Raw genomic sequence first — 109,894 nt, 5'->3', positions numbered from 1 at the left:
AATTGTCCTCAGTGGACATCCGCGGCGCGGCGAAGGACGACCGCACGGTGTTCTACACCTCGCTCTACCACGCCCTGCTGCAACCGTTGACCGGCAACGACGCCGACGGCCGCTACCGCGGGTTCGACGACAAGATCCATCGCGCGCTGGGCTGGACGTACTACGAGTTCTTCTCGTTGTGGGACACCTATCGCACCCAGAACCAATTGCTCGCCTTGCTGCGGCCGTCACGGGCGAAGGACGTCGCGAAGTCCGTACTCGCGATCCACGACCAGGGCGGCTGGCTGCCGCGCTGGGCGTACGCGAACCAGGAGACGAACACGATGACCGGCGATCCGGTCACGCCGTTCCTGGTCGATCTGTGGCGGTTCGGTGCGCTGTCCGGACAGGAACTTAAGGCGTACCAGACACTTCTGCAGAACTCGCGGGAGATCCCGCCCGCGTCGTCACCCTTCCAGGGGCGGTCGGGCAACGCGAGCTATCAGAAGGACGGGTTCGTCCAGTACGACAAGGACTTCCCGAAGAAGGGTCAGGACACCGACCCGAACCACGGCGCTTCGGCCACTTTGGAATACGCGCTCGCGGACTGCTCGCTGTCCATCATGGCCGCCGGGCTCGGCAAGAAGGACGACGCGAAGGCCTTGGCGGATAAGGGGCGAAGCTATCGCACGCTGTGGGATCCGTCGGTGACCGACCGCGGCTTCGCGGGGTTCTACCGGCCCAAACTCGAAGGTGGCGCATGGTTCAGCCCGGCGGGTAAGCCCTTCAACCCGCAGAGCCAGGACGGGTTTCACGAAGGCACGTCGTGGCAGTACCAGTGGCTGACCCAGCAGGACGTCCCCGGTCTGGTCGACCGCATGGGCGGCAAGGAGAACGTCGGCAAACGGCTCGACGACTTCTTCGCCTACAGGGATCTGATCAAGGATCCGGCGAAGACCGTGCGCGAGGAATGGGTCGTCGGCCCGTACAACTACTACAACCAGTTCCGCTACAACCCGAACAACGAGCCGGATCTGCACTCGCCCTGGATGTACACGCTGACCGGGCAGCCGTGGAAGACCTCGGCCGTGGTGCGTGCCGCGCACACGCTGTTCACCAACGCGCCGAACGGCGTCACCGGGAACGACGACCTCGGGACCATGTCCGCGTGGTACGTCTTCAGCGCGCTGGGGTTGTATCCGGCGGTGCCGGGCACCGGGCAGTTCGTGCTCAACGCGCCGCGGTTCGAGAAGTCCGTGCTGCATCTGCAGAACGGTCGCGACGTCACGATCAAGGCCGACGGCGCCGACGCGTCGAAGCTCCAGTACGTCCGAGGACTGGGATCGGGGTCACAGCGGGCGTATGTCGGGTTGGAACAGTTGACACGGGGGACCACATTGGACTTCCGCCTCACGGACGACCCGGCGAAGACCACCTGGGCGACCGGGCCCGAAGGGGCGCCGAAGTCGCCGTGCGCAAGGTGATCCGACTGGTTTAGACCGGTTCGTACCGGGGGTCGTGAGGAGCATCACGGCCCCCGGTGTTCCGGTGAGGGCCGTCACGCCTCACACTGGTATCACCACGTCCGACAGCGCTGTTGACGTTCTTGGCGAGTCCGCCTTGGACAGTGCTAGTCGGACGTAGTCATGTGCACACACATAGTGGTGAGACCCCACAGGAGGAGAAAGTGTCCAGCAAGGCCGCTCTAGTATTCCGCGTGGCGGCGGTAGCCGAAGCCCTCTCGTGGGCCGGGCTGCTGGTCGGGATGTTCCTCAAGTACGCCGTCAAGCTCGGCGAGGGCGGCGTTCCCGTCCTCGGCATGGTGCACGGCGTCGTGTTTGTCCTCTACGTGCTGGTCTCCCTGTCCGTGGCGAAGCCGCTCGGCTGGCGCCCGAAGACCCTGATCCTGGCGCTGCTCTCCAGCATCCCGCCGCTGTTCACCTGGCTGTTCGAATCCTGGGCGCTGCGCAACGGCAAGCTCGACGGCCCGCAGCGGCTGTCGCACGGCGGTGTCGGCCTGTTCGCCAAGGCCGCGAAGTCTTCGGAACCCGTCGCCGCCTGATCTTCGGTCCCCAAGTACGTGAAGGCCCCCTTCATTGCGTCTAGCGCAATGAAGGGGGCCTTCACGTACTTGGGGGGTTATTCGGTGAAGTCGCCGGTGGCCTTGCGGACCTTGGTGAGCAGGTCGGTTAGCTGCTCGGTCTGCTTGCCGGTGAGGCCGGTCAGCCCGAAGTCGATTTCGGTGACCGCCTTGGTGGCCTCTTCGCGGCGTACGCGGCCTTCTTCGGTGATCTCGACCAAGGTGGTGCGGCGATCGGTCGGATGCGGGACACGCTTGACCAGACCGTCTTTTTCGAGCCGGTCGACGATGTTGGTGACACTCGTCGGGTGCAGTTGCAGCCGCTCGCCCATCACACGCATCGGCAGGCTGGACGCGCGGGCGAAGGTCAGCAGGACCAAGGCCTCGTACCGGGCGAACGTCAGCCCGTGCGGTTTGAGCGCACCGTCCACGGCGGACTGGATGATCTGTTGCACGCGCATGATCCCGGTCACCGCGGCCATGGTGGAGGACGGCCCGATACGGGCCTCCCACAGCTGCGCCGCGCGGGCGATCGGGTCGAACGGCAACGGACGGCTCATGGCGTTCGAAGTTACCAGCGGGTACCCGTGCCACGCCGCACGACCGGGTGTTATGCGTGGGAAAAGTGTCTGAACGAGGAGCAGAACATGATCGTGGCCTTCAGTGTCAGCCCGTCCGCGGCCGAGGAAGACGGCGGAGTCAGCGAAGCGGTCGCCCGCGCGGTCAAGGTGGTGCGCGAGTCCGGCCTGCCGAATTCGACCAACGCCATGTTCACCAACATCGAGGGTTCCTGGGACGAGGTCATGGACGTCGTCAAACGGGCCGTCGAGGCCGCGGGCGAGGGTTCGTCGAGGGTCGGGCTGGTGCTCAAGGCCGACATCCGGCCGGGTTACGAAGGCCAGCTGACCGCGAAGGTGGAGCGCGTCGAGAAGCACCTGAGCGAGTAGGTCAGGCGCTTTCGTCAGGGCAGCGGCGGAGTGAAGGAGACCATCCACAGTTCGTCCTTGACCGCGACCGCCACCGGATAGCCGAACGTCCTGCCGTCGGCCAGTTTCCCGCTGACGGTCGCCGAGGTCGGCGAGACGTCGTCCGGCGCGAACGTCACCGTGACGTCGTGGGCACCGCGGCCAGCCAACGCGTCGATGTAGGACTTCGCGAAGTCGTCCGCCGACGCGGGCGGGTAGTCGATGAGCTCGGAGAGGGCTTCGACGTCGTGCTGGTTGAGCGCGGTGGCGAGGTCCTCCCGGAGCTGCCCGGGACTGCCGACCCCGGGGTCGGGCTGATGGGCGATCAGCACCGTGATGACGCTCACCCAGACGATGGCGACGGCGATCGCGGCGGCCACCGTGGCCGTCCTGCGTGTCGGAATGTCGATCACCCCCTCGTGGGCGAGCCTGCCGGAACGGACCCGTCCTGCCAAGCGGGCAGCCGGGGGCATGCGGTGAAACACTCGGGGATGCGTGCCAGGATGGAACCGTGACACACCCACGCGGATCAGCATCGAAGACGGCGGCCCTTTCCGCCGCGCTTTCCGGCGCGGTCGACCTTTCCGCGCTCAAGGCGCGTGCCGAGGCGCCCCAGAAACAGCCTCCTGCCCCTCCGCGGCCCGCCGACGGTGCCGCGCCAGGCGGCCCCGCCACGGCGGGTGCCGTGATCGAAGTCACCGAAGCGACCTTCCAGGCCGAGGTCGTCGAGCGATCCCTGCAGCAGCTGGTGGTCGTCGACCTGTGGGCCGAATGGTGCGGCCCGTGCAAGCAGCTCAGCCCGGTGCTGGAGCGCCTCGCCGCCGAGTCCGGCGGTGCCTGGGTGCTCGCGAAGGTGGACGTCGACGCGAACCCGCGCATCGCGCAGCTTTTCGGCGCGCAGTCGATCCCGACGGTCATCGCCATCGGCGGCGGCCAGCCGGTCGACGCGTTTTCGGGCGCGCTGCCCGAACCCGAGATCCGCAAGTGGCTCGGCTCGCTGCTCGACGCGCTGCGCGACCGGCTGCCCGGCATCAAGGCGGCCGAGGAGAACGGCGGCGGCGTCGAACAGCCGGAGGACCCGCGGTTCACCGAGGCCGAGGAGGCCTTCGAACGCGGTGACTTCGCCGCGGCGCAGGCGGCCTACGAGCGCATCCTCGACGTCGAGCCGGCGAACGAGGAGGCGAAGACCGCGCTCGCGCAGGTCAAGTTCACCGCGCGCGCCGAGGCCGCCGGCCCGGACGCGATCGCGAAGGCGGACGCGGACCCGGCCGACCTCGACGCCCAGCTCGCCGCGGCCGACCTCGAGGTCGCCGGGCAGCAGCCCGAGGCGGGTTTCGCGCGGCTTGTCGCGGCTGTGCGGCGTACCGCGGGCGACGACCGCAACAAGGTGCGGGAGCACCTGGTGGCGCTGTTCGACCTGTTTGACCCGACCGACGAGCGTGTCATGAAGGCACGTCGGGATCTGGCGAGCGCGCTGTACTGAGGTTTCGCAACCCCCGGACGCTATGAAAGGCCCCTTCATTGCGAATTTCGCAATGAAGGGGCCTTTCATGTCACTTCAGGGACCCGTGACCGGACCGATCACCCTCAGCCGTACTGGGTCGAGCACACCGACGAGCTCTCCAGGTAGCCCTTCCGCAGCGCCTCGATCCGCTCGAAACCGTTGTCCACGCGTTTGCCGTTGACGTCGGCCGAGACGAGGCTCTCCGGGCTCAGCAGGTCCGAAATGGCCTCGTCGAGGTCACCGGCCGAGAGCCGCAGGGTCGCGCCGGGCACCGTGCTGGCCTTCGCCCACGCGCCGACCAGGCAGGCGGTGCGCAGTCCGGCGTTCGCGTTGTCGATCGACGCGCCGACACCCTTCTGGATGCCCATCGCGTAGCGGGACGCGATTTCCGAGAACGCGGCGAAGTCGCCCTTGCCCTCGCTGTGCCCGCTCTTCCACTCGGCTTCCTGGTCGACCGGCTGGGCGAGTTCGCGCAGCTTGGCCATGTCGATGCTGACGGTGTTGTTCGACGCGCAGTACGACGCGGGCGGGGTGCTGGGGCCGCCGGGGCAGCTGCCGTTGCCGTCCTCGGTGATCTCCGGGCCCGGGACACCGGCGCCCTTGAAGGCCTCGTCGAGGCTCTTCTTCAGGATCCCGACGATCTCTGCGTCGATCTTCTCGTCGCCCTTGCCCTTGTCACCCTTGTCGAAGGGGCGTTCGGTGATCCGCGCCTTGATGTTCTCCTCGTTCATCGCGGCGCATTCCTTCGGGCCCTTCTCGAACCCGACCTGGAACGCGTACGTGCGGTCGAACGCGGTGCCGTGCGCGCCCTGCTTCGTCGCGCTGGTGCCCGCCTGGTCGCGGATCAGGAACAGCGACGCCATGACCTGGTTGAGGCCTTCGGAGGTGGAGACACGGTAGAACTTGCTCTTGTCCTCGGCGACCCAGCGGAAGTAGCCGCCGGCGAAGCAGTCGGCCTGCTGTTCCTTCACGATCGACGGGGTGTTCTTCTTGATGCTGGCCTTCTCGCCGAGCCGGTACTGGACGGCGTGCCCGAGTTCGTGCGCGAGCACGACGGCGCTCGCCATCTTCCCGAACCGTTCGCGCAGCATCGGCAGCAGCACGCCGCGGTCCCACGCCACCGAATCGTCGGGCGGGCAGTAGAAGGCGTTGACCAAGCCCTTGACGCTGCCGCATTCGGTGTCTTCGTCGTCGGTCCGCGCGCTGTAGGACAGCAGCGACTTCAGCGGCTCGTACTGCTGACCGAAGTCACGCGGCATGACCTCGGTCCAGTAGGTCTGCGCGTCGGCGATCGCGGCGATGGCGAGCCGGTCGTCTTCGGAGCCGTCCTCGTTGCGGACCTGCAGATCCGGCTTCGGCGCGTCCGGCTTCAGGCCGCTTTCGAAATGCGTGACCGGCAGTCCGGCGATGTCACCGGCTCCCGGCTGACCGCCTTGCTGACCGGTCGGGCTTCCCTTGTCGCCGCAGGCACTCAGCCCGAGGGCCAGCACCGTCACGACCGCGATCAGAGCGGGGCGGCGACCAGAGCCCCGCGCTCCCCCTTGGATCATGTTCACTCGCTTATCATCAAGGCCCCGACCGGGCCGCGTACTCCGGCAAGCAGGGACCATACCCAGGGCTTATGGCCCGCGTGCAGGTAATCCCCGAAGTGGGTCTTGAACGGGGCGGGGACCGTGGCGATATGGTCGCTCCTCATGAGAGCAGTCCGCCGGTTCACCGTCCGCGCGAGCCTGCCGGAGTCGCTCTCCGGCCTCGGTGACCTCGCCACGAATCTGCGCTGGACCTGGCATCCGCCGACCCGCGACCTGTTCGCGTCGATGGACGCCGAGCTGTTCAACCGCGTCCGTGACCCGCTGCGGATGCTCACCGCCCTGCCACCGGCCCGGCTCGACGAACTGGCCGTCGACGACGCCTTCCTCGCCCACGCGCGCGAGGCGGTCGCCGATCTGGACCGCTATCTCGCCGAGCCGCGCTGGTACCAGAAGCAGGACGACGCCGAGCTTCCGTCGGCCGTCGCGTACTTCTCGATGGAGTTCGGCGTCACCGAGGCGCTCCCGAACTACTCCGGCGGTCTCGGTGTGCTCGCCGGAGACCATCTCAAGGCGGCGTCCGATCTCGGCGTGCCGATGATCGGGGTCGGGCTGCTCTACCGCGCCGGGTACTTCCGGCAGGCGCTCTCGCTCGACGGCTGGCAGGTCGAGCACTACCCGGTGATCGACCCCAACGCCTTCCCACTGGAGCTGCTGACCGACGGGGGCAAGCCGGTGCTCGTCGACGTCGCGATGCCCGCCGGGCGCACCCTGCACGCGCAGATCTGGAAGGCCCGCGTCGGCCGGATCCCGTTGCTGCTGCTGGACACCGACACCGACACCAACGACGAGGACCTGCGCGCGGTCACCGACCGGCTCTACGGCGGCGACGCCGACCACCGCATCCGCCAGGAGATCCTTGCCGGGATCGGCGGCTTCCGCGCGGTGCGGCGTTACTGCGAGCTGACCGGGCATCCGCAACCGAAAGTGTTCCACACCAACGAAGGCCACGCCGGGTTCCTCGGCCTCGAACGTGCCCGCGAGATCATCCAGGCCGACGGGCTGGCGTTCGACGAGGCGCTGCCCGCCGTCCGCGCGGGCACCGTGTTCACCACGCACACCCCGGTCAGCGCCGGTATCGACCGGTTCCCCGTCGACCTCGTCCAGCGGTACTTCACCGACGGCAGGCTCGTCCCGGATGTCGATCCGCGCCGCGTGCTGGCGCTCGGCGCGGAGGACAACCCCGGCCTGTTCAACATGGCGCATATGGGATTGCGGCTCGCGCAGCGCGCGAACGGCGTCTCGGCACTGCACGGCCGGGTGTCCCGGCGGATGTTCTCCCGGCTGTGGCCCGGATTCGACTTCGACGAGGTGCCCGTTTCCTCGGTCACCAACGGCGTGCACGGACCCACCTGGGTGGCCCGCGAGCTGAGCGCGCTGCTCGGGCGCAACCACGAGGAGTGGGGCCTCGACGGCACCCAGGGCAAGCCGCTGCGCGACGGCGTCAGCGACGAGCAGCTGTGGGCACTGCGGCGTGAACTGCGCGAGAAGCTGGTCGCCGAGGTCCGGCGCCGGGTGCGGGCCGCGTGGATGCAACGCGGCGCGTCCGCGCTCGAACTCGGCTGGACCGACACGGTCTTCGACCCGGACGTGCTGACCGTCGGCTTCGCGCGCCGCGTACCGACGTACAAACGGCTGACACTCATGCTGCGCGACCCGGAGCGGCTGCGCGCGCTGCTGCTGGACGAGAAGCGCCCGATCCAGCTCGTCGTCGCGGGCAAGTCGCATCCGGCCGACGAGGGCGGAAAGCAGCTGATCCAGCAGATCGTCCGGTTCGTCGACGATCCCGAGGTGCGGCGCCGGATCGTCTTCCTGCCCGACTACGACATGTCCATGGCGCGCTACCTCTACCGCGGGTGCGATGTCTGGCTGAACACGCCGGTGCGCCCGCTGGAGGCGTGCGGGACCTCGGGGATGAAGTCCGCGCTCAACGGCGGTCTCAACCTGTCCATCCGGGACGGCTGGTGGGACGAGTGCTACGACGGCAGCAACGGCTGGGCGATCCCGACCGCGGACGGCGTCACCGATCCGTTGCGCCGTGACGAACTGGAGGCCGCGGCGCTGTACGACCTGCTGGGCCACCAGATCGCGCCGCTGTTCTACGACCGAGACGCCGACGGTGTGCCCGGCGGCTGGCTGTCGATGGTGTGGCACACGCTGGAGACCCTCGGGCCGCGCGTGCAGGCGTCGCGCATGGTGCGGGAGTACGTCGAATCTGGCTATCTGCCCGCGTCGCGGATGGTCGCCGAGGCGACGGGCGACGGGTACCGCGGCGCGCTGTCGCTGGCCGACTACCGGACCAAGCTCGACGTCTCCTGGCCGCGCGTGCGGATCTTCGACACCGAACTGCTCGTCGAAGACGCCGCGCCGATGGTCACCGGGACCGAGGTGATCATCCGGGCGCGGATCGACCTCGCCGGCCTCGAACCGTCCGAAGTGGACGTCCAGGCCGTCGTCGGGAAGGTGGGCGACGGGGACGAACTGAGCGAACCGGTCACCGTCGGCATGTCCGGCGACGGGATCGGCGCGTTCTCCGCGCGGCTGAAGCTGCCGCATCCCGGCTCGATCGGCTATACCGTCCGCGTGCTGCCGAAACACCGCCTGCTGGCCACCCCGGCGGAACTCGCCCGCGTCGTTCTGGCCTGACCGCGCGAGTTGTCAAGCCGGTGCCGAACAAAGTAAAACCCTGATCTTCGATTTCCGCCGAACAATGACAAAAGCCCAGGTGAAATAGACTTTGCCGAGCTTGTCCCGAATATCGGAGGAATGGTGGCTTCGGCGAAGGAAACGAAATTGTCGCGCCGGGCCAAGGACCGGCTGCATCACATCCACGCCCGCGCCGGTATCCGGCAGGAGGGCCTCGGCCGGGCGCTCGGACCCGAACTGCGGGCCATCTGGGGCATCCCCGAGGACGCCGAGCCCGAGCGGGTGCGCGAAATCGTCCTCTTGCGGCTGAATCGCGTCCTCGGCCGGTTCGCCGACCCGCTCATGCCCGAAATCGTCTGGACCGCCTACAACCTCGGCGTCGATCCGGCCGACGGCGAGTCGGGAATGGTCGGCAGGCTCCGAGGCCTGGTCGGCCGCGGCCAGGTCGCCGTGTCCGAACGGACCTGCACCCGGCGGTTCTACGAATTCCTGGCGAGCGTCAAGAACAGTCTGGACGGCTTTCAGGAGGACCTCACCGGAGAAGACTTCAGGCTCGCTTCGCAGTGGCTCACCAGGAACGTCCGGCCCGATCGGGAAGAGCTCGCCAGTCCGAGCGCGCTTCCCGAAGTCCCCCGCGAACCCGTGTCCCCGGTGCTGCGGACGTTCCTCGAACGCACGGTGTGGGGCCCGGCGGATCCGGCCGGCGCGCCGCTCCCGGCCCGGCTCGGTACGCACGGCGACTGGTTCTGCGTCTTCACCGACGAGCGGCTGCTCACCGAGTACCGCGCGGCCACCGGCGCGGGCTGGCCCCGGATCCACCGCCGGACCGGGCGCGAGGTCGTGGCGGCCGCCGCCGGACGGGCCGTGGCGACCGGCGTGCTGGTCAACCCGCGCCCCATCCGGGGTTCGGGCATCGACGCGGCACTGCCGTTGTCGCCGGACTCGGTCGCCCGGCTGACGGTCCGCCGGTAGGGCGTCAGGGGACGGCGGGGGTGCCGCCTTCGCGGATCGGGAGGCCCGCCGAACGCCAGGCGCGGAACCCGCCTTCGAGGTCGGTCGCGCCCGGCAGGCCGAGCCGCCGCAGGTCGGCGGCGGCCAGGCTGGAGGCGTATCCCTCGTTGCACACGACGATCACCGTCGAGCCGGGCTTCACCTCCGGCAGCCGCCATTCGCTGTCCGGCGCGAGCCGCCATTCGAGGTGGATCCGCTCGACGACCACCGAGCCGGGGATCTCCCCCTCTTCGAGCCGGTTGACGTGCGGACGGATGTCCACGATCAAAGCGCCGTCGCGTTGCAGCCGCAGTGCCTGCTCGGGCTCCGCCCGGTCCAGTCCGGACCGGGCGGCCGTCAGCAGGTCGTCGATCGCACTCATGAGCCCAGGATCGGGGCCAGCGAGGGGATCTCGGCGGGAACGTCGGCGAGCGTGCGGTACTCGCGGGTCGCGACCAGCGGCGGCGAGTAGGCGTGGACGCTGGCGGCGGGCTCGGCGCCGATCCCGGTCACCTGGTGCGCGCGGCCCGCGCCGAAGCCGATGCTCTCGCCCACGACGTGCGTGCGGCGCCGGATCGGGCCGCCGGGGTAGCGGTACTCCTCGCCGAGTTCGCCCTGCAGCACGGTGAACGAACCGGACGCGCCGCCGTGGTCGTGCGGTTTGGTCCGCTGGCCGGGCAGCCAGGACAACAGCCACAGCTCGACGCCGTCGGTCAGCGCGAGCCGGGCCCACCAGCGGCGGTCTTCGTCGAAGCGCAGCAGGCCGCGCAGGCCGGTGGTCAGTTCGGTGGCGACGGTGGAGGTCAGCTCGGCCAGTTCCCGCGGGGTCCAGAGCAGGCGCTCGGGGTGCAGCAGCTCCGGGAGCAGCGGGTCGGTCAGCTGTGGGTGGGTCTCGAAGTCCTGGCGGGGCGAAAGTGACGTGGTCAACTCGGGGCTCCTCGTGAAGATTCGCGGGCTGGCGAAAGCAGGGCCGAACGCGGCGCGACACGGGTGCCACGGCACACCGGAGGAGTGCCGTCGAAGAAAGCCGGACTCAGCCGTGTCGCGCGGTGGTACACCCGCACGAGGCGACGAGGAGCAGGTCGATGGTCCGGCGGCGCCAGAAAGAACCCCCGATGACGGGGAAGGCGGCGGACACGGACCTGATCACGCCTCAGATCGTGCCACAGCCACCGCGCCGGGGTCGCCGCGTCCCACTCCCTGGACCAGCCGCTTTCCGCGGACCGGCGGCCCGGTGTTCACGCGCGCGCGTGTGCGGACACAATGGGCGCGTGAGTGAGCCGATCCAGCCCAGCGAACTTGACGACCTCGTGGTGAGGATGACCGGTGTCGGGGTCCGCCGAACAGGCAACGATCTCCTCGCCGACCTCGACTGGACCGTGGAACTGGACGAGCGATGGGTGGTGCTCGGCCCGAACGGCGCGGGCAAGACCACCCTGCTCCGGCTGGCCGCGGCCGAACTCCACCCGACCTCGGGAACGGTCGACCTCCTCGGCGACCGGATCGGCAAGGTCAACATCTTCGACCTGCGCCCGCGGATCGGGTTCACCTCGGCCGCGATCGCCCAGCGGGTGCCCGGCGACGAGCGCGTGGTCGACGTCGTGGTGAGCGCCGGATACGCCGTCGTCGGCCGCTGGCGTGAGGCGTACGACAGCCTCGACACCGACCGTGCCCGTGAACTGCTGGGCGCGCTGGGCATCCCGCATCTGGCCGACCGCACCTTCGGCACGCTGTCGGAGGGCGAGCGCAAGCGGACCCTGATCGCGCGGTCGCTGATGACCGACCCGGAGATGCTGCTGCTCGACGAGCCCGCCGCCGGACTCGACCTCGGCGGCCGCGAAGACCTGGTCGCGCGCCTCTCGGAGCTGGCCCTCGACCCCGACGCCCCGGCCATGGTGCTCGTCACCCACCACGTGGAAGAAATCCCGCCGGGCTTCACCCACGCGCTGCTGCTCCGCGACGGCCGCGCGGTCGCTTCCGGGCTCATGGACGACGTCGTGACCAGCGACAACCTGTCCAAGACGTTCGACCAGGACCTCCTGCTCGAACGGTCCGGTGATCGCTACTTCGCCCGTCGCCGCTGAGTCTGCCGGGGAGCGACCCCCAGGCCCCCGAACAGGTCGTACTGACCGGTAGCCTGCAATCTGTCTTGGACGGTTAAGGAGGACGGCGTGGGAGAGTTCGTAAGCCTGGAGGTCGAAGGCGGGGTCGGCACGATCCGGCTGGACCGCCCGCCGGTCAACGCGCTGAACAACCAGGTGCAGGCCGAGCTCGCGGAAGCGGCTCGTGAGGCCTCCGAGCGCGACGACGTGCGCGCCGTGATCCTCTACGGCGGCGAGAAGACCTTCGCGGGCGGCGCGGACATCAAGGAGATGGCCGAGCGCACGTACCCCGAGATCGCGAAGTTCGGCGCGGCGCTGACCGCGTCGCTGGCCACCATCGCGAACATCCCGAAGCCGGTCGTCGCGGCCATCACCGGCTACGCGCTGGGCGGCGGCCTCGAACTCGCGCTGACCGCGGACCGCCGGATCGCCGGCGACAACGTCAAGGTCGGCCAGCCGGAGATCCAGCTCGGCGTCATCCCCGGCGCCGGTGGCACGCAGCGCCTCGCGCGGCTCATCGGTCCGAGCAAGACCAAGGACCTCGTGTTCACCGGCCGGTTCGTGAAGGCCGAAGAGGCGCTCGCGCTGGGCATCCTCGACGAGGTCGTCGCGCCGGACGACGTCTACGCCGCCGCGCACAAGTGGGCCTCGCAGTTCGCGAACGGCCCGGCCGTGGCGCTGCGCGCCGCGAAGGCCGCGATCGACGGCGGTCTCGACACCGACCTCGCGAGCGGGCTCAAGCTCGAATCGCACCTCTTCGCCGCGCTGTGGGCGACCGAGGACCAGCGCAACGGCATGAAGTCGTTCATCGAAAACGGCCCTGGCAAGGCCACCTTCGAGGGGAAGTAGCGCGATGACCCAGGTGAACGATCCGGCGCCGAATCCGCACGCCACCGCCGAAGAGGTCAAGGCCGCCTTCGCCGACCCCAAGCTCGCCAACGTGCTGTACCACGACTGGGAAGCCGGGACCTACGACGAAAAGTGGTCCATCTCCTACGACGAGCGCTGCATCTCCTACGCGACCGACGTGTTCAACGCGGTCGCCGGCGAAGACGGCCAGCCGTACCCGACCGCGATGGAACTGGGCAGCGGCACCGGTTTCTTCCTGCTTAACCTGATGCAGGGCGGTGTCATCAAGAAGGGGTCGGTCACCGACCTCTCGCCGGGGATGGTCCAGGTCGCGTTGCGCAACGCCGAGAACCTCGGCCTCGACGTCGACGGCCGGGTCGCCGACGCCGAGCGGATCCCCTATGCGGACAACAGCTTCGACCTCGTCGTCGGGCACGCGGTGCTGCACCACATCCCGGACGTCCGCGCGGCGTTCGCCGAGGTGCTGCGGGTGCTGAAGCCGGGCGGCCGGTTCGTGTTCGCGGGTGAGCCGACGAAGGTCGGTGACTTCTACGCGCGCAAGCTCGGTCAGATCACCTGGTACCTCACCACCAACCTGACCAAGCTCCCGGTGCTGAGCGGCTGGCGCCGCCCGCAGGAGGAACTGGACGAGTCCTCGCGTGCGGCCGCGCTGGAGGCCGTGGTCGACATCCACACCTTCGACCCGTCCGAACTGGAGTCGATGGCCCGGGGCGCCGGGGCACAGGACGTCCGCGCGGTCACCGAAGAGTTCGCGGCCGCGCTCGCGGGCTGGCCGATCCGGACCTTCGAAGCCGCCGTGCCGCAGGAGAAACTGACCTTGCGCTGGCGTCTGTTCGCGTACCGGTTGTGGCTGCGGCTGTCCGCGTTGGACAAGAAGCTGCTCGCCAAGGTGCTGCCGCGCGAACTGTTCTACAACGTGATGATCACCGGTACCAAGCGGCCGTAGGTGCCGTATCGGTTCACCCTCGACGACGTCGCCTTCCTGCGCTCCGGCGCCGGAAGCGCGGCGCTCGCCGAATGCTCGTCGCTGCCGCTGACCGACAAGACCCGCATCGCCGACGTCGCCGCCGTGCGCCGGATCGCTCCGGCACACGCGGCCGCGGTGCTGGAAACGGTGGTGCTGCGGCGCAAGTCGTCGGCCAAACTGGACTCCGCGGGCTCGTGGCTGTTCACCGGCGACGCGCTCCAGCAGGCCAGCGCCACCGCGGTCGCCCGGCATCGCGCCACGCGGCTGGCGGGCCGCGACGTCCACGACGTGACCTGTTCCGTCGGCGCGGACCTGATCGAGATCGCGCGCGTCGCCTCGCGGGCCCTGGGCTCGGATCTGGACGAGGTCCGGCTGGCGATGGCGCGGCACAACGCCGTCGAGGCCGCGGTTTCGCCTGTCCTGCTGCGCGCCGACGCGCTTCGGCCGGTCAGCCGTGCCTCGGTGATCGTCGCCGACCCGGCCCGTCGTGACTCGGCCGGGCGGCGGGCGTGGAAACCCGCCGATTTCCTGCCACCGCTGGACGGACTGGTCGAGGCGTACGCCGGTCGCGAACTTTCGGTCAAATGCGCGCCGGGGCTCGATTTCTCCATCGCGCCTTGGGCCGACGAGGTCGAACTGGTCTCTTTGGACGGTCAGGTCCGCGAGGCGTGCCTGTGGCGCGGGGTGGGAGCCACGGTGTCGCGGCGGGCGACGGTGTTGCGTTCGGACGGTACACAGTGGACGGTCACCGACGCCGACCCCGACGAGATCCCCGTGCGCGAGCCGGGCGAATGGATCGTCGATCCCGATGGCGCCGTCGTCCGGGCGGGACTCGTGCGGCATTACGCTGCGCGGCACGGTTTGTGGCAGCTCGACGAACGGATCGCGTACCTCACGGGAGACGTTCCACCGCCGGGAATCCGGGCTTTCCGGGTGTTCGAGTACGGACCGTACAGTGAGAAGAATCTGCGCGTACTGCTGAAAAAACACGATATCGGGCGGCTGGAGATCCTCGTCCGCGGTCTCGACATAGACCCGGATGCGTTGCGGCGCAAGCTGAAACCTCGTGGAAGTGAAGAAGCGACTTTGGTACTGACCAGAATCGGCCGTTCTGGAGTAGCGTTCCTTTGCCGCGCACAGATCACGTGAGGAGCACTTCCATGAGCCGGTTCACCGGTCTGCTGAAACTGGCCGCCGCCGCTGCCGCCGGAGCCGTCCTCGCCGGCGGTGCGACCGCTGTCGCGAACACCGACGACGCCGCCCGGCACCGCGGGCACGAGCCCGCCAACATCGGCCGGGTCAAACTCGACGTCAAGGCCTACTACGGCGACGTCGTCGGCAGCGACGGCAAGCACCGGTACTCCGACGACAGCCGGTTCGTCTCCGACACCGAGCGTCAGGTCGAGGACGCCAAACGGCACCTCACCAGGCGGCTCGACCGAGGCGTCGTGAACCCCGCGATCGTGCTCGACGTCGACGACACCTCCGAGGTCACCTACGGCTGGGAGGCCGACAACGACTTCGGCTTCGACCCGAAGAAGCAGCAGGAAGCGATCGACAAGGGCACGTTCGTCGCGAACAAGCCGGTGCTGGAACTGACGAATTGGGCGGCACAGCGCGGCGTCAAGATCTACTTCCTGACCGGCCGCAACGAGTTCCAGGGCCCCCAGTCGCTCAAGAACCTCGCGAACGAGGGCTTCCCGGCCCCGGCAGGCGCGTTCTTCAAGCCGAAGACCACCGCGCCGGACTACCTGCCGTGCGGGCTCACCTGCACCACCGTGCAGTACAAGGCGGGCACGCGGAAGCACATCGCCTCGACCGGCGCGACCATCGTGCTCAACTTCGGCGACCAGTTCAGCGACCTCGAAGGCGGCTACGCGGAATTCCCGGTGAAGCTGCCGAACCCGATGTACTACCTGCCCTGAGGGAATATCCGCGCGCACGCTGTCGCTGTGCCCGGTATCGGAAATTCCCGAGGGAGCTGATCCATGTCTGACAAGAAGGTGCTGAAGCCCAGCGCGGCCCACCCGATCACGGTGTCGCCGAACAAGGCGCGGGTGGTCGTCACGGTCGGCGGGAAGGTCGTGGCGGACAGCGCGAACGCGCTGACGCTGCAGGAGGCGAACTACCCGCCGGCGCAGTACATCCCGCGTGCCGACGTCGACTTCGCCCTGCTGGAGCGGACGGAACACTCGACGTACTGCCCGTTCAAGGGCGACGCGTCGTACTACAGCGTCCGCACTGGCGACGGCGTCGCCGAGAACGCCGTGTGGACCTACGAAGCGCCGCACGACGCGGTCGCCGAGATCAAGGACCACGTCGCTTTCTACCCGTCGAAGGTCGACGCGATCGAAGAGCGCTGACCCACCTCGGTCGTGCCATGAAAGGTCCTTTCCTGGCAAAATTTGCCAGGAAAGGACCTTTCATGGCGCGTGAGGGTCTTCTGGATCGTGGCGTCTTGAGGGAGTGCGTTGATCAGGACCTGGGTCATTGCGCCTCGAACCAGTTCGGCCGCGGCCGCCAGCCGAGTCGCGTCGCCGCCGTCAGCGTCCCGGTGAACAACAGGTAGTCACGGCCGGGACGACGCAGACGGGAACTTCCCGGTGCTCGCGCGACAGGGTGACCTCGTCGGCCCAGCCATGCGACGGCAGGGCGCGCCGAACGCCCCGCCGAGTCCGAGGCCGCGACACCCGTCGAGGCGTGATCCGTGCTGGAGGCGCGACCGGAAACCCTCGGCCCGGGGGAAAACGTTTGACGGTGGACGACGTCCGGCGGTCAGATGTTTGCCGTGAGTTCTGAGCATCCCGTTGACGAGAATCTCGTACGGAGGTTGATCGCGGCCCAATTCCCCCGTTGGGCGGGGCTGGCGGTGGAACGGTGGCCGTCCGGTGGCACGGTCAACGCCATGTTCCGGCTGGGTGACGACCTCGCCGTGAGGCTGCCGCTCGGGGAGAGCGGCGCCGAGGACGTGCAGCTGGAACAGAAGTGGCTGCCCCGTCTCGCGTCCCGGCTCCCCACACCCATTCCCGAAGTAGTGGGGGTGGGCCAGGCCGCCGAGGGCTATCCATGGCGATGGTCGGTGTATCGCTGGTTGCCGGGGGAGCATCCGCGGGCGGGCGCGCTGCGCCGGCCAGTCCAGCTGGCCGAGGAGCTGGCGGAGTTCGTGACGGCGATGCGCAAGGTCACCCTTCCGAGGGCGCCGGTGGCACACCGCGGCGGACCGCTCGCGACGCTCGACGCGGAGACTCGTGCGGCCGTCGAGCGTTTACGCGCGATTCAAGAGGAGAACGTCGACTGTGACGCCGCCATCGCCGTCTGGGAGAAGGCGTCAGAAACCGCGGACTGGGCCGGGCCACCGGTGTGGCTGCACGCGGATCTGCTGCCGGGCAACCTTTTGCTCGAGGACGACCGGCTTTCCGCGGTGATCGACTTCGGCTGCCTGGGAATGGGCGATCCGGCCTGCGACCTGTTCCCGGCATGGAATCTGCTGCCCGCCGAGGCGAGGGAGGTCTTTCGTACGGCGTTGCGCGTGGACGACGCGACCTGGGCCCGCGGCCGAGGACGGACGCTTTCGCAGGCGCTGATCGCCTTGCCGTACTACCGGAAAACCAACGCCGCGATGGCAGACAACGCGCGGCACGTGATCCGCGCGGTGCTGGAGGAGTGTGGTTATTGAAGGGTGAGCGAAGATGCCGTGGTTCCGCGTTCTTCACCGGCCAAAGCTTCGCCACGACAACGACATGTAGAGAGCGCACCCCAAGCATGCCGAATATCCCCACAGACCCAGGTCTTTCGGCCTATGTCCTGAGGTGCATGGTGTTGCGTCTCGGTTCTCCTGACGGGTCCAGATAGGAGGGTGGAGTGAATTCGGGTAGTCCGTCTTGGGCGATTTGGACTTTCCATTCGCTGTGGTGGATGAGCCGGTGGTGTTTGGTGCACAGGAGCACGAGGTTGTCGATCTTCGTTTCGCCGTGGTGCCGCCAGAAGACGATGTGATGTGCTGTGCAGCGTGGTACGGGCATATCACAACCCGGAAAGGCGCAGCCGCCGTCGCGAATGGTGAGGGCGTATTTCTGGGCCAACGACACGGTCCGTTTGGATCGGCCGATGTCGAGTGGTTCGCCCGCCGTACCGAGAACACCGGGTCGGATCCGGGCGTCGCAGGCGAGGATGCGGGCGTCGGTGGCACTGATCGGCCCGACCAGATCCAGGTGCGCCTCACCGAGATCGTTGATCAGATCCTCGTAGGACATGGTCACGAGGATGTGGGTGGCTTCCCCGGCCTGGCCGGGAAGGTTCCGGCTGGTGGTCTTCAGCCGCACGTAGTCGGTGAAGGCATCCCCATAACGCTCATCTTGCGTGCGGGAGTCCCGGACCCCGTCGATGGCTTTGTGTGGTTTGGCCATCGGGTCGAGGTCGGACTTCAACCGCGCGTAGGTTTCGAGGTCGAGGGTGGCTTTGAGTCCGAGGGTGCCGTCGCGGTGTTTGATGAACCGCAACTCGGGCCGCACGTCTTTGGGGTCCTCGTTGCGGGGTTCTTTCCCGTCGGGATCGAGTTTGTCGAGGAGTCGTCGTCCGGCGCGGGCGATCTGCCGGGGTCCGGCGTGCCGGGCGAGGTCGACGAGGATCTTCTCTCCGCTTCGCATGTCTTCTTCCGGGACGGTGGAGGGGATCCGGGCGAGGGTGCGGATGATCGCGTCGATCTGCCCGCCCCCGATCGCGCCCTCCGCGGCGGCCTCAGCGGTCAAGGGCGCCAGAGGCGGCACGACCTCGCCACCCACCACCACCCCGGGATGCAGCGCCAGCACCCGGTCGGCACGACGACCGGCTTCCNNTTGTTGATTTCCGCGAGGATCGCGTTCTGCTCCGCGTCCAATTGCCGCTTCAAGACTTCGATTTCCTGCTTACGGGCATGCAGCGTCGCGGTATCGGCGCGCCACCACTCGGAGCGCACCGCCTGGGGACTGTTTTCGCTGGCCACGACGTCAAGAATACACGCGCTCGAACACGTGTGCTAGTAATCTTCATGCAGTATTCGGCGGTGGATAGATTCCTTGGGTGCGTTAAAGGACTGCGAAGCGATGTGAAAGCCGCGAAGCGCCACTACGCGGCCAGTGGGGCGGAGGTAGCGGCTACTCGGTCACCAGAATTCGGCACACACCCGCTCTCCACAGCGCGAAGAGCGGTGAGCACCGGACGAATTCGTTGGCTTACCCCGAAGTCGACGGCAGAACCGTCGTCGAGGGGGTACGACCACGGTGAGAGTGACCGGTCCGGCTGCGCGACGACCTCACCGCGGCGGAACGTGACTGACGCCGTCAAACGACCGTTCGAGCGCGGACGCCCTGGGGTTCCGGCCCCGGGACGTGTACTCTGGGAGGTGGCGCCGCTCTTCCAGCGTGACGCCGATCCGGCACGAGACGGGCGGAATTCGCCCCCGGCCTCGCCGAAGACCGCGGATGAGCGGTCCCCATTCGAAAGGTTTCACCGTCAAAACTCACAGCATGGACAGTGCGCTGTTCAGCCACCCGCTCGACACTCAGGTCGAGCGACACGACCACACGGCCCCTCAGGGCGAGCGATACGAGGACCTGTTTCGCGAGCCCTCCTACCCCAACCCGGAACCCTCGGACGACACCGTTCGTTGAACGGGATAGCTCAACGTTTTGGGTGTCGTGTGGTCCAGCACGCTCGCGCAGAATTCGTCGCGGGCGTCGCCCTTGTGCGTCGCGCCGTGACACCGGCTGAGTCAGCCGGTACCAGTCCCGGCCATCGACAAGAGATGACGACATGACCTCAGTTCTCACACCTCCGGACAGCGTGGAGCGGCAAGCGCCGCAACCGCTGTTGTCCGGTGAGCAGTCCCGCACCGAAAACTTTCTCGTCAAGCTGTTCGCGGTGGTGCCGCTGGTGGCACTGGCCGCCTCTGTCCCCTTCGCGTGGGGGTGGGGACTCGGGTGGGTGGATCTCGGCCTCGCCGTCGGGTTCTACTTCCTGACCGGCCTCGGGGTGACCATCGGTTTCCACCGCTACTTCACTCACGGCGCCTTCAAGGCCAACCGCGGCCTGCGGATCGCGCTCGCGGTCACCGGCAGCATGGCCATGCAGGGCCCGGTCGTCGGCTGGGTGGCCGACCACCGGCGCCATCACGCCTTCGCCGACCGCGAGGGCGACCCGCACTCCCCGTGGCGGTTCGGTACCACCCCGGCCGCGCTGGCCCGCGGTTTCTGGCACGCCCACATGGGCTGGCTGTTCGACCGCGAGAAGACCAACGTGCAACGGTTCGCGCCCGATCTGCAGGCCGATCGTGACATCGCCCGGATCGATCGCCTGTTCCCGGTGCTCACCCTGGTGACGTTGCTGGCCCCGGCCGTGCTCGGCGGGCTGATCACGATGTCGTGGTGGGGGGCGCTGACGGCGTTCTTCTGGGCGAGCCTGGTCCGTGTCGCGCTGCTGCACCACGTGACGTGGTCGGTGAACTCGCTGTGTCACCTGATCGGTGACCGCCCGTTCGCCGCCCGCGACAAGTCCGCGAACTTCTGGCCGCTCGCCATCGCTTCGATGGGCGAGTCCTGGCACAACTCCCACCACGCCGACCCGACCGGCGCCCGGCATGGTGTCCGACGCGGCCAGCTCGACATGTCCGCGCGGTTGATCTGGCTGTTCGAGAAGGCAGGCTGGGCGACCGACGTCCGGTGGCCGAAGGCCGATCGTCTCGGCCGCAAGCTCAATCCCGGCCATTCCTTGTCGCTGCGCGGGAGTGCGCGGCGAGGCTGAGCCTCAGGCCGAACCTCGTGAACCGCTCCAGTTCCCGCCGGGAATTTCTTCGCTCACGCGGTGCGAAGTGCCGTGACGGCCGTGGTGAACATCGTGGTTTTGATCGCGGAAATGGTGCCGCGATCCTTTCCGGCGAGCGGGCGGACGACGTCGGCGGCGTACTCGAGCAATGCCGGCTCCTCGGCGACGGCGTCCACTAGCCCGAGGTCTCGCGCGTCCGTGCCGCCGAAGCGGCGTCCCGTGGTCATCGAGGCGATCGCGGCCGCGGGGGTGAGCTTGCCCTGGATCAGCGCGGCCATCCCCGGGGTGAACGGGATGTCGATGTCGGCTTCGGGGAAGCAGAAGTACCCGCGGTCGGCGCGCATCACCCGGAAGTCGTGCGCCATCGCCAGCATCGCGCCGGCGCCGAACGCGTGCCCGTTGATCGCGGCGACCGTGTGCACGCCGAGGGTGAGCACACGGGCGAACAGTTCGTGGACCTCGGCGACGTATTTCCCGGCCTGGTCACTGTTGGCGGTGAGCCATTCGAGGTCGAGGCCGTTCGAGTAGAACTTCCCGGAGCCGGTGGTGACCAGCACCGCCGGATCAGGATGCGCGACGACGGTGTCCAGCAGGGAATGCACGGTCTCCAGCCACGACGGCGAAAATCGGTTCTCGTCGTCGCCGAGGTCGAGCACGAACACCGGGGTTTCATCGCGGAGGGTGGGCATTTCGGTCCTTTCGGGGTGGGAGCAGGAGTACGGCGCGGACCGCGGCGGTGAGCCGGGCGCGCGAGTCTTCGGAGATGGGCTCGCCCGCGGTGAACGCGCGGCGGAACAGGGCCGTCGGCAGATCGACCACACAGGTCGTGAGCACCTCGACGGCTTGGGCGTCCCGCCGGTCCCAGAGCCTTTCGGCGAGCCTGATCAGGAGTGCGACGAGGCGTTTGTCCAGCGCCAGGAGGTCGACGGCGAGATCCTCCGGGACCTGCGGGCCGAGCAGGTGCTCCTTCTTGACGGTCAGGAGCATCCTGGCCGCTTCGGGCCTACGGTCGGCGAACGCGGCCGGTGCGCCCGCCGCGGCCACGACCGCCGCGACCGGATCTTCCGCCTGGTCGACCAGTTCGGTCTGGAGGTCGAGGAAGTCGCCGGCCGCACGCGACCAGACATGGGCCAGCAGCGCGCCGAGTGAGCCGAAGGCGTGGTAGATCGTGCCGTTGGGGACTCCCGCCGCGGTCGCGAGGGACCGGACGGTGACTCCGCGGGCGCCGACCTCGACGACGAGGCGCTCGGCGGTGTCGAGCAACCGGTCCAGATCGTGCACGCGGGGGCGGGCCATGGGGCGAGAGTAACAGAGCGCTTGCTCTAGAACCTGCTGTCGCGGGTGGTGACGTGGTTCACGTGCCGTGCTGTCACATCGGACCGGCGGCCGGGGTCAACCCGGCGAATCACCGAGAACCAAGGGAGACAGCGAAATGTCCACCGCTTACGTCATCGTCACCATCGTCGGCGCGTTCATGGCCGCCTTCTCGGCCGCCTCGATCTTCTTCCGCGCCAAGTGGGTCGTGCGGCCGCTGGCCGACTACGGCGTGCCGCACGGCTGGTGGAACCGCCTCGGTGCCGCGAAGGTCGCGGGCGCGTTCGGCCTGATCGCGGGCCTGTGGGTACCCGCGATCGGGGTCGCGGCGGGGATCGGCCTGGTGCTCTACTTCACCGGCGCCGTGCTCACCGTGCTCCGCGCGCACTGGCCTTCGCATGTCGTGTTCCCGCTGATGTACCTGGCGCCGGTGACCGCGTCCCTGGTGCTCGGGTTCGCCGCTTGACCTCAGGCGTCCGGGGACCACACCGCCAGTTCGGCGCCGCCGGGCTCGCGGAAGTGGAACCGGCGCCCACCGGGGAAGGCGAACGGCTCGACCGTGACGACTCCGCCCGCCGCCTCGACGGATTCCCTCGCCCGGTCGAGGTCGTCGGTGCGGATCGTCACGAGCGGCGCCGCGGTCTGCTGTGCGGCGTCCTGCTGGAAACCGAGCGAAACCACGCCGCCGCTCTGGACGTCGCTGTATGCCGGACCGTACGGCGTCGCCGTCCAGCCGAAGGCCTTCTCGAAGAACCGGCTCGAGTCGCCTGCCGAGCTCGACGGGAACTCGACGAAGTCGATTTCGTACCTGGGCCGGAAGCTACTCCGGCCCACCGACAGAAACTCAGACGCTGCGCAGCACTGAGACCACGACGCCGAGCACGGCCGCGCGATCCCCGTCGATGACGTCGTAGGCGGGGTTGCGCGGTTCGAGGTACACGTGGCCGTCGCGACGGCGGTACACCTTGACCGTGGCCTCTTCGTCGATCATCGCGGCGACGATCTGGCCGGAATGCGCCTCCTGCTGCTGCTTCACCACGACGATGTCACCGTCGCAGATCGCCGCGTCGATCATCGAATCACCGCGCACCCGCAGCCCGAAGACGTTCCCGCGACCGGTGAGTTCACGCGGAAGGGTCATCACGTCGTCGACGTGCTCGACGGCCGAGATGGGCGTTCCCGCGGCGATGTCACCGACGACGGGAACCGGCACGGAGTCCTCTGTGGATTGTCGCGGCTGGGTGCCGTGCAGGAACGCGCGCACGTCGATGGGCCGGGAAATCGAGCTGCTGCGGCGGAGAAAACCCTTCTCCTCCAAAGCCGCCAGATGCTTCGACACCGAGGACGCCGACCGCAGGCCGACCGCTTCGCCGATCTCCCGCGTGCTCGGCGAGTATCCGTGCTCGACCACCCATTCGCGGATGGTCAGCAGGATCTTCTGCTGGCGCTCCGGCAGGGAAGCGGCTTCCTCGAACACGTCAAGATCGTGGTAGGCGGTCATCCGCGGAATGGTAGTTCGTGCAGGCCGCCGCGATCGCCGCGGTGTCCCAATAGAACGGCCACACCTCGGTGATGCGCCCGTCCTCGACGGTGATCGTCTGCAGGATCGGGAAGTCCAGTTCACGGCCGGTGGCCCTGGCCCGGACGTGCACCCGGGTCGACACGACCAGCGGGCTCTTCTCGCTCAAGAAGCTCTGCTCCACCAGGTCGAAGACCTCCCAGGTCTCGCCCATGGCGAGAAAGAACCGTTCCATGCCTTCGTGGCCGCGCCAGATTCCGCCGTACGGCAGGCCATCCGCCTGATGCAGTACCACATCGGGGGAGAAGAACGGGGCGAGCGGCGCGAAAGACGCCTTGCCGGGACCGCCCGCGGTGAAGTAGTCGGCTTCCGCCGCGTACATGCCTTCGAGGACGGACAGCGCATCGTTAGTTCGGGTCACGGTCACCACCGTGGCCCACGGCGCGCCCGGGCGCTGGCGGTTATCCGCCGTGAAGATCGGCCGGATGGCCGCGCGGCGGGGCCGAAAGACCGAGCACGCCGCCACTTCCGCTTGCTTGACTCGATCGTATGAACACGAAGATCACGGCGGTGGTGCTCGTCACCGCGACCGCGACGGTCACCTTGGCCGGATGCGGTCTCAAAGAAAGCCTGACCGAAAAGGCGAACGGTCATGTGAAGGCGGTCGGCTACCCGACCGGTGCGGAAGGCAAGCGGGACAAGGACGCCCGGCTCCCGGAGTGGGTGCCGGACAAGGCCGCGTCGGTCACCGAGGTCATCCGGACCACCGGTTCGGAGCGGCTCCTGCGGTTCACCGGCGGGGAACTGCCCGATCTCTGCGTGCCGGGCCCCGCCGCGCCTCGGACGGCCACGCTGATCGCCCCTTGGTGGCCGCAGGGCCAGGAAAGCCGGACCGACAAGGTCTGCGGTGAATGGCATGTGCTCGTCCAGGACGGCGCCGTCTACGCGTTCAAACCGGAAACGTTGGTGAGTCCCAGGTCCTGAGCCGCGACAGCCGGGTTCTCCGGCTGGCAGGGCTTGCCAGGTCCGTGCCAGCGCGGTGTGCGTCACCTGCCAGGGAACCGCGACAGCATCCGGAATGTCATTCCAGTCGCGATTCACGAGGGGTAACCATGCACACTCCGGTCACGATCATCGGTGCCGGACTCGGGGGCCTCACCCTCGCCAGGGTGCTGCACGTACACGGGATCCCGGCCGTCGTCCACGAGGGGGAACCCTCGCCGATGGCCCGGTCGCAGGGCGGGATGCTCGACATCCACGACTACAACGGCCAGCTCGCCGTCGAAGCGGCAGGTCTGATGGACGAGTTCCGCGGGCTGATCCTGGAAGGCCGCCAGGCGCTGCGCGTCCTCGATTCGGACGGGACCGTCCTGTTCGAGAAGGGCGACGACGGTACGGGTGGCCGTCCCGAGGTCTACCGCGGCGAACTGCGGCAGATGCTGCTCGACTCGCTTCCGGACGGCACCGTCCGGTGGGCGAGCAAAGCCGTCGGGACGCGGGCACTGGGCGACGGCCGCCACGAAGTGACCTTCGCCGACGGCAGCACCACCGTCACCGGTCTGCTGGTCGGCGCCGACGGCGCGTGGTCACGGGTGCGGCCGCTGCTCACGGACGCCATACCCGAGTACACCGGCGCGTCCGTCGTCGAGACCTATCTGTTCGACGCCGACACCCGGCATGTCGCCGCGGCCGAGGCGGTCGGCGGCGGGGCGATGTTCGGGAACGGGGCCACGCCGGGCAAGAGCATCAACGCGCACCACGAGCGGGGTGACACCTTGCACGGCTACGTGGAGATCACCGAACCGCTGGACTGGTTCGAGACCATCGACTTCACCGACACGGCCGCGGCCACCGCGCGGATCGCGCGCGAGTTCGACGGCTGGGCACCGGAACTCCTCGCGCTGATCACCGAAAGCGACATCGCGCCGATCCATCGTCCGCTCTTCGCCCTGCCGGCCGGGCGTCGGTGGGACAGGGTGCCGGGGGCGACCCTCGTCGGCGACGCCGCGCACCTCGCGGCACCGAACGGCGAAGGCGCCAACCTGGCGATGCTCGACGGCGCCGAACTCGGTAAGGCCCTCGCCGCCCGCCCCGGCGACGTCGAAGCCGCGATCGCCGAATACGAACAGGCCATGTTCACGCGCTGGGAAACCCCTCTCGACGAGGACTTCCTGCTCGAAAGCCTCTTCGGCGACGAGGTCCCCGAGCGGCTGCTCAACCTGTTCGGGGGCGAGGAGCGCGCGTCCTGAGGTCGACGGCTAGAGCTCGAGCATCGCGGTGGCGATCTCGCCGGCGGCCGCGGCGGGGATCGCCGTCGCGGCCTGTTCGAGTACCAGCAGCCGCGCGCCGGGGATCTCGCGCGCGAGTGCTTCGCCGTTGCCGACCGGGAAGAACCGGTTGTGCCTGCCGTGCACCACGAGCGCCGGTATCGCGAGCTCCGGAAGGCGTTCGCGCCACCGCGGCGCGCAGTCGAGCTTGGAGAACACCAAACCAACCTGGTTGGCCAGCTGGACGGCGGGCTCCGTGCTCGGCGCGCGGTCGAAGACGCGTTCGGCGGTCGCGCGGGCCGCGGCGGGGTCGTCGCCGAGGATCTCCGCTCCGGCGGCGGCGAACTCCGCCACGGCGGCGCGATCGGACCAGTCGGGCATCGGGAGCGCGAACCGTCGCTTCAGCACCGCCATGTCGTGGTCGGGCAGGTCGTCGTCGACCGGGCCCGGCGCGACGGGCCGGGTTCCGGCGAGGGTCAGCGCGGAGAACGCGTCCGGGTGGTCGAGCACGGCGACCTGGGCGACCATCCCGCCGACACCGACGCCCGCCAGATGCGCGGGCCGGTCGTCGAGCCCGCGGGCGAGCGCGGCCGCGTCGGCGGCGAGATCCCGCAGCGTGTACGCGGGCGCTTCGGGGTCGACGGTGGTCGACGTGCCGGAGTCGCGCAGGTCGTAGCGCACGACGTGGCGGCCGCCGCGCGCGAGGGACGCGCAGAGCTCGTCGGGCCAGGAAAGCATGGTCGTACCGCCCACCAGCAGCACGAGGGGCGCTTTCGGGTCACCGAAATGCTCGACCCCGAGCGTGACGCCTTCGGGTGTGCGGAACGAGTGCATCGTCAACCTCCAGGACGGCCGCGTGATCGTGGCCACGTTAGCCAAGTGGCGGAGTGACGGTACGGGTAACTGGTTAACTGGAAGCCATGCTGGTGGGAGCGCACGAGGTCGAGGCCTTCGAGGCGGCGAGGGCGCGGCTGGAGGCGATCGCGTACCGCCTGCTGGGATCCGCGAGCGACGCCGAGGACGCGGTGCAGGACACGTACCTGCGCTGGCAGTCCGCCGACCGGGAGCTGATCGAGACGCCCGAGGCGTGGCTGACGAAGGTGCTCACCAACCTCTGTCTCAACCGGCTCACCTCGGCGCGGGCCAGGCGGGAAACCTATGTGGGCCAGTGGCTTCCCGAGCCGGTCTTCGCCGGGGACCGGATGCTCGGCCCGTCCGAGACCGTCGAGCAGCGTGAGTCGGTCTCGATCGCGATGCTCACCCTGATGGAACGGCTGTCGGCCAAGGAACGCGTCGTCTACGTGCTGCGCGAAGCGTTCGGTTACTCGCACGGGGAGATCGCCGAGGTCCTCGACCTCACCGAGTCGAACTGCCAGCAGATCTACCGCCGTGCCAAGCAGCACCTGGCCGCCGACCGGCGCCGGGTCGAGGTCGACGCGGACGCGGCCCGGAAGATCGTCGAGGAGTTCCTCGCCGCGGCGCTCAGCGGCAGGACCGACTCACTGGTGCGGATGCTGACCGACGACGCGATCCACGCGGGCGACGGCGGCGGCGTGTTCTTCTCGCTGCCGCGGCCGATCACCGGTGCGCTGCGGGTGGCGAGGTTCCTGCGCGGGCTGTTCCAGCCCAGCGAGGCCAAGTGGGAGCTGATCGGCGGCAGGCCCGTCCTGTTCGCCGCGGTCGCCAACGGTATGCCCGCGCTGGTGCTTTTGGTCGGAGACCAGGTCGTCATCGTCCTCACCCTGGACGTGACCACCGACGGCATCGCGGCCGTCCACACCCAGGCGAACCCCGCCAAACTCGACCGCGCGGCGCGCCAATGGGCCGCCTCGGACCACGGGGAAGCACTCGCCGACAACTGGTGACCTGGATCACAACTCACTCCTGTCAGGTTTCGTGCCGCTGTCCGGTTCAGGAAGCGAACACCGACCGGACAGGAGTGAGATCATGAAGCACCGCATCGTCGTCCTCGGGGCCGGATACGCCGGAGCCAACGCCGCCGGGCGCCTGGCCAAGCGACTGCACCCCGCCGACACCGAGATCACCCTCGTCAACGCCGATCCCGAGTTCGTCGAGCGCGTCCGCATGCACCAGCTCGCGACCGGCCAGGACCTGAAGCCCCGCGCGCTGACCGACGTCTTCGCGGGCACGGGCGTGCAGGTGCGGATCGCACGGGTCGCCGCCGTCGACGCCGAACGCAAGACCGTCGCCCTCGCCGACGGCTCCGGCGAGATCGCCTACGACACGCTCGTCTACGCCCTTGGCAGCACGGCCGCCGATCACGGCGTTCCCGGCGTCGCCGAGCACGCGCACCACATCGCCGGCAAGCAGTCCGCGCTGCGGCTGCGCGCGCGGCTGGCCGACCTCGCCGCGGGCGGGACCGTGCTCGTGGTCGGTGGTGGCCTCACCGGCATCGAGGCCGTCACCGAGATCGCCGAAGCCCGGCCGGACCTGGAAGTCGCACTCGCCACCCGCGGCGGCCTCGGTGACTGGCTGAGCGAGAAGGCGCGGGACCACCTGCGCAAGGCGATCGACCGGCTCGGCATCACCGTGCACGAGCACACCGGCGTCGCGAGCGTCGGGCCGGACGGCGCGGTCACCGCCGACGGCCGCGCGATCCCGGCCAAGGTGACCGTCTGGACGGCGGGCTTCGCCGTCCACCCCATCGCCGCGGCCACGACCCTGGAGGTCTCCGCGACCGGGCAGATCGTCGTCGACGAGACCATGCGGTCGGTCTCGCACCCCGACGTGTACGCCGTCGGCGATGCCGCGTTCGCCCCGGGAGCGAGCGGCGACACCTTGCGGATGTCCTGCGCCTCGGGCGTTCCTTCGGCCCAGCTGGCGGCCGACGTCATCGCCGCGCGCCTGACCGGGCGTCCGATCCCTCCGAACAAGATCGGCTACACCGGACAGTGTGTCAGCCTCGGTCGCCGCGACGCCATCGTGCAGTGGGTGACCCCGGACGACCAGCCCAAACCGTCCGCGGTCACCGGCAAGACGGCCGCGCGCCTGAAGGAGATGATCTGCAAGACCGCGGCCTGGAGCGTCTCCCACCCGACGTCGATGCTCCCCACCCGTCGCCGCCACGCTATCCCGGCCGAAGAGCCCGTCGTGATCACCGCCTGAAGGCCCTCGATCGAGCAATGGAGACACCATCATGATGCTGATCACCGGAGCCAACGGCGTCGTGGGCCGTCAGGTACTGAACCTGCTCCTGCGCGAGGGCACTCTCGTCGCCGCGGTCACTCGCGGCCCCGGCGGGCCACCGCTTCCCGGCGGCGCGAAAGTCGTCAGTGGTGACCTGTTCCGTCCACAGTGGATCAAGGCGGCCTTGGACGGAGTCGAAGCGATCCAGCTCAGTCCGCGTGCCACCGGCCCTGGCCTCGACGAGTTGCTGAAGCCGGCCGCCGGGCAAGGCGTTCAGCGCGTGGTGCTGCTTTCGGCCACCACTGTGGAACACCCGGCGGGGAAGCCCGCTTCGCGGCCAACGCGCTCGCGTGGACGCCGCAGCTCAAGGCGGGCGATGTGGTGCGCGGCGCCTACGGCAGGGCCGCCACCTCGCCGATCCACGAAACCGACATCGCCGCTGTCGCCGTACAAGCCCTTCGCGGCAGCATCCCCACAGAGTCGGCATACACGCTGACGGGTCCGCGATCGCTGGACCAATTCGAGAAGGTGCGGCTCATCGGCGACGCCACCGAACGGACGTTGTCCTTCCAGGAGATGCCACCCGAACAGGTCCGGCAAGGCATGCTCGCGCAGGGACTGCCCGAGGAGGTCCCCGCCCGCCTGCTCGGCTCCCTGGCCGACTACAGCGAACGCCCCGGCCCCACGACCGGCACCGTGGAAGACCTCCTCGGGCGGCCCGCGCTCACCTTCGCCGACTGGGCACGCGACAACGCGGACGCCTTCCGGCATTGATCACCGCGAGGATCCGGTACGGCTCAGGTGGTCGGCCGCCCCGCCCCGGCGTAGTCGTCGCCCTGCTTCCGGTAGGTGTGCACCTGCACCGCCTGTCCGGTCTGCGGGGCGTCGATCATCTGCTGGTTCCCGATGTACAGCCCGACGTGGTGGATCTTCGTGTTCGGCTCGCCGTAGAAGATCAGGTCGCCCAGCTGGGGGTCGGTCACCTTGGGCACGCTGTGGTACTGCGTATGGGCGGTGCGCATGAGCTTGACGCCGGCGCTCGCGTACGCGGCCGTCGTCAGACCGGAGCAGTCGAAACCGGGGTCACCACCGCCGGTGCCGTTCCCGCCCCAGACGTAGGGCAGGCCGATCTTGTCGATGGCGAAGTTGACCGCGCTGAGCGCCGCGGCGTTCGGCGGCTGCGGGCTCTGGCCGACCGTGCCGTAGACGTTCACCGTCGCGAGCGTGCGGTGCATCAGCAGCGGCGCGGGCTGCAGGGTGCTCACCGCGTTCCACCAGGTCTGGCCCTGGCCGAGATCGCGCCCGTCCGCGCACAGGGCACGCCCGGCGGTAAGGGTGGCGTCGTCGATGTTCTGCGGATCCGGCTTGCCCCCGCTCGCCGAGGCTTTGAACCGGTTCCAGATCGCGGGCGCCAGCTGCAGCGGGCCGCTCGCGTTCTGGACCGACACGACCTTGTTGTAGAAGTCGCGGACCTCGATCATCCCGATCGGCACGGTCAGCACGCCATCGGCGTTGATACTCGAACCGGTGGCCCGGCCGTGGTCCGACGCGACCTTCCCGAGCGCCGCCAGCGTCACCCAGGACAGCCGGCAGCCCGGCGTTTCCTTGCTCAGCGCCACGGTGGTCTTCGCGTAGCCGGTCATCGCGCGCAGCGGGATGTCGAGCCAGCCACTGGTCTTCGACACCCAGGCGTCGAACTCCTGCCCCATCTGCGGCGGGACCTTCGGCTGTTCCTTCGGCAGCTCCGCGGGGGCGGACGACGACGGCGGAGCGGGCGGGACCGAGGACTGGACGGCGGCGGCTTCCGGCTTGGTCTCGTCCTTCGGCGCGAAGGTGATGGCGGCGACCAATGCGGCGGCCGCGACGACGACCGCGGCGGCGATCACCGGAAGTCTGCGGCGGCGTGAGGTTTCCTGTGCCATCAGCGGCCGCCGATGACACGGCCGAGAACGAAGTCGCGGAAGGCCTCGACGTCGGTGGTCAGCGCGACGTCGATGACGCGCCCCGGCACGGCCTGCGGATCGGTACTTCGCAGCCTTCGCCGGTCGACGAGGGTCGCCCCGCGCGCGGGGCCGAAGCCGCAATCGACGTCCACCGGATACGACTCGGTGTCGAGGATGCCCGGCCGGATCGCTTCCGCGACCGCCACCGCGTCGTGCATCACCATCCCCGGGAAACCGAGGATCGGGCTGTAGTGCTCGACGTAGGTGGGGGTGAGCGCTTCGAGCGCCGCGCCGAGCGGGCCGGACGCGGCGAGTTTGCCGAGCCAGGTGGTGTCGACCGTGCACTGGTGCGTGATGTCAAGCGGGACCAGCACCGTGGGGATGTCCTCGTCGGCCAGCACCCGGCGCGCGGCCTCGGGGTCACTCCAGATGTTGAACTCGGCGGCCGTGGTGGAATTCCCCTTGGTCACGCCGCCGCCCATGATGACGAGTCGGCCGATCTTCTCGCGCAGTTCCGGATGGGCGGCCAGCAGCAGCGCGATGTTCGTGAGCGGGCCGATCGGGGCGATGGTCACCGGTTCGTCGGCGGCTTCGAGCAGATCCGCCAGCAGGCGGACGGCGCCGCGTTCGTCGAGCGGGCGCGCCGCCTCCGGCAGCAGGCCGGCGTGGCCGGACAGGCCGTCCTGGCCGTGGACGAAACCGGCGGCCTTGGCGTTGTCGTAGACCAGCGGCCGCGCCGCACCGGCGGCGACGGGCACGTCGTCACGGTCGAACAGCCGCAGCAGACGCCGTGCGTTGGCGGTGGTGTGGCTCAGCGGGACGTTGCCGAACACCGTGGTCACGCCCAGCAGGTCGACGTCGTCGGACCGCGCGGCGAGTGCCAGCGCGAAAGCGTCGTCGACCCCTGGGTCGGTGTCGATGATCAGCTTGGTGCCCATACGCGTGCTCCCCTTTGCGGTCGGCGGCCTGATCACAGGTTACGGTCACCGGTATGACGTCCATGTGGGGTGCGCCCGCGTTGTCGAGGTTGCGCGCTTGGGGCCAGGCCCGTCGCGACCCGAGGCAGGCGAAGTTCCTGACCGCGGATTCGCTGCGCTGGGTGCTGCGGAACCGCGCTTACACGCCTTGGTACCTGGTCCGGTACTGGCGGCTGCTCAAGTTCCGGATCGCGAATCCGCACATCATCCTGCGCGGCATGGTGTTCCTCGGCAAGGACGTCGAGATCCACTGCCGCCCCGGTTACGGGCGCCTGGAGATCGGGCGCTGGGTGCACATCGGCGACGGCAACGCGATCCGCTGCCACGAAGGTTCGCTGCGCATCGGCGACAAAGCCGTGTTCGGGCGCCAGAACGTGCTCAACGGTTACCTCGACATCGAACTCGGCGCGGCCACGCTCGTCGCGGACTGGGTGTACATCTGCGACTTCGACCATGTCACCACCGACATCACCGTCCCGATCAAGGACCAGGGCATCGTGAAGTCACCGGTGCGGATCGGTCCGGACACCTGGATCGGCACCAAGGTCTCCGTGCTCAAGGGCACCCGGGTCGGCCGCGGCTGTGTCCTCGGCGCGCACGCCGTGGTGCGGGGCGACATCCCGGACTACTCGATCGCCGTCGGCTCACCGGCCCGCGTGGTGCGGAACCGGCAAGACGACTACGCCGCCGACGCCGCGCGTCGCGAAGCCGTCGCGGACATGGCGCGTAAGGCGAACAAGGCGCTTCAGAAGACCCTGGGCGTCGAGAACTAGCCGCGCAGCTGCTCCCGGACCTCCATGAGCGCGAAGCCCAGCAGGTTCTGCCCGCGCCAGTAGTCGGGGCGCGTGGCGTTCTTGTCGTCACGGGCGACGCCGCTGCCCCAGACCAGGTCCATCTTCGACGCCTCGACGATCACCTTGTCGCCCGTGCTCAGCAGGAACTCGCGCAGTTCGGCGTGCTGGCGGAACTTCTCCAGGTTCCCGTCGACGACGACGTCGAAGCGGTGCCGTTCCCATTTCTCCGCGTCGAAGTTCGCGACCTCGCGGCCGAGGATCTTGGCGGTCTTGGGGTCCGGCGCCTCCCGGATCGCCCGCGCGGCGTCGTAATCGCCGAACAGTTCGGCCTTGCCCGCCATCATGTAGTGCTCGGCCGTCGGGTACCGCTCGCCGCCCGCGACGAACGGCGCCACCCACCACTGGCTCAGGCAGGCGGCGTTGACCCGGCCGCTCTTGAGCGGGGTGTGGCCGTAGAAGAGCTGGTACTCGGGCTCCGCGCCACTGTGGACCAGCTCGCGCAACGCATCGAGACTCCGGACTCCGTCGACCTTGCTCACCATGACGTCCAGTGGACCACAGACCACCGACAACCCGTGCACTGGACTCGGACCACTCTCCGTCGTGGCCGGGGGTGGTCAGTACATTCAGCATCCGTGCAAGGGATCGAAACGGTGAGCGCCCGAACGGTCGAAGAGGCCGCGAAACGACTGGCCGGGGTGGTGACCCGCACGCCGCTCGAACCGAACGAGCGGCTCTCGGCGCGGGTCGACGCCCGGGTCTGGCTCAAACGCGAAGATCTCCAGACCGTGCGCTCGTACAAGATCCGCGGCGCCTACAACTTCATCGTCCAGCTCGACGCGGACAAGCGGGAACGCGGCGTCGTCTGCGCGAGCGCGGGCAACCACGCGCAGGGCGTCGCGTACGCGTGCCGCCGTCTCGGCGCGAACGGCCGCGTCTACGTCCCCGGCACGACTCCCCGGCAGAAGCGCGAGCGCATCGCGACGTTGGGCGGTTCGCAGATCGAGGTCATCGTCGTCGGCGAGACCTACGAAGACGCCTTCAGCGCCGCGAAGCAGGACGCCGAAAGCACCGGCGCGACGCTGGTCCCCGCGTTCGACGCGCCGGAGACGGTCGCCGGACAGGGCACGGTCGCGATGGAGGTCGTCGCGCAACTCGGCTTCGTCCCGGACGTCATGGTGGTGCCGGTCGGCGGGGGCGGGCTGCTCGCGGGGATCGCCGCGTGGGCCGCGGAACGCGCGCCGGAGATGCGGATCGTCGGCGTCGAACCGGCGGGCGCGGCCTGTATGGCGGCCGCGCTGGCGGCGGGGGAGCCGGTGCGGCTCGAAGCCGTCGACACGTTCGTCGACGGTGCCGCGGTCGCGCTGGCGGGAGCGGTGACGTATCCGCTGGTCCGCGACGGGGGTGTCGAACTCACCGACGTCGCCGAGGGCGCGATCTGCACGGAAATGCTCGCGATGTACCAGTCCGACGGCGTGATCGCCGAACCGGCCGGCGCCCTCGCGACCGCGGCGCTGGGCACGACGGTGAAGATCGATCCGGGCCAGATCGTGGTGTGCGTGGTCTCCGGCGGCAACAACGACGTCAGCCGCTACGGCGAAGTGCTCGAACGGTCGCTGATCCACGAAGGACTGAAGCACTACTTCCTGGTGGGATTCCCGCAGGAGCCTGGCGCGCTACGGCGGTTCCTCGACGAGGTCCTCGGTCCGGACGACGACATCACGCGGTTCGAGTACGTGAAGCGCAACAGCCGCGAGACCGGGCCCGCGCTGATCGGCATCGAACTCGCGCGGCCCGGTGACCTGGAAGGGCTGCTGCACCGGCTGGAGGTGAGCCCGCTGCAGGTGGAGCGGGTGGAGCCGGGCAGCCCGCTGTTCCACTTCCTGGTCTAGGCGCCCGCGCCCTCCCGCGTTTAGTCCTCTGAATGCGGTAGTTACGTAACGCAAGTACCGCATCCAGAGGACTAAACGCGGTACTTGCGTGGGAACCACCGCAAGTAGAGGACTAAATGCGGTAGGTGTGACTAGCGGAAGGCGGCCAGGTGCGCCCGCGCCCAGTCGGCGAACGGCCGCGCGTCACGGCCGGTGAGGTCCCGTACGGCGGATGTCACCTCGGAGTCGTCGAACTCGCCGCCGGTGAAGAAGCGGAAGAAGGCGTCGACGTACTTCTCCGACATCTCCGCGCTCATCGTCACGCGGGCTTCGGCGTTCGAAAGCGGCGACAGTCGCAGCTCCCGGCCCAGCAGTTCGCCAAGGACCCGCAGCCGGTCGGCGGGTCGCAGCGCTTCCGGTCCTGTGATCGCGTACGCCCGCCCTTCGTGCCCCGGCATGGTCAGGGACTCCGCCGCGACGGCCGCGATGTCATAGGGATCGATCGTCGCCACCGGCACGTTCGCGAACGGTTCGCGGACGACGTCGCCCTCCTTCAGCTGCGGGATCCACTGCAGCGTGTTCGACATGAACCCGCTCGCCCGCAGGAACGTCCATGCCAGCTCCGACGCGCGCACCGACGCCTCGGCCGCCATGTGCATTCCGGCGACGGCGTTGTCCTCGTGCCCGCCGACGACCGACCGCGACGAGAGCAGCGTGACCTGCTCGACGCCCGCGTCCCGCATCGCCGCGAGCGCGCCCGGCATGTCGTCGTAGCCGCCGAGCAGGAAGACCGCGCGCACGCCCTCCAGCGCGGGTTTCAGGCTCGCCGGATCGTTGAGATCTCCCGGGACGCCTTCGACGCCGTCGGGCAGTGGCCGCGGCGTGCGGACCAACGCCCGGACGGGGTGTCCGTCGCGAGCAAGTATTCCGGTCAGTTCCGAGCCGACGTTGCCGCTTGCTCCGGTCACCAAGATCATTCGTCATCTCCCCAGCGCGGTGGCCGCCGTCGCAGGCGGCGGCCGTCGTCGGCAACCCTGCCAGGGAGATCGAGACGGCTCAAGGCGCCTTGGGCACCGCCGGATACGGGACGAAGGTGCTGGTGTTCTCGTCCACGGTCAGCTGCTTGCCGATCGTCGGGAAGGCGCGCTGCGTGCAGGCCGGACGTTCGCAGACTTTGCAACCCATGCCGATCGGGGTGGCCGCGGCCCGGTCGTCGAGATCGAGCCCGGTCGAATAGATGAGCCGTTTCGCGTGCCGTAATTCGCAGCCGAGTCCGACGGTGAACGTCTTCCCCGGACTGCCGTATCCGCCGATGTTGCGGGACACCGTCCGCGCGATCCAGAAGTAGCTCTTGCCGTCCGGCAGGGTGGCGATCTGGGTGAGGATCTTGCCGGGCTGGGTGAACGCCTCATAGATGTTCCACAGTGGACAGGCGCCACCCACGCGGGAGAAGTGGAAACCGGCCGCGGACTGGCGTTTCGACATGTTCCCCGCCCGATCGACCCGCACGAACGAGAACGGCACTCCGCGGTTCTTCGGTCGCTGCAAGGTCGAGAGCCGGTGGCAGACGGTCTCGAAGCCGACGCCGAAGTGGTCGCACAGCCGCTCGATGTCATAGCGGAAGCGCTCCGCCGTCGACAGGAACGGTCCATAGGGGAGGATCAACGCGCCCGCGAAGTAGTTCGCCAGGCCGACCCTCGCCAGCGAACGCGCCGCCGGGCCGGAGAACGCCCACGAGTCGGCGAGTTCGGTGATCAGGTCGTCGTATTCGAGCAGCGCGATCTGCGAGGCCATCCGGAACGCCTGCTGCCCGACGCGCAGGCTCGGCGCCAGCCGCAGCACCCTCGGCCCCGGTTCGTACCGGTGCTGCTCGCCGTTGGACTCGTCGATGCCCTCGTTCGTGACGTCGACGCCGTAGCGCTGGGTCAGCGTTTCCTTCAGTGCCGCGAGCACCTGGCCGCGTTGCAGCGGGATGTCGTGCGCCATCCGTTCGGCCCGTTCGTCCAGCTCGGCGACGTAGTTCTCCCGTTCGTAGAAGAAGTCACGGACCTCTTCGTGCGGCAGCGCGGTGGCGGCGCTGCCGTGCATGCCGAGGCCGTTTTCCGTCGTCAGCGCGGCGGTGTTCTCGACGGCGTTGCGGTAACTGCGGTGCAGCCTGACCAGGGCCTGGGCGATCGTCGGGAGGTTCGTGGCGAGGTCGTTCAGCTCGCTGGTGGTGACGTCGACGCCGAGAACCTCGTCGAGCAGCGCTTCCTTCACGTCCGCGACCAGCCGCGCGGTGTCGTTGTTGGCGAAGAACTCGGTGTCCACTCCGAACGCTTGCGTGATGCGAAGGAGCACCGGGACGGTCAACGGACGTGAGTTGCGCTCGATCTGATTGAGGTAACTGGGTGAGATCTCCAGCACACGAGCCAGATCCGCCTGGCTCATCGCCCGGCTTTCGCGCAGATGCCGAAGCTTCGCTCCGGCGAAGGTTTTGTCCACGCAGGCCTCTCTGTCCGCAAGGTTTCCGGGCCTGAACGATTCAGTGAACGGTCAAGCCCGTGGTTTTTCGTTCAGCTTGCGAACCTGTAATTCGCAACCTTCGCAGAATGCTACGGAAGCTTCGCAGAAATTGGCAAATTGGAGGCCTGGATCGGATTTCCCCTGTCATGTCAGGGTCTGGTCAGGCAAGGCGATCACTCGCAAACTTCGCAACACCGGGAGAATCCGATGACTGAGCACGCGCAGCAGCTGAAGCAGGCGGCCGCCGAACTGACCAAGCAGTGGGAGACCGACCCCCGCTGGGCGGGCGTGCAGCGGTCGTACTCCGCGGCTGACGTGGTCAAGCTGCGCGGCAGCGTGGTCGAAGAGCACACGCTGGCCCGTCGCGGCGCCGAGAAGCTGTGGGACCTCCTGCACAACGAGGACTACATCCACGCGCTGGGCGCCCTGACCGGCAACCAGGCCGTGCAGCAGGTCCGCGCCGGCCTCAAGGCCATCTACCTGTCCGGGTGGCAGGTCGCCGCCGACGCCAACCTGTCCGGCCAGACCTACCCGGACCAGAGCCTCTACCCGGCCAACTCGGTGCCCGCCGTCGTCCGCCGCATCAACAACGCGCTGGGCCGCGCCGACCAGATCAACTGGGCCGAGGGCAACAACGACATCGACTGGTACGCGCCGATCGTCGCCGACGCCGAGGCGGGCTTCGGTGGCCCGCTCAACGCGTTCGAGCTGATGAAGGGCATGATCGCCGCCGGTGCCGCGGGTGTGCACTGGGAGGACCAGCTCGCGTCCGAGAAGAAGTGCGGCCACCTCGGCGGCAAGGTGCTCATCCCGACCAAGCAGCACGAGCGCACGCTGAACGCCGCCCGCCTCGCCGCGGACGTGCTGAACGTGCCGTCGCTGATCATCGCCCGCACCGACGCGCAGGCCGCGACCCTGCTGACCAGCGACGTCGACGAGCGCGACCAGAAGTACACCACCGGTGAGCGCACCGCGGAAGGCTTCTACACCGTCACCAACGGCATCGACCCCTGCATCGACCGCGGCCTGGCCTACGCGCAGTACGCCGACCTCCTGTGGATGGAGACCTCCAAGCCGGACCTCGAGGTCGCCCGCCAGTTCGCCGAGGCCATCAAGGCGAAGTACCCGGACCAGATGCTGGCCTACAACTGCTCGCCGTCGTTCAACTGGAAGAAGCACCTGGACGACGCGACGATCGCGAAGTTCCAGCGCGAGCTCGGCCACATGGGCTACAAGTTCCAGTTCATCACCCTGGCCGGCTTCCACGCGCTGAACTACTCGATGTTCGACCTGGCGCACGGTTACGCCCGCGAAGGCATGACCGCCTACGTCGACCTGCAGGAGCGCGAGTTCGCTTCGGAGGACCGCGGTTACACCGCCACGAAGCACCAGCGCGAGGTCGGCACCGGCTGGTTCGACAACGTCGCGACCGCGCTGAACCCGGCCAGCTCGACGACCGCGCTCGCCGGCTCCACCGAGGCCGAGCAGTTCTGATCCCTCGCAAGTAGGTGCCAGGTGGCGGTCTCTCGACCCCCAGGGGAGACCGCCACCGCCCTTCCTTCCTCCCCCACTCTCGCGAAGCCCAGCGGAGGCACACCATGGTTGAGAAGCTGAACTACCGGATCGACGTCTGCGGACCCACCGGTGACCGGTTCGACGAGATCCTCACCCCGGCCGCACTGGACTTCGTGGCCAAACTCGACAACGCGTTCGCCGGCCGTCGCCGCGAGCTGCTCGACGCCCGCCGCACCCGCCGCGAGGAACTGCGGTCCGGTGAGAAGCCGCTGGGCTTCCTGCCCGAGACGCGCTCGATCCGCGAGGACGGCAGCTGGTCGGTCGCCCCGGCCGCGCCCGGTCTCGAAGACCGCCGCGTCGAGATCACCGGCCCGACCGACCGCAAGATGACGGTCAACGCGCTCAACTCCGGTGCGAAGGTCTGGCTCGCCGACTTCGAGGACGCGACCTCGCCGACCTGGCACAACGTGATCGACGGCCAGCTCAACCTGTTCGACGCGATCCGCCGCAACATCGACTTCACCACCGAGGCGGGCAAGCGCTACACGATCGGCGACGAACCCGCGACGATCGTCGCCCGCCCCCGCGGCTGGCACCTGGTGGAGAAGCACATCCGCATCGACGGCCGCCCCGTTTCGGCGAGCCTGGTCGACTTCGGCCTGTACTTCTTCCACAACGCGCGTCAGCTGCTGGCCCGCGGCAGCGGCCCGTACTTCTACCTCCCGAAGCTCGAGAACCACCTCGAAGCGCGGCTGTGGAACGACGTCTTCCTGCTGGCGCAACGGGAACTCGGCATCCCGCGCGGGACTGTCCGGGCCACCGTGCTGATCGAGACGATCACCGCCGCGTTCGAGATGGAGGAGATCCTCTACGAACTGCGCGAACACGTCTCCGGGCTCAACGCCGGCCGCTGGGACTACATCTTCAGCGTCATCAAGAACTTCTCCTCGCACGGCGCGGACTTCGTGCTCCCGGACCGCGCGCAGGTGACGATGACCGTCCCGTTCATGCGGGCCTACACCGAACTGCTGGTGCGCACCTGCCACAAACGCGGGGCGCACGCGATCGGCGGCATGGCCGCGTTCATCCCGAGCAAGGACCCGGAGATCAACGCGACCGCGCTGGAGAAGGTCCGTCAGGACAAGGAACGGGAGGCGAACGACGGCTTCGACGGTTCGTGGGTCGCCCACCCCGGTCTGGTCCCGGTCTGCCGCGAGGTGTTCGACGGCGTGCTCGGCGGCTGGCCCAACCAGCTCGGCAAGCTCCGTGAGGACGTCGTCGTCACCGCCGAGGACCTGCTCGACGTCGCCAGCGCGGGCGGCGAGGTCACCGAAGCCGGTGTCCGCGCCAACATCAACGTCGCGCTGCGCTACATCGACGCGTGGCTGCGCGGCACCGGGGCGGCGGCGATCCACAACCTGATGGAGGACGCCGCCACCGCCGAGATCGCCCGTTGCCAGGTCTGGCAGTGGATCCGCAACGGCACGAAGCTCGAAGACGGCACCGCGCTCACCCACGAGCTCGCCGTGTCCTATTTGGACGAAGAGCTGGCGTCGATTCGCGCCGAACTGGGCGAAGGCAACCGGCTCGGTGACGCCTACGAGATCTTCACCGAGACCGCGCTGGGCGAGAAGCTGCCGAGCTTCCTCACCACCGGTGCGTACGCGCGGTACCTGACCACGCACTGACGAAAGGCTCCGGCCGCCCCTACCTGACGCGGGGCGGCCGGGTTCCACACCGGTTTGGGACGGTGTGGCCCATCGGGTCCGGTGGCGGAGGCTCCCCGCCGCCGGACCCGCTTCACGCGCGCGCTCCTCCGGTGGCGCCTGTCGGGCGCGCGCTGTCCGCGGAGGCCCCGCTCACACCACACCAGCGTGGGCGGGGCCTTCGCGTGGCGCCGATGGCCAGCGGAACGGGATGAACCGGTCACGGACCGCGAATAGGTAGGGATACCTGGTGATACCCCCGTTGTTTCCGTGACACGGCGCGCGGATGCTCTGCCCCGGGTGAGTTTTCCGCCCGAATCCCCGAGGAGTCACCATGAAGAAGCAGTTCAGAAGCGTCTTGGCCGCGGCCTTCGCCGTCCTCGCCGTCGTCCTCGCCGCACCGGCGGTGTCCGCCTCGACGGCGGTCTCGGTGCAGCCGGACTGCGTCCGGCCCTGCCACTTCTGATCTTCGCCACCTAGAGCAGACACGGGGGTCGTGCCCCTTGCGACCCGCCACCCTCATGCATTCAGTCCTCTAAATGCGGTGGGGAGAGCGCGCTCACGGTTCGAAGGCGTTGCCCGTCGCGATCTTCGGGCGACCCAGCTCCACCGGTTCCCCGACGCGAGCCCGCCGGTAGACAGCGGCGGTCGCCTCCGCGATCCGGCCCCAGTCGAAGTCCGCGGCCAGCCGCGACTGCGCGGTCAGCGCGCGTCGTGCCGCGGCGACCTCGTCGTTCAGCACCGCCTCGACCGCGTCCCCGAGGGCGTCGACGTCGCCGGGGCTGAACGCCAGCCCGGTTTCGCCGTCGACGACGACCTCGCCGAGCCCACCCGCGGTGGACGCCACGAGCGGCGCCTTCGCGGCGGCGGCTTCCAGCGCGACGATCCCGAACGGTTCGTACCGGCTGGGCAGCACGACGGCGTCGGCAGCGGCCAGTACGGCACGCAGTTCGCGGTCGGACAGATGCCCGACGAAGTCCACCGCGCGGCGGACGCGCAGCTTCCGCGCCTGGTCGACGAGTTTCTCCAGATGCCTGCCCTTGCCGGCGACGACCAGCCGCGTACCCGGCTTGGCGCGGCGGATCCGGGGGAGCGCGGCGAGCAGATCCTGCACGCCCTTCTCCCATTCCAGCCGCCCGAAGTAGAGCAGCAGCGGTGCCCCGGACCGGCTGTGGACCGCACGCGCGTGCGCGACCTCTTCCGCGGGCACCTGCCAGCTGCGTTCCTCGATGCCGTTGTGGATCACGGTGACGGCGTCGCCGTCGACCTCGAACAGATGCGACACCTCGCGGCGCATGGCCTGCGAACAGGTGATCAGCGCGTCCGAGCGGTTCGCGAGCCACCATTCGACCGAGTGAACCTGCTGGTTCAGCGGATGCGTGAGCCAGCCGGAGTGCCGTCCGGCCTCGGTGGCGTGGATCGTGCCGACCAGCGGGACCCGCGCGGCCTCGGCGATCGCGATCGCGGGGTGGGTGATCAGCCAGTCATGCGCGTGCACGACGTCCGGCTGCCAGGTGCGCAGCAGGTCGTTCGCGGCCCGGATCATCGCGTGCCCCATGGCCAGGGTCCACGCGACGAGGTCGCGTTCGAAGGTCACGTGCAGCGGATCCTCGGCCACCCGGATGATCCGGACGCCCTCGACCACGCGATCGGTCCGCGGATGGGTCTCGGCGTCGGTACCGGCCGTGTGACGGCACAGGACGACCACATCGTGGCCCTGCCGGGAGAGGTGCCGGGCCAGGGCGTGGACGTGCCGTGCGAGTCCGCCGACGACCACGGGTGGGTACTCCCACGACAACATCAGCACGCGCATGGGTGGAGGTTACTCGTGAGTCGGTCGGCACTCGAACGGCAGCAGCGGAACGCCCCCGGTCGACTCCCACCTCACTGGGGCGACGGTTGTGTCCAAGGTCACCGGGAAGTCCGTGATTCAGGCGCCGACCGCGGCCTCGATCGCCTTGGTGATCTCGTCGTCTTCGGGTTCGGTGCGCGGGCGGAACCGACCCACCACTGCACCGGAGGGGGTGACGAGGAACTTCTCGAAGTTCCACTGCACGTCGCCCGCGGCGCCTTCCGCGTCGGCCGCCTTGGTCAGTTCGGCGTAGAGCGGGTGACGGTCTTCGCCGTTCACGTCCAGCTTTTCGAACAGCGGGAACGAAACCCCGTATGTCGTCGAGCAGAAGGTCTGGATCTCCTCGGCGGTACCCGGCTCCTGGCCGGCGAACTGGTTGCACGGAAAGCCGACGACGGAGAAACCCTTGTCCGCGTAGCGTTCCTGCAGCTTTTCGAGACCGGTGTACTGCGGCGTCAGGCCACACTTCGACGCGACGTTCACCACCAGGAGGGTCTTGCCGCCGAGCGCGCCGAGCGTGGTGTCCTCGCCCGCCAGCGTCTTCAGTGGAATGTCGTGGATGCCCATGGTCGCCCTTTCGTCATTTCCTCAGCAGGTCGCGCGCGTCGATGTGGCCGAACGGCCCGTCGTCACGCCGGTACGCCGCCGCGGTCTCCCTGGCTCGCTCGTGCGAGCCCTCGTGGACCAGCCGGGCGAGCGTGTCGAATCGATCGGTGTGGACCTTCGCCCGCCGTCGCGCGTAGTCGGCGGCGGAATCCTTGGTGACCATGAACGCCCAGTCGCTCGAAAGCGCCAGCATCGCCTCGGCGACGGCCTGATCACGGACGGCGTCGCGGGTCGTCGTGTCCATCCCCGTGACCAGGTCGAGCATCCGGTGCTGCAGCGCGGTGTTGTCCCGCACCATGTCCGCGACCTGCTCGCCGTCCCAGACCCGCCAGTCCTTGCCGGACCCCCAAGACGACGCCGGGAGGTCGACCTTCCCGCCGAGATGGCCTGCTTCGAGCGCGCCCTTGAGTGTCGTGACGCGGACACCGGCCTCGGGTAGCGCGCGCAGGACGCCTTCGAGCCAGGCGGGGCCCTCGTGCCACCAGTGCCCGAACAACTCCGTGTCGTAAGCCGCGACGACGAGCGACTCGCGGCCGTGTTCCGCCTTCAGCGAGCGCAACCGGGCGACGACGGTGTCGACGAAGTCCTGGACGTGTCCGCCGAGCGTGCCCGCCGCCATCGCCGGGTCGTACGGCGCCTTGTCCGGCGGCTCGACACTCTTGCCGGTCACCCGGGACGGTTTGAGGCCGACCTCGTGCGCCCAGGTGTGGAAGTCGCGGTAGGCGGCGTGGCCGGGGTAGCCGGCTTTCGGCGACCAAACGCGATAGGTGACTTCGAGGTCGCGGCCGAAGCAGACGACGTCGGAGTCGCCGACGGTCCGTGCTGCCGAGGTGTCGCCGTGCAGGGACGGCCCGTCGACCATGAAGCGCTGGACACCGGCCGCGGCGTACGCGGTTTCCATACCGGGCGCGTAACCGCATTCAGGCGCCCAAATGCCTTCGGGACGCTGTCCGATCCGCAGCGCGGTGTCGGCCAGGCCGCCGCGCAGCATGAAGTCGCGGACCGTCGGATCGAGCAGCGGCTGGAACGGATGCGCCAGCGGTCCGCCGAGCAATTCGATCGTCCCCGAGTCCACAAAGGACCGAAGAATGGGGGAGAAGCCGTGGCGCCACCGGCTTTCCAGCTCTTCCGCGGCTTTGGTGGCGGTCCGGTACTCGCTCGCGGCCAGCTCGCGCAGCAGCGGGTCGCCGCGCCAGAGCGTGGCCGCGTGCCAGGCGCGCAGCTGCCAATGCCCGAGCCAGTCGTGGAAGGCGTCGATGCAGTAGGGGTCGTCCAGTTGCGCGGCGAGGATCGGGGTCATGCCGAGCGTGAGGACGTCTTCGCGGCCCTCGTCGGCGAAGCGGCGCAGGAGATCGACCATCGGCAGATAGGAATGGGCCCAGGCCTGGTAAAGCCATTCTTCGCCGACCGGCCAGGAACCGTGGTGCGGCAGCCACGGCAGATGGCTGTGCACGACGAGGCAGAACGTGCCCTCGTACTCGCTCATGCGCGCACCGCCACGGCGACGAGGTCGAGGCTGGCGTCGAGATCCTCGCCGTGGATGGCGAAATCCGCCGCCTGGATTCCTTCGACGTCGGCCAGCAGTCCGGGTGGCCAGGTCGCTTGCCCGGGCAGCTGTCCCATGACGACGTCGAGCTGGGCGTCGATGATCGATCCGCCGTACTTGTCGTCGAGTTTCCGCACGCCTTCGCCGTGGTGGAGACCGTGCAGCGTCTCGACCTCGAAACCGGCGTCACGGAGCAGTTCGTCCAATTCGGACGGTGCGAGTTCCCTGGTGTGGAACGGGTTGAGCGGGGTGTCGCTGTCCGGAGTGAAGGTCAGCCGGTTGGGCGTGGTGACGATCAGCCGTCCGCCGGGGGAGAGCACGCGGCGGCATTCGGCGAGGAACGCGCCCTGATCCCAGAGGTGCTCGATCACCTGGAAGTTGGCGACTACGTCGACCGAGGCGTCCCGCAGCGGCAGGAACACCAGATTGGCCCTGGCCACTCCGATGCCGGGGTAGCGCCGGGCGACGTGCTCGGTGGTGGGGACGTCGTAGTCGAGCGCGAGCACCCGCTCGGCGACGGTGGCGATGAGCCCGGCGCCGTAGCCCTCGCCGCAGCCGGCCTCCAGGACGGTCTTGCCCGCGCACAGCGGCAGGAGCGAGCGATACGCGGCCTCGTGACGGCGGTACCAGTAATTCTCCGCGGCGATGCCGGGCACGGTGCGTTCGCCCGTGAGGTGCAGCGCTTCGGCCCTGGTGGCTGGGGTGGTCACGCCGCGACCCTACCGGCCGGTCACTTCGGCTCCCCTCCGCATGTAGTCCTCTGAACGCGGTCCTTGCGCGTGCGACTACCGCGTTCAGAGGACGAAACGCGTGTCACGTTTCGCGGCGCCGCGTTGTCCAGGGGGTATGCAACGGACAATCACCCGCGTACTGCTCGTCGTCTTCGGCCTGATCGAACTGCCGGTCGGACTCTGGCCGCTGGTCAGCCCCGGTGGCTTCTACCAGGACTTCCCCGGCTTCCGCACCGGCTGGGTGGCGATGGACGGCCCCTTCAACGAACACCTGCTCCGCGACTTCGGCGGCCTCAACCTGGCACTCGCCGCCATCCTGATCGGCGCCGCCGTGATCGGGACGACCGCCGTGGCCAGGCTCGCGGCGCTCGCCACCTTCTGCTTCGGACTGCCGCACTTCCTCTACCACCTGGGCCACGTCTCGCATTTCGAGCCGGTGGACCAGGTGCTCGTCATCGTGACGACCGCGCTGGGCGCGGTGCTGCCGCTGGTAGTGGCGCTGATCCCGGGCGAACGCGCTACACCGGCGACACCGTGATGCCGATGGCGCCAGGGCCGAGGTGGGCGCCGAGGATCATGCTCGCGTCGACCAGGGTGCTGTCGACGATACGCGGCACCCGGGCGCGCAGCCGTCCGCCGATCTCGAGATCGCGTTCGTCCGGGCCGAACCGGGTGATGGCGATCTCGACCTCCTGCTCGCCCGCGCATTCCACGGCGAGGTCGACGAGCTTGTTGAGCGCCCGCCGCTGACCCGGCACCCTTGTCAGCGGCGCGACCTCGCCGTTCTTCAGCGTCAGCAGGGGTTTGATCGAGAACGCGGAGCCGAGGAACGCCTGCGCGGCGCCGATGCGGCCGCCGCGGCGCAGGAACTCCAGCGTGTCGACGTAGAGGATCTCCCGGCTGCCCCGGAACCGGCGTTCGGCCGCGTCGATGACCCGTGTGGCCTGCCCGCCCGCGGCGGCGACCTTCGCGGCCGAGGTCGCCGCTAAACCGAGGCTCATCCCCGTGGTCCCGCTGTCGAGGACATGGACCGGGACGTTCACCTGCTGCGCGGCCTCGCGGGCGGCGTTCACCGTCTCCGACATCCGCCCCGAGATGTGGACGCTGACGATCGCCGAGGCGCCTTTGCTAGCGGCCTCCTGGAACGCCCAGAAGAACGCGGCGACCTCGGGAGGCGCCGTCCTCACCGGGGTACCGGCGCGCAGTTCGCGGACGACCTTTTCGCGGTCGCAGCGGTTCTCTTCTTCGAACTGGTCGCCGATCTGCAATTGGACCTGGACGATCCCGATCCCCCAGCGTTCGGCGACCGAGGTGGGAAGGCAGGCGGTCGAGTCCGTGATCACGGCGACAGGGCCGGGAAAGGAACGCATGGTGCGGCAGATTAACCCGTCGCTCTACCGGGAGTACCCCCGAGTACGTCCGTTCGGGTTAGTCGCGCGGTAACACTCACTTCCGGGTGAACTACCTGGACGATGGTCCCAGTAAAACGTGCATCCAGGTGAATGAGGTCACCTCGGCGGGCCGCCGCGCCGAAATGGCCCTAATCTACCGGCCAGTAGAGCTGTTGCCCCGTGGCCGACGCCGGCCACTAACGGGAGGTCGAAGTAGACCCATGACGAACATCGTTGTCCTGGTCAAGCAGGTACCGGACACCTACTCGGAGCGGAAGCTCTCCGGTGCCGACAACACCCTTGACCGCGAATCCGCCGACGCCGTGCTCGACGAGATCAACGAGAAGGCCGTCGAAGAAGCCCTGAAGATCAAGGAAGCCGGCGAAGGCGAGGTCACCGTCGTCTCGGTGGGCCCCGACCGCGCCACCGACGCGATCCGCAAGGCGCTGTCCATGGGTGCCGACAAGGCCATCCACGTCTCGGACGAGGCTCTCCACGGTTCCGACGCGATCGCCACCGCCAAGGTGCTGGCCGCCGCGATCGGCAAGGTCGAAGGCTACGACCTGGTCATCACCGGTAACGAGGCCTCCGACGGCCGCGGTGGCGCCGTGCCGGCGATCATCGCCGAGCTGCTCGGCCTGCCGCAGCTGACCCACGTGAACGAGCTGACCGTCGACGGCACCTCGATCAAGGCCGACCGCTACACCGAGGACGGCGTCACGCACCTCGAAGCGAGCCTGCCCGCGATCGTGAGCGTCGGCGAGAAGATCAACGAGCCGCGCTACCCCTCCTTCAAGGGGATCATGGCCGCGAAGAAGAAGCCGGTCGAGACGCTGACCGTCGCGGACCTCGGCCTGGACGCGGGCGAGGTCGGCCTCGGCAACGCCTGGTCGTCCGTGCTCGAAGCCTCCCCGAAGCCGCCGCGCACCGCCGGTGAGCGCGTCGAGGACGAGGGTGACGGCGGCAGCAAGGTGGCCGCCTACCTGGTCGCGCAGAAGCTCATCTGAGACAGGTTTCGAGGAGGAATAGGGAAATGGCTGAAGTACTCGTCCTCGTCGACCACGTCGACGGTGAAGTCAAGAAGGTCACGCTCGAGCTGCTGACCGCCGCTCGTGAGCTGGGTGAGCCGTCCGCGGTCGTCGTCGGCCCGACCGGCACCGCCGCCAAGGCGAAGGAAGCCCTCGCCGCGCACGGCGCCGCCAAGGTGTACGTCGCCGAGGGCGACAACGCCACCGGCTTCCTGGTCACCCCGAAGGTGGACGTCCTCACCGCGCTCGCGGAGCGGACCTCCCCGGCGGCCGTGCTCGTCGCGGCCAGCGCCGAGGGCAAGGAGGTGTCCGCCCGGGTCGCGGTCCGCCTCGGCTCCGGTCTGCTGTACGACGCCGTCGGCGTGAACAGCGACGGCAGCGTGGACCAGTCCATCTTCGGTGGCGCGTTCTCCGTGAAGTCGAAGGCCACCAAGGGTGCCCCGGTCATCTCGATCCGCCCCGGCGCGGTCGAGGCGTCCCCGGCCGACGGTGCCGCCGCCGAGGAGACCGTCGAGGTCCCCGCGGGCGACCCGGCGAAGTCCGCCAAGATCACCGGTGTCGAGCCGATCGTCGGTGGCGACCGGCCGGAGCTGACCGAGGCCTCGGTCGTCGTCTCCGGCGGTCGCGGTGTCGGCTCGGCCGACAAGTTCGACGTCGTCGAGGCGCTCGCCGACTCGCTCGGCGCGGCCGTCGGTGCTTCCCGCGCCGCCGTCGACTCGGGCTACTACCCGGCGCAGTTCCAGGTCGGCCAGACCGGTAAGACGGTCTCGCCGCAGCTGTACATCGCGCTGGGCATCTCCGGTGCGATCCAGCACCGGGCGGGTATGCAGACTTCGAAGACCATCATCGCGGTCAACAAGGACGCCGAGGCGCCGATCTTCGAGATCGCCGACTTCGGTGTGGTGGGCGACCTGTTCAACGTCGCGCCGCAGCTGACCGAAGAGGTCCAGAAGCGCAAGGGCTGAGTCCTTCGTTCGAAGCGGGGCCGTCCGGGATATCTTTCCCGGGCGGCCCCTTTTCCGTGACCCGGAAGTGATCTACCAGCCTGAGAGAACCCTGAGAACCCGCAATTAACTGAACGTGCACTGATCGGCCATCGGGCGCATCGTCGTTGGTACCCCCCGAGGGGTAGACCTTGCTTATGACGACGTCACAGCTCCTCGTCAGTACTGACCAGGCAGGTGTCGAACTCCCGGCAGACGCGCCGCGGTACTCACTCCTCGTCGCCAACGGAAACGAAGAGGTCGTTGCCGCGCAACGCCTTCGTCATCAGGTGTTCGCCGAGGAAATGGGAGCGAAGCTCAATTCGCCCACACCAGGCCTCGACGTCGACTACTTCGACGAGTTCTGCGACCACCTCGTGGTGCGGGACGACAACACCGGCGAGATCGTGGGCACGTACAGGATGCTGCCGCCCGATCGGGCCGCGCTGGCGGGAAAGCTGTACTCCGACAGCGAATTCGATCTGACCGCGCTCGGCGCGCTGCGTCCTTCGCTGGTCGAGACGGGCCGTTCGTGCGTGCACCCCGACCATCGCAGCGGTGCCGTGGTGAGCCTCGTCTGGGCGGGGATCGGGCGGTACATGCTGCTGGCGGGCCACCGGTACCTCGCCGGCTGCGCGTCCGTGCCGCTGACCGACGGCGGGAGCTACGCGGCGGGCGTCTGGGATGTCTTGCGCACCAAGCACTACGCGGACGAGTCGCTCCGGGTGACGCCGCTGAACCCGTGGCGTCTCGAGGACGTCGAGCGGCCGACGCGGGCGATCCTCCCACCGCTCATCAAGGGATACACGCGACTGGGCGCGAAAATCTACGGCCCGCCCGCGCTCGACGCGGATTTCGGCGTCGCGGACTTCTTCGTCCTGCTGGATCTGCACAACGTCGACGAGCGGTACCTCAAGTTCTTCCTGGGAGTGCGAGGATGAGCCACGCTTGGATGCCGAAGTCGCCGTGCGGCGACGGATGCCTCACCGAAGGGGCGCCGACGGTCGCGTTCCCGCGGCGCGTCCTGCGGTTCGCCGCCGCGATCGGCGTCATCGGCGCGGCCTTCCTGACCGCGCCGCTGGTGCTCGTGCTGCGCGGCATGCCCCGGGAACGCCTGGTACGCCTGCTGTTCGCGGGGATCCTTCGCTCGTTCGGGGTGAAGCTGCGCGTGCTCGGCGACGAGCGTTTCCGCGCCGTGCCCGGCCGTGGCGCGCTCGTGGTGAACAACCACATCTCGTGGCTGGACATCATCGCGGTCAACGCCGTCCAGCCGATGCGGGCGCTGGCGAAGAAGGAGGTCGGCGCCTGGCCGGTGCTGGGCCTGCTGGTCCGCCGCGGCCGCAGCATCTTCCTCGACCGCGAAAACCTGCGGAGCCTGCCCGCGACGATGGCCGAACTCGCCGACGCGATGCGCGGCGGATCACTCGTCAGCGTGACGCCGGAGGGCACCACCTGGTGCGGTCTCGGCTCGGGCCGGTTCCGCCCGGCGGCCTTCCAGGCGGCGATCGACGGCGGTGTCCCGGTGCGTCCGCTGGCTTTGCGTTTCCGGCTCGCCGACGGCCGGGAGACGACGCAGCCGGCGTTCATCGGACCGGAGTCGCTGATCGCTTCCCTGCGGCGGGTCGCGGCTTTGCGCGGTCTGGTGCTGGAGGTGCACGTGTGCCCGGAGATCGCGCCGGGCCGCGCCGCGGACCGGCGGGAATTGGCCGCGCTCGCGGAATCCGCCGTGCAGGCGGCGCTCGGGCGGGTGCAGATCCCGGCGCAGTTGCGACGCCGCCCGGTTCCGGCTCCGGCTCCGGCCCCTGTGGCCCCGGCCGCTGCCCCTGTTGTCGTGAAAGTCCCCTCTCAGTAATCCCCCACGTGCAATGAAGGGGCCTTTCATCGCAAAATTTGCGATGAAAGGCCCCTTCATTGCAGGTTGATCCGGGTCAGAGCTCAGTCACCCGGGACACTCGACGTCTCGGTTCCTTCATTGTCGCGAACGTCCGTCCGGGACCTTGATCAACGGAGGATCAAGGTTGTAGCCGGGGGGCCCAGACGATAGGCCCGCCCCGTCGCGATGAAAGGCCCCTTCACCTCAGTCAACGGTCAACGTGATCTTCCCGCCCGCATGCCCCGTCGCACTCTCCCGGTGCGCCTCCGCGGCCTCCGCCAACCCGTAACTCGACCCCAGCTTGATCTTCAGCTCACGCGACACGAGATCTTCGAGCACCGCCGGGGATTCCGAACCAGAGGCCGAGAACTTCAGCCCCTGCGCGTACGCCGCGGGGTCGGCGATGGTGATCAGCCGGTCGGGTGAGCCGAGCAGCTCGACGGAGTCACTCAGGACACCGAAGCCCGCCGCGTCGAACACCGCGTCGACGCCGTCCGGCGCGGCCGAGCGGACCCGCGATACCCAGCCGTCGCCGTACTCGACCGGCAGCGCGCCCAGTGCTTCGACCTCGTCCGAGGACCGGGCGCCGGAGAGTCCGATGACGGTGGCTCCCAGCGCGACGGCGGCCTGTGTCGCGAACCGGCCGACCTGGCCGCTCGCGCCGTGGATCACGACCGTCTCGCCCGGCTTGACCTCGAGTTCGCCCAGCACTCGCAACGCCGTCTCACCGGCGATGGGCAGCGCGGCGGCTTCGGGCCACGAAAGTCCGGCGGGTTTGCGGGTGACGTTGGTGGCCAGCGCGTACTCCGCGTACGCGCCGGTGTCGGCCCAGCCGAAGATCTCGTCGCCGACGGCGAATCCGGCGCCTTCGTCCACCGCGTCCACCACTCCCGCCAGTTCCAGACCGAGGATGTGCGGGAACTCGACCGCGCGGACCTCCGCCATGGCACCCGACCGGATCTTCCAGTCGATCGGGTTGACCCCGGCGGCCTTGACCGCGACCCGCACCTGACCCGGGCCGGGCTCCGGCACCGGGACCTCGGCCACGCGCAGGACGTCCGGTTCGCCGTACTGGGTGATGGTGATCGCTCGCATGTTCACTCCTCATCGGTTTTCTTCGCTGACGATGAGTCAACCGTCGTGCGCACCCCGGCCGAACCGCTCGGACGAGCAGTGTTCGCTAGCCGGGCGAGCAGCGTGCCCGCGAGACAACGCGCTTACTGTGGAGTCATGGACGAGTGGTCGGATCCGCTGTACGTGCTGAGCCAGGTCGAGTACATGCTCGCCGCGCCGCGCCCCGAGCTCCTGCCGCGGTTTTCCGCGACGGCGGCGGCCGTCCTGCCGCACCGCGCCGCCGCCATGGAGACCGGTGACTGCTCCCGCCTGCCGATCAAGGTCGACGGTGATCCGGCGATCACCGGCGCGGTCACGAGCACGGAGCTGCGGAAGCTCGCCGCGCTCGGCGTCCCCGGTCAGGCGGTGGTCACCGACGAGACACTCGGCGGGAAGCGCCGGAAACTCGTCGTCCTCACCTCGGCCCCGGTGATCGGCAAGGGTGCGACGATCGCGCTCGTCCCCACCGAGGACGCGCCCGCGGATCGCGCGCTCGAAATCGTCGCCAAACTGTGGGACCTCGTCAGTGTGAACGCCGCGCAGCGCGCCACCGACCCCGAGCCCGCGGTGCTGGAGAGCAGTATCGCGGCGGCGACCGCGCGGGCGCGGGCGATCACCGATCTGGGGCAGGCGCACGCGGCCACCCTGACGTCCCTGCTTTCGGTGCTGCGGTCCCGGCGGCTCGGCGACGACGCCGCCCGGCGGACCGCGACCGACCTCGCCGCGGCCGCGCTGATCGAGCTGCGCGCGGTCGCCGACCGCGATCAGGAACTCTCGGCGGAACCGGCGTCGGCGGCGTTCGACACCCTCGCCGCGCAGCTGGATCCCTTGGTACGCCACGGCGACGTGACCGTCGACCTCGCCGGACCCGGTGACGAACGGCCGCTCCCGCAGGACATCGCGCACACCGCGCGCACGGTCACCCGCGGTCTCGTGCTCACCGCGCTGGAACGGGGCAGCACCCGCGTGCGGGCGGCTTGGCGGCTCGACGGACAGGTGCTCCGGGTCACCGTGCGCGACGACGGCCAGGACGTCACCCGTGCCGCGCCGGCCACCGGCCTCACCGAGCGGATCACGCCGCTCGGCGGCCGCTGGGAGGTCGACGCCGTACCCGGCTGGGGCGCCACGATCACCGCCGTCCTGCCGCTGGGGGTCCAGGAGGCGCCGGAATTGCGCCCGCTGGACCGGCTGAACCCGCGGGAACTCGAAGTTCTCGCCGGAATCGCGCGCGGGAAGCGGAACCGGCAGATCGCCGAAGAGCTGCGGCTGACCGAGCACACGGTGAAATTCCACGTGCGCAAGATCCTCGGGAAGCTCGAAGTCACGTCGCGGGGCGAAGCCGCGATGCTGGCGCGGGAGCTGCGCCTGGAGTCCGTCAGCGCTTGACCTCCACCGAACTGGAGGTCGCATGCTCGTGGCATGACGATCACTGGGGACAAGGCGAAGCCGAAGGGTGTGCTCTGGACACCGGAGCACCGCGTGACCACGACCGGGCTGCTGCTGATGGTCACGCTCATCGCGTTCGAGAGCATGGGCGTCGCCACCGCGATGCCGACGATGGTCGCCGATCTCGACGGCCTCGCGTTGTACGCCTGGCCCTTCACCACGTTCCTGGTCTCCAGTGTCGTCGCGACCGTCCTATCCGGACGCCTCGGTGACCGCAAGGGTCCGGCGCCCGCGCTGCTCGCCGGTACCGGCCTGTTCGCCGCCGGGCTGCTGGTGGCCGGACTCGCGCACGACATGCCGGTGCTCCTGCTGGGCCGCGCCTTGCAGGGTTTCGGTTCCGGGTTGCTGCTGGTTTCGGTGTCCCTGCTGATCGCACTCACCTTCAGCGACCGCGAACGACCGGTGATCTACGCCGCCAACGCCGCCGCGTGGGTGCTGCCCGCGGTGATCGGGCCTTCGATCGCGGGGGTGGTGACGGTGAGCCTCGGCTGGCGCTGGGTGTTCCTCGGGTTGCTGCCGCTGACCGGGCTCGGGCTCGCGCTGCTGGTCGTGGTCACGCGCACGCTGCCCAGGCACGTGCCCGGCACGTCCGCGAGCCACGCCGGTGTCGTGCCCGCGGTGGTCGCCGCCCTCGGCGTCGCCGCGCTCACCTGGGCGGCCCAGCATCCGTCGCTGCCGGCCCTCGCGTATGGCGCCGCCGGACTGCTCGCGCTGGCGTACGCGCTCCGCAAACTCCTCCCCGCGGGCACGCTGACGTCGCGGCCGGGGTTGCCGACAGTGATCGCCTCCCGCGGGCTGATCGCGGGCGCGTACGCGGGGATGGAGGCCTACCTGCCGCTCACGATGAGCGAAGTCCACGGCTACGGCCCCGCGCTGGCCGGTCTGCCGCTGACGGTGACCGCGCTGGGCTGGTCGGCGGGGTCGATGCTGCAGGGCCGGTTCCTCGACTGGTCCCGTGAAGCGTCCCTTCGGACCGGATTCGCGCTGGTGGCGACCGGTCTGGCGATCTTCGCCTTCGTTCCGCTGCCCTCGTTCCCCGGCTGGATGGCGTTCGTGGCTTCGGCGGTCGGCGGCGCCGGGATGGGCATCGCGATGCCCGCGATCTCGGTACTGCTCCTGCGCTACTCGCCCGAGGCCGAACGCGGGTTCAACACTTCGGCGCTGCAGCTCGGGGACTGGGTCGGCTCTGCGCTGACCATTGGTTTGGGTGGTGTCCTGCTCGCTTCGATCGCCTCGGCGAAGGAGCCGTCGGTGGCGATCTTGGTACTCGCGGTGCTGCTGACCGGGCTCGCCCTGCTCGGGGTGCGGCTGACCGGCCGGTGGCCGGCGGGGATGACCCAGGCCACCGCCGGATGAGGGTGGGCTTGGTCACGGCCCGGAGCGGTCTACCCTGGTGGGTGCGATGACCTATCTCGACCACGCGGCGACCACCCCGATGTTGCCCGAAGCCGTAGCGGCGATGTCCGAGGCGCTGTCCACTGTGGGCAACGCCTCCGCGCTGCATTCCTCGGGACGCCGGGCCCGTCGCCGGGTCGAAGAGGCCCGCGAGGTGATCGCGGAGGCGCTGGGCGCCCGGCCGTCCGAGGTGATCTTCACCGGTGGCGGCACGGAGAGCGACAACCTCGCGGTCAAGGGCATCTTCTGGGCCCGTCACGGCGAAGATCCGAAGCGCCGCCGGGTGCTGTGCAGCGCCGTCGAGCATCACGCCGTCCTCGATTCCGTCGAGTGGCTGGAGCAGCACGCGGGCGCCGAGGTGGTCTGGGTCGAGGCCGATCAGGCCGGCCGGGTGTCGCCGGAGTCGCTGCGCACCGCCATCGGCGACAGCCCCGAGACGGTCGCGCTGGCCACCGTGATGTGGGCGAACAACGAGGTCGGCACGGTCAACCCGATCGCCGAGCTCGCCGCCGTCTGCGCCGGGCACCAGATCCCGCTGCACACCGACGCCGTCCAGGCCGTCGGCGCGGTACCGGTCGACTTCGCCGGGAGCGGCGCCGCCGCGTTGACGCTGACGGCGCACAAGCTCGGCGGCCCGTACGGCGTCGGCGCGCTGCTGCTCGGCCGCGACACCGCGTGCGTCCCCGTTCTGCACGGCGGTGGCCAGGAACGCAGTGTGCGTTCGGGCACCCTCGACGTGCCCGCCGTGATCGCGTTCGCGACCGCGGTCAAGGCCACGGTCGAAGGCCGCGAGGAGTACGCCAAGCGCGTCGGCGAGCTGCGCGACGAGCTGATCGAGGCCGTCCGCCGCGAGGTGCCGGACGTGGTGCTCAACGGCGGGGAGGGCGAGCGTCTCCCGACCCACGCGCACTTCACGTTCCCCGGCTGCGCCGGTGACAGCCTGTTGATGCTTTTGGACGCCAAGGGCATCGAATGTTCCACTGGATCGGCGTGCACGGCGGGTGTCGCGCAGCCGAGCCACGTTCTGCTGGCCATGGGTGCCGATCCGGCGGCCGCGCGCGGTTCGCTGCGGTTCTCGCTCGGGCATACCTCGACGCCGGAAGACGTTGAAGCGGTTTCGAGGGAGATCGCGGGCGTCGTCGACCGGGCGAGGCAGGCGGGATTAGCCGGAATGCGCAAGCAGACGCAGAAGCAAGAGGTGTGAGGAAGATGCGCGTACTGGCCGCGATGAGCGGGGGCGTGGACTCGGCGGTGGCCGCCGCGCGCGCCGTGGACGCCGGGCACGAGGTCGTCGGCGTGCACCTGGCGCTGTCGGCGAAGCCCGGCACGCTGCGCACGGGTTCCCGCGGCTGTTGCACGATCGAGGATTCGGGTGACGCGCGCCGCGCGGCGGACATCCTCGGCATCCCCTTCTACATCTGGGACTTCGCCGAGCGGTTCACCGAAGAGGTCATCGAGACCTTCGTCGGCGAGTACGCCGCCGGCCGGACGCCGAACCCGTGCGTCACCTGCAACGAGAAGATCAAGTTCGAGGCGTTGCTGGACAAGGCGATGGCGCTCGGTTTCGACGCCGTCGCCACCGGGCACTACGCCCGTCTGTCCCTTGTGGACGGTGTGCCGGAGCTGCGGCGCAGCGTCGACTCCGGCAAGGACCAGTCCTACGTGCTGGCCTCGCTCACCCCGGAACAGCTGCGGCACTCGCTGTTCCCGCTGGGTGACTCGTGGAAGACCGACGTCCGTGCCGAGGCCGAGAGCCGCGGCCTGTCGGTGGCGCGAAAGCCGGACAGCCACGACATCTGCTTCATCCCGGACGGCGACACCAAGAGCTTCCTGGAGAAGCGGCTCGGCCAGCGTCCCGGACAGCTCGTCGACGCCGAGACCGGCGCCGTGCTCGGTGAGCACACCGGCGTGCACGGGTTCACCGTCGGCCAGCGCAAGGGACTCGGCATCGAAGCGCCCGCGCCGGACGGGCGGCCGCGGTACGTGCTGTCGCTGGAGCCGGTTTCGGGCACGGTGAAGGTCGGTTCGGCGCGGGATCTCGGCGTGCACGTGATCGAGGCGGACCGCCCGATCTGGCCGAGTGAGCGCCCGCTGGACGGGCCCACCGAATGCGTCGTCCAGGTGCGCGCGCACGGCGGGATCGTCGAGGCCGTCGCCGAGGTTTCGGGTGACGAAGTGACCGTCCAGCTGCGTGAGCCGCTGCGCGGGGTCGCGCCTGGCCAGGTCGTCGTGCTGTACCGCCCGGACGCGGCCGAAGGCGACCTGGTGCTGGGAAGCGCGAAGATCTCGGGGACCCGCTAAACCCGCGTTTAGTCCTCTGAATGCGTTCCTTGTGTGTGCAACTACCGCATTCAGAGGACGAACCGCGGGCGGTCAGAGCTTGAGCTTGAAACCGGTGTGGCTCGCCACGAAACCGAGCCGCTCGTAGAACCGGTGCGCGTCCTCGCGTTTCACGTCCGACGTCAGCTGCACGAGTGCGCACCCCCGCCGCCGGGATTCGTCGATCGCCCACCTCATCAGCTCACCGCCGAGCCCGGAGCCGCGATGGCTCGCCCGGACCCGGACCGCCTCGATCTGCCCGCGCAGCGCGCCCTTCCTCGCCAGGCCGGGGATGATCGACAGCTGGAGCGTGCCGACGGTCTCCCCGGCGTCGTCGGCGACGATCAGCAGCTGGGCGGGATCGGCGTCGATCTCCTCGAAGGCCTTGAGATACGGCGTGAGGTCGTCGGTCGAATCGCGGGTGGCGCCGATCTGATCGTCGGCGAGCATCTCGACGATCGCGGCGACATCGTCGCGGCGCGCTGGACGGATGATCATGCGGCGTAGTGTCGCACGCCCTCGGCCTCGGTCGCGGTGAGTTTCCCTTGCGCCACCAGCAGATCCAGATGCGCCCCGGTCTCGAGAACGGCGAGCATCCGGTTGAACGGGTCCATCTCGCCGAGCTTGCGCAGTTTGCGCGTCCAGCCCAGCCGCAACGCGACCTCGTACGCCGTCGTGACGTCCGCGGTGATCTCGGCACCCATGACCTCAAGCCGGTCGCGGTGGTGTTCCAGCAGTTCGTCCACGCGGGCGTGGACGCTGTCGGTCACCCGGCCGTGCGCCGGCAGCATGCGCCGATCCGGCAGCTCGCGGACCAGGCGCAGCGAGTCGAGGTAGTCGCTCAACGGCAGCTCGACCGGCACCGGCTGGAATCCGATGGACGGCGTGATGTGCGGCAGCACGTGGTCGCCGGAGAACACCAGCCCCGCCTCGTCGTCGACGAAGACGACGTGCCCGGCCGTGTGCCCCGGCGTGTGCACGATGTCGAACTCGCGGCCGGGCACGATCGTGCGCTTGCCGGGGGTGAGCCATTCGTCGGGCTGCTCCCACAGATGCGCCTCGGTGTGCCGGACGCCGCCGAAGGCCTTGGCGAGGTCCTCGACCACGGGGCCCGCGCCACAGCGTTCGAGCAGGCCGACCTGCGCCTCCATCGGGAAGCGGTCCGGATCGCCGGAACGCGCCAGTGAAGGCTCTTCCAGCTTCCCGAGCCCGACCTTGCCGCCGAATTCACGGCGCAGCTCCACGGCCAGCGTGTAGTGATCGCGATGGACGTGGGTGATCAGGAACTCGTCGATGTCGCCGAGATCGGCGCCCAGTGCCTTCAGCCCGCGCGAGAGCCGCTCGCGTGCCGACTCCAGGGCCCAGCCCGAGTCGACGAGGACCAGGCGGGTGCCATCGGTGACGACGTAGACGTTGACCGCGCGCAACGCGTCGTGCGGCAAAGGCAGCGGGATCCGGTGAACCCCCGGCGCGACCGTGTAGACGCCTGGCTCGGCCCAGTCCCGTTCGCCGTCTTCCGGCAACGGCTCCATGGTGACCTCCGTCCCGGACGCACTCCAGCGTGCCGCCCAGTTCTTCCACCTTGAGCCGCCGGAAGCCGAGTGTCCACTTATGCGGGTGAGACCCGTGTCACTCGCGCCGAATGCGTTCAGTCCTCTGGATGCGGTCCTTGCACACGCAACTACCGCGTCCAGAGGACTAAACGCGGGGTCAGTTGTCGTCCTGCTTCAACGCCGTGTCGATGGTCAGCGCCGAAGCGACCACCATCGAGGCCAGTGGATCCCGCAGGGGCCGGTGGATCTCGACGACGTAGTTGTCGGCGGTGGTGAACGCGGCCTTCACGAAACCCCCCCAGGTCTTCGTGATCCGCGCGATCTCGACGTCGGCGTGGTCCTTGATCGCGAAGTTCCACGCCCGCCAGTTCTCCGCGAAGATCCCGCCGACCTTCTCGCCGTTGACCAGGAACCCCAGCCGGATCTTGCCGAAGACGTTCTCCTGCACGATCTCCCCGATCGGTGAGTCGTCGGCCCTCGTCACCAGGAAGCGGGATTTGAACACCTTCGCCGGTCGCGTCACCTTCAGCACCGTGCTGTGGTTCGCGTCGCGGATTTCGAAGCGGTGGGTCAGGAACTGGTCGTAGTTCGTGAGCAGCCGGATGGCCTTCTTCAACGTGCTCTGCCCGACCTGCACGACACCGCCGAGCCGGTTGCCGTGCTGGTCGAAGACCCCGAACTCGGCTGCCATCTCGATGAGTTTGGCGCGCTGGTTGACCACGAGCACGGGTTCGGAGAACAGCGTCCCGCCGCCGGTGACGGCACCGCCCCGGCCTTGGGTTCCCTTCGCCACCTGCGCGCGGATCTTGTGCGGGTCGTGCGCGCCTTCGATGTCCAGCTCGATCATCTCGGCGTCGTGGGACGGCCGCGTGTCGGCCGTCCAGGCCTGCCCGTCCCACCACCGGTGAAACCGGGGGTTCTGCTGGTCGGGATACCAGCCGGCGGGCTGTGGAGAGCTCGTCATGGCAGGTCAGCGTAATGCGCTCGGGGCCATCGCGGGCCCATCGACGGCAATTGCGGTGAATGTCCGTGTCCTCCCCGGCCCCGCCGCCCCGCCGAGCGGGACCAAGGGGAGAATCCGGATGTGAACGAACGACCCTGGCCTGTAGGCGCGGCCACCGCGATCGGCTCCCTGCCCGGTACCGATCCGGTCGAGGCCGCTTCGATCGTGTTCGGTGAACTGCCCGAATTCCCGTGTCTGCCCGAACTTCCCGCCCGCGGCGTCGGTGCCGACGTCATCGGCCGGACGGCGGCGCTGCTGGTCGACCTCGCCGTGGAGGTGGTGCCGAGCGGCTATCGGGTCGCCGGCCGCCCCGGCCACGACCACCGCCGTGCCGTCGATCTGCTGAACTGGGACCTCGACGCCGTCCAGGAGGCCAGGGAGAAGGCGGGTGCCGCGCCGCCGGTCTTCAAGACGCAGGTCGCGGGTCCGTGGACACTCGCCGCGAACGTCGAACTCCCGCGCGGGCACCGGATCCTCACCGACCGGGGCGCGTTGCGCGACTTCACCGCTTCCTTGCTGGACGGACTGGCCGAGCACGTCGCCGAACTGAAGTCGCGCCTCGGCGCGCCGGTGGTGGTCCAATTCGACGAACCGTCGCTGCCCGAGGTGCTCGGCGGCGATCTGCCGACGGTGTCCGGGTACGGCACCGTTCCCGCGGTTCCCGCGCCGGAGGCCCGGAACCTGCTCTCGACGGTGATTTCCGGGGCGGAGCGCATCACCGGCCAGCCGGTCGCGGTGCACTGCTGCGCCGAGAAGCCGCCGATCTCGTTGCTGCGCGCGGCGGGCGCGAAGGCGATCGCCTTTGACTTCTCCCTGTTGAAGGGCGCTTCGCCCACGCAGCTCGACGAAATCGGTGAAGCGCTCGACGACGGTACGACGTTGATGCTCGGACTCGTGCCCACGACCGATCCCGGCGTCCCGGTGGCGCTGCGCGACCTGGTCACCCCCGTGTTCAAACTCGTGGACAGGCTCGGCTTCCCCCGCGAGATCCTCGCCGAACGGGTCGTGCCGACCCCGGCGTGCGGCCTGGCGGGAGCGACCCCCGAGTGGATGCGTCGCGCGCTCACGCTCAGCCGTGAGGCGGGCAAGGCTTTCGTCGAACCGCCCGAAGGCTGGTGAACAGGGCGGTAACCTGCCCTTCATGCGTTTGTTCCGCCGTTCCCGCAAGTCCGAGGACGTTCCCGACCCCCGCACGGCGTGGCCAGAGCAGCCGGTCCCCGAGGACGCGGCGGCCGCGGCGGCGAAGTTCTGGGAGGCGTGGTTCGAGCTCCTGCCGGAGGTCAGCGCCGCGCTCGGCGATCGCGAACCGCACCGCGTGGAGCACGACCTCTGCACCATCGTCGAGGCACTGCATCCGAGGCTGCACTTCTCCCTCGATCGTGGGCACCGCGCGATCTACTCGCTGGTGCTCACCGGCCAGGAGGATCCGGAACTGCGCCCGTACACCGACGCGTGGAAGGCCGCCGCGCCGCCGGAGGACGCGATCTGGGAGTACCACGACTCCGTGCCGCCGGTTCCCGACCCGAGTGAGGTCACCGTCAACCTCGGGGAGACCCGGATCGCGCTCGCCGACGTCCGGGTGACCGCGAAGGTGGACGAATCAACCGGACGGGTGGACGTGACCGTGTTCCATCCGCTGATCGGGGAACTCCGGCCGGAGACCCGGACGACCATGACCTTCCTGCCGCTGGACGCCACGCTGGGTGAGCGCGTCGCGGCCGAGCGGCTCGGCCGTGTCGAGCTGGTGACCGAGGCCCGGGACGGGCAGCTGACCCTGCTGGAGCTCCGTGAAATGGTCGGCCGACTCGGCTCACCGGCGCCGGAAAATGTCGGTACTCCCGACTAGGCTCCCTACCGTGAGCAGCGAACTTACCCCCTCAGACCTCGAGACGGCCGACGTCGCGCAGGACGTCACCGACGTGCCGGCGGAGGTCCGCGAACGACACGGCGCACTGGCCGAGGAGATCCGCGGGCACCAGTTCCGGTACTACGTGCTGGACTCACCGATCGTGTCCGACGGTCAGTTCGACGAGCTGCTCAACGAACTCCAGGCCATCGAGGACGAGTATCCGGGGCTGGTGACGCCGGAGTCGCCGACGCAGAACGTCGGCGGCACCTTCTCGACCGAGTTCGTCGCGCACGACCACCTCGAACGCATGCTCAGCCTGGACAACGTGTTCGACACCGAAGGTTTCGAGACCTGGGTCGAGCGCGTCCAGAAGGAGATCGGCGCGACGAAGTACCTCGCCGAGCTCAAGATCGACGGGCTCGCGATCAACCTGCTGTACGAGAACGGCCGCCTCACCCGCGCGCTGACCAGGGGCGACGGTCGCACCGGCGAGGACGTCACGCTCAACGTCCGCACGCTGGAGCAGGTACCGGAGCGGTTGCGGAGCACCGACGAGTTCCCGGTGCCGGCACTGGTCGAGGTCCGCGGCGAGGTGTACTTCCGCGTCGAGGACTTCCTGGCGCTCAACGCGAAGATGGTCGAGGCGGGCAAGGATCCGTACGCGAACCCGCGCAACACCGCGGCCGGATCGTTGCGGCAGAAGGACCCGAAGATCACGAAGTCCCGGAATCTGCGGCTGATCTGCCACGGGCTCGGGAAACGTGAAGGCTTCGAACCGAAGCGCCAGTCCGAGGCATACGACGCGCTGGCCGCGTGGGGCCTGCCGGTCTCGCCGCACAGCAAGGTGCTGAGTTCGGGCGAGGAACTGCTGGAGCACATCAAGTACTGGGGCGAACACCGCCACGACGCCGAGCACGAGATCGACGGGGTCGTCATCAAGGTCGACGAGGTCGCGCTGCAACGCCGTCTCGGGACGACCTCGCGCGCGCCGCGCTGGGCGATCGCCTACAAGTACCCGCCGGAAGAGGCGATCACCACCCTGCTGGACATCCAGGTCAACGTCGGCCGCACCGGCCGGGTCACGCCGTTCGCGGTGATGGAGCCGGTGAAGGTCGCCGGATCCACGGTGGCGATGGCGACGCTCCACAACCAGGAAGAGGTCAAACGCAAAGGCGTGCTGATCGGGGACAAGGTCGTCATCCGCAAGGCGGGCGACGTCATCCCCGAGGTGCTCGGCCCGGTGGCCGACGCGCGCACCGGCGAAGAGCGCGAGTTCGTCATGCCGTTGCGCTGCCCCAACTGCGATACCGAACTGGCGTATCAGAAGGAGGGCGACATCGACATCCGTTGCCCGAACGCCCGGTTCTGCCTGGCGCAGCGGCGGGAGCGGCTGTTCCACCTCGCGAGCCGGAACGTCTTCGACATCGAGGTGCTCGGGTACGAGGCCGCGGTTGCCCTGCTGGACGCCGGTGTCGTGCACGACGAAGGTGACATCTTCGATCTGGACGAGGAAAAACTGCTTCAGGTGGAGCTGTTCCGCACCAAGGCGGGGGAGCTGTCGGCGAACGGCCGCAAACTGCTGGAGAACCTCGAAACCGTCAAGGACCGTCCACTGTGGAAGGTCATCGTCGGGCTCTCGATCCGGCACGTCGGCCCGACGGCGGCGCAAGCGCTCGCGCGGGAATTCGGTTCGCTGGAACGGATCGAGAACGCCTCCGAGGAGGAGCTCGCCGGTGTCGACGGTGTCGGCCCGACCATCGTGCGAGCCGCGAAGGAATGGTTCGAGGTCGATTGGCATCGCGAGATCATCGAGAAGTGGCGCGCGGCGGGCGTGCGGATGGAGGAGGAGCGGGACGAGTCCATCCCGCGCAACCTCGAAGGGCTGTCGATCGTCGTCACCGGTTCGCTGAACGACTACTCCCGCGACGAGGCCAAGGAGTTCATCATGGCCCGCGGCGGGAAGGCGGCCGGTTCGGTGTCGAAGAAGACGGCGTTCGTCGTCGTCGGCGACTCGCCGGGGACGAAGTACGACAAGGCCGTCCAGCTGAAGGTGCCGGTGCTCGACGAGAACGGCTTCCGGGTGCTGCTGGAGAGCGGCCCCGAGGCCGCCGCCGAACTCGCGCTGCCCGCCGGCGAAGAGGACAGCGATGAGTGAGCTGGAGATCCGGCCCGCCCGCTCCGACGAGCTGAAGGCGGTCGGGGAACTCACCCTGGCCGCGTACGCGGCGGAACGGGGCCTCGTCGAGGGCGTGGGCTACGCGGCCGAGCTCGTCGACGCCGCCCGGCGCGCCGAACTCGCCGAACTCCTGGTCGCGGTGGACGGCGACGGCACCCTGGTCGGCACGGTCACGATCGCGCGCCCTGGGACACCCTTCGCCGAGCTGTCCCGCGAGGGCGAACTGGAGTTCCGCATGCTCGGCGTGCACCCGTCGGCCACCGGACGCGGTATCGGTGAGGCACTGACCAGGGCGGTCATCGAACGGGCGCGGGAGGTGGGTGCCGCCAGGGTGGTGCTGTGCAGCATGCTCACGATGGAGCGGGCGCACCGGCTCTACGAGCGGCTCGGTTTCGTGCGGATGCCCGAGCGGGACTGGGAGCCGCACCCCGGAGTCACGTTGATCGCCTATCGCCTGGACCTGTAAGCCCATACACCTCGCGGGTGTATGGTTGGTGTATGAGTCGGACCAATATCGACATAGACGACGAGCTGGTCGCCGCCGTCATGCAGCGCTATGGGTTCAAGACCAAGAAGGACGCCGTGGATTTCGCATTGCGGAAGGCGGCGCCGGTGATCACCACCGCCGACATCCTGGCGCTGGAAGGTATCGGCTGGGAAGCGGATCTCGACGAGATGCGGGATGACCCCGCCGACCGTAAGTGGCGCGATGCCTCCTGAGCAACGCTGCCTGATCGACAGCTCGGTGTGGATCGATTTCCTGCGCAAGCGGGCGACGCGTGCGCGGGATCTGGTCGTGGAGCTCGCCGCGCAGCCGAAGATGATCGTCACCTCCGAACCCATTGTGATGGAACTGCTCGCCGGAGCGAACGCTGAGGCGCTTCCTCGCCTCGAAAGGACGCTCGCCGGTTTCGTGAACCTGGGTGTGGATCCCGCGATCGACTTCCGGAGCGCGGCGGAGATCTCCCGGGCCGTTCGGGCGGACGGGCACAGGGTTCGTTCTTCGATGGATTGCCTCATCGCGGCGGTCGCGGTGCGGCATAAGGCCGTTCTGATCCACAAGGATGTCGACTACGTGCGTATCGCCGAGGTCGTCCCCGAGCTCCGCGCCGAGGCGATCTTCGACTCGTGACCCGCCCCGGCGGATGTGTTGTGAACGGGACTTTCATCGCAGAATCTGCCATGAAAGTCCCGTTCACAACACGCCCCGGATGACCAGGGTCAGCTGTCCAGCACGACCGCGACGATCCCCGCGAAGTGCGCCAAACGCGCCACCTCGGCGGCACGGAAGTTCGGCCCGCCCGGCCGCGCGACCAGCAGCGCCTTCCCGGGCTTCCCCAGCGGCGTGGCCGCCAGCTCGGTGCCCAGTTCCTTCCACGTCTCCGGGATCCACGCTTCCTCGGCGTCGAGGATGGTGGCGCGTTCCAGCGGTAGCCACGGCAGGTCGGTGATCGGCGTCTCGGGCGCGGCGTTGGACGACGCCAGCCGGATCGCGCCCGATTCGGCGTGTTCGACGACGACGGCCCAGCCCGCCCGGATGATCCGCGGCACGCCTTCGGCGAGGATCTCCAGTCCCGAAGCGGGCTTCGCGGCTATCTCCTCGACCAGCTCGAGTTCGCGATGGGTGTCCAGGACCCCGGCGTACGGGCGGACGGCGTCGACTTCGACACCGTCGACGCTTTCGGCGGCGGTGATCAGCGCGTCCGGAAGCCTGCCGGAGGGGATTTCGACGACGAGGTCGTCGACGGCGATACCGCCGCCGCGTTCCACCACGTCCACGCTCAGGATGTCGGCGCCGACGGTGCCGAGCGCGGTGGCGACCGCACCGAGGGTCCCCGGGGTGTCCGGTATTTGGACCCGGATCAGGAACGACACACGCGCCCCTTTCGCCTCAGGCGTTCCAGCCTCGCCGTGGAACGCGCTACGCCGGGCGCCGATTGTGACAGACCGGACGAGGTAATGGGGACCGACGTCCGGGGCGCGGGATAACGAACCAGGCACTCCTTACCCGACATGGGAGCGCAGGCCGCGGCATAACCCAGTCGAGTACGCCGACGCCGCCACCATAGACTTGCAGCTTCCGACAGAACCCGCACAGCACACCCCGGGAGTCACCCGCGTGCCCAACATTTCCCGCGACGAGGTCGCACACCTCGCCAAGCTGGCCAGGCTTGCCGTCACCGAAGAGGAGCTGGACGTCTTCGCAGGCCAGCTCGACCAGATCCTGGACTCGGTGGCCAAGGTGAGCGAGGTCGCAGGCGAGGATGTCCCGCCCACGTCGCACGCCGTGCCGCTGACCAACGTCTTCCGTGACGACGTCGTCCGACAGGGGCTGACCCAGCAGCAGGCATTGGCCGGTGCGCCGGCCGCCGAAGAGGGTCGTTTCCGGGTGCCGCGGATTCTGGGAGAAGAGCAGTGACCGAACTCATCAAGCTGACCGCCGCCGAGCTGGCGGAAAAGATCCAGACGCGTGAGGTCTCGGCCGTCGAGGTGGCCAAGGCCCACCTGGACCGGATCGCCGAGGTCGACGAGCACATCCACGCGTTCCTGCACGTGGACACCGAGGGCGCGCTCGAGGCCGCCCGTGCGGTGGACGCCGACGTCGCCGAAGGCAAGGCGCCGAAATCGCCGCTCGCCGGGGTGCCGCTCGCGCTCAAGGACGTCCTGACCACCAAGGGCATCCCCACCACCGCCGGTTCCAAGACGCTGGAGAACTGGATCCCGCCGTACGACGCCACCGTGACGCGCAAGCTGCGCGAAGCCGGTGTCGTGGTGCTCGGCAAGACCAACATGGACGAGTTCGCGATGGGTTCCTCCACGGAGAACTCCGCGTTCGGCCCGACGCACAACCCGTGGGACCACGCCCGCATCCCCGGCGGTTCCGGCGGTGGCTCGTCGGCGTCCATCGCGGCCTTCGAAGCCGCGATCGCGATCGGTACCGACACCGGTGGCTCGATCCGCCAGCCGGGCGCCGTCACCGGCACGGTCGGGGTCAAGCCGACCTACGGCGGCGTTTCCCGCTACGGCCTCATCGCCTTCTCGTCGTCGCTGGACCAGGCCGGGCCCTGCGCGCGGACGGTGCTCGACGCCGCCCTGCTGCACGAGGTCATCGCCGGCTACGACCCGATGGACTCGACCTCGATCGACGCGCCGGTCCCGCCGGTGGTCGCCGCGGCCCGCCAGGGTCTGACCGGCGACCTCAAGGGCGTGCGCGTCGGCGTGGTGAAGGAGTTCGCCGGTGACGGCTACCAGCCCGGCGTGCTGCGGTCCTTCGAGGCCGCCGTCGAGCAGCTGCGCTCGCTCGGTGCCGAGGTCGTCGAGGTCTCGTGCCCGAACTTCACCTACGCGCTGCCCGCGTACTACCTGATCGCGCCGAGCGAGTGCTCGTCGAACCTCGCCCGGTTCGACGCCATGCGCTACGGCCTGCGCGTGTCCGACGACGGCGCGCACAGCGCCGAAGAGGTCATGTCGCTCACCCGCGAGAAGGGCTTCGGCCCCGAGGTCAAGCGCCGCATCATGCTCGGCACCTACGCGCTGTCGTCGGGCTACTACGACGCCTACTACGGCTCGGCGCAGAAGGTGCGCACGCTGATCACGCGTGACTTCGAAGCCGCGTACGAAAAGGTGGACGTGCTGGTGTCGCCGACCACGCCGACCACGGCGTTCAAGATCGGCGAGCGGGTCGACGACCCGATGGCGATGTACCTGGCGGACCTGTGCACCATCCCGTCGAACCTCGCGGGCAACGCCGCGATGAGTGTCCCGAGTGGACTGTCGCACGAGGACGGACTGCCGGTCGGCCTGCAGATCATGGCCCCGGCGATGGCCGACGACAGGCTGTACCGCGTCGGCGCCGCCTACGAGGTCGCGCGTGACGCCGCCAACGGTGGCTCGCTGGTGCACGAGGTTCCGGAGCTGGGAGGAAAGAAGTGACCGCCGTGGTTGAGTTGATGGACTACGCCGACGTCATCGAGCGGTTCGACCCGGTGCTGGGCCTCGAGGTGCACGTCGAGCTGAACACCGACACCAAGATGTTCTGCGGCTGCGCCAACGAGTTCGGCGGCGAGCCCAACACCAAGGTGTGCCCGACCTGCCTCGGCCTGCCCGGCGCGCTGCCCGCGTTGAACGGCAAGGCCGTCGAGAGCGCGATCCGGATCGGGCTCGCGCTCAACTGCGAGATCGCGCCGTGGTGCCGGTTCGCCCGGAAGAACTACTTCTATCCGGACATGCCGAAGAACTTCCAGACCTCGCAGTACGACGAGCCGATCGCCTTCAACGGCTACCTCGACGTCACGCTGGACGACGGCGAGGTCGTGCGCGTGGAGATCGAGCGCGCGCACATGGAGGAGGACACCGGTAAGTCGCTGCACGTCGGCGGTGCCACCGGCCGGATCCACGGTGCCGAGCATTCGCTGCTCGACTACAACCGTGCCGGTGTGCCGCTGATCGAGATCGTCACCAAGACGATCGAGCACACCGGGGAGCGCGCTCCCGAGGTCGCGCGGGCGTATGTGAGCGCGCTGCGGGATCTGCTGCAGGCACTCGACGTCTCCGATGTCCGCATGGACCAGGGGTCCCTGCGCTGCGACGCGAACGTCTCGCTGATGGCCAAGGACGCGACCGAGTTCGGAACGCGGACCGAGACCAAGAACGTCAACTCGCTGCGCAGCGTCGAGCGCGCCGTGCGGTACGAGATGACGCGCCAGGCGGCGATCCTCGCCGAGGGCGGCTCGATCAAGCAGGAGACACGGCACTTCCAGGAGTCCGACGGCACCACGTCGCCCGGTCGTACCAAGGAGACCGCCGAGGACTACCGGTACTTCCCGGAGCCCGACCTGGTGCCGATCGCGCCGTCGGCCGAATGGGTCGAGGAACTGCGCAAGACGCTGCCGGAGATGCCGTCGGAGCGCCGCAAGCGCATCCAGCGCGAGTGGAACCTGACCGACGAGGCGCTGCGCGACCTGCTCAACGTCGGCGCGGTCGATCTGGTCACCGCGACCGTCGAGGCGGGCGCGACCCCGGACGAGGCTCGCAGCTGGTGGGTCAACACGCTGGCGCAGGAAGCCAACTCCCGCGAGGTCGAACTGTCCGAGCTGGCGATCACCCCGGCGCAGCTGGCCGAGGTCATCGGGCTGGTGAAGTCCGGTGAGCTGACCAACAAGCTGGCCAAGGAGGTCGTGCAGGGCGTGCTCGCCGGCGAGGGTTCGCCGTCCGAGGTCGTCGAGAAGCGCGGCCTGAAGGTCGTTTCCGACGACTCCGCGCTCATCGCGGCGGTCGACGAGGCGCTGGCCGCGCAGCCGGACGTCGCCGAGAAGATCCGCGGCGGCAAGGTGGCCGCGGCCGGGGCGATCGTCGGCGCGGTCATGAAGGCCACCAAAGGCCAGGCCGACGCCAAGCGCGTGCGCGAACTGATCGTCGAGCGAGTCGGTGCCTGATCTCGCTTTGAAGAAGGTCACCTGGCGTGAGTGGCTCGGCCTCGCGGCCGGGCTGCTCGCGCTGGTGGCCCTGTTCCTGCCGTGGACGACCCTGACCGCGGCGCGTCCGGAGATCGAGGACGTGCTGACGACGTTGCCCGCCGACGATGTCACCCGCGACGCGTGGCACGCCGGTTTCCTCGCGTGGGCGCCGCCCTTCCTGCTGTTCCTGCCCGGCCTCGCCGTCGTGCTGTTCGGCCGCGTCGACGCCGTCCGCCGCGCGGGCCTGCCGCATCTTTGGCTGATGGCGGCCATCGGCGCGCTGCTGCTGATCCTGCTCGGCTGGGTCACCCTCGACTGGCAGTTCAGTGCCGACCAGCGGGGGATCTTCTCCGCGGCGGGTGTCGAGATCGGGACCGGCCTCGGCCGGTACCTCGGCCTGCTCGCCGCCGTCGTCTCGGCGGTGGTCGCCTTCTTCGACGTCCGGGTCCTGCGCGCCGAGACCCGCACCCGCCGCTGACCACCTTCCGCGTTTAGTCCTCTAAATGCGAGAGGGTTCGGCGCGCGTTGACATGTGACCTTTTGGTCACCTATTTTGGGTTCATGAACCGAACGCTGAAGGCTCTCGTCACCGTGCTCGTCGCCGTCCTGCTCGGCGGCCTGCTGACCGCCGTCCCGGCCGCCGCGAAGGAGTCATGGCGTAGCCACGAAGGAACGATCGACGGCGCGAGATACCTGGTCAAAGTGCCGAAACGGTGGAACGGCACGCTCGTGCTGTACAGCCACGGGCTCTATGTGAAGGACTGGCCGCCGACGCGGATCCACCTGGCCACCCGGCCGGAGACCGAGACTTGGCTGCTCGCTCAGGGCTACGCGCTCGCCGCGTCGAACTACAAGGGCGTGTTCGGATACGCGATCGAGGAGGCGCTGACCGACCAGGTCGCGTTGCTGGACTGGTTCGAGGCCAACGTGGGGAAGCCACGGCGGACCGTCACCAGCGGGATGTCCATGGGCGCGGTGATCTCACTGAAGCTCGCTGAAGACAACCCCGGCCGGTTCGACGGTGTGCTGACGCAATGCGGCGAATACGACGCGAACGGCACCTGGAACAGCGCACTGGACATGCTCTTCGCCCTCAAAACCCTGCTGGCGCCGGACGCGGACATCGACCTGGTCAGGCCGCGCGACCCCGCAGCCGCCCAGGCCGCGCTGACGGCGATCGTGGCGGAAGCCCAGAAGACCGACTCGGGCCGCGCCCGGATCGCGCTGGCCGGAGCACTCGGCAACATCCCGGGCTGGGCCTTCGCGCACCAGCCGGAGCCGTCCGCGCCGTCGGACCGGCTCGCCCAGCAGGCGATCTGGGTCACCGCGGCCTACGTGAACGGCTACGGACCGCTGGCACGGGCCGAAATCGAGCGCCGGGCCGGTGGGAACCCGTCCTGGAACACCGGAATCGACTACCGCCGGATGCTGGACGGCTCCGCCCGGCGCGACCTCGTCCGGCACGCCTATCGGCAGGCGGCCGGCGTGGAACTGGTGGCCGACCTCGCTCGGCTCGCCGCGGCGCCGAGGATCGCGGCGGATCCGGCGGCGGAGGCCTACCTGCGGCGCCACACCGTGGCCGCGGGCACCACGCCGTCACCCGTGCTGACCGTGCACACCACCGGTGACGGCGGCGCCGTTTCGGATCAGACCCGCTGGTACGCCGACCAAGTCCGCCGCAACGGCGATCCCGAACGGCTGCGCCGGACCTACGTCGAGCGGGGCGGCCACTGCTCGTTCAACGCCGCCGAGGAGATCGTCCTGCTGCGCACGCTGCTGTCCCGTGTGGACAGTGGACGCTGGCCGTCCACCGGCCCGCGCCCGCTCAACGCCGCGGCGGCCGCGCTCGGCCCCGGCTACCGGCTGGTCCCGGAGTTGTTCAGCGAAACGTTCGAGGAGAAGCCGATGGCACCGGCGTTCGTGCGGTTCACCCCGCCGGTCTTCCCGCGACCGACCGGCTGAGGCGCCGGACGGGGGCGGGTCAGTCCTTGCCGCCCCCGTTACCGCCGATCGACGGCGAGATGAGGACCACGCGATCGTCGCTCGACACCGGCGTGCCGCCGTCCTTGTTGACGGTTCCGGCCACGGCCAGCTGCGGGTTGATCATGCTCATCGAGGACAGGCGGCCGAAGGTCTTCGGCGGTTTCCCGGTCTTGCCGTCCAAGGCGAGGTTGGGTTTGCCGGTCACCGCGCCGTCCGGGGTGACCGGCAGGTTCTGCAGGTTCCCCGCGACCGACGTCGTCACGTACAGATAGCCGACGGCGCCGACGAAATCCGCGCAGCCCGCCACGCCGGGCTTGTCCGGCCAGCTCCAGGCCGGGGTGGTCAGCGGCTGACCCGCGCGGAGCCGGTAGACGACGTCCTTGTCCGCCAGCCGGTCGGTCAGCCAGAGGCGGGAACCGGCCTCGTCGCGGCAAATCCCACCGGGGGAGTGCACCCCGGTCGAGAAGACCGCCGACCCCGCCGTCGGATTGCCCGGCGCCGGTTTGCCGGAGGTGTCGATCCGCAGCACCTTCCCGGCCAGCGACGCCGGATCGGCCGCGAGTCCGGCGTTGCCCGCGTCGCCGGTGGCGACCAGGAGCGCGCCCTTGGCGTCGGTGCCGATCGCGCCGCGGTTCCCGGTGGCGCCCTTGGGAATGCCGGTCAGCACCGGTTTCGGCGCCTGCCCCTTGGCCAGCCGCACGACCCGGTTGTCGGTCGGGGTGGTGATGTAGGCGAAGACGAGCTGGTCTTCCGCGAAGCCGGGTGACAGGGCGAGTGAGGTGAGGCCGCCGTCGCCGGAACCGTCCACCGGGATGGTGGCCCAGGCGGCCGGATCCTTCCCGGCGGCGGCGAGCAGGACGCGGCCGCTCTTGCGTTCGCCCGCGAGCGCGCTGGGCGCGCTGCCGTCGCCCGGGATCGCGGCGACGGCGGCGACGGTGTCCAGGCAGGTCGCGATGACGGACTTGTCGAAGTCCTTGCAGCCCTGCGGCGGCGGAACCGGGGTCTGCGTCTGGTTCGGTCCGCTGCCGCCGCGGCCGGGGCCGGAGTCGCCCGCTTCACCGCCGGGTCCGGCCTGGGGCGGGGATTCGGGGGACGGTGGGTTCACCGGGGTGAAGGTCTGGCCGGCCGCCGTGTTGTCGAATTTGGCGCAGCCGGAAAGCGCGAGAACGCCGCAGGCCAGCAGAGCCAGCGGCGAAGTCCATTTCCGCCGGTACCGGGTACGCACGGGATCAGCGTAGGTGGGCGTGCGTGAACCACGGGTAAGCGGTTCTCGATACCGTGGCGATCATGACCGTTACCGTGCTGGTGCCCGACGAAGAGGGCGTGATCGCGCTTTCGGAGATCGAAGGCGTGCGTCCGGTGGTGTACCGACCGGGAGAGCCGGTGCCCGCCGAAGCCGCCGAGGCCGAGGTCCTCGTGACCGGTGGACGGCCGACCGAAGCGATGTGGCGCGAACTGCCGAACGTCAAACTCGTGCAGTTGCTGGTGGCGGGGGCCGAGGACTGGATCGGCAACGTGCCGGACGGTGTCCTGCTGTCGACCTGCCGCGGCGCGCACGGCGGGAGCTCGGCCGAATGGGTCGTCGCGGTCCTGCTGGCGATGTACCGCGGTCTCCACGATTTCGCCGACGGCCAGCGCCGGAAGCGATGGGAACGCCGGACCACCGACACGTTGCAGGGCAAACGGGTGCTCATCGTCGGTGCCGGTGACCTCGGCAGGCACCTGCGTCGACGGCTGGAGACGTTCGACGTGCGCTGCACGATGGTCGGCACGACCTCCCGCGAGGGGGTGCACGCCGTCGGTGAACTTCCCCGGTTGCTGCCCGAACACGACGTCACGGTCCTGATGGTGCCGCTGACGCAGCACACCCGTGGCCTGGTCGACGCGGAGTTCCTGGCCGCGATGCCGGACGGGGCGATCCTCGTCAACGTCTCGCGGGGGCCGGTCGTGCGCACCGACGCGCTCGTCGCCGAGCTGGCTTCGGGCCGTCTCCGCGCCGCTCTCGACGTCACCGATCCCGAACCGCTGCCCGAGGGGCACCCGCTCTGGGACGTGCCGGGGCTGCTGCTGACCCCGCATGTCGGGGGCGCGGTGAGCGGGGTGCGGCAGCGCGCCTACGCGGTGGTGGTCCGCGAACTGAGCCATTATCTGGGCGGGGAGCTGCCGAAGAATCTGGTCCACGGCGAATACTGAATAAACTGGGCAAGGTGACGGACGTGGCAGCTCTTCATGTCGGCTGTGCGATGTGGGCGCACAAGGCGTGGGCCGGGCGGTTCGTGCCGCGGTCGGCGGCGGCGGGGGAGCGTCTGCGGGCCTACGCCGGTTGGTGCAACGCGGTCGAAGGCAACACCACCTTCTACGCGACCCCCGCCCGGGACACCGTCGCGACGTGGGCGCGGCAGACCGATCCCGGCTTCCGGTTCCTGGTCAAGCTGCCCAAGGTGGTGACGCACGAGCGAAGGCTCACCGGTGTCGAGACCGAGATGCGGGCATTCCTGGACGCGATGCAGCCCCTCGGCGATCGGGCGATCCTTTGGACGCAGTTGCCCGCCTCGTTTGGCCCGTCGGACGTCGACACGCTCGGCCGCTTCCTGCGCCGTCTCCCCGTCGGCCTCCGGCGCGCCGTGGAGGTGCGCCATCCCGGCTTTTACACCGACGCCCAGTCGACTTCGGTGCTGGAGCGGACCCTCACCGCCGTGAGCACCGAGTGGGTGCCGTTCGACACCACGGTCTTCTTCCAGCGCCCGCCCACCAGCGAGATCGAGCGGGAGACCTGGACCATGAAACCCCGGCTGCCGCGGCGGACGCGGGCGCTGACCGACCGGCCGATCGTCCGCTACCTCGGCCGGGACTCGGTCGAGGAGACGGTCCAGGGGTGGGGACCGTGGACCGAGGTGGTCGCCGAATGGCTGCGCGCGGGCCGCGCGCCGACGGTCTTCGTGCACACCCCCGACAACGACGACGCACCGGCGCTCGCCCGCCGGTTCCACGAAGACGTGCGCGCCCTGGTGCCCGGCCTCGACCCGCTGCCCGAACCCGAACCGGTCGAGCCCGCGACCCTGTTTTGAGCCGACACAGCGAATCGGCGGCTGGTCAGTCGCTTGAGGCGCCTGTTTCCCCTACTCTTCGCGCGTGAGCGATGACTACCAGACCAGCATGATCTCGGACGTGGCCGACCCCGGTGGTGGCCCGGACCCGGTGGAGACCAGGGGCGGGATCGATCTCGGTCTGCTTGTCCTGCGAGTCGTGCTCGGCGTGACCATGGGCGCGCACGGGCTCCAACACCTCTTCGGTGCCTTCGGCGGCCCCGGGGTCGGCGGCTTCGCGAGGGTGCTCGGCAACCTCGGCTACACCAGCCAGACCACGCTGCTTTCGTGGATCACCGGCATCAGCGAGGTGCTCGGCGGCGCGCTCGTCCTGGTCGGCCTGTTCACCCCGATCGGTGCCGCCGCGTTGCTCGGGGTCTGCGCGAACATCGTGTACGTGAAGTTCAGCGGCGGGTTCTTCCAGAAGGACGGCCAGGGCTTCGAGTTCGAACTCTTGCTGGGCGCGGCCTCGCTGACCGTCCTGCTCGCGGGGGCCGGGCGGATCGCGCTGGACGTGAACACCCCGTGGCGGAAGCGGCCGCTTTCGTTCGGCCTGATCGGCCTCCTGATCGCGGCCGCGGCTTCGGTCGTGGTGATCGTCCTGTGCCGCTGACCCGCGGAGCGAGACGCATTTAGAGGACTAAACGCGCTCGGTCCGCCCACGTGGAGTGAGCGAAGGGCGCATTCAGTCCTCTAAATGCATGCTTGTGCCGGGGGGTTACTTGTTCGGGTCGCGCACGGCGCCGGTGTCGGCGGAAGTCGCCATCCGCGCGTAGGCCCGCAGCGCGGCGGTGATCGGCCGGTCCCGCGAGACCGGCTGCCACGGCCGCTCGCTCGCCTCCATCTTCGCCCGCCGCTCGGCGAGGACGTCCGCGTCGACGAGCAGTTCGAGGCGGCGCTCGTGGACGTCGAGCAGGATGCGGTCGCCGTTCTGGACGAGGCCGATCGTCCCGCCCGCGGCGGCTTCGGGGGAGATGTGCCCGACGGAGATGCCCGCCGAGCCACCGGAGAACCGGCCGTCGGTGATCAGCGCGCACTTCTTGCCGAGGCCGGAGCCCTTGAGGAACGCCGTCGGGTGCAGCATCTCCTGCATTCCCGGGCCGCCTGCCGGGCCCTCGTACCGGATCACCAGCACCTCACCGGGCTGGATCTCCTTCTTGAGGATGGCCGAAACCGCCTCCTCCTGGCTTTCCAGCACCCGCGCCGGGCCCTCGAAGTGCCAGAGTTCCTCGTCGATGCCCGCGGACTTGATGACCGCGCCGTTCTCGGCGAGGTTCCCGCGCAGGATCGCGAGCCCGCCGTCCTTGGTGTAGGCGTGCTCGACGTCGTGGATGCAGCCGTTCTCGGCGTCGGTGTCCAAAGAGGACCAGCGATTCTCGGTGGAGAACGCCTCCGTGGTCCGGACGCCGCCGGGGGCCGCGTGGAACAGCTCGATCGCCCGCGCCGACGGCTCCTCCGCGCGGATGTCCCAAGTGGACAGCCACGACTCGAGGTCCGGCGAGTGCACGGAGTGGACGTCGGTGTTCAGCAGCCCGCCACGGTACAGCTCGCCGAGGATGGCCGGGATGCCGCCGGCGCGGTGGACGTCCTCCATGTGGTAGTCCGAGTTCGGCGCGACCTTCGACAGGCACGGCACCCGGCGGCCGATGGCGTCGATGTCGTCGATGGTGAAGTCGACCTCGCCCTCCTGCGCGGCGGCGAGGATGTGCAGCACCGTGTTGGTCGAACCGCCCATCGCCATGTCGAGGGCCATCGCGTTCTCGAACGCCTTCTTCGACGCGATCGAGCGCGGGAGCGCGGACTGGTCGTCGTGGGAGTACCAGCGCTTGCACAGTTCGACGACCGTGCGTCCGGCGTCCTCGAACAGCGCCTTGCGCGCGGCGTGCGTCGCGAGGGTGGAGCCGTTGCCCGGCAGCGAGAGCCCGAGCGCCTCGGTCAGGCAGTTCATCGAGTTCGCGGTGAACATGCCCGAACACGAACCGCAGGTCGGGCAGGCGGAGCGCTCCACAATGGACAGACCATCGTCGTCGACCTCGCTGCTGGCCGACGCGGCGATCGCGGTGATCAGGTCGGTGGGCGCCTGCGCGACCCCGCCGACGACCACGGCCTTCCCGGCCTCCATCGGGCCACCGGAGACGAACACCACCGGGATGTTCAGCCGCATGGCCGCGTTCAGCATGCCCGGGGTGATCTTGTCGCAGTTGGAGATGCAGACCAGGGCGTCGGCCTGGTGCGCGTTCACCATGTACTCGACGGAGTCGGCGATGATTTCGCGCGAGGGCAGCGAGTAGAGCATTCCGCTGTGTCCCATGGCGATTCCGTCGTCGACGGCGATCGTGTGGAACTCGCGGGCGACCCCGCCCGCCTCCTTCACCGCGCCGGCCACGATCTCGCCGAGATCCTTGAGGTGCACGTGCCCCGGCACGAACTGGGTGTAGGAGTTCGCGATGGCGACGATCGGCTTGCCGAAGTCGCTGTCGGTCATTCCGGTGGCACGCCAGAGCGAGCGGGCGCCCGCCGCGTTGCGGCCGTGGGTGGTGGTCCGGGAACGGAGTGGGGGCACGGCTGACTCCAAGGGTCGGGATGAGGACCAGGGCGAACGAGCGCCAAACTGGTCCTACCAATCCTACTCCCCGGAATCGGCGCTCTTCTCCGGAGCCTTGCCGATGTTGTCGGTCAGCCCGGAGGGATCGGCCATGCGGCCCGCGCTGACCAGCGAGATCACCGGAAGATGGCGAGTGCGCACGGCGGGAAGGGCGACCTTGGTCTCGTCCTTCAGCACCGCCTGCACCTTCGCCTTGTCGGTGATGGCGAGGCCCTTGAGGGAGGACCACGGCAACTCCCGCCGTCCGAACATCGTGCGGACCTCCAGGCCGTTCGCCGTCGCGGTCGTGCGGGTCCGGATCACGAACACCGCCAGCGCGATCGGGAAGAGGTAGAGCCATTGGAGGTACGGCACGTCGCCGAACGCGACAGGCGTCACACAAACGACGAGAAAAGCGATCGCCAGCAACGCCGTGTTCGGAATTTTGAAGACGGCCTTACGGTCCTCGTTCGCCTGTTCCTGCTGCTTTTCTTCTGCCACGTCGAAGATGGTGCACCGCCGCCTTCCGGGCCTCGAACGCGGGTCGCGCCACGCCCCCAAGGTGTCCAGCATGCGGAATCGCCGTCCCGCAGAGTTGACACTCTCGACGGGGACCGGCTAGTTTCACCAACGTGACAACGCAGACCGGCCTCGTACTTCCCAAGCGCGTCGACGCTTAGGGAAGTCTCCGCTGCGTCGACGCGCGACCCTCGTGCGACCACTCCGGTCGGCGGGGGTTTTTTGTTGCCTGGAACAATTTCAACCGCCGAACCAGCCAATGAATACCCGAACGAGTGACTAGACAAGACGAGGCATACAAGCGATGACCAGTGCCACCTCGCGAGCTGATGCGAACTCCGGTACCGCCGGAGCCCGACCCAAGCCGGCGCCGCCCGCCGGGACCCCGGTGCGGGTCACGGGCGCGCAGTCGCTCGTCCGTTCGCTCGAGGCGGTGGGCGCGGAAGTCGTGTTCGGTATTCCCGGCGGCACCATTCTTCCGGCGTACGACCCGTTGCTTGACTCGACGAAGGTCCGCCACGTCCTGGTCCGCCACGAGCAGGGCGCCGGCCACGCCGCCACCGGCTACGCGCAGGCGACCGGCAAGGTCGGGGTGTGCATGGCCACGTCGGGTCCCGGCGCGACCAACCTGGTCACCCCGCTGGCCGACGCGAACATGGACTCGGTCCCGGTGGTCGCCATCACCGGTCAGCAGTCGCGTGCGCTGATCGGCACGGACGCCTTCCAGGAGGCCGACATCTGCGGCATCACGATGCCGATCACCAAGCACAACTTCCTGGTCACCGACCCCATCGACATCCCGCGCACCATCGCGGAGGCCTTCCACCTCGCCTCGACCGGCCGCCCCGGCCCGGTCCTGGTGGACATCCCCAAGGACGTCCTGCAGGAGATGACCTCCTTCTCCTGGCCGACGGAGATGCGGCTGCCGGGGTACCGGCCCACGCTGCGCCCGCACGGCAAGCAGGTCCGCGAGGCCGCCCGCCTGATCGGCAAGTCGCGCCGCCCGGTCCTCTACGTCGGCGGCGGCGTCATCAAGGCCGACGCCTCCCGTCAGCTGATGGAACTGGCCGAGCTGACCGGGATCCCGGTCGTCACCACGCTGATGGCCCGCGGCGCGTTCCCCGACTCGCACCCGCAGCACCTCGGCATGCCGGGGATGCACGGTTCGGTCGCCGCCGTCGCCGCGATGCAGCGCGCGGATCTGCTGATCGCCCTCGGCGCCCGCTTCGACGACCGCGTCACCGGGCAGCTGTCCTCGTTCGCCCCGGACGCCGCCATCGTCCACGCCGACATCGACCCGGCGGAGATCTCCAAGAACCGCAAGGCGGACGTGCCGATCGTCGGCGACTGCGCGGAGATCATCACCGAGCTGATCGAGGCCGTCCGCGCCGAGACAGACAAGTCCGCGAAGCCGGATCTGAAGGACTGGTGGACACAGGTCGGCTCCTGGCGCGATGACTACCCGGCCGGTTACGAATGGCCCGAGGACGGAACCCTTTCCCCGCAGTACGTCATCCAGCGCATCGGTGAACTCGTCGGCCCGGACGCGGTCTACACCGCGGGCGTCGGCCAGCACCAGATGTGGGCCGCGCAGTTCGTGAAGTACGAGAACCCGCGCACCTGGATCAACTCCGGCGGCCTCGGCACGATGGGCTTCGCCGTCCCGGCCGCGATGGGCGCCAAGTTCGGCGTCCCGGACAAGCAGGTCTGGGCCATCGACGGCGACGGCTGTTTCCAGATGACGAACCAGGAATTGGCCACCTGCGCCATCGAAGGCGCGCCGATCAAGGTCGCCGTCATCAACAACGGCAACCTGGGCATGGTCCGCCAGTGGCAGAACCTCTTCTACTCGGAGCGGTACTCCAACACCGACCTCGGTACCCACAAGCACCGCATCCCCGACTTCACCCTGCTCGCGGAGGCGCTCGGCTGCGCCGGGCTGCGCTGCGAGACCAAGGAGGACGTCGACGCCACCATCCGGCGCGCCATGGAGATCAACGACCGCCCCGTCGTGATCGATTTCGTGGTGGGGAAGGATGCCCAGGTGTGGCCCATGGTGGCCGCGGGCACCGGTAACGACGAAATCATGGCCGTGCGCGGAATCCGCCCGCTCTTCGACGACGACGAGGTCGCCGCCGAGGCGGAGCTGAACGCCGCCACAGAAGGAGAAACCCGATGAGCGTGCACACCTTGAGCGTTCTGGTGGAGAACAAGCCCGGTGTCCTCGCGCGGGTTTCCGGCCTGTTCTCCCGGCGCGGTTTCAACATCGAATCCCTCGCCGTCGGGCCCACGGAGAACCCCGAGGTGTCCCGGATGACGATCGTGGTCGCCGTCGAAGAGCTACCGCTCGAACAGGTGACCAAACAGCTCAACAAGCTGGTGAACGTCATCAAGATCGTGGAACTGGAAAAGTCCACGGCCGTGCAGCGCGAACTGCTGCTCGTCAAGGTCCGGGCCGACAACACCGTGCGCAGCCAGGTGCTGGAGACAGTCCAGCTTTTCCGCGCGAAGGTGGTGGATGTGTCGCCCGAGGCGCTCACCGTCGAAGCCACCGGGACCTCGGACAAGATCGGTGCCCTGCTGCGGATGCTGGAGCCCTATGGCATCCGCGAACTGGTCCAGTCCGGAATGGTCGCGGTCGGCCGGGGCGCGCGCTCCATCACCGCCACCTCCGCCCGCTGAAAGTCTTTAGTCAGTAAGTCAGGAAAGGAAGTAGTACCCCTCATGGCAGTGGAAATCTTTTACGACGACGACGCGGACCTTTCGATCATCCAGGGTCGCAAAGTCGCCGTGATCGGCTACGGCAGCCAGGGCCACGCGCACTCGCTCAGCCTGCGCGACTCCGGCGTCGACGTCCGCATCGGCCTGCCCGAGGGCTCGAAGTCGCGGGCCAAGGCCGAGGAGCAGGGTCTCCGCGTGCTCACCCCGGCCGAGGCCAGCGACGAAGCCGACCTGATCATGATCCTCGCGCCCGACACCAAGCAGCGCGCGATCTACGAGAAGGACATCGAGCCGCACCTCAAGGACGGCGACGCGCTGTTCTTCGGTCACGGCTTCAACATCCGTTACGACCTGATCAAGCCGCCTGCCAACGTCGACGTCGCCATGGTCGCGCCGAAGGGCCCGGGCCACCTGGTCCGCCGCCAGTTCGTCGACGGCAAGGGCGTCCCGGCGCTCATCGCGGTCGAGCAGGACGCCTCCGGCAACGCGCAGGCGCTCGCGCTGTCCTACGCCGCCGCCATCGGTGGCGCCCGCGCGGGTGTCATCAAGACGACCTTCACCGAGGAGACCGAGACCGACCTCTTCGGCGAGCAGGCCGTTCTCTGCGGTGGCGCCTCCGCGCTGGTGCAGACCGGTTTCGAGGTGCTCACCGAGGCCGGCTACGCCCCGGAGATCGCCTACTTCGAGGTGCTGCACGAGCTGAAGCTGATCGTCGACCTCATGTACGAGGGCGGCATCGCGCGTCAGCGCTACTCGATCTCCGACACCGCCGAGTACGGCGACCTGACCCGCGGCCCGCGCGTCATCTCGCCGGCGGTCAAGGAGGAGATGAAGAAGATCCTCGGCGAGATCCAGGACGGCACCTTCGCCCGCGAATGGGTCGCCGAGGACGAGGCCGGGCGGCCGAACTTCACCAAGCTCGAGGAGCAGGGCAACCAGCACCCGATCGAGGAGACCGGCAAGAAGCTGCGCGACCTGATGTCGTGGGTGGACCGGCCGATCACCGAGACCGCCTAGTTCTCCCTCGAAGGGCCCTTCATCGTGTGAGACACGGTGAAGGGCCCTTCGTTTACGCATCGGAAAGCGATAGCGTGGGCACCATGAGTAAGCAGCCGGTGGACGACAAGGCCCACATCCGGCACGAACTGGACCTGAGCGACGCGAAGTGGATCCGGGCGGAGCCGGAAGGCGCCGATCTCGACGACTGCGTCGAGTACGCCTTCGTGCCGCACACCGACGGTGTCACCTACACCGCGATGCGCCAGTCCTCGAACCCGGACGTCAACATCCTGGTGTTCACCCCGGCGGAATGGGACGCCTTCGTGAAGGGCGTCCGGGACGGCGAATTCAACCTGCCGTCCTAGCTTTCGGCACGCACGCGCGCGATCAGTTCGCCGAGCCGTCCGGTGGCGGCCGCGATGGCGAGATGGTCGGCGTAGTCGCGCGATTCGACGATCAGCCCGTCGCGCACGCGCAGCACGAAGATGTTGGAGACGCGGAACTCCGGGCTGTCTCCCGCCGTGCCCTGGTAGTCGAACTCGCCGATCACCACTTCGGGGTCGAGGGTCTCGTGGATCACCAGATCCCGTACCTGGAAGCGAACCTTGCCCTGCTCGCCGAACTTGAAATGCTCGTGCAGATTCGCCCTGCTCCTCAGCGTCTTCGCACCGGGCAGGAAGGGGTGCGTCACCTGGGTTTCCTCGGCGTAGAGCGCGGATAGTTCACTCCACGCTCCGTCCGCCACGCCGTAGACGAGTCGCTCGAACACCCCGCGCGGACTCTTCGGATCCGCTGTCGACTCGGGCCGGGGCGGGACCGGCGTGATCTCCCGCTCTGCCGTTTCGTAGCTCTTGGCGAGTTCTTCGAGGCCGTCGCGTGCCGCGGTCAGGCGCAGGTAGTCGTGGTAGTCGCGGGAGTGCGCGATGAGTCCGTCTCGTACTCGGAGGACTTGGACATTGGCGATGTCGAAGGATTTCCCGGTGTCGAGCAGTTCACCGACGTTGCGGTACTCGGCGACGATCACCTCTGGGTCGGTTGTCCCGTGAATCAGGACATCCGCTCGTTTCATGCTGACGTTCAGTCCTCCGGAGAAGATCTTTCGCAGCGTTTCGCGACCTTCGAACCGGGACGGCACGGGCGGGCGCTGCGGATTCTCGACGACGGCGTCTTCCGCGTAGAGCTCGAACAGCTCGTCCCACCGTCGGGTGGTGACGAGTTCGGAAAGCTCGGCGAAGACGTCGCGGGGTGTGGTCATGGGTCCTCCCAGTCAGACAAAACGGAGTCTGTAGTCCGTCTCTGACGATACGGACTACAGACTCCACTTGTCCACCGGTTCTACTCGGCGACGGCGAGCACGACCTTCCCGGTGGTGCGGCCGCCTGCCACGAGTTCCTGCGCCTTCGCGGCTTCTTCCAACGGGAACACGGTGTCGATGGTCGGCTTGAGCTGTCCGCCGTCGACCAGGTCCGCCAGTGCCAGTAGCCCGGCGCGATCCGGCTCGGCGAGGGTGAATCCGCAGGTGACGCCCGAGGCGGCGGCCAATTCGGGCATCCGCTCGTCGTTGGTGCGGGTCAGCTGGATCAGCCTGCCGCCGCGGCGCAAGGTCTTGAGCGACCGCGGCCCGTACTCCATGCCGATCGTGTCAAGGACGACGTCGACGTCGCGGACCTCCTCGGCGAAGTCCGCGGCGCGATAGTCGACGAGTTCGTCCGCGCCGAGGCCGCGAAGGAAAGCGTGCTTGGCGGCGCTGGCCGTGCCGATCACGTACGCGCCGCGCGCCTTGGCGATCTGGACCGCGAGATGGCCGACCCCACCGGCCGCCGCGTGGATCAGGACCCGTTGCCCCGGCTGGATGTCGGCCGTGTCGACGAGGCTCTGCCAGACGGTGAGCCCGGCGAGCGGGACCGCCGCCGCGTGCACATGATCCAAAGTGGACGGTTTGCGCGCGAAGTGACGGCTCGGCGCGGCCACGTATTCGGCGTAGGCCCCGGCCTGGAACGGAAACGACGGCATGCCGAAGACCTCGTCACCAGGGGAGAACAGGGACGCACCCGCGCCGACCTCCTCGACCACGCCGGACACGTCCCAGCCGAGGATGTACGGCGGGTCGCCCATCGGGCCGATCCCGCCGGTCTCGCGGGTCTTCCAGTCCACCGGGTTGACGCCCGCGGCGTGCACCCGGACCAGGATCTGAGTCGGGCCGGGCGTGGGCCTCTCGACGTCGACGAGTTCGAGGACTTCGGGGCCGCCCAGGCGGTTTTGGCTGATCGCTCGCATCGGTTCATTGTTCGGTGAGCGTCGTACTTCGGCGAGGCCCGGGCGGGCCAGGGGGCGTCAGGATCGGGACAGGCGCGGCGACGGCTCGACAGGCTCCGGTAGCGCAATGAAGGGGCCTTTCATCGCAAAATTTGCGATGAAAGGCCCCTTCATTGCGCGCTCAGGCTTCATAGCGCGCTCAGGCAGCCCGAAGAACCGACAGGATCTCCGCCTGCCCGAAGTGCTCAGCCCACCCCACGGCCGACGACGAGTACAGCGAGTCCTCAAGGGAAGGATCCGCCCCCGCCGCCAGCAACGCCCGAACCGCCGCGACATGCCCGCCCTGCACGGCCAGATGCAGTGCCGTGACACCCGCGCCATGCGAAAGCCCGCCGAAGGTCCCCTGATGATTCACCGAAGCGCCGAGTTCCGCCAAGGTCCCGATCACCTCGGCTTTCCCCTGCGCCGCGGCCCAAGCCAACGCCGTCCCGCGATGGACTTCGGCGTCCACCTCCGCGCCCCGCGCGACCAGCGTGCGCACCGCGTCGGACCGGTCGTTGCGCGCGGCCCAGGAAAGTGCCTCGTCGACGATCTCGGCCGGATCGTCGCTCGGCCGCCAGTCCGGGAAACCGCTGTGCGGCCGGTAGAACTCGCGATGCGCGCCCGCCGCCGGGGCGAGCGTCCCGTACGGCGCGATCAGGGAATCGAGGAGGTCGGCCCGGCCGAGGCCCGCCGCCACCCGCAGGTTGCCGGGGGACGGATCGCGCGCCGCCAGTACTTCGGCGGCCTCGCGGTGGCCCCAGAACAAAGCGACGACGAGGGGTGTCCCGCCGTCGCCGCGGGCGGACACGTCGACCGGGGCGCCCGCGTCGAGCAGCATCGTGACCAGCGGTGGCAGCCCGGCGTATCCGGCCTGGTGCAGCGCCGTCCAGCCGTGGACGTTCGCCGCCGCCGGATCGGCGCCGTGCTCCAGCAGGAGACGGCACAGCCGCTCGTCACAGGTCGCGGTGGCCATGCCGAGCAGATCGTTCCCGTTCTTCCCGTGCGCGTGGACCAGGGTGGGCAGGTCACCGATCAGCCGCGCGAGCCCGTCGAGATCCCGCGCGTCGATCAGTTCGTGCGCCTTGTCGAAGGCGAGTTCAGCCGGTGACGTCACGGTTCCGCACGCTACCGGCGACCACCGACAACCTTCGCCATTCCGCGAGCGGGATCCGGTCGTCCTCGGTCAGGACCTGCAGGCAGACGTGGTCGGCGCCCGCGTCCAGGTGCGCCCGCACGCGGTCGTGGATCGCGTCCTCCCCGACGGCGACCAACGCGTCGACCAGTCGATCCGAACCGTAATCCTTTTCGGTGAACCCGAACCGGCGCAGGTTCGCCCGGTGGTGGGCAGCCGGCTCCAGGTACGTCGACACGTGCCGCCGGGCGGGTTCCCGATCCGAGCCGAGGACGACGGCCTGTTCGACGGCCAGGTAGGCCGACGGGCCCATGATCCGCCGGGCGTGGGCGGTGTGCTCGACCGGGACGAAGTACGGATGCGCCCCGTCGGCGCGTTCCGCCGCCAGGGCCAGCATCTTCGGTCCCAGCGCGGCCAGGAGCCGCCGACGCGGCGAGTCCGATGTGGACAGCGCGGCCTCGTCCATCCCGTCGAGGTAGCCGCGCATCGCCTCCAGCGGTTTGGCGCCCGGCAGATGTCCGCCGAGCCCGAGGGTGAACCGCCCGGGGTACGCCTCGCCGAGGGTCCGTTCGGCGGCCGCGGCGGCGATCGGCTCCCGGTGGCTGAAGCGCGCGATGCCGGTGGCGATGTTCAGCCGGGCCGTCGCGGCCAGCAGCAGACCCGCTTGCGTGAACGCCTCCCGTCCCAGGTACTCCCCGAACCACAACGTGTCGAATCCCAGTTCTTCGACTTCGGACGCCGCGTCGCGGACTTCGCCGATTTTCTTGCCGTCGAAGGAAAAGGTCCAGATGCCGACGCTCATCGGGTCACCGCCGTCAGTGCCGGGGCGAGCCGTTCGAGCTGAGCCAGCAGTACCTCGAGTTCGTAGCCGACCGGGCTGACGAGCACGGTGTCCGCGCCGGCGTCGACGAGTTCCTTGATCCGCCGCGCGATCTTCTCCTCGTCACCCCAGGCGACCAGCCCGTCCACGAGCCGGTCGCTGACGCCGTCGATGTCCGCGTCGGTGTAGCCCAGCCGCTTCCAGCCCTTGAAGTAGTGCGGGACGTCGTACTGCTTCATCAGCTCGATGTCGTTCGCGACGCTCGCTCGTGCCTGCTCCCGGTCGCCGAGCAGTACCGAATGGGTCGGGATGAGCAACTTGTCCGGTCCGAGGATCTCGCGGGAGTACGGCGTGTGCTCGAAGGGCTGGGCGAACGGATGCGCGCCGTCCGCCGCGTCCCGCGCGAGTTCGAGCATCTTGGGGCCGACGGCGGCGAGGACCCGCGGAAACGGGACCGGCGAAGGGAATTCGGCCGCGGCCTCGGTCATCTTCGCGAGGTACTCACGCGTTTGTTCGAGCGGCCGGTAGTCCGATCCGGACTTCGCGGCCTGGTGAGCGTGGCCGATGCCGACTCCGAGCACGAACCGCCCGGGGAAGGCGTGCGCGAGCGTCCGTCCGCCGGCCTGGGTGGTGTACGCGGGCCGTGACCAGATGTTGGCGATGCCGGTGCCGAGCACCACTCGTTCGGTCGAGGCGAGCGCGATCGCGCTGTGCGCGAACAGTTCCCGGTTCCCCGGCCCCTCGCCGGCCCACACGGTGCGATAGCCCAGCTCCTCCAGTCGTCGCGTCGCCCGTCGTTCCTCGTCGGGTGGTGGCTGGACCATGCCCAGCGGCAACCAGACACCGACCGGTCCGAGCCGGTCCCGGGTCTCTTCGATCAGGTTCATTTTTGTCTCCCCAGCTAACATGAGGCAGCCTCCGGTTACTGGCCGAACTATACGGAGGCTGCCTCCGATTTGTCGAGGCTAGGCTCGGGAGCGCGATGGACACCGTGAAGAGACCGCTGCGCGCGGACGCCCGGCGTAACTACGAGCGCCTCCTCGAAGAAGCGAGGCGTGCTTTCGCCGCGCACGGGGTCGAGGCGTCGCTGGAAGAGATCGCCCGTCAGGCCGGTGTCGGCATCGGGACGCTCTATCGGCACTTCCCGACCCGGGAAGCCTTGGTCGAGACCGTGCTCCGCGAAGGGTTCGACGCGCAGGCCGCGGCGGCCCGCGAACTCCTGGACTCGCCGGAGCCCTTGACCGCGCTGAAGGCGTGGCTCGCCGGGATGGGTGAACAGTCGGCGCGGTACCGCGGACTACCCGAACTGATGGTCGACGTCCTCAACGACGAAACCTCTCCGCTGTACGCCTCGTGTCACGCGATGCAAGAGGGCGTGTCCCATCTGGTGGAAAGGGCGAAGGGCTCGGGGAAGCTCCGGGCGGACGTCACAGCACACGAATTACTGGTGCTGCTGCACGCGCTTTCCTGGGCCAGTGAACATCTTTCGGGTGACAAGGGCCTCGACCGGCTCCTCGATCTCGTTTTCGCCGGATTACGGGCGAGTTAACAATCCCTTGTCACCCGGTCTAAACTGCGGCGCAACCGGGCACAACGGCGTGGCCGTAGTTCTGAGGCACTGGACCAGATAGTGGGAGCCGTATCGTGACCAAGCCGAACAAGCCCGTCGTCCTCATCGCGGAGAAGCTCGCTCCTTCCGTGCTGAGCGTGTTCTCCGACGAGGTCGAGGTCCAGCATGTGGACGGCACGGACCGCCCCGCGCTGCTCGAAGCCGTGAAGACGGCGGACGCGCTGCTCGTGCGGTCCGCCACCAAGGTCGACGCCGAGGTCCTCGCCGCCACCACCTCGCTCAAGGTGGTCGCCCGCGCCGGCGTCGGGCTGGACAACGTCGAGGTCCCCGCCGCCACCGAACGCGGTGTGCTGGTGGTCAACGCGCCGACGTCGAACATCGTCTCCGCCGCCGAGCACGCCGTCGCGCTGCTGCTGGCGGTCGCCCGCCGGGTCCCGGCCGCGGACCAGAGCCTCCAGGGCGGCGCGTGGAAGCGCAGCGCCTACTCCGGTGTGGAGATCCAGGGCAAGACCATCGGCGTGGTCGGCCTCGGCAAGATCGGCCAGCTGTTCGCGCAGCGCCTCGCCGCCTTCGACACCAAGCTCATCGCGTACGACCCCTACGTCTCGGCGGCTCGCGCCGCGCAGCTCGGCATCGAGCTGGTCACCCTGGACGAGCTGCTGGAGCGCGCCGACGCGATCTCCATCCACCTGCCGAAGACCCCGGAGACCAAGGGCCTGATCGGCGCCGAGGCGCTCAAGAAGGTCAAGCCGGGCGTCATCATCGTCAACGCCGCGCGGGGTGGCCTCATCGACGAGGAGGCGCTGGCGGACGCGGTGCGCTCCGGCCACGTCGGCGGCGCCGGTGTCGACGTGTTCGTCACCGAGCCGACCACCGAGAGCCCGCTGTTCGGGCTGCCGAACGTCGTCGTCACGCCGCATCTGGGCGCGTCGACCGCCGAGGCGCAGGACCGCGCGGGCACCGACGTCGCGAAGTCCGTGCTGCTCGCGCTGCGCGGTGACTTCGTGCCGGACGCGGTGAACGTCGCGGGCGGCGGCACGGTCGGCGAGCACGTGCGGCCGTACCTCTCGCTCACCCAGAAGCTCGGCACCGTGCTGACCGCGCTCAACCCGAAGGCGCCGTCCTCGGTCACCGTCGTGGTCAAGGGCGAGCTGTCCAGCGAAGACGTCAGCGTGCTCCCGCTCGCCGCCGAGCGCGGCGTGTTCTCCGGCGTCGTCGAGGACCAGGTCACCTTCGTGAACGCCCCGCGCGTCGCCGAAGAACTGGGTGTCCAGGTCGAACTGGTCACCGAGACCGAAAGCCCCAAGTTCCGCAGCCTGGTCACCGTCCGCGCGGTCTACGCCGACGGCGCGACCCTGTCGGTGTCCGGTTCGGTCACCGGCAAGGACGAGGTCGAGAAGCTGGTCGAGGTCAACGGCCGCCACTTCGACCTGCGCGCCGAGGGCAACGTGCTGCTGCTCGAGTATCCGGACCGGCCCGGCATCATGGGCCGCGTCGGCACGCTGCTCGGCGAGGCGGGCATCAACATCGAGGCCGCGCAGATCAGCCAGACCACCGACGGCGCGGACGCGGTGATGCTGCTGCGCGTCGACCGTTCCGTGGACTCGCACCTGCTGGAGCCGATCGGCGCCACCGTCGGCGCGCACACGATCCGCGCGGTCAACTTCGGCTGATCTCCCGAGTAGTACATGAAGGCCCCCATCCTTGCGCCTGACGCAAGGATGGGGGCCTTCATGTACTTCCGCGATTAGTCGACCAACTGTGGTCGTTGTGTGTGCGGTGTTCGCGAACACGAGCAAGATTCAATAACGGTGAAAAATGCCTACTGAAGTCGGGCTGGTCCCCGGATAGGTTCTTGCGGCGAGGCCGAACCATCGCGTCGTGAAGGGCATGGCGCGGCGCCGGGGCTCACCGTCGGGGGTGTGTTCGAGCGGCAGGCAGGTTCGAAGTCCAGGCCTCGAGTGAGGGCATGTACTCATGAACAGATCCCGCGTACCCCGGTGGGCCATCCGCTCATCGGCCGCGGTCTTCGCCGCACTGCTCGCGACGTCCGTGACCGGGGCGACGGCAGCCGCACAGGATGTCCCGCTCGCGGACGGCGTCACGCCGGCGAAGATCGACCGTAATGGCTTCCAGGGGAAGGTCGAACCGAAGCTCAAGGCCGCGCAGGGGCAGATCACCGCCTTTGTCGAGCTGGCCAAGCAGCCCGCCGTCGACGCCTTCAACGCCGAGCAGAACAAGGGCGCCGGCAAGGAGAAGGCCAAGCAGGCCGCGAAGGCGGCCAAGGCCGACGCCGCCGCCACGGTGAACTCGGTCGTCGGTCAGCTCAAGGCCGCCGACGCCGGCACCCAGCTGGTCACCCAGACCTCGAACGCGGTCGCGGGCGCGGTCGTCACGGCCGACGCGGCGAAGATCCGCGAGCTGGCGAAGCGGCCGGACGTCATCTCCGTCAAGAAGGTGGTGCCGAAGACCCGCACCAACTCCAGCGCGGTCCAGCTGACCAACACGCTCGCGTCGTGGCAGCAGACCGGCCGTTACGGCGACGGCATCCGCGTCGGCGTGATCGACGACGGCATCGACTACACCCACGCCGACTTCGGCGGTCCGGGCACGGCCGAGGCGTACAAGGCGATCAACCGCGACCAGGCCACCCCGGCCTTCCCGACCGGCAAGGTCGTCGGCGGTATCGACCTGGTCGGCGACGCCTACGACTCCGGCAGTGACGACCCGGCCCTCAAGACCCCGAAGCCCGACCCCAACCCGCTCGCCTGCGGCCACCACGGCACGCACGTCGCGGGCACGGTCGCCGGATTCGGTGTCGACGAAGCGGGCAAGACCTTCACGGGCGACTACAAGAAGCTCAACAAGAAGAAGATCGAAGCGATGCAGATCGGCCCGGGCACCGCGCCCAAGGCCCTGCTGTACGCGATCAAGGTCTTCGGCTGCGACGGCTCGACCAACGTCACCTCGCAGGCGCTCGACTGGTCGCTCGACCCGGACGGCGACGGTGACTTCACCGACCACCTCGACGTGGTCAACCTGTCGCTGGGCGGGGATTTCGCCACCCCGGACGACCCGGATTCGCTGTTCGTGCGCAAGATCGCCGCGAACAACGTGGTCCCGGTGTTCTCCGCGGGCAACGGCGGCGACCTCAACGACGTCGGCGGCGCGCCGGGCAACACGCCCGAGGCGCTGACCGTCGCCAGCAGCCGTGACGCGTCCGTCCTGCGCGACGCCGTCGAGGCCGTCGCTCCCGACGGCGTCAAGGGTGCGAAGACCGGGCAGTTCAGCCAGAACTACGCGGCCTACGACACGCTCGACGTCACCGCGCCGGTGGTCACGCTGTCGGCCGACAACGCCGCGGGCTGCAAGCCGTACTCCGCCGCCGACAAGGCGAAGGCCGCGGGCAAGATCGTGTTCCTCGAATGGGACGACAACGACGCGACCCGCGCTTGCGGTTCGGGCGCCCGCTCGAACAACGCGCAGGCCGCCGGTGCCAAGGGCGCCCTGTTCTCGTCCACGCTGGAGCACTTCTCGGCCGGGATCGCGGGCAACGCGGCCCTGCCGACGTTCCAGCTGACCGGCAGCGCGACCGCCTCGGTCCGCCCGGCGCTGGCCGCGGGCACGCTGCAGGTCCGCATGACCGGCAAGGGCCGCGTGTCCGTGCCGACCACCGACCAGTCCATCGTGGACACCCCGAGCTCGTTCACCTCGCGTGGCGGGCGGGGTCCGGCGGTCAAGCCGGACGTCGCGGCGCCCGGTGACTCGATCTCTTCGGCGCTGGCAGGCAGCGGTGCCGGACGCCTGGTCATCTCCGGGACGTCGATGGCGGCTCCGCACACCTCGGGGATCACCGCCCTGATCCGTCAGGCGCACCCCGACTGGTCGGTCGAGGAGGTCAAGGCCTCGGTCATCAACACCGCCGGGCACGACATCCACGACGCCTCCGGCCGCACCTACGGCCCGCAGCGCGTCGGCAGCGGCCGGATCGACGCGAAAGCCGCGCTGGACAACCAGGTCCTGGCCTACGTCGTCGACAACCCCGGCTTCGTCACGGTCAACTTCGGTGTCGTCGAAGCGGGCGGTCCGGTCACGCTGACCAAGACGGTCAAGGTGGTCAACAAGGGCATCAAGCCGGTCGAGTACTCGGTGGGCTACGAAGCCGTGAACTCGCTCCCCGGTGTCGAGTACACAGTGGACAAGCCGACCGTGAAGCTGAGCCCGCGCGGTGTCGCGCTGGTGAAGGTGACCCTGAAGATCGCCGACCCCAAGGCGCTCCGCAAGGTCATGGACCCGACCATGGCGGCGACGCAGGTCGGGCTCGCCCGGCAGTTCGTGGCGGACGCCTCCGGCCGGATCGCGTTCACCCCGAAGAGCGGCACCACCGTTCCGCTGCGGCTCTCGGTGTACTCCGCGCCGAAGCCCGTCTCGTCCATCAACACCCCGGGCAACGTCAACTTCGGCGCCGGCCAGGACCAGGCCGTGCTGAACCTGACCGGCAAGGGCGTGGACCAGGGCACCGGTCCGCAGCGGTACCGCTCGCTGATCAGCGTGCTCGAACTGCAGGCGGAATCCCCGCAGCTGCCCGAGTGCGACGGCGACGTCACCACCGACTGCACGCTGAACCAGACCGCCAAGGGCGGCGACCTGCGCTACGTCGGCGCGGCGTCCACGGCTCCGCTGGCCAAGGCGCAGGGGCAGCCGGAGAACGCGTTGCTGGCCTTCGGTCTCACCACCTGGAGCGATCTGGCCAACATGGGCAGCAACACCTCGCCGTTCGTGGACATCGACACCACGGGCGACGGACAGCCGGACTTCGAAACCTATGTGACCAAGGTGACGTCCACCGACGTCCTCGTGGCGGTCACCGTGGCGCTGAAGCCGGGCTTCCCGCAGGTGGACATCCAGCCGGTCAACGGCCAGCTCGGCGACGTCGACACCAACGTGTACGACACCAACGCCGTCGTGCTGCCGGTGAGCATCGCGGCACTGGGCATCGATCCGAACGCCGCGTCGCACAAGATCAGCTACACGGTCGGGACCTCCGGGTTCTACGCGGCGCCCGGTGCGGGCTCGTCGACGATCGACTACGTCGGCACGCCGCTTTCGTTCGACGCCTTGGCTCCCTCGTACACGGTCCAGGGCGGCGGCGACTCCGCGCTGGGCTACGTAGCGAAGCCGGGCACGGCGCTGGTGGTCAACCGCAACGCGGCCGCGCAGGACACCGTCCTCGGTCTGCTGGCGATCGAGCACCACAACGCCTCGGGCAACCGGGCGAACGTGGTGAAGATCCAGGCGAACTCCGGTGGCGGGAACGCCGGTGTCGACCGGCCGGGCAACGGTGGCCGGCACACCGGGCGTCAGCCGATCGGGGTGGGTTGATCGGTAGTGCGGTAATCCGCGTTCGATGAGGTGAAGGACGCCCTGGCGGCAAGGTGTGCGCCAGGGCGTCCCTTCTTGTATTCACCCTTTCGGCTGTCTCGCTCTGTGGGAGGTTCCGGCATAAGGGTGGTGCGGCTACGGCTACCGGGCTACAGCCGGTAACCTTCCGCTGCTGGCGTTTTCTTGCGGATGGGCCATCCGGACTGCCGGTGGCCTGGTCTACGGAGGTGTGTGGATGCGGCTCGCGGTGATCCCAGGAGACGGGATCGGGCCCGAAGTGGTCTCCGAGGCGCTCAAGGTGCTCGGTGAGGTCGTACCGGCGGCGGAGATCACGAACTACGACCTCGGCGCCGCCCGGTGGCACTCCACCGGTGAGCTGCTCCCGGAGTCCGTACTCGGTGAACTCCGGCAGCACGACGCGATCCTGCTGGGCGCGGTGGGCGACCCGACGGTGCCGAGCGGCATTCTGGAGCGTGGGCTGCTGCTGCGGCTCCGGTTCGAGCTCGATCACCATGTGAACCTCCGCCCCGCGCGGTTGTACCCGGGGGTGCGCGGCCCGCTCGCCGATTCGGGCGAGATCGACATGGTCGTCGTGCGTGAAGGCACCGAAGGCCCGTACGCGGGCAACGGTGGCTTGCTGCGCAAGGACACCGAGCACGAGATCGCGACGGAGGTCAGCGTCAACACGGCGTTCGGCGTCCGGCGCGTGGTGACCGACGCGTTCAACCGTGCCGAGGCGCGGCCTCGCAAGCATCTGACGCTGCTGCACAAGACGAACGTGCTGGAGTACGCGGGTTCGCTGTGGTCGCGGATCGTCGAAGAGGTCTCGTTGGAGCACCCGGAGGTGACGGTCGCCTACTCCCATGTGGACGCCGCGACCATCCACCTGGTGACCGACCCGTCCCGCTTCGACGTCGTGGTGACGGACAACCTGTTCGGCGACATCATCACCGACCTCGCGGCGGCCGTGACCGGTGGCATCGGGCTCGCGGCGAGCGGGAACCTCGACATCACGCGGCGGAACCCGAGCATGTTCGAGCCGGTGCACGGCAGTGCCCCGGACATCGCGGGCCAGGGTCTCGCCGACCCGACCGCCGCGGTGCTTTCGGTCGCGTTGCTGCTGGACCACTTGGGACAGAAGGAAGCGGCGCGGCGGATCGAGGCCTCGGTTGCCTTCGACCTCGCGACCCGCGACCAGGCGTCGCCCGGCGCGACGCACGCGATCGGGGACCGGCTGGCGGCCCTCGTTTCGTCGAACGTGCGCACGGTCACTCAGTAGTCGTTCGGGCAAAGCTCCGCAATGAAGGGGCCTTTCATCGCAAATTTTGCGATGAAAGGCCCCTTCATTGCGTCTCGCGACTCCCAGGTAGTGGGAAGTGACGCCCGGCTTGTGGACGCCCGGCGAGGCGTGTGTCATGATGCGTTCGTGACCTCCTGCACCATCATTATCGCCGAGCGCGCCGGATAACCGCTCCACAAGAGCTCCCGGCGCGCAACCTCTCGCACCCATGCGGGAGGTTTTTTTGTTGCCTGAACCAGCTTCGCCCCACCACGAGGAGTTCCCCGTGACTCGCACGGAGCCCGCCGACACCCCGCTCGGCGACGCATTCCACCTCTACGACACGACGTTGCGCGACGGCGCGCAGCGCGAGGGGATCTCCTACTCCGTCACGGACAAACTGGCGGTGGCGAGGCTGCTCGACGACCTCGGGGTCGGGTTCATCGAAGGCGGCTGGCCGGGCGCGCTGCCCAAGGACACGGAATTCTTCGCCCGCGCCGCTTCCGGCGAACTGAAACTCCGCCACGCCGCGCTCGTGGCCTTCGGCGCGACCCGGAAGGCGGGCACCAAAGCGGACGAGGACACCCAGGTTCGCGCCCTGCTCGACGCCCAGGCGCCGGTGATCACGCTGGTGGCCAAATCGGACCTTCGCCACATCGAGCGCGCGCTGCGGGTCGACGTCGACGAAGCCTGCGCGATGGTACGGGACACCGTCGCGTTCCTCGTCGGCGAAGGACGTCGCGTCTTCCTTGACGCGGAACACTTTTTCGACGGCTACGCGTTTTCCCCGGTCACCGCGCTGAAGGTGCTCGACGCGGGGATGGACGCCGGTGTCGACGTCGCCGTGCTGTGCGACACCAACGGCGGCCAATTGCCGCTCGGCCTCGCGGAAACCGTCCGCGAGGTCAAGGAAAGGACCGGATTCCGGCTCGGAATCCATTGCCAGGACGACACTTCCTGCGCGGTGGCGAACTCCGTCGCCGCCGTGCAGGCCGGCGTGACGCACGTCCAGTGCACCGCCAATGGTTACGGCGAACGGGCGGGTAACGCCGATCTGTTCGCCGTGACGGGAAATCTGGTGACCAAGCTCGGAATGGAGGTGCTCCCGACCGGAGGCGCCGCCGAGCTCACCCGGGTCTCCCATGCGCTTGCCGAAATCGCCAACCTCGCCCCCTACACCCACCAGGCTTACGTAGGGGCGTCGGCCTTCGCCCACAAGGCGGGACTGCACGCGAGCGCGATCAAGGTGGATCCGTTGCTGTACAACCACATCGATCCAGCTTCTGTCGGCAATGACATGCGGGTACTGGTCACCGAGATGGCCGGCAGGGCCAGCCTGGAGCTCAAGGGACGTGAGCTCGGGGTCGACCTTGCCGGCCAGCCCGAGGCGCTGACGAGCGCCGTACGCAAGGTGAAGCAACTCGAATCCGAAGGCTGGTCCTTCGAGGCCGCGGACGCTTCACTGGAACTGTTGCTGCGGCGGGAGGTCGACGGCCCGCAGAACGACGTCCTCGACGAACCGCCGTTCGAACTCGAGTCCTACCGGGTCGTACTGGACCACCGTTCCGACGGCGAGGTCGTCTCCGAGGCGACGGTGAAGGTGCACGTCGCCGGACAGCGGGTGATCGCCACCGCCGAAGGCAACGGCCCCGTGCACGCGCTCGACGCCGCCCTGCGCGAGGCGCTCAGCCCGCATCTGTCCTGGTTGGACAGTGTCGAGCTGGCCGACTACAAGGTGCGGATCCTGCCCGGCCATCCGGGCACCGACGCCGTCACGCGCGTGCTCGTCGAGACCAGCGACGGCGAACGGGAGTGGACCACGGTCGGCGTGCACGGCAACATCGTCGAGGCGAGCTGGCTCGCGCTGTGCGACGCGCTCGTGCACAAGTCCCTCAGTGAGGCACCCGCGCACAGGTCGTAGAGTGGGGGAGTGCGCCTAGCCCGAATTGCTCATCCCGGTGGTGTCGCGTTCGCTTCGATCGAAGGGGACGGCGACGACGCCCAGGTACTGGAAATCGCCGAGCACCCCTTCGGCAACCCCAACTTCACCGGCAAGCGCTGGCCGCTCGCCGACGTCCGGCTGCTCGCGCCGATCCTTCCGTCGAAGGTGATCGCCGTCGGCCGCAACTACGCCAAGCACGCCGCGGAGTTCGGCAACGAGGTCCCGGCGGACCCGATGCTGTTCATCAAGCCGTCGACCACGGTGATCGGCCCGAACGCGCCGATCCGCCGTCCCGACGGCATCGGCCGCGTCGACTTCGAGGGCGAACTGGCGATCGTCATCGGCCAGCCGGTGAAGAACGTGCCCGCCGCCCGCGCGGCGAGCGTGATCCTCGGCTACACCGTCGCGAACGACGTCAGCGCGCGTGACCTGCAGAAGGCCGACGGCCAGTGGGGCCGGGCGAAGGGTTTCGACACCTTCTGCCCGCTGGGTCCGTGGATCGAGACCTCGATCGACGCGACCGACCTCGCGCTCAGGTCCGAGGTCGACGGTGTGCTCAAGCAGGACGGCCGGACGTCGGACCTGGTCCACAAGATCCCCGAACTGGTCGAATTCGTGTCCGGGGTGATGACCCTGCTGCCCGGCGACGTCATCCTGACCGGGACCCCCGAGGGCGTCGGCCCGATCGAGGACGGTCAGTCGGTTTCGATCACCATCGACGGCATCGGCACCCTGACGAATCCGGTCCAGGCCGTCTGACCCAAGCGCAATGAAAGGCCCCTTCATCGCAAAATTTGCGATGAAGGGGCCTTTCATTGCATGCGCGCGGCCGCCCGTCAGCTCCCGGCCGGTTCCATCGCCCGCCGCGCGAAGGCGGGGGCGTGCTCGGGCCGGAGGCCGAGACCCAGCACTCGCGCGGGCACGTAGGAGAGCACGGGGAAGCGGCTGAACAGCTTCACCATCAGCGCGGGCGGGCCGTTGCGCTTGCCCTCCATGACCGGCCGCATGATGTTCTCGTGCAGTATCCGCTGGACCCCCTGCACCAGCATCGTCGGCGCGAGACGGCGTTTACGGACCTTCGCCAGGTCCGCCACCGACGGCCTTCCCCGCCGCAGCGGCTCGGCGAGCAGGCCGGCGGCCGCGACCGCGTCCTGCACCGCGAGGTTGATACCGACCCCGCCGACCGGTGACATCGCGTGCGCCGCGTCACCGATGCACAGCAGCCCGTCGATGTGCCACTTCCGCAGCAGGTTCATCTTGACGTCGAGGAACTTGACGTCGTCGGTCGTCTTCAGCTCGTCCACGCGGTCGGCCAGCTCGGGGAGGATCGCGGCCACGTTCTCCCGGAACGCTTCGATGCCCTTCTCCCGGAGGTCGCCGCCCTTGGGGCTGAGATAGGCGATCTGGAAGTACCCCTTGCGCGGGAGCGGCACCGCGAAGCGGCGATCCCGCATCTTCGGGGTCAGCATGCCCTCGCCCTCGCCGTCCCGCCGCGAGATCCGGAACCACCACGCGTCGAACGGGATGGCGTAGTCCTTGGTCGTCAGCCCGGCCTCCCGCCGGGCCAGGGACCAGCGTCCGTCGGCGGCGATCACCAGGTCGGCGCGTAGTTCGCCGGTCTTGCCGTCGGCGTCGCGGTAGCGGACCCCGCTCACCCGGCCCCGCTCCAGGAGCAGACCGGTCATCTCGGTGCTCTGCCGCAGCGTGAACGTGGGCTCTTTCGCGCCGGCATCGGCGAGCAGGTCCAGGAAGTCCCACTGCGGGACCATCGCGATGTAGGGGTGCGCCACCTTCAGCCGGGTCAGATCGGCCAGGCGCATCATCGTGCCGTCCTCGGCGGGGAACCCGGCGTAGGAGATCTCACTGTGCGGCAGGCTGAGGAACTTCTCGCCGAGCCCCAGTTCGTCCAGCAAGGTCAACGTCGACGGGTGCACGGTGTCGCCGCGGAAGTCCCTCAGGAAGTCCTTGTGCTTCTCCAGCACCGTGACCTCGATGCCGGCCCTGGCCAGCAGCAACCCGGCGACCATGCCCGCGGGGCCACCGCCGACGACCACGCAGTTCGTGCGTTCGCTCATCCGTCCCACCCCTTCGAAACCTTATTCATCACTTGTTGAATAAGCTCAGCATGCACCTGTCCGGCCGGTGCGTCAAGCGCCATCCGGACGGAGTCGCCGGTCGGGGCGGCGGGACGGCCCGCGTGCTCCGCGTGTGCGCGATTGACTGTCCAAAATGGAATCGGGTCGAGTGGGAACGGTCCCGGAAGGACAGTCGCAGAGGAACGCGGATGAAGGTGCGCTTGTGGACGGTCCGGGTATCAAGTCCTGTAAGGCTTTTCTGGCCGTCACTGGGTGTGCGCGACGTGGCGGCCGCGAGGCGCGCCGAACGGTGACCTTTCACTCGGTCGTCATCGTTCGGTGTTGTCCGGTAACCAAAACACGACATCTCACCAACTGGGAGTAGAGTGCCCGCGCCGGAACAGAGCAGCCTTAATCACCTCATCGGCAGAGTCGCGATCGCGCTGAGTGCCCTAGCCTCACTTGGTGGATTTCGCTCTCGTGCCCCGGACCCCGTCACGAACCACGCCTGCCGTTCCGGACGGAGCCCCTTGGGAGCCCCCGGAGTTGCGGTTGGTGTGTCTCGACATCGACGACACTTTGATCGACTGCACGGCGGCGATCCGGCTCAGCCTGCGCACTCTCACCGGCCAGAGCGACCTTTGGCCGCTATGGGATCTCATCACCGAGGAGCATGTCGCACTGGTGGTCGCAGGCGAAATCGATTACGCGACCATGCATCACAAGCGTACTGAATGCTTCCTCGCGGAGATCGGCATTTCGGCCGACGAAGAGCAGGTCACCGGCTTCGAAAGACGTCGACGTGAAATTCTCACACGTTCATGGCAATTGTTCGACGATGTCCTTCCCTGCCTGGAATGGCTACGCGCCGCCGGTGTCCTCGTCGCGGCCGTCACGAACGCGTCCGGCGCGCATCAGCGCAAGAAGATCGCCGACCTCGGTCTCGCCCGGTTCTTCGACCACGTGGCCATCGCCGGTGAACTCGGAGTAGCCAAGCCGGACCCGGTGATGTTCCACTCGGTCTGCCTCGGCCTCGGCTGCGACCCGGCGCAAGCGGTCCACGTCGGGGACAAGCTCGACACCGACGCCATCGGCGCACGCGACGCCGGCTTGGGTGCCGTATGGCTCGACCGGGACGGCATCGCCGAGCGCGCCCCGGCGGGCGTGCACACCATCGCCGGCCTCGACGAGCTCCCTGAGCTGCTGGTTTCCGAGTTCGCGAAGCTCGGCGTCCCGGTCCAGCGCGCTACGGAGACCCCCGCTTTCACGGTGCGGAACAGCGTGCTCTAGTATTCTTTCTCGTGCGGTGCTGAGCCGGTCAAGACTGGAACGGTACCTCACTGGGGTATGGTGTAATTGGCAGCACGACTGGTTCTGGTCCAGTTAGTCTAGGTTCGAGTCCTGGTACCCCAGCTGGAGAACTCTCCGGAGTGAAACACAGAGTGACCCCCCTGCGAAGGCGGGAAACCCGGTCTGGTAAGTTTCTCCGCAGCAACACAGCAGGTCAACAACTGAAAACCTCCTCTCGCAGGAGGGAAGATCCTAGCCCCCGTCGTCTAGCGGCCTAGGACGCCGGCCTCTCACGCCGGTAGCGTGGGTTCGAATCCCATCGGGGGTACTTCACGAAAAGCGCCGATCATTTCGATCGGCGCTTTTTATTATTTCGGGAGCCGGGTGAGCGGTGTCACCTCGGCTCGAACGGTGTTCCTGCGTCCGCCGTCGTCCACAGTGGTCAGGTCGCTTCCGGAATGGACGTACGGTCGGGTCTGAAGATCCGGCCGGCGACGGCGCGACTGACGATCGTCCTTGACGACGTTGGCCACCCGCCTGATCGGATGTGCTGTCGAGAAGGGCGAGCAGAACGGGCTTTGGCGCCGGTGGTCCCTGGCTACGTCGCAAGTCCGCGGTACGGTCGCACGACGGCTTTGACGAACGCCGCGACCTGCTCGTCGATGTGCGCCTTCCCTTCGGACACCTCGAGAGTGATCAACTGCCCCGCCACCGAGCTTTTCGGTGGCTCGCCCCGCCTGGCCAGTCGGGCGGCGCGCTCGGCGTCGGAGGCGCGGACGTGGACGATCTGCGACGCCGCCAGGACCTCGTCGCCGGACACCTGGAACGCGCCACCCTGCCGGGCGCTGAAACCCGCGCCGCGACCGTCACCGAGGAGCATCAAGGCGTGGAGGAAGCCTTGGAACGTGAGGAATTCGTCGGCTCGGGACATCGCGTCGGGGACAACGCTGATGGAGCAGCGGGTGTCAGTCGTCGGCGAAGGCGGGCTCGGTACGGACCTCGAAATTGACGGAGTTGGCGATGAAGCACAGTTTGTGGGCCTCTTCGTGTACCGCGAGGGCTCGTTCGCGGTCGGCCGGTGAGGCCAGCTTCACCAGCGGACGGAGGACTGCTTCTTCGAAACGGCCACCGCCGGCGGCGTTCTCGACCATGGTGCCGGACGGGCTGTCGGAGTACTCGGTGACCACGATGCCCTCACGGGCGCAGAGCACGAGATACCACAGCATGTGGCACTGGGAGAGAGAGACGATCAGCAGTTCTTCGGGGTTCCACCGCTCCGGCAGGCCGCGGAAAGCCGGATCGGCGGTGCCGGGAATCATCGGTTTGGAACCCGCGCTGATCTCGTGATCCCGGCTGAAGTCGCGGTAGCCGGTGGTGCCCGACCCGGTGTTGCCGGTCCATCGCACCGTGGCGATGTAGTGATGACTCTTGGTCAAGGATCTCCTCTTTCCGGCAGGCTGTTCGATGGACGCCTTCGACTCCATGCCTGACTCGACGGGGAACTCGGTCACCGGCCCGGCATGAAACCGGCTGGTGCCGGGTATGCGGTCAGTTCAGGAGCAAGTCCGAGGAAAGGAGCGATCGTGACGCACACCGAGACCGGCGAGATCACCGGCACCAAGGACAAGCACTACAACCTTATCTGGTTCACCGAGGCCTGCCTGTCCAACGCGCTGCGCATGGAGGCCTATGCGAAGGACGCGGACCGCGACGGTGACGAGGAACTGGCCGGCTTCTTCCGCCGCGCGCAAGAAGAGAGCCGCAAGGGTGCCGAGCAGGGCAAGAAGCTTTTGGCGAGCCGCTTGTCCCAGTAACGGACGCGGAAATGATGCCCGGCACGGTCGCTCGTGTCGGGCATCGGTCGTCTATGCCCGTGTCAGAGCAGGTCGAGAGCGCGCAGTACGAAGAAACCGGCGACGCCCAGTACCAGGACTCCGATCACGATGAGCGTGATGATTCCCGGTGCGCGCGACGGGATCGGCTGAGGGTGCGAAAGGCCGGAGGTCTGCCCGGCGTCGGGTGGAACGTCCCCCGGCTGCACGGAACCACCTGGTTCGAGGCCTGGGACGTCTTCGGGTTCGGGGCCGGGTGCGGTCATGTCTCCTCGTTGCGGCAGTGGCCCCGGTCCGGCGGTCCGGCGCCGAGGCTCTTCGATCGGTCCTGAAGCAACGGACAGCCGCCGGACGCTCCGTCCGGCGGCTGCTCGCTGTGCGGACCATCTGACGTCGCGCCTACTGTTCCTTGCGCTCGCGTGCCTCGGCCAGGTCGGCTTCGGCCCTCGCGCGATCCGCCTGTGCCTCCTTCTCGGCGACCTGCTCCTGCGCGGACGCCTTGTCCTGTTGCGCCTTGCCTTCGCGCTCCAGGGAGTCGTTACCCGTGAAGGTGCCCGCGGTCTCCTTGACCTTGCCCTTGATGTCCTCGATGGCGCCCTTGACGCCTTCGGCGGACGCGTCGCTTCGGTCGGTCATCTGCGCCTCCTTGAGGTCGTGTCCTGGGATCGTGAAGTTTCGGACCCTGCCGGCGAGTACCCGGAATCGCGGCGACTATGCGGCGACCGAGGTCGGCGGTGCTCAAGGTCGCCGACGTAGTGGGCCCGACGATCCACAGTGGACGTCCCGGACCCGTCCCGGGAGGACGATCCGTGGCTCGCGCGACCGCGCCCGTGACGGGTGAATCCCCACCCTGATTTGACTGATTCCAGACAAGCTCTTATCGTCGTCGGTGATGTCGGATTTCGAAGCACAGCTGCGGGCCGTCTCGCTGCGCGTGACCAGGCCGAGGTTGGCCGTGCTCGCGGCGCTGCGTGATCATCCGCACGTCGATACCGAAACGGTGATCGCGCTGGTGCGGGCCGAACTTCCCTCGGTCTCGCATCAGGCGGTGTACGACGTCCTGCGCGCGCTCACCGAAACCGGCCTGGTCCGGCGTATCCAGCCCGCCGGTGCGCTCGCCCGCTATGAAACCCGGGTGGGGGACAATCACCACCACGTCGTGTGCCGGTCCTGCGGTGCGATCGAGGACATCGATTGCGCCGTCGGCCACGCCCCCTGTCTGACCGCCTCGGGCGATCACGGTTTCGTGGTCGACGAGGCGGAGGTCGTCTTCTGGGGTCTTTGCCCTGGTTGCGCGGCCGAACCCAGCCAACGATGATTCGCCTGCTCGGAAGGAAGTAAATGAGCGACACCCCGGACAAGGGCTGCCCGGTGGCCCACGACTCCGTGACCGCGCACGGAAGCGAGAGTGAGAACCCGGCGATCGACTCGCCGACGCCGAAGACGGGGGGCCGTCCGCGCACCAACAAGGACTGGTGGCCCAACCAGCTCGACCTGTCGGTGTTGCACGCCCACTCCTCGAAGTCCAACCCCCTTGGCGAGAACTTCAGCTATGCCAAGGAGTTCGCCAAGCTCGACGTCGAAGCCCTCAAACGCGACATCGTCGAGGTGCTCACCACTTCGCAGGACTGGTGGCCCGCCGACTTCGGCCACTACGGCGGCCTGATGATCCGGATGAGCTGGCACGCCGCGGGTACCTATCGCATCCACGACGGCCGTGGCGGGGCCGGTGACGGCGCCCAGCGGTTCGCCCCGCTCAACAGCTGGCCCGACAACGCCAACCTCGACAAGGCACGGCGGCTGCTGTGGCCGGTCAAGGAGAAGTACGGCCAGCAGATCTCGTGGGCCGACCTGCTCGTGCTCGCGGGCAACGTCGCCTTGGAGTCGATGGGCTTCAAGACGTTCGGCTTCGGTTTCGGCCGCGAGGACACCTGGGAGCCCGAGGAGATCTTCTGGGGTCCGGAAGACACCTGGCTGGGTGACGAGCGTTATGCCGGCGACACGGAGATGGTGCCCGACGTCGGCGCCACCGAGATGGGCCTCATCTACGTCAACCCCGAGGGACCCCGCGGTAGCGCGGACCCGGCGGCCGCCGCGCACTTCATCCGGGAGACCTTCGCCCGGATGGCGATGAACGACGAGGAGACCGTCGCGCTCATCGCGGGCGGCCACACCTTCGGCAAGACCCACGGCGCCGGTGTCGCCGACGACCACGTGGGCCCGGAGCCCGAGGCCGCCCCGATCGAGACGCAGGGCCTCGGCTGGCTGAGCACCTACGGCAGCGGCAAGGGCGCCGACACGATCACCAGTGGTCTCGAGGTGACGTGGACCGACAAGCCGACGCAGTGGAGCAACCGCTTCTTCGAGATCCTCTTCGGCTACGAGTGGGAGCTCACCACGAGCCCCGGTGGCGCGAAGCAGTACGTCGCCAAGGACGCCGAGGCGATCATCCCCGACGCGCACGACCCGGCCAAGAAGCACAAGCCGACCATGCTCACGACGGACTTGGCGCTGCGCGTCGACCCGACGTACGAGAAGATCTCGCGCCGGTTCCTGGAGAACCCGGACGAGTTCGCACTGGCGTTCGCCAAGGCCTGGTACAAGCTGCTGCACCGCGACATGGGTCCGGTCCGCCGTTTCCTGGGACCGTGGGTGCCCGAACCGCAGCTGTGGCAGGACCCGGTGCCGGAGGTCGACCACGAACTCGTGGGTGACGCCGACATCGCCGCGCTCAAGGCGAAGGTGCTCGAATCCGGTCTCACGGTCGGCCAGCTGGTCACCACCGCGTGGGCGGCCGCGGCGAGCTTCCGCTCCACCGACAAGCGCGGCGGCGCCAACGGTGCCCGGATCCGCCTCGCGCCCCAGCGTGACTGGGAGGTCAACGAGCCCAAGCAGCTCGCGAGTGTCCTGGAGACCCTGGAGGGTATCCAGCGCGAGTTCAACGACGCCGGCGGCGCGAAGATCTCGCTGGCCGACCTGATCGTCCTGGCGGGTTCGGCCGCCGTCGAGAAGGCGGCGCGCGACGCGGGCGTCGAGGTGACCGTGCCGTTCCACCCGGGTCGCACCGACGCCACGCAGGAGGACACCGACGTCGAATCGTTCGCGCTGCTCGAACCGCGTGCCGACGGGTTCCGCAACTACCTGCGTTCCGGTGAGAAGCTCCAGCCGGAGGTCCTGCTCGTCGAGCGTGCCTACATGCTCGACCTGACCGCGCCCGAGATGACCGTCCTCGTCGGCGGCCTGCGCTCGCTCGGGATCAACTTCGGTGGCAGCAGGCACGGTGTCCTCACCGACCGGCCCGGTGTGCTCACCAACGACTTCTTCACCAACCTGCTCTCGCCGGGGACCCGGTGGAAGGTGTCGGAGTCCGAGGAGAACGTGTACGAGATCCGCGACGTCGCCTCGGACGAGGTGAAGTGGACCGCCACCGCGGTCGACCTCGTCTTCGGCTCCAACTCGCAGTTGCGCGCGCTCTCCGAGGTCTACGCGGGCCAGAGCGCCCGTGAGAGGTTCGCCGCCGACTTCGCCGCGGCTTGGACCAAGGTCATGGAACTCGACCGGTTCGACCTCGACTGAGTCGAAACGCCGACGGGCCCGGCCGATCCTTCGGCCGGGCCCGTTCGCGTTCGCGGGTACTGACGCTCAGAGGCCGTCGAGTTCCGTATGCCGGGCGGCGAGGGTGCTCGCGAGCTCGGCGAGTTTGATGTTGAGATCCTGGGACGTGCGGCGCAGCAGGTCGAAGGCCTCGTCGGCGGTCAGCCCGCGCCGATGCATGAGTATCCCTTTGGCCTGGCCGATGACGTCGCGGGATTCGATGGCCCGCCGCAGATGGCGCGCCTCCAGATCCGCCCGGCTCACGGCGTTGGTTCCGGCCAGCGCGAGCGAACCGTGGGTAGCCAGCAGCAGCGCGGTGTCCTGGGCGACCGGGCCGAGGGCGTCCGGGCGGCGGCTGTAGATGTTCAACGCGCCGGGAAGCCGGGGCGGCGTCGCCTCGGGCAGCAGCACGGTCGACAGGATCGCGGTGAAACCGTGCCGCACCGCGGCCTGCGAGAAGTCCGGCCACCTCGTCTCGTGTGCCAGGTCGTCACTGCGGACGTGGCCGGGGCTTCCGCTGGCGGCGGCGTCGACGCAGGGACCCGTGCCGGCGCGGTACTGCACCGCGTCGAGCTCCACGGCCACCTTCTCGGTCGCGACCGGGGTGTGGAAGGTCCCGTCCGCCGCCCGGAGGGTGACCGACACCAGATCCGCGCCCGGTACCACCCGGTACGCGGCGTCGATGATCTGCTGCAGGACCTGTGCCGGGGTCGAGGCGGTGAGCAGCAGCCGAGTGAGTTCGACGAACTGCTCGGACAGCGGGCCTGACATGACCTGGCCGGAGCCGTCGGTGGAAGCGAACGCGGTCTTGTCGAGCTGCCACAGTCGTTCGTCTGTCATCGGTTACCGTCCAGTTCAGGGGTCGACCCGACGGCGAAGGAGACAGAACACGTTGCCTTCGGGGTCGGCGAGCACGTGCCACGATTCGGAGCCGGTCTGGCCGATGTCGGCCTTGCGCGCCCCCGCGGCGAGCAACCGCTCCAGTTCCGCGTCCTGATCGCGGTCGGTGGGGCTCACGTCGATGTGCAGGGGCAGTTTGCCGGGCTTCGGGTCGTCGCTGAGGCTGAGGACCAAGGTGGGTTGGGGGCCGCCGAATCCGGTTCCGGGCGGGCCGATTTCGATGTCGGCGCCCTCTTTGCCGAGTTCGACGTAGCCGAGTACCTCGCACCAGAACTCCGCCATGCGGACCGGATCGGCGCAATCGAGGACGAGTTCGGTGATGCGGCAGGACATAGGGCGAGATTAGCAGCGAGGGCGCACCGGGCGAGCCTGACGGTTGCGGACCGGCCACCGTGCTTTTACCGTCGTGGAATGGCATTCGACACCGAGGCCGCGCAGCCGACACCACTCGCCATGACCGCGACGGAACATCCGCACGATGCCATCACCATCGAGGTCGCGGGCGATGTCGATGCCGCGACCAGCCCTCGCCTTCGCGCACGGCTCCGTGACCTGGTGGAAAGCCGCCCCAGCGCCGTGGTGGTCGACATGACGGCCGTGGGTTTCTGCGATTCTTCGGGCCTGTCGGTGCTGGTCCAGCTGAATCGCTACTGCACGGAGTCGGGTATCGCGCTGAGTATCAGGCCCTCGAAGGTCGTACGCCGGGCCATCGAACTCACCGGCCTGCTGGCGACGTTGACGATGGCCGACTAGGACTCAGCGGCCCAAGGCGTTCTGCAGCTCCTTCTTGCTCATGCTGGAGCGGCCCTTGATGTCGCGCTTCTTCGCCTCGTTGTAGAGCTGGTCCTTGGTCGGCCCACCCGGCCCCTGGCGGTTGCCGGAGCGTTTGCCGCCACGCTTCTGCGGCGAGGTGTCCCGCGTCGAACTCTTGCTCGCGGTGCGGGATTCCCCGGACTGCGCACGGTTCTTGTTGACCGTCCGCGCGGCGATCTCCTCGGCCCGGTCGGTGCTCGCCCCGCGCTTCTTCTGCGCGGACTTGATGTGCTTGTACTGCCGTTCTCGTTTGTCGCTCCAGCTCTGTTCCGGCATCCCTACTCCTTCGTCCTGACCTGCGGATACCCCGTCGGCGTACGGGCAAACCGTGACGTCACCCGCAGAGGACCCCGCGGTACGGGTGTTTGCCGGAGCGGTGTTCCGGGTACTAGGGAGGAGACGAAGACGAATGGAGTAGATCCATGCCGGCGTTGAGCACCCGGGTGCACCTGGGGCCCGCGCGTGTCCACAAGGGACGAAGGGACCGATGACGAGATGCCGTCCCTGATGGAGGAACTCGTCGAACCGATGCTGCGTGAAGAGCCGCCGCCCGCGCCTCGCGGCCCGGTGAGCCGCAGGCCGCGGCGGAGTGACGACTATTCACACTGCCGCCCGCTGTTCGACGAACTGGCGACCTTGCCGGCGGAGCACCCGCGGCGGCGGGAGCTGCGGGAGAGGCTCATCCTCGAACTTCTGCCGATCGCCGAACACATCGCCGTGCGGTTCAGCGGCCGCGGCCAGCCGCGGGAAGACCTCGTGCAGGTGGCGCGGGTCGGGCTGCTGAAGGCCGTGGACCGGTTCGACCCCGCGCAGGGCGGGGATTTCCTGGCCTACGCGGTGCCCACGGTGATGGGCGAAGTACGCCGCTTCTTCCGCGACACCGGCTGGGCGGTGCATGTCCCGCGTGGGATGCAGGAACTGCGCACCCGGCTGTCGCGGGGAACCACGGAACTCACCCAGCTTCTCGGCCGCGCGCCGACACCCACCGAACTCGCCGGGCATCTCGACCTCGACGTCGACACCGTCCGTGAAGGCCTGCTCGCCGCGAACAGTTACCAGACGTCTTCCCTGGACCGTCCCGTCAACGACGGCGAAGGTTCGGTTCCGCTGTCCGACGTGGTGGGGCAGCTGGATTCCCGATTCGAGCTCATCGAGGACCGGCACACCGTGGTCCCGCTGCTGAACCGGCTGCCGGAACGGGAGCGGGCGATCGTCACGATGCGCTTCTTCGACGGGCTGACCCAGTCCCAGATCGCCGAGCGGATCGGTATTTCCCAGATGCACGTGTCCCGGTTGCTCTCCAAGACCCTGCACGAGCTGCGCCGGCACCTCGACGGCTCTGAGGCTTGAGCCGCGCCGACCGGGTTTCCTGAGTTCGCATACGGCTTCATGTTTTTCGGCCGCGTCGAGAATCTCGACGCGGCCGATTTTCGTGTCTACCCCGGGCAGGAGCGCCGGTGGGGTTTTCGGGCTAGGCGATTTCTCGAAGGGCCGACCGGGTGCGCCTGCCGAGGACGGCTCGCAGGTCGGCCAGTCCGGACGCCGTGCGCAGCGACGGCGGCGTGAGCTGACCGAGGCGGTGGTCGTCTTCGCGCAAAGCCTTGACGAACTTCGAGACCTGCGCGGGCGGCGGGACGACGGTCTTCCCGCCGAGGTAGCGAAGGACGATGAGGTCCTCGCCGGAGTGGGTCTCGATCGCCGCGGCCCAGCCGTGGATCTCGTCCCACAGCAGGGCGACGTCGCGGTCGGGGTGGCCGGGGAGCCGCTCGTCGAGAGCCACGTAGGCCGAGACGGGGACGTCGTGGTCGACGGTGCAGGATTCGAGGCCGACACCGAGCGCGCCGGTGACTTCGGCGAGGTAACCCCACACGGCGTCGAGGGCGGGGTGGGGGTGACGGACCGGCATGGTGAGCGTGGCGGTCAACGAGTTGCCCTTCCTTCCTCGGCCGTCCGGCCCGGGGCGCGGCGGCCCCGGACCGGACGGGATGCTCAGGCCTGGATCTCCTTGCGGTCGGTGTCGGCGCCGGAGATTTCGATACGCCGTGGCTTGGCCTTCTCGGCGATCGGGATGCGCAGGGTCAGCACGCCGGCCTGGTAGTCGGCCGCGATGTGCTCGGTGTCGAGAGCGTCGCCGAGGAACAGCTGCCGGGAGAAGACACCCAGCGGGCGTTCGGAGACCTGCATCTGCACGTCCTTACCGGGCGTGGGCCGCCGTTCCGCCTTGACTGTCAGGACGTTGCGTTCGATGTCCAGTTCGATCGCGTCGGCGGCGACGCCGGGAAGGTCGAAGCAGACGACGAACTCTTCCCCCTCGCGGTAGGCGTCCATCGGCATCGTGGCCGGCTTGGACCACGTTCCCGGGCTCGCGGCGCCGAACATCTGCTGGGTGAGGCGGTCCAGCTCACGGAACGGGTCGGTGCGCATCAACATCGGTTCCACCTCCTGGGGTCGCTGTCTCTGGTGTCAACACGCACTACTGTTCTAACATGTCATCGAAAAGATGACAACCATCGAGTCGTCGATTGGATGACAACTATGGACGCAGACCCGGCACGGATGGTGCGCACCGTGCACGATGTCGTGGCCGAAGCCCGATCCGGCGCCACGGAGCCGGACCGGGTGCTGGCGGCATTGACCACGTTGCGCGCGGTGCGCGAAGAACTGGCGGCGTGGGAACCGGAGCTGATCGCGGCCGCGCGGGCGAGCGGGACCAGCTGGACCGCGCTCGCGCCGGCGCTCGGGGTCGCGAGCCGTCAGGCGGCGGAACGCCGTTTCCTGCGCTTGCGGCCGTCGGTGACCGGGGAGAACACGGGGGAGGCGCGGGTCGACGCGGAACGTGACCGACGGGCGGGTGATCGCGCGGTGGCGGAGTGGGCCCGGCGTAACTCGGCCATCCTGCGGCAACTGGCCGGACAGGCGGGCGCGCTGGACGGGTTGAACGGCCGTGCCAGGGAGACCGCCGACAGGCTCTGCACAGCGCTCGGCGAGAACGACGCGACCGGTCTCCTGGCGCCCCTGGCCGACCTGCGCGCCCACCTTCCGCGCGAGCACACCGGCTTCGCGGAACGGCTCAGGGAAATCGGCGCGCACACCGATCAGGTCCGGCGCGACGCCGTCGACAACCGGCGGGATCGTCAGTCCTCGCCGTGAGTCCCCGGTGTCAGTGTCGTGTCAGCCCGGTGTCAGTCCCGTCGTCGAATGTGGTCACAACGAACCGCCGCCCAGGAACTTCCTGAGCGGCAAGGGGATCACACGACAAGGGGAAACCGTCATGACCGCATACCTCACGCCGGAACCGATCACCGCCACCCTGACCACCGCCGGGGCCCTGGTGCGCATCGCCGCGAGCGATCGAACGGACACGGTGGTGCACGTCGAGCCCGTCGACGGCGCGAACAAGTCGAACGTGAAGGTCGCGGAGGGCACCAAGGTCGGCTTCTCCGACGGCGAACTTTCGATCAAGACGACCAAATCGGGCGACAAGAACGGTTCCGTCGCCATCACGATCGAGCTGCCCGCCGGCTCCAGGCTGATCCTGAACTCGGCGACCACCGACGTGCACGCCGCGGGCCCGCTCGGCGATTGCGAGCTGAACATCTCGTCCGGGCAGGTCCGCCTCGACCGCGTCTCCGCGCTGCGGGCGAACCTCGCCGCCGGAGAGGTCGAGATCGGGCGCATCGCCGGAACCGCCGACATCGAAGGTGGCTCGGCCGGAGTGCGGATCGGTGAGGCCGGGGGCGTCGTCAAGTACGAAGGCTCGACCGGGAAGGTCTGGATCGGCCACGCCCGCTCCGACGTCGAACTCGGCGGCTCCGGTGGCGGCTTCGACATCGATCACGCCGAGGGCGACGTCCTCGCCACCACGGGCAACTGCCCCATCAGGATCGGCCGGATGACCCGCGGGCAGGCGAACCTGACGAACGCCGGTGGCGGCATCGAGGTCGGTGTCAGTGAAGGCAGCTCCGCCTTGGTGGACGCGAAGAGCACGAAGGGGACGGTGCGCAGCACGCTGCCCGTCCAGGACCGCGGCCGGTTCGACGAGCAGGTGACGATCCACGCCCGTACCCGGCTGGACGACATCGTGATCCGCCCCGTCGCCGTCGCTTGAGCGGTAAGGCAATGTGGCGGGCTCCAGTCCGTGAAGGCCTCCTTGAGGGACTCAGGGTCCCTCAAGGAGGCCTTCACGGACTTCCGCAGGCCTTACTGGCAGGCTTCGCAGTCGGGGTCGTCGATGCGGCAAGCGGCGCCGTCGGTGAGCGGGAAGTCGAAGTCGTCGAGCGCGGGGACGGCCAGAGCGGTTTCTTCCGGCGTGGCGGTGGCGGACATGAGCACTCCCTTGGGTACGAACGGGTTCCATCTCTCTGTAGCGCTGAGGATCGCCGGTCATTCCGTGACGCGCGCCACAGCTCAGGCGGCGGCCTGGAACAGCGCTTCCGCCTCGTCAACGGCTCGGGCGAGGACGCCGGGATCCGTGCGCAGACCGGCGACGATCGCGTCGAGCTCGCGCAATCCCGCCCGCCGCAGCAGGCGTTTCTCGTTGGTGACCCATTCCCCGCGGGCCGCGAGTACCGCGTGCGCCGTTTCCATGGCGGCGGTGGCGAGTGCGCCCGCGACCTCCGTGGCCTGTCCTCGCGGGACGAAGGCGCCTCGGGTGTAGCGCAGCGTCAGTTCCGCTCGGCCCCGCCACATCGCCGGAGCCGACTCGCG

The 109,894-nt window shown here is 68.9% G+C and carries 114 protein-coding genes and 2 tRNA genes (2 of these 116 only partly in view); 69 read left to right on the top strand and 47 right to left on the bottom strand.

Going from position 1 to position 109,894, the window contains the following annotated elements:
* Both AVL48_RS25385 and AVL48_RS25380 read left to right on the top strand, forming a co-directional pair.
* Positions 1–1,463: the 3' portion of a GH92 family glycosyl hydrolase gene (locus AVL48_RS25385; RefSeq protein ID WP_061982119.1), read on the top strand. Its footprint begins 925 nt before the window's first position; the window shows 1,463 of its 2,388 coding nt (coding positions 926–2,388); its start codon lies off the left edge, out of view; the stop codon is at positions 1,461–1,463.
* A 203-nt stretch (positions 1,464–1,666) separates the two neighbouring features.
* Entirely contained in the window at positions 1,667–2,041 is a 375-nt protein-coding gene (locus AVL48_RS25380) for a DUF3817 domain-containing protein (protein WP_061982118.1), read from the top strand.
* Positions 2,042–2,118: 77 nt separating this feature from the next.
* Here AVL48_RS25380 and AVL48_RS25375 read toward each other — a convergent pair whose 3' ends face one another.
* Entirely contained in the window at positions 2,119–2,619 is a 501-nt protein-coding gene (locus tag AVL48_RS25375) for a MarR family winged helix-turn-helix transcriptional regulator (RefSeq protein ID WP_061982117.1), read from the bottom strand.
* A gap of 87 nt (positions 2,620–2,706) precedes the next feature.
* On the opposite strand from AVL48_RS25375, the gene AVL48_RS25370 reads away from it, so the two are divergent.
* A complete protein-coding gene (locus tag AVL48_RS25370; protein ID WP_005167823.1) occupies positions 2,707–3,006 on the top strand; it encodes a thiamine-binding protein in 300 nt (99 codons plus the stop codon).
* 14 nt (positions 3,007–3,020) lie between these two features.
* On the opposite strand, the gene AVL48_RS25365 is transcribed toward AVL48_RS25370, so the two are convergent.
* Positions 3,021–3,479, bottom strand: a complete 459-nt coding sequence (locus AVL48_RS25365; protein ID WP_425266109.1) for a hypothetical protein — start codon at positions 3,477–3,479, stop codon at positions 3,021–3,023.
* 56 nt (positions 3,480–3,535) lie between these two features.
* On the opposite strand from AVL48_RS25365, the gene AVL48_RS25360 reads away from it, so the two are divergent.
* Entirely contained in the window at positions 3,536–4,507 is a 972-nt protein-coding gene (locus AVL48_RS25360; protein WP_061982115.1) for a co-chaperone YbbN, read from the top strand.
* Between the two features lie 104 nt (positions 4,508–4,611).
* Here the strand turns inward: AVL48_RS25360 and AVL48_RS25355 are convergent, their stop codons facing one another.
* Positions 4,612–6,078 (bottom strand): neutral zinc metallopeptidase, encoded by a 1,467-nt coding sequence (locus tag AVL48_RS25355; RefSeq protein ID WP_061982114.1) that lies wholly within the window; start codon positions 6,076–6,078, stop codon positions 4,612–4,614.
* Between the two features lie 144 nt (positions 6,079–6,222).
* On the opposite strand from AVL48_RS25355, the gene glgP reads away from it, so the two are divergent.
* Together glgP and AVL48_RS25345 are read left to right on the top strand one after the other, a co-directional pair.
* Positions 6,223–8,763, top strand: coding sequence for an alpha-glucan family phosphorylase (gene glgP, locus AVL48_RS25350; protein WP_061982113.1), 2,541 nt, complete (start codon positions 6,223–6,225; stop codon positions 8,761–8,763).
* Between the two features lie 120 nt (positions 8,764–8,883).
* Positions 8,884–9,735, top strand: coding sequence for a hypothetical protein (locus AVL48_RS25345; protein WP_061982112.1), 852 nt, complete (start codon positions 8,884–8,886; stop codon positions 9,733–9,735).
* A 4-nt stretch (positions 9,736–9,739) separates the two neighbouring features.
* Here the strand turns inward: AVL48_RS25345 and AVL48_RS25340 are convergent, their stop codons facing one another.
* Complete coding sequence (locus AVL48_RS25340) at positions 9,740–10,135, bottom strand: rhodanese-like domain-containing protein (protein ID WP_061982111.1); 396 nt, start codon at positions 10,133–10,135, stop codon at positions 9,740–9,742.
* Positions 10,132–10,680, bottom strand: a complete 549-nt coding sequence (locus AVL48_RS25335) for a cysteine dioxygenase (protein ID WP_061982110.1) — start codon at positions 10,678–10,680, stop codon at positions 10,132–10,134. The genes AVL48_RS25340 and AVL48_RS25335 overlap by 4 nt, the downstream gene beginning before the upstream one ends.
* A 344-nt stretch (positions 10,681–11,024) precedes the next feature.
* Here AVL48_RS25335 and AVL48_RS25330 point away from each other — a divergent pair, with 344 nt between their 5' ends.
* The 7 genes from AVL48_RS25330 to AVL48_RS25300 all read left to right on the top strand — a co-directional run bounded on the left by AVL48_RS25330 (position 11,025) and on the right by AVL48_RS25300 (position 17,368).
* Positions 11,025–11,837, top strand: coding sequence for an ABC transporter ATP-binding protein (locus tag AVL48_RS25330; RefSeq protein WP_061982109.1), 813 nt, complete (start codon positions 11,025–11,027; stop codon positions 11,835–11,837).
* 87 nt (positions 11,838–11,924) lie between these two features.
* Complete coding sequence (locus tag AVL48_RS25325; protein WP_005167845.1) at positions 11,925–12,704, top strand: enoyl-CoA hydratase/isomerase family protein; 780 nt, start codon at positions 11,925–11,927, stop codon at positions 12,702–12,704.
* Positions 12,705–12,708: 4 nt separating this feature from the next.
* A complete protein-coding gene (locus tag AVL48_RS25320; protein WP_061982108.1) occupies positions 12,709–13,671 on the top strand; it encodes a class I SAM-dependent methyltransferase in 963 nt (320 codons plus the stop codon).
* Positions 13,672–14,841, top strand: a complete 1,170-nt coding sequence (locus tag AVL48_RS25315; protein WP_061982107.1) for a class I SAM-dependent methyltransferase — start codon at positions 13,672–13,674, stop codon at positions 14,839–14,841.
* Positions 14,842–14,852: 11 nt separating this feature from the next.
* The gene (locus AVL48_RS25310) at positions 14,853–15,617 is read left to right on the top strand and encodes an HAD family acid phosphatase (protein ID WP_061982106.1); all 765 of its coding nucleotides are present in this window, start codon (positions 14,853–14,855) and stop codon (positions 15,615–15,617) included.
* A 63-nt stretch (positions 15,618–15,680) separates the two neighbouring features.
* Positions 15,681–16,055, top strand: a complete 375-nt coding sequence (locus AVL48_RS25305; RefSeq protein ID WP_061982105.1) for a DUF427 domain-containing protein — start codon at positions 15,681–15,683, stop codon at positions 16,053–16,055.
* A 425-nt stretch (positions 16,056–16,480) separates the two neighbouring features.
* Positions 16,481–17,368, top strand: coding sequence for an aminoglycoside phosphotransferase family protein (locus AVL48_RS25300; RefSeq protein WP_425266110.1), 888 nt, complete (start codon positions 16,481–16,483; stop codon positions 17,366–17,368).
* A 121-nt stretch (positions 17,369–17,489) separates the two neighbouring features.
* Here AVL48_RS25300 and AVL48_RS25295 read toward each other — a convergent pair whose 3' ends face one another.
* Complete coding sequence (locus AVL48_RS25295; RefSeq protein ID WP_282956652.1) at positions 17,490–18,440, bottom strand: HNH endonuclease signature motif containing protein; 951 nt, start codon at positions 18,438–18,440, stop codon at positions 17,490–17,492.
* A gap of 1,042 nt (positions 18,441–19,482) precedes the next feature.
* Between AVL48_RS25295 and AVL48_RS25285 the strand changes: the two genes are divergently transcribed.
* A complete protein-coding gene (locus AVL48_RS25285) occupies positions 19,483–20,469 on the top strand; it encodes an acyl-CoA desaturase (protein ID WP_177242281.1) in 987 nt (328 codons plus the stop codon).
* A gap of 53 nt (positions 20,470–20,522) precedes the next feature.
* Here AVL48_RS25285 and AVL48_RS25280 read toward each other — a convergent pair whose 3' ends face one another.
* Positions 20,523–21,179, bottom strand: a complete 657-nt coding sequence (locus AVL48_RS25280) for an enoyl-CoA hydratase/isomerase family protein (RefSeq protein WP_061982102.1) — start codon at positions 21,177–21,179, stop codon at positions 20,523–20,525.
* Positions 21,160–21,786, bottom strand: a complete 627-nt coding sequence (locus tag AVL48_RS25275) for a TetR/AcrR family transcriptional regulator (RefSeq protein WP_061982101.1) — start codon at positions 21,784–21,786, stop codon at positions 21,160–21,162. The genes AVL48_RS25280 and AVL48_RS25275 overlap by 20 nt, the downstream gene beginning before the upstream one ends.
* Positions 21,787–21,922: 136 nt before the next feature.
* Between AVL48_RS25275 and AVL48_RS25270 the strand changes: the two genes are divergently transcribed.
* Positions 21,923–22,270 (top strand): DoxX family protein, encoded by a 348-nt coding sequence (locus tag AVL48_RS25270; protein ID WP_061982100.1) that lies wholly within the window; start codon positions 21,923–21,925, stop codon positions 22,268–22,270.
* Between the two features lie 2 nt (positions 22,271–22,272).
* Here AVL48_RS25270 and AVL48_RS25265 read toward each other — a convergent pair whose 3' ends face one another.
* The 3 genes from AVL48_RS25265 to AVL48_RS25255 are packed head-to-tail and all read right to left on the bottom strand — an operon-like array spanning position 22,273 to position 23,744.
* Positions 22,273–22,638 (bottom strand): VOC family protein, encoded by a 366-nt coding sequence (locus AVL48_RS25265; RefSeq protein ID WP_061982099.1) that lies wholly within the window; start codon positions 22,636–22,638, stop codon positions 22,273–22,275.
* A 10-nt stretch (positions 22,639–22,648) separates the two neighbouring features.
* Complete coding sequence (gene lexA, locus AVL48_RS25260; protein WP_061982098.1) at positions 22,649–23,305, bottom strand: transcriptional repressor LexA; 657 nt, start codon at positions 23,303–23,305, stop codon at positions 22,649–22,651.
* The gene (locus AVL48_RS25255; protein WP_244162488.1) at positions 23,283–23,744 is read right to left on the bottom strand and encodes a nuclear transport factor 2 family protein; all 462 of its coding nucleotides are present in this window, start codon (positions 23,742–23,744) and stop codon (positions 23,283–23,285) included. The genes lexA and AVL48_RS25255 overlap by 23 nt, the downstream gene beginning before the upstream one ends.
* Before the next feature lie 128 nt (positions 23,745–23,872).
* Here AVL48_RS25255 and AVL48_RS25250 point away from each other — a divergent pair, with 128 nt between their 5' ends.
* Together AVL48_RS25250 and AVL48_RS25245 are read left to right on the top strand one after the other, a co-directional pair.
* Positions 23,873–24,307, top strand: coding sequence for a hypothetical protein (locus AVL48_RS25250; protein ID WP_061982097.1), 435 nt, complete (start codon positions 23,873–23,875; stop codon positions 24,305–24,307).
* A gap of 128 nt (positions 24,308–24,435) precedes the next feature.
* Entirely contained in the window at positions 24,436–25,572 is a 1,137-nt protein-coding gene (locus AVL48_RS25245) for an FAD-dependent oxidoreductase (protein ID WP_061982096.1), read from the top strand.
* A gap of 9 nt (positions 25,573–25,581) precedes the next feature.
* On the opposite strand, the gene AVL48_RS25240 is transcribed toward AVL48_RS25245, so the two are convergent.
* Entirely contained in the window at positions 25,582–26,424 is an 843-nt protein-coding gene (locus tag AVL48_RS25240) for an alpha/beta fold hydrolase (RefSeq protein WP_061982095.1), read from the bottom strand.
* 86 nt (positions 26,425–26,510) lie between these two features.
* Here AVL48_RS25240 and AVL48_RS25235 point away from each other — a divergent pair, with 86 nt between their 5' ends.
* The 4 genes from AVL48_RS25235 to AVL48_RS40265 all read left to right on the top strand — a co-directional run bounded on the left by AVL48_RS25235 (position 26,511) and on the right by AVL48_RS40265 (position 29,511).
* The gene (locus AVL48_RS25235) at positions 26,511–27,455 is read left to right on the top strand and encodes an RNA polymerase sigma-70 factor (RefSeq protein WP_061982094.1); all 945 of its coding nucleotides are present in this window, start codon (positions 26,511–26,513) and stop codon (positions 27,453–27,455) included.
* 82 nt (positions 27,456–27,537) lie between these two features.
* Positions 27,538–28,716, top strand: coding sequence for an NAD(P)/FAD-dependent oxidoreductase (locus tag AVL48_RS25230; RefSeq protein WP_061982093.1), 1,179 nt, complete (start codon positions 27,538–27,540; stop codon positions 28,714–28,716).
* Between the two features lie 31 nt (positions 28,717–28,747).
* A complete protein-coding gene (locus AVL48_RS40270) occupies positions 28,748–29,233 on the top strand; it encodes an NAD(P)H-binding protein (protein ID WP_346193820.1) in 486 nt (161 codons plus the stop codon).
* Positions 29,116–29,511 carry a Rossmann-fold NAD(P)-binding domain-containing protein gene (locus AVL48_RS40265; protein ID WP_244162493.1) on the top strand — a complete coding sequence of 132 codons (396 nt, stop codon included), beginning with the start codon at positions 29,116–29,118 and terminating at the stop codon, positions 29,509–29,511. The genes AVL48_RS40270 and AVL48_RS40265 overlap by 118 nt, the downstream gene beginning before the upstream one ends.
* Before the next feature lie 23 nt (positions 29,512–29,534).
* Here the strand turns inward: AVL48_RS40265 and AVL48_RS25220 are convergent, their stop codons facing one another.
* Both AVL48_RS25220 and AVL48_RS25215 read right to left on the bottom strand, forming a co-directional pair.
* On the bottom strand, positions 29,535–30,659 hold the full coding sequence (locus AVL48_RS25220) for a C40 family peptidase (protein WP_061982092.1): 1,125 nt from the start codon (positions 30,657–30,659) through the stop codon (positions 29,535–29,537).
* A complete protein-coding gene (locus AVL48_RS25215) occupies positions 30,659–31,618 on the bottom strand; it encodes a nucleoside hydrolase (protein ID WP_061982091.1) in 960 nt (319 codons plus the stop codon). Before AVL48_RS25215 ends, AVL48_RS25220 begins: the two co-directional genes overlap by 1 nt.
* A gap of 53 nt (positions 31,619–31,671) precedes the next feature.
* On the opposite strand from AVL48_RS25215, the gene AVL48_RS25210 reads away from it, so the two are divergent.
* Positions 31,672–32,430, top strand: a complete 759-nt coding sequence (locus AVL48_RS25210) for an acyltransferase (protein WP_061982090.1) — start codon at positions 31,672–31,674, stop codon at positions 32,428–32,430.
* On the opposite strand, the gene ybiA is transcribed toward AVL48_RS25210, so the two are convergent.
* The gene (ybiA, locus tag AVL48_RS25205; RefSeq protein ID WP_177242282.1) at positions 32,427–32,993 is read right to left on the bottom strand and encodes a riboflavin biosynthesis intermediates N-glycosidase; all 567 of its coding nucleotides are present in this window, start codon (positions 32,991–32,993) and stop codon (positions 32,427–32,429) included. The two genes, AVL48_RS25210 and ybiA, sit on opposite strands and share 4 nt — an antisense overlap.
* 93 nt (positions 32,994–33,086) lie before the next feature.
* Here ybiA and ilvA point away from each other — a divergent pair, with 93 nt between their 5' ends.
* Positions 33,087–34,343: a threonine ammonia-lyase IlvA gene (gene ilvA / locus AVL48_RS25200; RefSeq protein ID WP_061982089.1), complete on the top strand. Its 1,257-nt coding sequence runs from the start codon at positions 33,087–33,089 to the stop codon at positions 34,341–34,343.
* Positions 34,344–34,474: 131 nt separating this feature from the next.
* Here ilvA and AVL48_RS25195 read toward each other — a convergent pair whose 3' ends face one another.
* Positions 34,475–35,299 carry an NAD(P)H-binding protein gene (locus tag AVL48_RS25195; protein WP_061982088.1) on the bottom strand — a complete coding sequence of 275 codons (825 nt, stop codon included), beginning with the start codon at positions 35,297–35,299 and terminating at the stop codon, positions 34,475–34,477.
* A gap of 79 nt (positions 35,300–35,378) precedes the next feature.
* A complete protein-coding gene (locus AVL48_RS25190) occupies positions 35,379–36,806 on the bottom strand; it encodes a short-chain fatty acyl-CoA regulator family protein (RefSeq protein WP_061982087.1) in 1,428 nt (475 codons plus the stop codon).
* Positions 36,807–37,034: 228 nt separating this feature from the next.
* Here AVL48_RS25190 and aceA point away from each other — a divergent pair, with 228 nt between their 5' ends.
* From aceA to AVL48_RS40590, 3 genes are all read left to right on the top strand, one after another.
* Entirely contained in the window at positions 37,035–38,321 is a 1,287-nt protein-coding gene (gene aceA, locus AVL48_RS25185; RefSeq protein WP_061982086.1) for an isocitrate lyase, read from the top strand.
* 104 nt (positions 38,322–38,425) lie between these two features.
* Positions 38,426–40,030 (top strand): malate synthase A, encoded by a 1,605-nt coding sequence (gene aceB / locus AVL48_RS25180; protein ID WP_061982085.1) that lies wholly within the window; start codon positions 38,426–38,428, stop codon positions 40,028–40,030.
* 352 nt (positions 40,031–40,382) lie between these two features.
* Positions 40,383–40,514, top strand: coding sequence for a hypothetical protein (locus tag AVL48_RS40590; RefSeq protein WP_279626639.1), 132 nt, complete (start codon positions 40,383–40,385; stop codon positions 40,512–40,514).
* Positions 40,515–40,607: 93 nt separating this feature from the next.
* On the opposite strand, the gene AVL48_RS25175 is transcribed toward AVL48_RS40590, so the two are convergent.
* The 4 genes from AVL48_RS25175 to AVL48_RS25160 all read right to left on the bottom strand — a co-directional run bounded on the left by AVL48_RS25175 (position 40,608) and on the right by AVL48_RS25160 (position 44,762).
* Positions 40,608–41,861 carry a glycosyltransferase family 4 protein gene (locus AVL48_RS25175; protein ID WP_061982084.1) on the bottom strand — a complete coding sequence of 418 codons (1,254 nt, stop codon included), beginning with the start codon at positions 41,859–41,861 and terminating at the stop codon, positions 40,608–40,610.
* Between the two features lie 117 nt (positions 41,862–41,978).
* Positions 41,979–42,467, bottom strand: coding sequence for a glutathione peroxidase (locus tag AVL48_RS25170; protein ID WP_061982083.1), 489 nt, complete (start codon positions 42,465–42,467; stop codon positions 41,979–41,981).
* Positions 42,468–42,480: 13 nt separating this feature from the next.
* Positions 42,481–43,992 (bottom strand): 1,4-alpha-glucan branching protein domain-containing protein, encoded by a 1,512-nt coding sequence (locus tag AVL48_RS25165; RefSeq protein ID WP_061982082.1) that lies wholly within the window; start codon positions 43,990–43,992, stop codon positions 42,481–42,483.
* Positions 43,989–44,762 carry a class I SAM-dependent methyltransferase gene (locus tag AVL48_RS25160; protein ID WP_061982081.1) on the bottom strand — a complete coding sequence of 258 codons (774 nt, stop codon included), beginning with the start codon at positions 44,760–44,762 and terminating at the stop codon, positions 43,989–43,991. Before AVL48_RS25160 ends, AVL48_RS25165 begins: the two co-directional genes overlap by 4 nt.
* A 136-nt stretch (positions 44,763–44,898) precedes the next feature.
* Between AVL48_RS25160 and AVL48_RS25155 the strand changes: the two genes are divergently transcribed.
* Positions 44,899–45,321, top strand: a complete 423-nt coding sequence (locus AVL48_RS25155; RefSeq protein ID WP_061982080.1) for a hypothetical protein — start codon at positions 44,899–44,901, stop codon at positions 45,319–45,321.
* Here AVL48_RS25155 and AVL48_RS25150 read toward each other — a convergent pair.
* Positions 45,302–46,153 (bottom strand): DegV family protein, encoded by an 852-nt coding sequence (locus AVL48_RS25150; protein ID WP_061982079.1) that lies wholly within the window; start codon positions 46,151–46,153, stop codon positions 45,302–45,304. The genes AVL48_RS25155 and AVL48_RS25150 overlap by 20 nt on opposite strands.
* Before the next feature lie 242 nt (positions 46,154–46,395).
* On the opposite strand from AVL48_RS25150, the gene AVL48_RS25145 reads away from it, so the two are divergent.
* The 4 genes from AVL48_RS25145 to AVL48_RS25130 all read left to right on the top strand — a co-directional run bounded on the left by AVL48_RS25145 (position 46,396) and on the right by AVL48_RS25130 (position 50,037).
* The gene (locus AVL48_RS25145) at positions 46,396–47,181 is read left to right on the top strand and encodes an electron transfer flavoprotein subunit beta/FixA family protein (protein WP_061982078.1); all 786 of its coding nucleotides are present in this window, start codon (positions 46,396–46,398) and stop codon (positions 47,179–47,181) included.
* A 26-nt stretch (positions 47,182–47,207) separates the two neighbouring features.
* Positions 47,208–48,167 carry an electron transfer flavoprotein subunit alpha/FixB family protein gene (locus AVL48_RS25140; RefSeq protein WP_061982077.1) on the top strand — a complete coding sequence of 320 codons (960 nt, stop codon included), beginning with the start codon at positions 47,208–47,210 and terminating at the stop codon, positions 48,165–48,167.
* A 176-nt stretch (positions 48,168–48,343) separates the two neighbouring features.
* Complete coding sequence (locus AVL48_RS25135; protein ID WP_061982076.1) at positions 48,344–49,126, top strand: GNAT family N-acetyltransferase; 783 nt, start codon at positions 48,344–48,346, stop codon at positions 49,124–49,126.
* The gene (locus AVL48_RS25130; protein WP_061982075.1) at positions 49,123–50,037 is read left to right on the top strand and encodes a lysophospholipid acyltransferase family protein; all 915 of its coding nucleotides are present in this window, start codon (positions 49,123–49,125) and stop codon (positions 50,035–50,037) included. The genes AVL48_RS25135 and AVL48_RS25130 overlap by 4 nt, the downstream gene beginning before the upstream one ends.
* A gap of 225 nt (positions 50,038–50,262) precedes the next feature.
* Here the strand turns inward: AVL48_RS25130 and AVL48_RS25125 are convergent, their stop codons facing one another.
* Complete coding sequence (locus AVL48_RS25125; RefSeq protein ID WP_061982376.1) at positions 50,263–51,153, bottom strand: NADP-dependent oxidoreductase; 891 nt, start codon at positions 51,151–51,153, stop codon at positions 50,263–50,265.
* Positions 51,154–51,288: 135 nt separating this feature from the next.
* Here AVL48_RS25125 and AVL48_RS25120 point away from each other — a divergent pair, with 135 nt between their 5' ends.
* From AVL48_RS25120 to mnmA, 4 genes are read left to right on the top strand one after another with little or no spacing between them, the layout of a single operon-like run.
* Positions 51,289–52,557 carry a LuxR C-terminal-related transcriptional regulator gene (locus tag AVL48_RS25120; protein WP_061982074.1) on the top strand — a complete coding sequence of 423 codons (1,269 nt, stop codon included), beginning with the start codon at positions 51,289–51,291 and terminating at the stop codon, positions 52,555–52,557.
* Positions 52,558–52,590: 33 nt separating this feature from the next.
* Positions 52,591–53,973, top strand: a complete 1,383-nt coding sequence (locus AVL48_RS25115; protein ID WP_061982073.1) for an MFS transporter — start codon at positions 52,591–52,593, stop codon at positions 53,971–53,973.
* 46 nt (positions 53,974–54,019) lie between these two features.
* Positions 54,020–55,216 (top strand): cysteine desulfurase family protein, encoded by a 1,197-nt coding sequence (locus AVL48_RS25110; RefSeq protein WP_061982072.1) that lies wholly within the window; start codon positions 54,020–54,022, stop codon positions 55,214–55,216.
* A gap of 5 nt (positions 55,217–55,221) precedes the next feature.
* Complete coding sequence (gene mnmA / locus AVL48_RS25105) at positions 55,222–56,313, top strand: tRNA 2-thiouridine(34) synthase MnmA (protein WP_061982071.1); 1,092 nt, start codon at positions 55,222–55,224, stop codon at positions 56,311–56,313.
* 72 nt (positions 56,314–56,385) lie between these two features.
* On the opposite strand, the gene AVL48_RS25100 is transcribed toward mnmA, so the two are convergent.
* The 3 genes from AVL48_RS25100 to AVL48_RS25090 form a co-directional block, all read right to left on the bottom strand.
* Complete coding sequence (locus tag AVL48_RS25100; RefSeq protein WP_061982070.1) at positions 56,386–56,829, bottom strand: GNAT family N-acetyltransferase; 444 nt, start codon at positions 56,827–56,829, stop codon at positions 56,386–56,388.
* On the bottom strand, positions 56,826–57,863 hold the full coding sequence (locus AVL48_RS25095) for an MBL fold metallo-hydrolase (protein WP_061982069.1): 1,038 nt from the start codon (positions 57,861–57,863) through the stop codon (positions 56,826–56,828). Before AVL48_RS25095 ends, AVL48_RS25100 begins: the two co-directional genes overlap by 4 nt.
* Positions 57,864–58,041: 178 nt before the next feature.
* Entirely contained in the window at positions 58,042–58,848 is an 807-nt protein-coding gene (locus tag AVL48_RS25090; RefSeq protein ID WP_061982068.1) for an LURP-one-related family protein, read from the bottom strand.
* A 120-nt stretch (positions 58,849–58,968) separates the two neighbouring features.
* Between AVL48_RS25090 and AVL48_RS25085 the strand changes: the two genes are divergently transcribed.
* From AVL48_RS25085 to vapC, 6 genes are read left to right on the top strand one after another with little or no spacing between them, the layout of a single operon-like run.
* Positions 58,969–60,006: a methionine synthase gene (locus tag AVL48_RS25085; RefSeq protein WP_061982067.1), complete on the top strand. Its 1,038-nt coding sequence runs from the start codon at positions 58,969–58,971 to the stop codon at positions 60,004–60,006.
* 22 nt (positions 60,007–60,028) lie between these two features.
* The gene (locus tag AVL48_RS25080; RefSeq protein WP_061982066.1) at positions 60,029–60,733 is read left to right on the top strand and encodes a hypothetical protein; all 705 of its coding nucleotides are present in this window, start codon (positions 60,029–60,031) and stop codon (positions 60,731–60,733) included.
* Between the two features lie 10 nt (positions 60,734–60,743).
* The gene (gene ligA, locus AVL48_RS25075) at positions 60,744–62,891 is read left to right on the top strand and encodes an NAD-dependent DNA ligase LigA (RefSeq protein WP_061982065.1); all 2,148 of its coding nucleotides are present in this window, start codon (positions 60,744–60,746) and stop codon (positions 62,889–62,891) included.
* Complete coding sequence (locus tag AVL48_RS25070; protein WP_061982064.1) at positions 62,884–63,378, top strand: GNAT family N-acetyltransferase; 495 nt, start codon at positions 62,884–62,886, stop codon at positions 63,376–63,378. Before ligA ends, AVL48_RS25070 begins: the two co-directional genes overlap by 8 nt.
* A gap of 32 nt (positions 63,379–63,410) precedes the next feature.
* Positions 63,411–63,632, top strand: a complete 222-nt coding sequence (locus AVL48_RS25065; protein WP_063816522.1) for a type II toxin-antitoxin system VapB family antitoxin — start codon at positions 63,411–63,413, stop codon at positions 63,630–63,632.
* A complete protein-coding gene (gene vapC / locus AVL48_RS25060) occupies positions 63,622–64,044 on the top strand; it encodes a type II toxin-antitoxin system VapC family toxin (protein ID WP_061982062.1) in 423 nt (140 codons plus the stop codon). The genes AVL48_RS25065 and vapC overlap by 11 nt, the downstream gene beginning before the upstream one ends.
* Positions 64,045–64,133: 89 nt before the next feature.
* Here the strand turns inward: vapC and AVL48_RS25055 are convergent, their stop codons facing one another.
* Complete coding sequence (locus AVL48_RS25055) at positions 64,134–64,787, bottom strand: ACT domain-containing protein (protein ID WP_061982061.1); 654 nt, start codon at positions 64,785–64,787, stop codon at positions 64,134–64,136.
* 244 nt (positions 64,788–65,031) lie between these two features.
* On the opposite strand from AVL48_RS25055, the gene gatC reads away from it, so the two are divergent.
* The 5 genes from gatC to AVL48_RS25030 all read left to right on the top strand — a co-directional run bounded on the left by gatC (position 65,032) and on the right by AVL48_RS25030 (position 70,330).
* A complete protein-coding gene (gatC, locus tag AVL48_RS25050; RefSeq protein WP_061982060.1) occupies positions 65,032–65,331 on the top strand; it encodes an Asp-tRNA(Asn)/Glu-tRNA(Gln) amidotransferase subunit GatC in 300 nt (99 codons plus the stop codon).
* Entirely contained in the window at positions 65,328–66,845 is a 1,518-nt protein-coding gene (gatA, locus tag AVL48_RS25045) for an Asp-tRNA(Asn)/Glu-tRNA(Gln) amidotransferase subunit GatA (protein ID WP_061982059.1), read from the top strand. The genes gatC and gatA overlap by 4 nt, the downstream gene beginning before the upstream one ends.
* Complete coding sequence (gene gatB / locus AVL48_RS25040; protein WP_061982058.1) at positions 66,842–68,347, top strand: Asp-tRNA(Asn)/Glu-tRNA(Gln) amidotransferase subunit GatB; 1,506 nt, start codon at positions 66,842–66,844, stop codon at positions 68,345–68,347. Before gatA ends, gatB begins: the two co-directional genes overlap by 4 nt.
* The gene (locus tag AVL48_RS25035) at positions 68,340–68,846 is read left to right on the top strand and encodes a hypothetical protein (RefSeq protein WP_061982057.1); all 507 of its coding nucleotides are present in this window, start codon (positions 68,340–68,342) and stop codon (positions 68,844–68,846) included. The genes gatB and AVL48_RS25035 overlap by 8 nt, the downstream gene beginning before the upstream one ends.
* Before the next feature lie 83 nt (positions 68,847–68,929).
* Positions 68,930–70,330 (top strand): DUF6351 family protein, encoded by a 1,401-nt coding sequence (locus AVL48_RS25030; protein WP_061982056.1) that lies wholly within the window; start codon positions 68,930–68,932, stop codon positions 70,328–70,330.
* A 19-nt stretch (positions 70,331–70,349) separates the two neighbouring features.
* Here the strand turns inward: AVL48_RS25030 and AVL48_RS25025 are convergent, their stop codons facing one another.
* Positions 70,350–71,576, bottom strand: coding sequence for a PQQ-dependent sugar dehydrogenase (locus AVL48_RS25025; RefSeq protein WP_061982055.1), 1,227 nt, complete (start codon positions 71,574–71,576; stop codon positions 70,350–70,352).
* A 62-nt stretch (positions 71,577–71,638) separates the two neighbouring features.
* Between AVL48_RS25025 and AVL48_RS25020 the strand changes: the two genes are divergently transcribed.
* From AVL48_RS25020 to AVL48_RS25010, 3 genes are all read left to right on the top strand, one after another.
* Positions 71,639–72,544: a 2-hydroxyacid dehydrogenase gene (locus tag AVL48_RS25020; protein ID WP_061982375.1), complete on the top strand. Its 906-nt coding sequence runs from the start codon at positions 71,639–71,641 to the stop codon at positions 72,542–72,544.
* A 50-nt stretch (positions 72,545–72,594) separates the two neighbouring features.
* Complete coding sequence (locus AVL48_RS25015) at positions 72,595–73,419, top strand: DUF72 domain-containing protein (protein ID WP_061982054.1); 825 nt, start codon at positions 72,595–72,597, stop codon at positions 73,417–73,419.
* Between the two features lie 88 nt (positions 73,420–73,507).
* Entirely contained in the window at positions 73,508–74,050 is a 543-nt protein-coding gene (locus tag AVL48_RS25010) for a DoxX family protein (RefSeq protein ID WP_061982053.1), read from the top strand.
* A gap of 105 nt (positions 74,051–74,155) precedes the next feature.
* Here the strand turns inward: AVL48_RS25010 and ilvD are convergent, their stop codons facing one another.
* Complete coding sequence (gene ilvD / locus AVL48_RS25005; RefSeq protein WP_061982052.1) at positions 74,156–76,000, bottom strand: dihydroxy-acid dehydratase; 1,845 nt, start codon at positions 75,998–76,000, stop codon at positions 74,156–74,158.
* A gap of 63 nt (positions 76,001–76,063) precedes the next feature.
* Entirely contained in the window at positions 76,064–76,522 is a 459-nt protein-coding gene (locus AVL48_RS25000; RefSeq protein ID WP_061982374.1) for a PH domain-containing protein, read from the bottom strand.
* A 322-nt stretch (positions 76,523–76,844) separates the two neighbouring features.
* On the opposite strand from AVL48_RS25000, the gene AVL48_RS24995 reads away from it, so the two are divergent.
* From AVL48_RS24995 to AVL48_RS24980, 4 genes are all read left to right on the top strand, one after another.
* Positions 76,845–78,719, top strand: coding sequence for an acetolactate synthase large subunit (locus tag AVL48_RS24995; protein ID WP_061982051.1), 1,875 nt, complete (start codon positions 76,845–76,847; stop codon positions 78,717–78,719).
* Positions 78,716–79,222, top strand: coding sequence for an acetolactate synthase small subunit (gene ilvN, locus AVL48_RS24990; protein ID WP_034315713.1), 507 nt, complete (start codon positions 78,716–78,718; stop codon positions 79,220–79,222). The genes AVL48_RS24995 and ilvN overlap by 4 nt, the downstream gene beginning before the upstream one ends.
* Positions 79,223–79,264: 42 nt before the next feature.
* Positions 79,265–80,278 carry a ketol-acid reductoisomerase gene (gene ilvC / locus AVL48_RS24985; protein ID WP_061982050.1) on the top strand — a complete coding sequence of 338 codons (1,014 nt, stop codon included), beginning with the start codon at positions 79,265–79,267 and terminating at the stop codon, positions 80,276–80,278.
* 83 nt (positions 80,279–80,361) lie between these two features.
* Positions 80,362–80,625 carry a DUF397 domain-containing protein gene (locus tag AVL48_RS24980; RefSeq protein WP_061982373.1) on the top strand — a complete coding sequence of 88 codons (264 nt, stop codon included), beginning with the start codon at positions 80,362–80,364 and terminating at the stop codon, positions 80,623–80,625.
* On the opposite strand, the gene AVL48_RS24975 is transcribed toward AVL48_RS24980, so the two are convergent.
* The 5 genes from AVL48_RS24975 to AVL48_RS24955 form a co-directional block, all read right to left on the bottom strand.
* Positions 80,622–81,515, bottom strand: a complete 894-nt coding sequence (locus AVL48_RS24975) for a nuclear transport factor 2 family protein (RefSeq protein WP_061982049.1) — start codon at positions 81,513–81,515, stop codon at positions 80,622–80,624. The two genes, AVL48_RS24980 and AVL48_RS24975, sit on opposite strands and share 4 nt — an antisense overlap.
* An 80-nt stretch (positions 81,516–81,595) precedes the next feature.
* Positions 81,596–82,537: an NADP-dependent oxidoreductase gene (locus tag AVL48_RS24970; RefSeq protein WP_061982048.1), complete on the bottom strand. Its 942-nt coding sequence runs from the start codon at positions 82,535–82,537 to the stop codon at positions 81,596–81,598.
* A 178-nt stretch (positions 82,538–82,715) separates the two neighbouring features.
* The gene (locus tag AVL48_RS24965) at positions 82,716–83,672 is read right to left on the bottom strand and encodes an ankyrin repeat domain-containing protein (protein WP_061982047.1); all 957 of its coding nucleotides are present in this window, start codon (positions 83,670–83,672) and stop codon (positions 82,716–82,718) included.
* Entirely contained in the window at positions 83,656–84,492 is an 837-nt protein-coding gene (locus tag AVL48_RS24960; RefSeq protein ID WP_061982046.1) for a TIGR03620 family F420-dependent LLM class oxidoreductase, read from the bottom strand. Before AVL48_RS24960 ends, AVL48_RS24965 begins: the two co-directional genes overlap by 17 nt.
* Positions 84,489–85,397, bottom strand: a complete 909-nt coding sequence (locus tag AVL48_RS24955) for a TIGR03620 family F420-dependent LLM class oxidoreductase (RefSeq protein WP_061982045.1) — start codon at positions 85,395–85,397, stop codon at positions 84,489–84,491. Before AVL48_RS24955 ends, AVL48_RS24960 begins: the two co-directional genes overlap by 4 nt.
* A gap of 95 nt (positions 85,398–85,492) precedes the next feature.
* Here AVL48_RS24955 and AVL48_RS24950 point away from each other — a divergent pair, with 95 nt between their 5' ends.
* The 6 genes from AVL48_RS24950 (at position 85,493) to AVL48_RS24925 (ending at position 95,442) form a co-directional block, all read left to right on the top strand.
* Positions 85,493–86,059, top strand: coding sequence for a TetR/AcrR family transcriptional regulator (locus tag AVL48_RS24950; protein WP_061982044.1), 567 nt, complete (start codon positions 85,493–85,495; stop codon positions 86,057–86,059).
* Positions 86,060–86,154: 95 nt separating this feature from the next.
* Positions 86,155–87,753: a phosphoglycerate dehydrogenase gene (serA, locus tag AVL48_RS24945; RefSeq protein ID WP_061982043.1), complete on the top strand. Its 1,599-nt coding sequence runs from the start codon at positions 86,155–86,157 to the stop codon at positions 87,751–87,753.
* Positions 87,754–88,057: 304 nt separating this feature from the next.
* Complete coding sequence (locus tag AVL48_RS24940) at positions 88,058–91,462, top strand: S8 family serine peptidase (RefSeq protein WP_061982042.1); 3,405 nt, start codon at positions 88,058–88,060, stop codon at positions 91,460–91,462.
* 235 nt (positions 91,463–91,697) lie between these two features.
* Positions 91,698–92,741: a 3-isopropylmalate dehydrogenase gene (locus AVL48_RS24935; RefSeq protein WP_037304890.1), complete on the top strand. Its 1,044-nt coding sequence runs from the start codon at positions 91,698–91,700 to the stop codon at positions 92,739–92,741.
* Between the two features lie 286 nt (positions 92,742–93,027).
* On the top strand, positions 93,028–94,662 hold the full coding sequence (gene cimA, locus AVL48_RS24930; protein WP_061982041.1) for a citramalate synthase: 1,635 nt from the start codon (positions 93,028–93,030) through the stop codon (positions 94,660–94,662).
* 9 nt (positions 94,663–94,671) lie between these two features.
* Entirely contained in the window at positions 94,672–95,442 is a 771-nt protein-coding gene (locus AVL48_RS24925) for a fumarylacetoacetate hydrolase family protein (protein ID WP_061982040.1), read from the top strand.
* A gap of 77 nt (positions 95,443–95,519) precedes the next feature.
* Here AVL48_RS24925 and AVL48_RS24920 read toward each other — a convergent pair whose 3' ends face one another.
* The gene (locus tag AVL48_RS24920; protein WP_061982039.1) at positions 95,520–96,758 is read right to left on the bottom strand and encodes an FAD-dependent oxidoreductase; all 1,239 of its coding nucleotides are present in this window, start codon (positions 96,756–96,758) and stop codon (positions 95,520–95,522) included.
* Positions 96,759–97,313: 555 nt separating this feature from the next.
* Here AVL48_RS24920 and AVL48_RS24915 point away from each other — a divergent pair.
* From AVL48_RS24915 to AVL48_RS24905, 3 genes are all read left to right on the top strand, one after another.
* A complete protein-coding gene (locus tag AVL48_RS24915; protein WP_061982038.1) occupies positions 97,314–98,048 on the top strand; it encodes an HAD family hydrolase in 735 nt (244 codons plus the stop codon).
* A 51-nt stretch (positions 98,049–98,099) separates the two neighbouring features.
* Positions 98,100–98,171, top strand: a tRNA-Gln gene (locus AVL48_RS24910).
* Between the two features lie 132 nt (positions 98,172–98,303).
* Positions 98,304–98,376 (top strand) — tRNA-Glu (locus AVL48_RS24905).
* Positions 98,377–98,646: 270 nt separating this feature from the next.
* Here the strand turns inward: AVL48_RS24905 and AVL48_RS24900 are convergent.
* A complete protein-coding gene (locus AVL48_RS24900) occupies positions 98,647–98,979 on the bottom strand; it encodes a hypothetical protein (protein ID WP_061982037.1) in 333 nt (110 codons plus the stop codon).
* 34 nt (positions 98,980–99,013) lie between these two features.
* A complete protein-coding gene (locus tag AVL48_RS24895; protein ID WP_061982036.1) occupies positions 99,014–99,484 on the bottom strand; it encodes an OsmC family protein in 471 nt (156 codons plus the stop codon).
* 147 nt (positions 99,485–99,631) lie between these two features.
* Here AVL48_RS24895 and AVL48_RS24890 point away from each other — a divergent pair, with 147 nt between their 5' ends.
* A complete protein-coding gene (locus tag AVL48_RS24890) occupies positions 99,632–99,862 on the top strand; it encodes a hypothetical protein (protein ID WP_208616240.1) in 231 nt (76 codons plus the stop codon).
* Between the two features lie 62 nt (positions 99,863–99,924).
* On the opposite strand, the gene AVL48_RS24885 is transcribed toward AVL48_RS24890, so the two are convergent.
* Both AVL48_RS24885 and mbp1 read right to left on the bottom strand, forming a co-directional pair.
* Complete coding sequence (locus AVL48_RS24885; protein ID WP_061982034.1) at positions 99,925–100,146, bottom strand: DUF6480 family protein; 222 nt, start codon at positions 100,144–100,146, stop codon at positions 99,925–99,927.
* A 133-nt stretch (positions 100,147–100,279) separates the two neighbouring features.
* Positions 100,280–100,516, bottom strand: a complete 237-nt coding sequence (gene mbp1 / locus AVL48_RS24880; protein WP_061982033.1) for a microaggregate-binding protein 1 — start codon at positions 100,514–100,516, stop codon at positions 100,280–100,282.
* Positions 100,517–100,772: 256 nt separating this feature from the next.
* Here mbp1 and AVL48_RS24875 point away from each other — a divergent pair, with 256 nt between their 5' ends.
* Together AVL48_RS24875 and katG are read left to right on the top strand one after the other, a co-directional pair.
* Positions 100,773–101,198 carry a Fur family transcriptional regulator gene (locus AVL48_RS24875; protein WP_061982032.1) on the top strand — a complete coding sequence of 142 codons (426 nt, stop codon included), beginning with the start codon at positions 100,773–100,775 and terminating at the stop codon, positions 101,196–101,198.
* Between the two features lie 23 nt (positions 101,199–101,221).
* On the top strand, positions 101,222–103,456 hold the full coding sequence (katG, locus tag AVL48_RS24870; RefSeq protein WP_061982031.1) for a catalase/peroxidase HPI: 2,235 nt from the start codon (positions 101,222–101,224) through the stop codon (positions 103,454–103,456).
* Between the two features lie 66 nt (positions 103,457–103,522).
* On the opposite strand, the gene AVL48_RS24865 is transcribed toward katG, so the two are convergent.
* Together AVL48_RS24865 and AVL48_RS24860 are read right to left on the bottom strand one after the other, a co-directional pair.
* Positions 103,523–104,314 (bottom strand): GAF and ANTAR domain-containing protein, encoded by a 792-nt coding sequence (locus AVL48_RS24865; protein WP_061982030.1) that lies wholly within the window; start codon positions 104,312–104,314, stop codon positions 103,523–103,525.
* A gap of 15 nt (positions 104,315–104,329) precedes the next feature.
* Positions 104,330–104,707 carry a VOC family protein gene (locus AVL48_RS24860; RefSeq protein ID WP_061982029.1) on the bottom strand — a complete coding sequence of 126 codons (378 nt, stop codon included), beginning with the start codon at positions 104,705–104,707 and terminating at the stop codon, positions 104,330–104,332.
* Positions 104,708–104,785: 78 nt separating this feature from the next.
* On the opposite strand from AVL48_RS24860, the gene AVL48_RS24855 reads away from it, so the two are divergent.
* Positions 104,786–105,127 (top strand): STAS domain-containing protein, encoded by a 342-nt coding sequence (locus tag AVL48_RS24855; protein ID WP_061982028.1) that lies wholly within the window; start codon positions 104,786–104,788, stop codon positions 105,125–105,127.
* A 3-nt stretch (positions 105,128–105,130) separates the two neighbouring features.
* On the opposite strand, the gene AVL48_RS24850 is transcribed toward AVL48_RS24855, so the two are convergent.
* Positions 105,131–105,463, bottom strand: a complete 333-nt coding sequence (locus AVL48_RS24850) for a hypothetical protein (RefSeq protein ID WP_061982027.1) — start codon at positions 105,461–105,463, stop codon at positions 105,131–105,133.
* Positions 105,464–105,715: 252 nt separating this feature from the next.
* On the opposite strand from AVL48_RS24850, the gene AVL48_RS24845 reads away from it, so the two are divergent.
* Entirely contained in the window at positions 105,716–106,537 is an 822-nt protein-coding gene (locus AVL48_RS24845; protein ID WP_061982372.1) for a SigB/SigF/SigG family RNA polymerase sigma factor, read from the top strand.
* Positions 106,538–106,658: 121 nt separating this feature from the next.
* On the opposite strand, the gene AVL48_RS24840 is transcribed toward AVL48_RS24845, so the two are convergent.
* Together AVL48_RS24840 and AVL48_RS24835 are read right to left on the bottom strand one after the other, a co-directional pair.
* The gene (locus tag AVL48_RS24840; protein ID WP_143104746.1) at positions 106,659–107,093 is read right to left on the bottom strand and encodes a DUF6292 family protein; all 435 of its coding nucleotides are present in this window, start codon (positions 107,091–107,093) and stop codon (positions 106,659–106,661) included.
* An 83-nt stretch (positions 107,094–107,176) separates the two neighbouring features.
* The gene (locus AVL48_RS24835) at positions 107,177–107,617 is read right to left on the bottom strand and encodes an Hsp20/alpha crystallin family protein (RefSeq protein ID WP_061982025.1); all 441 of its coding nucleotides are present in this window, start codon (positions 107,615–107,617) and stop codon (positions 107,177–107,179) included.
* Positions 107,618–107,722: 105 nt separating this feature from the next.
* Between AVL48_RS24835 and AVL48_RS24830 the strand changes: the two genes are divergently transcribed.
* The gene (locus AVL48_RS24830; protein ID WP_061982024.1) at positions 107,723–108,337 is read left to right on the top strand and encodes a hypothetical protein; all 615 of its coding nucleotides are present in this window, start codon (positions 107,723–107,725) and stop codon (positions 108,335–108,337) included.
* Between the two features lie 121 nt (positions 108,338–108,458).
* Complete coding sequence (locus tag AVL48_RS24825) at positions 108,459–109,295, top strand: DUF4097 family beta strand repeat-containing protein (RefSeq protein ID WP_061982023.1); 837 nt, start codon at positions 108,459–108,461, stop codon at positions 109,293–109,295.
* 92 nt (positions 109,296–109,387) lie between these two features.
* Here the strand turns inward: AVL48_RS24825 and AVL48_RS40585 are convergent, their stop codons facing one another.
* Both AVL48_RS40585 and AVL48_RS24820 read right to left on the bottom strand, forming a co-directional pair.
* Entirely contained in the window at positions 109,388–109,513 is a 126-nt protein-coding gene (locus AVL48_RS40585; protein ID WP_007031507.1) for a hypothetical protein, read from the bottom strand.
* An 81-nt stretch (positions 109,514–109,594) separates the two neighbouring features.
* Positions 109,595–109,894: the 3' portion of a nucleotidyltransferase domain-containing protein gene (locus AVL48_RS24820; protein ID WP_061982371.1), read on the bottom strand. It continues 450 nt past the right edge of the window; 300 of the gene's 750 nt are visible here — the last part of the coding sequence; its start codon lies off the right edge, out of view; its stop codon occupies positions 109,595–109,597.

This window comes from Amycolatopsis regifaucium (assembly GCF_001613935.1).
GTDB lineage: Bacteria > Actinomycetota > Actinomycetes > Mycobacteriales > Pseudonocardiaceae > Amycolatopsis > Amycolatopsis regifaucium.
This window is presented reverse-complemented; position numbering and strand designations above follow the sequence as displayed.

Excerpts from the sequence above, each read along its gene's own strand:
- AVL48_RS24850 (WP_061982027.1), bottom strand. The coding sequence starts at position 105,463 with ATGCCGGAACAGAGCTGGAGCGACAAACGAGAACGGCAGTACAAGCAC.
- AVL48_RS24975 (WP_061982049.1), bottom strand. The coding sequence starts at position 81,515 with ATGACCACACCCCGCGACGTCTTCGCCGAGCTTTCCGAACTCGTCACC.
- AVL48_RS25240 (WP_061982095.1), bottom strand. The coding sequence starts at position 26,424 with ATGCACTCGTTCCGCACACCCGAAGGCGTCACGCTCGGGGTCGAGCAT.
- AVL48_RS24865 (WP_061982030.1), bottom strand. The coding sequence starts at position 104,314 with ATGACAGACGAACGACTGTGGCAGCTCGACAAGACCGCGTTCGCTTCC.
- AVL48_RS24825 (WP_061982023.1), top strand. The coding sequence starts at position 108,459 with ATGACCGCATACCTCACGCCGGAACCGATCACCGCCACCCTGACCACC.
- AVL48_RS25020 (WP_061982375.1), top strand. The coding sequence starts at position 71,639 with ATGACCGTTACCGTGCTGGTGCCCGACGAAGAGGGCGTGATCGCGCTT.
- AVL48_RS25175 (WP_061982084.1), bottom strand. The coding sequence starts at position 41,861 with ATGCGCGTGCTGATGTTGTCGTGGGAGTACCCACCCGTGGTCGTCGGC.
- AVL48_RS25305 (WP_061982105.1), top strand. The coding sequence starts at position 15,681 with ATGTCTGACAAGAAGGTGCTGAAGCCCAGCGCGGCCCACCCGATCACG.
- AVL48_RS25230 (WP_061982093.1), top strand. The coding sequence starts at position 27,538 with ATGAAGCACCGCATCGTCGTCCTCGGGGCCGGATACGCCGGAGCCAAC.
- AVL48_RS40590 (WP_279626639.1), top strand. The coding sequence starts at position 40,383 with ATGAAGAAGCAGTTCAGAAGCGTCTTGGCCGCGGCCTTCGCCGTCCTC.
- mbp1 (WP_061982033.1), bottom strand. The coding sequence starts at position 100,516 with ATGACCGACCGAAGCGACGCGTCCGCCGAAGGCGTCAAGGGCGCCATC.
- AVL48_RS40585 (WP_007031507.1), bottom strand. The coding sequence starts at position 109,513 with ATGTCCGCCACCGCCACGCCGGAAGAAACCGCTCTGGCCGTCCCCGCG.
- AVL48_RS25170 (WP_061982083.1), bottom strand. The coding sequence starts at position 42,467 with ATGGGCATCCACGACATTCCACTGAAGACGCTGGCGGGCGAGGACACC.
- AVL48_RS25070 (WP_061982064.1), top strand. The coding sequence starts at position 62,884 with ATGAGTGAGCTGGAGATCCGGCCCGCCCGCTCCGACGAGCTGAAGGCG.
- mnmA (WP_061982071.1), top strand. The coding sequence starts at position 55,222 with ATGCGCGTACTGGCCGCGATGAGCGGGGGCGTGGACTCGGCGGTGGCC.
- AVL48_RS25165 (WP_061982082.1), bottom strand. The coding sequence starts at position 43,992 with ATGAGCGAGTACGAGGGCACGTTCTGCCTCGTCGTGCACAGCCATCTG.
- AVL48_RS24980 (WP_061982373.1), top strand. The coding sequence starts at position 80,362 with ATGAGTAAGCAGCCGGTGGACGACAAGGCCCACATCCGGCACGAACTG.
- AVL48_RS25310 (WP_061982106.1), top strand. The coding sequence starts at position 14,853 with ATGAGCCGGTTCACCGGTCTGCTGAAACTGGCCGCCGCCGCTGCCGCC.
- AVL48_RS25275 (WP_061982101.1), bottom strand. The coding sequence starts at position 21,786 with ATGGCCCGCCCCCGCGTGCACGATCTGGACCGGTTGCTCGACACCGCC.
- AVL48_RS25370 (WP_005167823.1), top strand. The coding sequence starts at position 2,707 with ATGATCGTGGCCTTCAGTGTCAGCCCGTCCGCGGCCGAGGAAGACGGC.
- AVL48_RS25270 (WP_061982100.1), top strand. The coding sequence starts at position 21,923 with ATGTCCACCGCTTACGTCATCGTCACCATCGTCGGCGCGTTCATGGCC.
- AVL48_RS24855 (WP_061982028.1), top strand. The coding sequence starts at position 104,786 with ATGGCATTCGACACCGAGGCCGCGCAGCCGACACCACTCGCCATGACC.
- ilvC (WP_061982050.1), top strand. The coding sequence starts at position 79,265 with ATGGCAGTGGAAATCTTTTACGACGACGACGCGGACCTTTCGATCATC.
- AVL48_RS25095 (WP_061982069.1), bottom strand. The coding sequence starts at position 57,863 with ATGGAGCCGTTGCCGGAAGACGGCGAACGGGACTGGGCCGAGCCAGGC.
- AVL48_RS25280 (WP_061982102.1), bottom strand. The coding sequence starts at position 21,179 with ATGCCCACCCTCCGCGATGAAACCCCGGTGTTCGTGCTCGACCTCGGC.
- AVL48_RS25145 (WP_061982078.1), top strand. The coding sequence starts at position 46,396 with ATGACGAACATCGTTGTCCTGGTCAAGCAGGTACCGGACACCTACTCG.
- lexA (WP_061982098.1), bottom strand. The coding sequence starts at position 23,305 with ATGACCGCCTACCACGATCTTGACGTGTTCGAGGAAGCCGCTTCCCTG.
- AVL48_RS24995 (WP_061982051.1), top strand. The coding sequence starts at position 76,845 with ATGACCAGTGCCACCTCGCGAGCTGATGCGAACTCCGGTACCGCCGGA.
- AVL48_RS25115 (WP_061982073.1), top strand. The coding sequence starts at position 52,591 with ATGACGATCACTGGGGACAAGGCGAAGCCGAAGGGTGTGCTCTGGACA.
- AVL48_RS25125 (WP_061982376.1), bottom strand. The coding sequence starts at position 51,153 with ATGCGAGCGATCACCATCACCCAGTACGGCGAACCGGACGTCCTGCGC.
- AVL48_RS24955 (WP_061982045.1), bottom strand. The coding sequence starts at position 85,397 with ATGAACCTGATCGAAGAGACCCGGGACCGGCTCGGACCGGTCGGTGTC.
- AVL48_RS25140 (WP_061982077.1), top strand. The coding sequence starts at position 47,208 with ATGGCTGAAGTACTCGTCCTCGTCGACCACGTCGACGGTGAAGTCAAG.
- AVL48_RS24920 (WP_061982039.1), bottom strand. The coding sequence starts at position 96,758 with ATGAGCGAACGCACGAACTGCGTGGTCGTCGGCGGTGGCCCCGCGGGC.
- AVL48_RS25285 (WP_177242281.1), top strand. The coding sequence starts at position 19,483 with ATGACCTCAGTTCTCACACCTCCGGACAGCGTGGAGCGGCAAGCGCCG.
- AVL48_RS25195 (WP_061982088.1), bottom strand. The coding sequence starts at position 35,299 with ATGATCTTGGTGACCGGAGCAAGCGGCAACGTCGGCTCGGAACTGACC.
- AVL48_RS25010 (WP_061982053.1), top strand. The coding sequence starts at position 73,508 with ATGATCTCGGACGTGGCCGACCCCGGTGGTGGCCCGGACCCGGTGGAG.
- AVL48_RS25340 (WP_061982111.1), bottom strand. The coding sequence starts at position 10,135 with ATGAGTGCGATCGACGACCTGCTGACGGCCGCCCGGTCCGGACTGGAC.
- AVL48_RS24835 (WP_061982025.1), bottom strand. The coding sequence starts at position 107,617 with ATGTTGATGCGCACCGACCCGTTCCGTGAGCTGGACCGCCTCACCCAG.
- AVL48_RS25375 (WP_061982117.1), bottom strand. The coding sequence starts at position 2,619 with ATGAGCCGTCCGTTGCCGTTCGACCCGATCGCCCGCGCGGCGCAGCTG.
- aceA (WP_061982086.1), top strand. The coding sequence starts at position 37,035 with ATGACTGAGCACGCGCAGCAGCTGAAGCAGGCGGCCGCCGAACTGACC.
- AVL48_RS25110 (WP_061982072.1), top strand. The coding sequence starts at position 54,020 with ATGACCTATCTCGACCACGCGGCGACCACCCCGATGTTGCCCGAAGCC.
- AVL48_RS25155 (WP_061982080.1), top strand. The coding sequence starts at position 44,899 with ATGCAACGGACAATCACCCGCGTACTGCTCGTCGTCTTCGGCCTGATC.
- AVL48_RS25080 (WP_061982066.1), top strand. The coding sequence starts at position 60,029 with ATGCGTTTGTTCCGCCGTTCCCGCAAGTCCGAGGACGTTCCCGACCCC.
- AVL48_RS25215 (WP_061982091.1), bottom strand. The coding sequence starts at position 31,618 with ATGGGCACCAAGCTGATCATCGACACCGACCCAGGGGTCGACGACGCT.
- aceB (WP_061982085.1), top strand. The coding sequence starts at position 38,426 with ATGGTTGAGAAGCTGAACTACCGGATCGACGTCTGCGGACCCACCGGT.
- AVL48_RS24875 (WP_061982032.1), top strand. The coding sequence starts at position 100,773 with ATGTCGGATTTCGAAGCACAGCTGCGGGCCGTCTCGCTGCGCGTGACC.
- AVL48_RS24960 (WP_061982046.1), bottom strand. The coding sequence starts at position 84,492 with ATGAGCGTCGGCATCTGGACCTTTTCCTTCGACGGCAAGAAAATCGGC.
- ybiA (WP_177242282.1), bottom strand. The coding sequence starts at position 32,993 with ATGGTGAGCAAGGTCGACGGAGTCCGGAGTCTCGATGCGTTGCGCGAG.
- AVL48_RS24970 (WP_061982048.1), bottom strand. The coding sequence starts at position 82,537 with ATGCGAGCGATCAGCCAAAACCGCCTGGGCGGCCCCGAAGTCCTCGAA.
- AVL48_RS25015 (WP_061982054.1), top strand. The coding sequence starts at position 72,595 with ATGTGGGCGCACAAGGCGTGGGCCGGGCGGTTCGTGCCGCGGTCGGCG.
- AVL48_RS24830 (WP_061982024.1), top strand. The coding sequence starts at position 107,723 with ATGGACGCAGACCCGGCACGGATGGTGCGCACCGTGCACGATGTCGTG.
- AVL48_RS25090 (WP_061982068.1), bottom strand. The coding sequence starts at position 58,848 with ATGACGAGCTCTCCACAGCCCGCCGGCTGGTATCCCGACCAGCAGAAC.
- AVL48_RS24845 (WP_061982372.1), top strand. The coding sequence starts at position 105,716 with ATGCTGCGTGAAGAGCCGCCGCCCGCGCCTCGCGGCCCGGTGAGCCGC.
- AVL48_RS25220 (WP_061982092.1), bottom strand. The coding sequence starts at position 30,659 with ATGGCACAGGAAACCTCACGCCGCCGCAGACTTCCGGTGATCGCCGCC.
- AVL48_RS25245 (WP_061982096.1), top strand. The coding sequence starts at position 24,436 with ATGCACACTCCGGTCACGATCATCGGTGCCGGACTCGGGGGCCTCACC.
- AVL48_RS24935 (WP_037304890.1), top strand. The coding sequence starts at position 91,698 with ATGCGGCTCGCGGTGATCCCAGGAGACGGGATCGGGCCCGAAGTGGTC.
- AVL48_RS25100 (WP_061982070.1), bottom strand. The coding sequence starts at position 56,829 with ATGATCATCCGTCCAGCGCGCCGCGACGATGTCGCCGCGATCGTCGAG.
- AVL48_RS24885 (WP_061982034.1), bottom strand. The coding sequence starts at position 100,146 with ATGACCGCACCCGGCCCCGAACCCGAAGACGTCCCAGGCCTCGAACCA.
- AVL48_RS25130 (WP_061982075.1), top strand. The coding sequence starts at position 49,123 with ATGAGCCACGCTTGGATGCCGAAGTCGCCGTGCGGCGACGGATGCCTC.
- ilvN (WP_034315713.1), top strand. The coding sequence starts at position 78,716 with ATGAGCGTGCACACCTTGAGCGTTCTGGTGGAGAACAAGCCCGGTGTC.
- AVL48_RS40270 (WP_346193820.1), top strand. The coding sequence starts at position 28,748 with ATGATGCTGATCACCGGAGCCAACGGCGTCGTGGGCCGTCAGGTACTG.
- AVL48_RS25120 (WP_061982074.1), top strand. The coding sequence starts at position 51,289 with ATGGACGAGTGGTCGGATCCGCTGTACGTGCTGAGCCAGGTCGAGTAC.
- katG (WP_061982031.1), top strand. The coding sequence starts at position 101,222 with ATGAGCGACACCCCGGACAAGGGCTGCCCGGTGGCCCACGACTCCGTG.
- AVL48_RS25250 (WP_061982097.1), top strand. The coding sequence starts at position 23,873 with ATGAACACGAAGATCACGGCGGTGGTGCTCGTCACCGCGACCGCGACG.
- AVL48_RS24860 (WP_061982029.1), bottom strand. The coding sequence starts at position 104,707 with ATGTCCTGCCGCATCACCGAACTCGTCCTCGATTGCGCCGATCCGGTC.
- AVL48_RS24840 (WP_143104746.1), bottom strand. The coding sequence starts at position 107,093 with ATGCCGGTCCGTCACCCCCACCCCGCCCTCGACGCCGTGTGGGGTTAC.
- AVL48_RS25210 (WP_061982090.1), top strand. The coding sequence starts at position 31,672 with ATGACGTCCATGTGGGGTGCGCCCGCGTTGTCGAGGTTGCGCGCTTGG.
- AVL48_RS25135 (WP_061982076.1), top strand. The coding sequence starts at position 48,344 with ATGACGACGTCACAGCTCCTCGTCAGTACTGACCAGGCAGGTGTCGAA.
- AVL48_RS25150 (WP_061982079.1), bottom strand. The coding sequence starts at position 46,153 with ATGCGTTCCTTTCCCGGCCCTGTCGCCGTGATCACGGACTCGACCGCC.
- AVL48_RS24900 (WP_061982037.1), bottom strand. The coding sequence starts at position 98,979 with ATGTCCCGAGCCGACGAATTCCTCACGTTCCAAGGCTTCCTCCACGCC.
- AVL48_RS25235 (WP_061982094.1), top strand. The coding sequence starts at position 26,511 with ATGCTGGTGGGAGCGCACGAGGTCGAGGCCTTCGAGGCGGCGAGGGCG.
- AVL48_RS25065 (WP_063816522.1), top strand. The coding sequence starts at position 63,411 with ATGAGTCGGACCAATATCGACATAGACGACGAGCTGGTCGCCGCCGTC.
- vapC (WP_061982062.1), top strand. The coding sequence starts at position 63,622 with ATGCCTCCTGAGCAACGCTGCCTGATCGACAGCTCGGTGTGGATCGAT.
- AVL48_RS25345 (WP_061982112.1), top strand. The coding sequence starts at position 8,884 with ATGGTGGCTTCGGCGAAGGAAACGAAATTGTCGCGCCGGGCCAAGGAC.
- AVL48_RS24940 (WP_061982042.1), top strand. The coding sequence starts at position 88,058 with ATGAACAGATCCCGCGTACCCCGGTGGGCCATCCGCTCATCGGCCGCG.
- AVL48_RS25320 (WP_061982108.1), top strand. The coding sequence starts at position 12,709 with ATGACCCAGGTGAACGATCCGGCGCCGAATCCGCACGCCACCGCCGAA.
- AVL48_RS24950 (WP_061982044.1), top strand. The coding sequence starts at position 85,493 with ATGGACACCGTGAAGAGACCGCTGCGCGCGGACGCCCGGCGTAACTAC.
- AVL48_RS25030 (WP_061982056.1), top strand. The coding sequence starts at position 68,930 with ATGAACCGAACGCTGAAGGCTCTCGTCACCGTGCTCGTCGCCGTCCTG.
- AVL48_RS25355 (WP_061982114.1), bottom strand. The coding sequence starts at position 6,078 with ATGATCCAAGGGGGAGCGCGGGGCTCTGGTCGCCGCCCCGCTCTGATC.
- glgP (WP_061982113.1), top strand. The coding sequence starts at position 6,223 with ATGAGAGCAGTCCGCCGGTTCACCGTCCGCGCGAGCCTGCCGGAGTCG.